The organism is Geodermatophilus sp. SYSU D00867, from assembly GCF_054050315.1.
Genome location: NZ_JBJGZC010000010.1, coordinates 56,496 through 168,566 on the forward strand (window position 1 = coordinate 56,496; position 112,071 = coordinate 168,566).

A 112,071-nucleotide genomic window follows, 5' to 3' on the forward strand; every position below is an offset into this window, starting at 1 on the left:
TCGCCGCCGTCGCCGCCGCCCTCGTCGCCGTGGCCCTCCGTGCCGTCCTGGGCGGTGGACTCCGCCCCGGTCACGGAGGTGGCCGAGCCGGTGACGCCCGCCGCGCCGGAGCCGGACCCCGTCCCGCCGCCGGCGGCCGGGGACGAGGCGGACGCCCAGGACCCCGGCGAGGGGGACGGCGACGGCGAGGTGGACGGCGACGGCGGGGGGAACGGGAACGCCGGCGGCAACGGACGGGGCAACGGACGGGGCCGCGTCCGCTGAGCCGCCGGCGTCGGTCAGCGACGGCGGCCGGGCACCAGCCAGGCGGCGAGGGCCACGGCCCCCAGTGCGGCGGTGAGCAGGAAGCCGCGGTCGGTGTCGGCGTGGGGGAGGACGACGAGCACCCAGAAGACCGCCAGGCCGGCGGCCCCGCCGAGCGCCAGCCGCTCCGCGGTGAGGGGGCCCAGCCGCAGCGCCGGCACCAGCCGCGACAGCGCGGCCGCGCCGCCGAGCAGCGCGCAGACGGTGGCGAACGCCGCCCACGCCGGGACCTGACCCCACAGCGGCGGGCCGTCCAGGCGCAGCGCGAGCCCGAGCTCGAGCAGCACGAGGCCGAGCCCCGCCAGGCCGGCGCCGACCAGCGCGGCGCGGTCGCGGGACCGGCGCGGCGCCCGGGGGCGCGCCGGCTTCCCGGGCCGGGCGGCCGGGGCCTCCTGCGGGCCGGCGGCCGCCGGCGGGGGCACCGGCGGGGCGCCGAGCAGCGAGTCCAGGGGGCCCGTGGGCTGCGGCCCGGTCGGCTGGTAGCCGGCGGGCGCGTGGTGGACGGGCTCGTGGTGGACGGGCTCGTGATGGGCCGGTGTGTGGTGCACCGGCTCGTGGTGGAGCGGCGCGTGGTGGGACGGCGCGTGGTGGGACGGCGCGTGGTGGGACGGCTGGTGGTGGGCGGGCTCCGGCGTCGCTGCCGGCTGGGGCGTGGTCACCGGGTACGCGGGCGCCGGCAGGACCGACGGCGGCACGGCGGGCGCGCCCGGGTGTCCGGCGAGACCCGCGGCCGTCGCACCCTCCCCGGTGGTGGGGATCTGCTGCGTGCGCGGGCCGGCCGGCGGGGGCGAGGTGGTCACGGGTGCTCTCTCCTCCTGGGACGCGGGCGACCGGTCCCGCACGGGGTGGGACCGGTCCTCCCCGCACGCTAGCGGCGGTCCGCGCCCGGCCCGGGGAGGTGCGACGGCGGGTCCGGCGGTCCGCCTCGCACCCGGCGGGGAGGACGTCGTCCTCCTAGGGTCGGGCGGGTGGGCACGCGCGCGGGCATCGTCGTCACCGGCACCGAGGTCCTGACCGGCCGGGTCGCCGACCGCAACGGGCCGTGGCTCGCCGAGCAGCTGCGGCAGGCCGGCGTCGACGTGGGCTCGGTCCTCGTCGTGGGCGACCGGCCCGACGACGTGCGCGGCGCGCTGGCCTGGTTCGCCTCCTCCGGCGTCGAGCTGGTGATCACGACGGGCGGCCTCGGGCCCACCGCCGACGACCTCACCGCCGCCGTCGTGGGCGAGGTGCAGGGCAGGCCGCTGGACGTCGACCCGGAGCTGGAGCAGCGCGTCGCCGCCGTCGTCGAGCGGCTGATGGCCCGCCGCGGCTGGCGGTCGGACCCCGAGGCGACCGCGGCCGGCGTCCGCAAGCAGGCGATGGTGCCCGCCGGCGCCACCGTGCTGGAGCCGGTGGGGACGGCGCCGGGCCTCGTCGTCCCGCCCGCCGACGGCCGCACCGGGCCGGTCGTCGTCGTCCTGCCCGGGCCGCCGTCGGAGCTGCAGGGGATGTGGCCGGCGGCGCTGGCGGCCGGGCCGGTGCAGGAGGTGCTGGCCGGGGCGAGGGAGCTCCGCCAGGAGACGATCCGGCTCTGGGGGACGCTGGAGGCGCAGCTGGCCGCCACCCTCCGGGAGCACGAGCACGAGCTCGGCGGGCTGGAGGTCACCACCTGCCTGCGCGAGGGCGAGCTGGAGATCGTCACGCGCTTCGCGCCCGAGGCGCAGCCCGCGTACGACCGGCTGGCCGCCGTGCTGACCGAGACGTTCGCCGCGACGCTGTTCTCGACCGGGCCCACCCTCGACGAGCTGGTGGCCGGTGCGCTCGCCGACCAGGGCCTGACGATCGCCACCGCCGAGTCCTGCACCGGCGGGCTGCTGGTCGCCCGGCTCATCGAGCGGGCCGGGTCCTCGGCCTACGTGCTCGGCGGGATCACCTCGTACGCGAACTCGGCGAAGGAGCAGCTGGTCGGGGTGCCGGGGGAGGTGCTCGCCGAGTACGGCGCGGTGAGCCCGCAGGTGGCGCTGGCGCTGGCCGAGGGGGCGCGGGCACGGTTCGGGGCCGACGTCGGCGTCGGGGTCACCGGCATCGCCGGGCCCGGCGGCGGGACGCCGGACAAGCCCGTGGGCACCGTGCACCTGTGCGCCGTCGGCCCGGTGGGCCAGCAGGCGCGGTCGGTGCGGCTGCGCGGCTCGCGGACGGCGGTGCGCGAGCGCTCCGTCGTCCTCGCGATGCACATGCTGCGCCAGCTGCTGCTCGGCGGCCCGCCGGCCTGACCGTGCCGCCGTCCGCGGTGCGTGCGGCGGGTCCGTCGCGGGCAGGGAGGGCGGCATGACGACCGTGACCCTGCACGCCACCGGCCCGGTGTCACCCGCGGAGGCGTGGGAGCGCTACGCCCGGCCCGCCCGGTGGCCGCAGTGGGCGCCGCAGATCACCGGCGTCGAGGTGCCGGGGCCCCGGCTCGCCGCCGGGGTGAGCGGGCGGGTGCGCGGGCCGGTGGGGGTGACGCTCCCGTTCGTCGTCGAGTCGGTGGACGAGGCGGCACGGCAGTGGGCGTGGACGGTGAGCGCCGGCCCGGTCCGGCTGCACCTGCTGCACTGGGTCGCCGACGGTCCCGACGGCGGCAGCACCACCGGCCTGCGCATCTCCGGCCCGGCGCCGGTCGTGGTCGGCTACGCCCCGCTGGCGCAGCTGGCGATCGGCCGGTTGGTCCGTCCGCTCGACCAGCGGAGTGCCGGACAACCGGTCTGACCTGCGGGAACTGTCGTACCCCGGCCGTAGCGTGCGGGGTGTGGAGGAGGTCGCGGAGTACCGGTCGCCGGTCGAGCAGGCGTTGCTCGACGCGGTGATCGAGCTGCCCGCACCCTTTCGCCGGCTGCCGGTGGCGCTGCTGTCGCGGGAGCAGAAGGCCGCCGAGCTGCAGCGGGTGGCCGCGCTCAAGGCGATGACCGCCGCCTACGAGGCGGAGCTGGTCCTGGGCCTGGCCGACGACTCCCCGGCCGATCTCGATCCCGCGCCGGGCGCCCCCGGCGCCCGGACGGGCTCCTGGGCGCCGGATGCCGAGCTGCCCGGGGTGTCGGAGTTCTTCACCGCCGAGCTGGCGCTCGTGCTCAACGTCGGCCGGGGCACCGCCTCCCACCTGGCCCACCGGGCGTGGACGTACCGCTCCCACCTGCCCGGCACCTGGGCGGCGCTGGCCGCCGGGCGGCTGGACGAGGCCCGTGCCAAGGCGCTGGTCGACGTGCTGGAGCACACGAGCGCGGCCACCGCCCGGACGATCGAGGCCCGGCTGCTGCCGGAGGCCACGTCCCTGACGGTGCGCAAGCTCAAGGACCGCGCGCTGGCGCTGCTGCTCGCGGCCGACGCCGAGGCCATCGACCAGCGGAGGGTGATCGCGCAGCGGCACGCCGACGTGCGGCTGTACGACTGCCCGTTCGACGGCATGGCCACCCTCGCCGCCGACCTCCCGGCAGATGTCGCCGCCGCCAGTCATGCGCTGGTGGATGAGCTGGCGCGGATGCTGAAGGCCGACGGGGACCAGCGGCCGATCGGGCAGCTGCGCACGCTGGTCCTGGCCGATCTGCTGCAGCGCCCGTGGGAGACCGGCCGCCCGCCGGTGAGCGCCCACCTGCAGGTCATCGCCACCCTCGCCGCGCTGGCCGGCCGCAGCGACGAGGCGGGTGCGGTGAACGGGCTGCCGATCACCGCCGCCCATCTGCGTGAGCTGCTCACCCAGCTCGACGCCCTCGGCCTGCGCACCCCGGAGGGCGGGGCGGTCACCCTGGCGCTGGTCGACGACGACGGCACGCTGCGCGCCACCACCCTCGATCAGTTGCGTCGGCTCGCCCGCACCGGCTGCGCCGACCACCCGGCCGACGCCGACTGCGACTGTGCGCTGCTGGACCGCCCGGACGCGACGGACGCCTACGCGCCGTCGGCCCAGCAGCAGGCGTTCGTGCACACCCGCGACCGCACCTGCCGCTTCCCCACCTGCGGCCAGCGGGTCGGCTAGGCCGACACCGACCACGTCGTCCCCCACGCCACCGGCGGCGCCACCGACTGCGCCAACCAGTGCTGCCTGTGCCGCAGCCACCACCGCCTGAAGACCTTCGCCCGCGGCTGGCGCTTCCACATGAGCGCCGACGGGACCCTCACCGTCACCACCCCGTCGGCGATCACGCGGACGACCCGGCCACCGGGGCTGCGACCACCACCGGCCGAACCCGACTCACCGCCGGACCATCCCGGACCACCGTCACCGGCCGACCCGGCCGACGACCCGCCGCCCTTCTGAGTGCCGCCGTCCCGTCGTTCCACGTGGAACTCGCCGGCGGACCAGGGGTGTGACCGCGGTGACAGCGAGGTCGTACGGTGCGCGGCGTGGCTGCGACGCACGAGGTCCTGAACCAGGCCCCGCCGCTGGTCGGGTACGACCCGATCGCCGGGGACGCGGCGCTGCGGGAGGCCTGTCTCCGGCACGCCGACGAGGCGACGCTCGCCTCGCTGGCCGAGCTCGGCGCGCTGGCCGGCAGCGAGCAGGCCCGCGAGTGGGGCCGGCTGGCCGACGAGAACCGCCCGGTGCTGCGCACCCACGACCGGTACGGCCACCGCGTCGACGAGGTGGAGTTCCACCCGGCCTGGCACGAGCTCATGCGGACGGCGTTCGAGCACGGTCTGGCCGGCGCGCCGTGGGCCGCGGCCGACGCCGGTTACCGGCACGCCCACGTACGCCGCGCCGTCGGCTACCTCGGCTGGACGCAGGTCGAGGCCGGCCACGGCTGCCCCGTCACCATGACCTACGCGGCCGTGCCGGCGCTGCGGGCGGCGCCCGACCTCGCCGCCCGCTACGAGCCCGGCCTGACCGCGACCGGCTACCGGTTCGGCCTGACCGACCCCGTCGCCAAGCCGGGCCTGGTCGCGGGCATGGGCATGACCGAGAAGCAGGGCGGCTCCGACGTCCGGGCCAACACCACGCGTGCGGTCGCGAACGCCGACGGCAGCTACGCGCTCACCGGGCACAAGTGGTTCACGAGCGCCCCGATGAGCGACCTGTTCCTCGTGCTGGCCCAGCTCGACGAGGGCGTGTCCTGCTTCCTCGTCCCGCGGGTGCTCCCGGACGGCAGCCGCAACGTCTTCCGCCTGCAGCGCCTCAAGGACAAGCTCGGCGACCGCGCCAACGCCTCCAGCGAGGTCGAGTTCGACGGCACCACCGGCTGGCTGGTCGGCGCCCCCGGCCGCGGCGTCCCGACGATCATCGAGATGGTCAACACGACCCGGCTGGACTGCGTCATCGGATCGGCCGCGACGGTGCGGGCGGCGCTCACCCAGGCGGTCCACCACGCCCGGCACCGCTCCGCCTTCGGCGCGCTCCTGGTCGACCAGCCGCTCATGCAGAACGTGCTGGCCGACCTCGCCGTCGAGAGCGAGGCAGCCACCGCGCTGGCGATCCGGCTGGCCGCCGCGGTCGACGCCGGCGAGAAGGCGTTCCTGCGGCTGGCCGGTGCCGCCGCCAAGTTCCTCGTCTGCAAGCGGACGCCGGGCGTCGTCGGCGAGGCGCTCGAGGTGCTCGGCGGCAACGGCTACGTCGAGGAGTCGGGCATGCCCCGGCTCTACCGGCAGGCGCCGCTCAACAGCATCTGGGAGGGCTCCGGCAACGTCATCGCGCTCGACGTGCTGCGGGCCCTGGGCCGCAGCAGCGAGTCGCTGGCCGCCGTCACCGACGAGATCGAGCTCGCCCGCGGCGTCGACGCCCGCTTCGACGACGCCGTGAAGCGGCTGGCCGCCGAGCTCGGCGACCCGGACGCGCTGCCGCTGCGCGCCCGCCGGATCGCCGGCCTGCTCGCCCAGTGCCTGCAGGGCTCGCTGCTGCTGCGGTACGCCCCGCCCGAGGTCGCCGACGCGTTCTGCGCCACCCGCCTCGGCGGGGACTGGGGGTCGGTGCTGGGCACGCTGCCGTCCGCCGTGCCCGCCGCGCGCATCGTGGAGCGGTCGACCGTTGCCCCTGCCTGAGAGCCCGCGGCTCCACTACCCTCGGGTACGCGTCGCGCACGGACCGACTTCCCATCCTGTCCCGGTCCGGTACCGGTGACCCGCTCGACGGGGTCCGGCGTGCGGCAGGGGGAGAGAGAACGCGTGCACCCATCCGACCGTGCGGGCGCGGCGGCACCGCCGAACCTGCTGGCCAGCGTCCCCGACGCGGCCTGCCACATCGACCGGGAGTGGCGCTTCACCTGGCTCAACGCCGCCCTGGAGGACCTGCTCGGGCGGCCGGCCGACACCCTGCTGGGCCAGAAGGTCCTCGACTGCATCCCGGACCTGCGCGACACCGAGTTCGTGGCGGAGCTCAGGGGCGCCCTCGACGACGGCCACCCCCGCGTGTTCGAGTACCTGCACAGGCCGCGGGACCGCTGGTTCGAGGTCCGCGCCTCCGCCGACAGCACCGGCCTGGTCGTGTTCATCCGCGACGTCGACTCGCGGCACCGCGCGCACGCCGCCCAGGCGCACGCCCTCCGGCAGACCACCGCCGTCCTCGACGCGTACCCCACCCCGACCGTGCTGGTCGACCGCGGCGGCCGGGTCCGCAGCGTCAACCGCAGCTGGGCCGACACCGCGGACGTCGTGCGCGCAGGGGGCTGGGAGCCCGCCGAGGTGGGCGACGACTACCTCGCGCGGATAGGTCAGGGCCTGACCCCGGACGACCTGGCCCGCATCGCCGGCGGGCTCGCCGAGCTGCGGGCGGCGCCGCCCGGAGGACCGACGCGCACCTTCTCCTGCGAGTACTCCATCGAGTCCTCCAGCGGTCGCACATGGTGGCGCATGCAGGCGGCGCGGGTGGAGGAGGACGGCCAGCTCGTCGCCACCCACATCGACATCACCGAGCGGGTCCGCGACCAGGAGCGGCTGGCCTGGCAGGCCCACCACGACGACCTCACCGGCCTGGCCAACCGCGCCCGGCTGCTCGAGCTCGTGGGCGAGGCGCTGGCCGACGAGCGCACCCGCACCGCGCTGCTGTTCCTCGACATCGACGGCTTCAAGACCATCAACGACTCGCTCGGCTCCGAGGTCGGCGACGAGCTGCTGCGCCAGGTGGGCGCCCGGCTGGCCGCCCAGATCCGTCCCGGCGACGCCGTCGGCCGCCTGGGTGGGGACCAGTTCGTCGTCCTGGCCCGCTCCTGCGACACCCCGGAGGCGGCGTCGCTGGCCTTCCGGCTGCAGCGCTCCTTCGCCCGCCCGTTCATCGCGCTGGGGGTCTCGGTGCCGGTGTCGGCCAGCATCGGGGTCGCCGTCGCCCAGCCCGGGCTGCGGCACGCCCACCAGCTGCTCAGCGACGCCGACGCCGCGAGCTACGCCGCGAAGGCGGCCGGCCGCGACCGCGTCCACCTGTTCTCCCCGGGGCTGCGCGACGCCGCCCGCTGGCGCATGGACGTCGCCACCCGGCTGCGCGACGGCGCGCTCGACCAGTTCGTCGTCCACTACCAACCGGTGGTGCGCCTGGACACCGGCGAGGTCGAGGGCGTCGAGGCGCTGCTGCGCTGGCAGCACCCCGAGCGCGGCCTGCTCTCGCCCGACGCCTTCCTCTCCGTGGCCGAGGAGACCGGGCAGCTGATCCCGATCACCCGGTGGCTGCTGCACGAGACCACCCGCCAGGCCGCCGAGTGGGCCGCGCAGGGCCTGTCGCTGCGGATGGCGGTCAACATCAGCGCCCGCCACTTCTCCGCCGAGACGCTGGTCCGCGACGTCCGGACGGCGCTGCACGAGTCGGGCCTGGCGCCCGAGCAGCTGATGCTCGAGCTGACCGAGACCAGCGTCGCCGAGGACCCCACCCGCGCCGAGGACCAGCTCGCCGTCCTGCGCGGCTTCGGCGTGCGGGTGGCCATCGACGACTTCGGCACCGGCTGGTCCTCCCTGGCCCAGCTCATGGCGCTGCCCATCGGGACGCTCAAGATCGACCGGTCGCTGATCACCGCCGCCGAGCGGCTGGCCTCCGGCGGCACCGGCGCGGTCCTCGGGGCGATCGTCGAGCTCGCGCACACCCTGGGCATCCGGTCGGTGGCCGAGGGCGTGGAGACCGCCGAGCACCTGCGGATGGTCCGCGAGGCCGGCTGCGACTCCGCCCAGGGCTACCTGCTCGCCCACCCCATGAGCGCCGAGGACGTCGAGCGCTGGGCGGACCGGGTGCGGGCCGGCGGCGGCGACTCCTGCGCGCTGGCCCTCGCCGGCCGGCTGCGCTGAGGGGGCTGCCCTGAGCGGACAGGGGGGAGGGGACCGGCGGTGACCGGTCCCCTCCGCCGGCGCGCCGTCCGCCGGGCGACCGCCCCGGCCGGCCCGCCGCCGGTCGTCGCACCGCCCGCCGTCCCGCCCGTCGTCGTCCCGCCGGTGCCGGACACCCCGGACACCCCGGACACCCCGGACACCCCGGACGGCACCGGCACGGACGCGGCGGCGACCGGGCAGACTGCCCCCGTGACCGCGACCAGCGAAGAGACGCCCCTCGCCGAGCCCCGGGCCGACGGCGGCCGGGGGCGGCCCGCGCTGGACCTGCTGATCTGGGACGCGCCGAACATCGACATGACCCTGTCGACGGTCATCGGCGCCCGCCCCACCGCCGCCTCCCGGCCGCGCTTCGACGCGATCGCCGCCTGGTTCGTCGACGGCGCCGGCGACCCCGCCGCGCCGGACGCGCCCGAGGTCGAGGCCTGCGTCTTCGCCAACATCCCGCCGGTCGTCGGCTCGCTGCAGCGCTGGGTGGAGGCGCTGCGCGGCTTCGGCTACGCCGTCTTCGCCCGGCCCAAGAGCCAGCCCGACGACGACATCGACCAGGCGATGCTCGACCACATCGAGGTCCGCGCGCACAGCCACCGGCTGCGGCGGCTGGTCGTGTTCTCCGGCGACGGGCGCAACTTCGCCGAGCCGCTCGAGGAGCTCGCGCGGACCGGCACCCAGGTCGTCGTCGTGGCGTTCAGCGAGGTCGCGGGCTACGCCATCGGTTCGGACCTGCTGGAGTTCATCGACATCGAGGACGTCCCCGGCGCCTTCGCCGCGCCGCTGGACCGCGTCCGGCTCGACGCCCTGCCGCCGGACGGCGCGTGGCTGCGGCCCACCCGCAGCCTGCGGGACTTCGTCTCGAACTGGACCGCCCGCCGCAGCAGCTGAGCCACCCTCGTGTCCCCCGGCCCCGTCCGGGGAAGGGAGGGGGCCATGGCGGTCTGCGAGGTCTGCGGCAACGACTACGACATGAGCTTCGAGGTGGTGGCCCAGGGGGCCCGGCACACCTTCGACAGCTTCGAGTGCGCCATCCACCGCATGGCGCCCATCTGCGAGCACTGCGGCGTCAAGGTGGTGGGCCACGGCGTCGTCGTGGAGGGGCAGTTCTACTGCTGCGCGCACTGCGCCCGCGCCGAGCACGACGGCGCGGCGGTGGCCGACTCGGCCTGAACCCCCGGGCTCAGTCCCGCGGGATCTCCGGCGCGCGCGGCTCGGGCACCTGGCTGCCGAACCCCTCGACCGGCTCCAGCCCGGAGGGCAGCCGCGCCCACACGTGCTTGCGGCCGGGGCGCCTCTCCCAGCCGTAGTCGACCGACAGCTGTGCCACCAGGTGCAGGCCCATCCCGCCCAGGGACGGGTCGCGGTCGACGGCGGGCACCGGCGGGCGCTCGGGCGCCTCGTCGCTGAGGTCGAGCAGCCAGCCGGCGGGGCTGGCCACCACCAGCGCGCGGACGTCGCCGCCGCCGTGCCGCAGGGCGTTGGAGGCCAGCTCCTCGAACACCAGCAGCAGCCCGTCGCGGGCGTCCTCGGTCGACGACGTGCTCACCGACGGGTGGGCGATCCGGGCCCGCAGGTCCGCGCGCACCCGGGAGACGACGTGCATGGCCTCCAGCTGCCAGTGCCAGACGTCGCCGGCCACGGAGGGCACCGGAGTGCACGGCCACGCCTCCTGGCCCATGTCCCACCCCTCGCGTCTGCTCCGCCGACCGGCGTCCATCCTGACCGAAAGCGCCCTGGCCCGCAGCGGCGGGCCCGTACGGTCCCCGCCCACGGTGATCGGCCGGGTCCCCGGCAGCGGCCGTTGCGGGCAGGATGGGCCCCGTGGAGGACCTCTGGCGCGCGCTGAGCCGACTGCGGCTCGCCGACCGGGCCCTGGACGACGCGCTCGACGAGGTCACCCGGATCGCCGCCGAGAACGTCCCCGGCGCCGAGTCGACGTCGATCACGCTGATCCGCGGGGACGTGGCCACCACCGCCGCCCACCACGGCGACATGGCGCTGGCTGCCGACGAGCTGCAGTACGAACGGGGCTACGGCCCGTGCATGGACGCCGGGCGCGCCGGGGTCGTCCTGCGGATCGACGACACCCGCACCGAGACGCGCTGGCCGGAGTACGTGGCCCGGGTGGTGGAGGTCGGGGTCCGCAGCTCGCTGTCGATGCCGCTGCCCTACCAGGCCACCACGATCGGGGCGCTGAACATCTACTCGACGCGGCCCGCCGCGTTCGCCTCCGACGGGTCCGTCGAGGCGGCCCGCCAGGTCGCGGAGGCGGTCGCCGTCGCCGTCGCCAACGCCGACGCGCACGCCCAGCTCGGCGAGCACGCCCGCAACATGGAGCTGGCGATGCAGTCCCGCGCGGTCATCGAGCAGGCCAAGGGCGTGCTCATGGCGCAGCGGCACGTCGACGCCGACGCCGCCTTCGAGCTGCTGCGCGAGGCGTCCCAGCGCTACAACCGCAAGCTGCGCGACATCGCCACCGGGATCGTGGCCTCCACGCAGGACCGGCGCTGAGGCGGACCGGCCCGCCGGCGCGGCTCAGCCCACCCGCGTCGCCAGGTCGGCCAGCCGGCTGACCAGGAACTCCACGGCGGCCGGGCTGTCCACGGTCTCGGCGACGTCGACCGCGGTGGGGGAGTCCGACACCGTCCTGCGGTCGACCAGCGTCTGCCCGCGGGCCGGCCCCAGGGTGGTGTCGACGACGACGTCGCGGCGGACGGTGCCCAGCGTGCCCGGCACGATCGCCTCGGTGAGCGCCAGCGCGTCGTGCACCACCACGCCGGTCGTGCCGTAGGAGGTGCGGGCGTGGTCCAGGTACTGCTGCAGGATCGCCGCCGCCGTCTTCCCGACCGGCCCGGCCGAAGCGAACCGGGCGACGCCGTCCTCGTCGAGGACCGTGGGCAGCGTGACGTCGAGGCCGACGAGCACGGTGGGCACCGTCGAGCCGAGCACCCGCGCCGCGGCCTCCGGGTCGGACCACACGTTGAACTCCGCGGCGGCGGTGACGTTGCCGCCGCGGGCGGCCGAGCCGCCCATGAGCACCAGCCGGTCGATCCGCTCCGCCGCCTCGGGGTAGGTGGCCAGCAGCAGCGCGACGTTGGTCCACGGCCCGATCGCGGCCACCGTCACCGGCTCCTCCGACGCCAGGAGCAGCTCGGCGAGCGCGACGACGGCCGGGCGGGGGTCGACGGCGGCCGGGGAGGGCGGGAGGTCGACGCCGCCGAGGCCCGTGGCGCCGTGGACGTGCCCGGCGCGCTCGGGCTGGGGGAACACCAGCGAGTCGGTGGCGCCCGCGGCCACGGGGACGTCGGAGCGGCCGGCCAGGTGCAGCACCCGCAGCGCGTTCTCGGTGGTCTGCGCGAGGGACACGTTGCCGTGCGTGGTGGTGACCAGGCGGAGGTCGACCTCGGGGCTGGCCAGCGCCAGCAGGATCGCCAGCGCGTCGTCGATGCCGGGGTCGGTGTCGATCACCAGGGGCCGCGGTGCGGGAGGAGCCACCCGGCCATCCTCGCAACCGGGCCCGGGTGCGCCTGCGCCGCGGTCAGCTCCCGGCCCGGCGCCGCGGCAGCGCGGTCACCAGGTACAGCACCACCCCGACGGCGAGCAGGACGCCGGCGAACGCCCAGGTCCGGGCCTCCTGGCGCCACAGCAGCACCAGGCACGAGGCGATGCCGAGCACCGGCACCACCAGCGGCACCCGGAAGTGCGGGGCGTCGACCCGGTCGCGGCGCAGCACGAGCACCGCGGCGTTGGTGCTGACGAAGACGAACAGCAGCAGGAGCACCACCGTGTTGGCCAGCGTGGCCAGGTCCCCGGCCAGGCTCAGGCCCATGGCCACCAGCGTGGTGACGGCGATGGCCACCCACGGCGTCCGGCGGCGCGGCAGCACCCGGCCGAGGACCGCCGGCAGCAGGCGCTGCTCGGCCAGCCCGTAGGCCATCCGGCTGGCCATGATCATCGTGAGCAGGGCGCCGTTGGCGACGGCGACCAGGGCGACGACGCTGAACAGCTCGTCGGGGATGCCGGCGTCGGCGGCGCGGACCACCTCGAGCAGCGGCCCGGTGGAGCCGGCGAGCTCCGCGGGCGGGAGGACGACCGCGGCGGCCAGCCCGACCAGCACGTAGACGACGCCCGCGGTGAGCAGCGCCCCGAACAGCGCCCGCGGGTAGACCCGCCGCACGTCGCGGACCTCCTCGGCGACGTTGGCCGACGTCTCGAACCCGACGAACGAGTAGTAGGCGAGCAGCGCCGCCGACAGCACCGCCGTCGCCGCCGACACCCCGGGCGGGAACTCCACGACCCGGCCCGGGTCGCCGTCGCCGCGCCCGAGGACCACCGCCCCGAGGACGACGACGAGGACCAGGCCCGAGGTCTCCACCAGCGTCATGACCAGGTTGGCGCGCAGGGACTCCCGGATGCCGCGGGCGTTGAGCAGCGCCACCACCAGCAGGAACACCAGGGCGGCCGGGGCGGCGGGCACGTCGAGGAAGACGGTCAGGTAGTCACCGGCGAAGGCCAGCGCCAGGCCCGCGGCGCTGGTGACGCCGGCGGCGAGCATGCAGAAGCCGACGAGGAAGGCGACCACCGGGGAGCGGAACGCCCGCTCCGCGAACACCGCCGAGCCGCCGGCCCGCGGGTACTTCGTGACCAGCTCGGCGTAGGACCCCGCGGTGAGCAGTGCCAGCAGCAGGGCGACCAGCAGCGGCACCCAGATCGCGCCGCCGACCTCCGCGGACACCTCGCCGACCAGCGCGTAGACACCGGCGCCCAGGACGTCCCCGAGGATGAACAGGTAGAGCAGCGGCCCGGTGACGGCGCGGCGCAGCCTCGTGTCCGGCTCGTCCGTGCTGCCCGGCGTCCGGTCGGGTGCCGCCGTCGCGGCCCGCTCGCTCACCGGTCGAGTCTCGGCAGGGCCGCACCCCACCGGCAACCGGACCACACCGTCCGGGGACGCGGGGGACGGGCCGGGGACACGCCCCGACACGCCGGGCGCGCCGGGGCGTGTCCCGGCGTGACCGGAGGCCCCGCAGGGGCTCTCCACGCTCGCGGGCCGTCGACGGGTCGACAAGTGATCGTCGGCAGCGCCGGGTGACCAACGCGCTGGTCAGGGCGTCACAACGGTTGCGTCACGGGGTCTCCAGGACGTGTCCCGACGAGCCGTCCGCGAGGCCCGCCGTCCCTACGGTTCTCCCTGTCCGCAGCACCTTCCCCGGCTGCGGACCAAGACCCTCAGGAGGACGGCATGGCGATCGACCGGGCACCCGCCCCGTCGTCGGCGACCCTGCCGGACGACCTGTCCCTGGCCGGCCTGTTCGGCCTGCTCGACCGGGCGCACGAGCTGCCGCGGCGGTCCCGGCCGCGCCGCGCGGTGACGACCCGCTCGCCGGGCGCCCCCCGCGCGCTGCGCCCGCTGCCGGTGGCCCGCCCGGTGCCCGTGCCCCGGCCGCGTCCCGTCCCGCCGGCCGCGGCCCAGGCGGCCGAGGCGGCCCCGGCCCTGGTGACCCCGGCCCCGGTGACCCCGGCCCCGGTGACCCCGGCCCCCGCGGCCGGCCCCCGCTGGCGCGCGCGGCTGCGGGCCTCGGTCCGGCGGCTGGCCATGTGGGGTGCCGGCCCGGACGGCGCCCACGCCGCCTGGCCGACCGCGCCCGTCGTCGTCCCGCCGGCCGGTCCCGGCCTGGTCCGGCGGCTGGCGCTCTGGGGCGCCGGCCCCGACGGCGCGCACCTGGCCTGGGGCCGGCCCCGCCCGGCCGTCCCGGCCGTCCCGCGGCCTCGCGTCCCGGACGGTCCCGTGGTGCTCACCGAGCTGCCGAGCACCCCCACGATCCGGCCCGCGGCGTCTTCCCCCGCCGCGGCGTCGCTCCCGGCCGGCGCCGGCCGGCCGGTCCCGCCCCGTCCCGCCGCCCCCCGCTCCGCGGGTCCGGCGCTGGCCCCGGCCGGCTGGCCGGCGCGGCCCGCCACCGGGCGGCCGACGGCGCGGGCGCCCGACCCGCCGCGCACCGCCGGTGCGGTGCGCACCCGGGGCGACCCGGGCGGGCACCCGGCGCGGGGTTCGCCCCGGCCACCCCCACCGGCTCCCGGCTGATCCGCAGCGCGCCCCCTCCCCGGGGACGCGCGTCCGCCCCTCGTCGACGTGCTCGACGGGCCCGGCCGCCCCCTTCCCCCCCGCGGGTGGCCGGACCGCCGGCCCGCTCCCCGAGCAGATCCACCCCCGGCCGACCACGGCCGCCCCTGGCCTCCACCGCGGCACCCCGCCGCCGGGCAGACCCCTCCGCACGACGATCCGGCCTCGACCCCCCGCCGACTCACCCACCGGGTGCAGCGCGCGGACCCTCCAGGGAGGCCCCGGACCGCACCGCGAGCGGCGCCCGGCAGCGGGAGTCCACCCGCCGCCCGACAGACGCTCCCGCACGACGATCCGGCCTCGACCGCCCGCCGACCCACCGACCCGGTGCAGCGCGCGGACCCTCCCGGGAGGCCCGGACGAGCGCGGCGCGGCCTGTCCGGCGACGGTCGCCGCGGCGGGAGGACCGGGTCCCGCCGGTACCCGGTGGGGGACGACCCGCCCCGTCGTCCCCCCGGGTCTCTGACCGAGCGCGACCCGGCCAGGCAGGCGCCCGGCCCGCCGGAGGAGGTGGACGCCCGCGGGACCCGGCCACGGTCACGGCCCGGCGCCGCGAGGAGGACGGCGGACGCAGCCCCGCTCCGGGGCGCGCCGCGACGAGACGACACGACGGGCGCTCCCGGGCGGCCCGGACCGGCACCGCCGCCGGCCCGCGCCGCCGGGAGCGCCCGTCCCGCGCGTCGGCACGCGGTGTCGACTGGGGCACACCGGTTGTCCTCCCCGCCCCGGCATGGGAGAAAGGACGGCGGACCACCGCTCCCGCACCGAATGGACTCCCGCTTCCCGTGACCGTCCCCGAGCAGCGTCCGGGGCCATCGGGAGCGACAGACCGCCCGCTGTCCGTGCTGCCCGACGACCCCGACTTCGCCCGGCTGCGCTTCGAGCTGGCCATCGACGCCGCCGGCATCGGCAGCTTCGACTGGGACCTCGAGACCGGCCGGCTCGCCTGGGACGACCAGCTGGTGGCGATCTTCGGCCTCGAGGCCGACGGCTTCGGCGGGACGATCGAGTCCTTCGCCGAGCGCCTGCACCCCGACGACCGGGACCGCACCCTCGCCGCGCTGCAGGAGGCGATCGACACCGTCGGCGCCTACGACGCCGAGTTCCGCGTCGTGCTGCCCTCCGGGGGGACCCGGTGGGTGCAGGGCCGCGGCCGCGCGCTGGCCGACGACCGCGGGCGGGCGGTGCGGCTGCTCGGCGCCGGCATCGACACCACCGACCGGCACGAGGGCGACGCCCGGGTGTCCCGGGTCCTCGAGACGATGCGGTCGGCGTTCTTCGCCCTCGACCGCGAGTGGCGCTTCACCTACGTCAACGCCGAGGCCGAGCGGGTGCTGCACCGCGGCCGCGACGAGCTCCTCGGCGGGGACATCTGGGAGCTGTTCCCCGCCGCCGTCGGCAGCGACTTCGAGGTCAACTACCGGGCGGCCATGGAGGGTGGCGAGGAGCGGGTCTTCGAGGCCTACTACCCGCCGCCACTGGACGCCTGGTACGAGGTCCGTGCCTGGCCCGGTCCCGACGGGCTGTCGGTCTACTTCCTCGACGTCACCGAGCGCCGCGCCGCCGAGCAGCGGGCCCGGGACAGCGCCGCCCGGCTGTCGCTGGTCGCCGAGGTCAGCGCGCTCATGTCGGCGTGGCTGGGCTCCGGCGGCGCCGAGGAGCCGGCGCTGCAGCGGGTCGCCGAGGCCGTCGTCCCCGTGCTCGGCGACTGGGCGATCCTCACGCTGTCCGCCGGCGATGACGGCCGGATGCGCGACGTGGCGAGCTGGCACCGCGACCCGGCGCTGCGGGCGGCCGCGTCGGCCTACGCCGACCTGCGGCTGGCGTCGATCCCCCCCGATGCGCCCGTGCTGCGGGCGCTGCACTCCGGCCGGCTGCTCACCGTCGACGACGTCCCGGCGGCCATCCGCCCCACGCTGCCCGAGGGCGAGGTGCGCGAGGTCTTCGACGCGCTCGCCCCGCGGACGGCGGTCACCCTGCCGCTGCTGGCCCGCGGGCGCACGCTCGGCGCGCTGAGCGTCTACCGCGGCGCCGACCGGCCGGCCGCCAGCGCCGAGGAGGTCGCCGCCGCCCGCGAGGTCGCCGACCGCGTCGCCCTGGCGCTGGACAACGCCCGGCTGTTCGACCAGCAGCGGCGGCTGGCCGAGGCCCTGCAGCGCAGCATGCTCACCGCGCCGCCGCAGCCCGACCACGCCGAGATCGTCGTCCGCTACCAGCCGGCGGTGGAGGCCGCCCAGGTCGGCGGCGACTGGTACGACGCGTTCCTCCAGCCCGACGGGGCGACCGTGCTGGTCATCGGCGACGTCGTCGGGCACGACACCGAGGCCGCGGCGACGATGGGCCAGCTGCGCGGCATGCTGCGCGGCATCGCCTACCGCGGCGACGTCCCGCCCGACGCCGTCCTGGCCGAGCTCGACGCCGCCGTCGACGCGCTGGGCATGCGGACGATGGCCACCGCGGTGGTCGCCCGCGTCGAGCAGACACCGGAGCAGCGCGCCGCCGGGACGACGACGCTGCGCTGGTCCAACGCCGGGCACCCGCCGCCGCTGCTGCTCACCCCCGACGGCGAGGTGCACACCCTGGGCACCGAGCGCGGCCAGCTCATGCTCGGCGTCGACCCGGGCGCCCGGCGCAGCTCGGCCGCGGTGGAGGTCCCCCGCGGTTCGACGCTGCTGCTCTACACCGACGGGCTGGTCGAGGGCCGCGACCTGCTGCTCGACGACGGGATCGGCCTGCTGGGGACCGCGCTGGCCCGCCTCGCCGACCTCCCGCTCGAGCGGCTCGGCGACGCGCTGGTCGCCCGGCTGCGCCCGGAGGGCCTCCAGGACGACGTCGCCCTGGTCGCCATGCGCCTGCACCCCCAGTAGGAGGACCCTCCTGCCCCCACCGCTCGCAGGCCCGCGGCGGGCCCCTGCAGGAGGGCCGTTCCGTCACCTCACCGGGGAGGGAGCACCGCCCAGACGGTCTTGGTGCCGTCGTCCGCGTACCAGCCGTGCGCCGTCGACAGCTCGGCGATGAGGTAGAGCCCCAGGCCGCCCTCGGAGGGGTCGCGGTCGACCGCCGGGGTGGGCGGGGTGCCGGCGGCGCCGTCGGACACCGCGACCAGGAAGGCGTCCCCGGTGTGGCGCACCACCGCCTCGACCGCGCCGCCGCCGTGGCGCAGCGCGTTGGAGGCCATCTCGTCGAGCACGAGGACCAGCCGGTCGCGCACGTCCGGGGAGCCGGGCGCGACGTGCGACCGCCGCAGCTCGTCGCGCACCCGGGGCAGCTCGGCGACGTCGGACAGCTCCCAGGACAGGCCGTCCCCGGCGGGCGGGGGTGACGCCGACGGCCAGGCAGGACCGGCCGTTCCGCGTGTCACCCCGTGCGCTCCTCGTGTCGGCGCCCGGTCGTGGACGCGAAGTCGAACACCTGCGTATGGCTCGCGCGACGGTCCCGTAAACCCGGCTGCGACCAGCGTCACAGGCGCGGAGTGCGGAACGGCACCGCCACGTCGCCGACACGGCTCCGGAACACGGGGCCGGGAGTCCCCCCGGCGTACCGACGAACCCGGCCGAGGAGCACCCGGATGGCCCTCCCCTCCCTGGGGGGGGGGCCCCCCCCCCCCCCCCCCCCCCCCCCCCCCCCCCCCCCCCCCCCCCCCCCCCCCGGCCCCCCCCCCCCCCCCCCCCCCCCCGCGCAGGACCCCACCGACCCCGACGGCCGGCCGCCGTGGAACGTCGCCGTCCCGCTGGGACTGCAGCACGTCCTGGCCATGTCCACCTCGAACCTGGCGCTGGTGCTGGTCGGCCTCTCGCTGCTGCCGCAGGTCGCCGGCGTCCTCGCCGCCATCCCGCCCGCGGTGCTCGGCGGCGGGGTGCTCGTCCTGTTCGGCATGGTCTGCGCGATCGGCGTCCAGATGCTGGCCAGGGACGGCCTGGACACCCGCTCGCTGCTCGTGGTCGCGCTGTCGCTCGCGCTCGGCCGCGGCATCGCCTCGGTGCCGGGGCGCTGGACCGGGTCACCGGGCAGTGGGCGCGCTGTTCGACTCGGGCATCGTCGTCGGGGCCGTCGGTGCTCCCCGGCCGGCCGGGGGCACGTCAGGCGGCGGCGAGCGCGGCGCAGTAGGCGGCGACGACGGCGGGGTCGCGCATCACCGGCCCCATCACCGCCACGCCGCACGCCCCGGCGGCGAGGCAGCCCGCCACGTCGCCGGGGCGCACGCCGCCCAGCGCCAGCACCGGCGGGGCGCCGGGGGCCAGCGCCGCGAGGCCGGCGGTGCCCAGCGCCGGCCCGTAGCCGGGCTTGGAGGCGGTGGGCGCGACGGGGGACAGGGTCACCCAGTCGCAGCCCTCGGCCGCCGCCCGCCTGAGCTCCGCCGCCGAGTGGCAGGAGCGGCCCAGCAGCGGCGGGCGGGCGGCGGGGACCGGGTCGGCGGCGGACAGGTGCACCGCCACCCCCGCCGGCGCCCCGGTCGCGCCGCCCCACACGAGCAGCCCGCCCACCGGGTCGAGCACCGCCCGCAGCTCGCGGGCCAGCTCCGCCCGCTCGGGCAGTGGCAGGTCCTTGTCCCGCAGCAGCACCGCCCGGGCACCGGCCGCCACGGCGTCCGCGACCACCTCGGGGAGCGGGCCGCGCGCCTGCGTCCGGTCGGTGACGACGAGCAGGCGGGGGACGGTCACAGCGCGGGCAGCCCCTCGAACGGCGTCGACGCCTCGGCGTGCCAGCGGCGCGGGATGCGCCCGGCCAGCTTCGCCAGCCGGCCGGCCTCCACCGCCTGCCGCATCGCCAGCGCCATCCGCTCGGGGTCGCGGGCGCGGGTGACCGCGGTGGCCAGCAGCACCGCGTCGCAGCCCAGCTCCATGGCCAGCGCGGCGTCCGAGGCGGTGCCGATGCCGGCGTCGAGGACCAGCGGCACGTCGACGGCCTCCCGCAGCAGCGCGATGGCGTGCGGGTTGCGGATGCCCAGGCCGCTGCCGATCGGCGAGCCCAGCGGCATGACCGCGGCGCAGCCGGCGTCGGCCAGGCGGCGGCCCAGCACCGGGTCGTCGGTCGTGTAGGCGAGCACGGTGAAGCCCTCGGCGACCAGCTGCTCGGCGGCGTCCAGCAGCTCGACGGCGTCGGGGAGCAGGGTGACGTCGTCGCCGATGACCTCGAGCTTCACCCAGTCGGTGCCGAACGCCTCGCGGCCCAGCCGGGCGGTGCGCACCGCCTCGCGGGCGGTCCTGCAGCCGGCGGTGTTGGGCAGCAGCCGGACGCCGGCCCGGTCGAGCACCTGCACCATCGAGCCGGCCGCCCCTCCTGCCCCGGCGACCGCCTCGACCCGCCGCAGCGCCACGGTCACGACCTGGGTGCCCGAGGCGCGCACCGCGGCCTCGAGCGCCTCCAGGCTGGGCACCCCGCCGGTGCCGAGCAGCAGCCGGGAGCCGAACGTCTCACCGCCCAGCTCGAACGGGTCGGCGGCGTCGTCCGGGCCCCCGTGCAGGGTCCCGCCGCGAGCCTGCGAGTGGTGCGGGGGAAGGGGGTCCTTCACTCATCCTCCTGCGGTCGGGGCGAGCACCTCGACGGCGTCGCCGGGGGCCAGCCGGGTCGCCGCCCAGCTGCTGCGGGGCACGACGTCGCCGTTGCGGGCGACGGCCACGCGGTCGTGACCCGCGGCGCGCTGGGCCACGAGGTCGGCCACGGTGGCGTCGTCGGCCAGGTCGGCCGGGGCGCCGTTGACGGTCAGCTGCACGTCAGTCCCTCCGGAAGCGGTCGGCGGTGAACGGGGCAGCCACCGCGGGCAGGGCGCCGGTGACCAGCAGCTCGGCGGTGGCCTCGGCGGTCACCGGGGTGAGCAGGACGCCGTTGCGGTGGTGCCCGGTGGCCAGCACCAGCCCGGGCAGCGACGACGGGCCGAGCAGCGGCGCGTTGTCCGGCGTCCCCGGCCGCCAGCGGGCCAGCGTCTCGGTGAGCTCCAGCTCCGAGACCTCCGGGACGACGTCGATCGCGTCGTGCAGCAGGTCGTGCACGCCGCCGGCGGTGACCCGGGCGTCGAACCCGCGGTCCTCGCTGGTGGCGCCCACGACCAGCCGGTCGCCGGCGTAGGGGACGAGGTAGACGGGCCGGCCGCGGACCAGGGCGCGCACGGTGCCCTCGAGCAGCCCGGCCGCGCCGGCCAGCCGCAGGACCTGGCCCTTGACCGGGCGGACCGGCAGCGGCGGGACGCCCGGGACCTGCCCGCTGCGCGCGCCGAGCGCGAGCACCGTGGCGCCGGCGGCCAGCAGGTCCCCCGTCGCCAGCCGCAGGCCGGCCGCCCGTCCGCCGTCGACGACGACCGCCGCCACCCGGTCGCGCAGCAGGGTCACCCCGGCCGACGCCGCCGCGGCCAGCAGCGCGGCGTGCACCGCCCGCCCGTCCACCGAGTGGTCGCCCTCGACCAGCAGCCCGCCGCGCACGCGGGTCGCCAGCGCCGGCTCGCGGCGGCGGGCCTCGCGCGGGGTCAGCCGCCGCGCGGCCAGGCCGAGCTCGTCCTGGAAGGCGTGCAGCGCGTCGAGCTCGCGGACGTCGTCCTCGTCGAACCCGACCACCAGCGTGCCGGCGGTGCGCAGCCCGACCGGCGTCCCGGCGGCGGCCTCGAGCTCCGCGGCGAACGCCGGCCAGCGGGCGAGGGAGTCCAGGCCCAGCCGCAGCAGCGGCTCCTCGCGGTAGCCGGCCTCGGTGACCGGCGCGAGCATCCCGGCCGCCGCGGCGGAGGCGCCGGTGCCCGGGGCGTCGTCGACGACGGTCACCGACAGCCCGCGGCGGGCGGCCCGCCAGGCCACCGCGAGCCCGACCAGGCCGCCTCCCGCGACGGCGACGTCGGTCACCGCCGGCGGCCCACCAGGACGAGCGGCGCGGTGAGGACGACGGCCACGGCGAGCCCGACCAGCGACGCCGACCAGCCGTTGGCCGGGTCGATGCCGAGGTCGGCCTGCCGCGCGCTCCACCACGCCGTCCAGCCCGCCCCCGGGCCGGGGAAGTACGTGGGCAGGGTCAGCTGGTAGGCGACGAACCCCGCGGCCCACGGCAGCAGGAACAGCGGCCGGGCGGGCGCGGTGTCGGAGGTGTCCCAGCGCCCGCGCGGGGTGAGCCAGTAGGCCACGATCAGCACCCCGGCCAGCGGCACGAACACCGCGCCGATGAGGAAGAGGAACGGCTCGTAGGCGGCGACGTCGAAGGTCAGCGCGAGCAGCGTCGCGACCGCACCCACGGCGACGGCGAGCACCCGCCGGTCCAGCCGCGCGACGACGTTCTGCGCCGACACCGCCGTCGAGTAGAGGTTGGCGAACGCCTCGTCGAGCTCGACCGCGACCAGCACGAGCACCGCGACGGCGCCCAGCGGGACGGCCAGCAGCGCGCCGATGACGTCGATGCCCGCGCTGCCGTAGGCGGCCAGCGCCAGCACGCCGAGGGTGAACATGACGACGGTGGCGGCGCCGTAGCCCACCGCCGACCCGACACCGGCGGCGCGGGCGCTGCGGGCGTGGCGGGTGTAGTCGGCGGCCAGCGGCAGCCAGGACACCGGCAGCGCGATGACGATGTCCGCGGCGGTCCAGAACGACGTCGCCCCGCCGCCCTCCAGCGGCGGCAGCGGCTCGGCCAGCACCTGGACGAACAGGTAGGCGACGGCGGCCAGCGCGGCCCAGACGGCGTACCGGGCGAGCACCCGCACGACACCGAGGGGCCGCAGCGCCATCGCGGTGGCCAGCACCCCGGCGGCGACGACGAACGGCCAGCGCGGCGCGTCCAGCACCCGAGCGGCGGCCTCGGCGATGACCACGATCTCGAACGTCGCCCAGCCGACGCACTGCACGAGGTTGAACGCCGTCGGCAGCCAGGAGGTGCGCCGGCCGAGCAGCCCGCGCAGCAACACCATCCCGGGCACGCCCTCCCGCGCGCCGGCGGCAGCCACCAGCCCGAGCAGCGCCGACCCGAGCACCGCGCCGACGACGACCGCGGCGAGCGTGACCGCCAGCGACCGCCCCGGCAGGACGACGAACACCGCCGCCACCGGCAGCAGCAGGCTGACGCCGAGGTTCGCCCACAGGCCGAGGTTGGCGGCCGGGCCCAGCGTGCGCGGCGGCGCCTGGTCGAGGGTCAGGGGTGCGTCCGAGGTACGGACAGCGTCGGTACGGACAGGGTCCGAGGTGCTCACGGCCGCTCCCTACGCCGGCATTACCCGGTCAGGTTCCAGCGGTCGGCGGCGCGCTCAGCCGCCCTCTCAGCCCGGTTGCCCCGAGCTCCCGCACATGGCGGCGCCACCATAGCCACCCCGTAGGGTCGGGCGCCGTGCCGGTCGCCGACCTGCTCGTCCGCCACGCCGACGCCTGGGGCCGAGCCACCCGCCACCCGTTCCTCGACGCCGTCCGCGACGGCACGCTGCCACCCGCCGCCTTCGACACCTGGCTGGTGCAGGACGCGTACTTCGTCGCCGACCTGCTGCGCTTCCAGGCGCGGCTGCTCGCCCGGGCGCCCCGCGCGGCGCAGGGGGTGCTCGCCGCCGGTTGCGTCGCGCTGGTCGCGGAGCTGGACTGGTTCGGCGAGCAGGCCACCGCCCGCGGGCTGGACCTCGACGCCCCGCAGCTGCCGGCCACCATCGCCTACGGGGACCTGCTGTACCGGCTCGACGCCGCCGACCTGCCCACCGCGCTCACCGCGCTGTGGACCGTCGAGCGGACCTACCTCGACGCGTGGTCGGCCGCCCGGCCCGGCGCGGAGCCGTACCGGGAGTTCGTCGAGCACTGGACGGCGCCGGGCTTCGCCGAGTACGTGGCCGGGCTGGAGGCGGTGGCCGGCGGGGCGCCCGACTCCGTCTTCCTCGAGGTGGTCGCGGCGGAGACCGCGTTCTGGCAGATGGCGCTGGACGCGTGACCCTCGCGGCGGACCTCTGGGCGGGCAGCGCCGACCTCGCCGCCGCCGCGCGGGAGCACCCGTTCGTCACCGGGATCGCCGACGGCACGCTGCCGCGCGAGCGGTTCGCCGGGTACGTCGCCCAGGACGCGTTCTTCCTCGAGGCCTTCGCCCGCGCGTACGCGCTCGGGGTGGCGCACAGCCGCGACCGGGCGACGCTGGAGTCCTTCGCCGACCTGCTGGCCGGCGTCCGCGAGGAGCTGCGGCTGCACGACGGCTACGCCGCCCGCTGGGGCATCGACCTGGCCGCCGTGCGGCCCGCCCCGGCGACGCTCGCCTACACCGAGTTCCTGCTGGCCACGGCCGCGCTCGGCGACGTCGGCGAGGTGGCTGCGGCGATGACGCCGTGCATGCGGCTCTACGCGCACCTCGGCCAGGCGCTGGTTCCACGTGCAACAGGGCCGTACCGGGAGTGGGTCGACACCTACGCCGACCCCGGCTTCGAGGAGCTCGCCGCCACGCTCGAGGCGCTGCTGGACCGGCTGGCCGCCGGCACCCCGGCCGTGCGCCGGGCCTACCGGCGGGCGATGGAGCTCGAGGTGGCCTTCTTCGACAGCGCCTGGCGGCCCGGGGGTAGCGTCGGCGGGCAGTGACTCGGGGTGTCCGCCGTCCGGCGGGCTGAGAACACACCCGTCGAACCTGTCCAGGTCATGCTGGCGAAGGGATGTCACGGCGTGGATGCCGCTGCTCTGACCGCTGCCCGTCAGGCCCTGACGGGCGCCGCACCGCTGGTGCACTGCCTGACCAACACCGTCGTGCAGACGCTGACGGCGAACGCGCTGCTCGCCGTCGGCGCGGCCCCGGCGATGGTCGACGAGCCGCTGGAGGCCGAGGGCTTCGCCGCGGTGGCCTCGGCGGTGCTGGTGAACGTCGGCACCGTCAACCAGCGCACCGCGCAGGCGATGCGGCTGGCCGCCCGCTCGGCCGCGGCCGCCGGCACGCCGTGGGTGCTCGACCCGGTCGCCGTCGGCGCGCTGCCCTACCGCACCGAGCTCGCCGCCGAGCTGCTGGAGGCGCGCCCGGCCGTCGTCCGCGGCAACGCTTCCGAGGTCATGGCGCTGGCCGGCGCCGGGACCGGCGGCCGCGGCGTCGACTCCACGAACGAGGCCGACGAGGCGCTCGACGCCGCCGTCGCGCTGGCCGGGCGCACCGGGGGAGTGGTCGCCGTCAGCGGCGAGGTCGACGTCGTCACCGACGGGACCCGCACCGTCCGGGTGGGCGGCGGCTCGGTGCTGCTCACCCGCACCACCGGCGCCGGCTGCGCGCTGGGCGCGGTGGTCGCCGCCTACGTCGCGGCGACCGGCGACCCGCTGACCGGCGCGGTCGCCGGGCACGCGCACGTGGCGCTCGCCGCCGAGGCCGCGGCCGCCGTCGCCGGCGGGCCGGGGACCTTCGCGCCGCTGTGGCTCGACGCGCTCGACGCGGTCACCGACCTGTCCGCCGCGCGGGTGGACCCGTGAGGCCGGCGTTCGACCCCACGCTCTACCTGGTCACCGACACGGCGCTGGCCGGGCCCCGGAGCGTGCCCGACGTCGTCCGGGCGGCGGTGGCCGGCGGGGTGACCGCGGTGCAGGTCCGGGACAAGACGGCGTCGTGCCGGCAGCTGTACGCGCTGACGCTGTCGGTCAAGGAGGTCCTGGCCGGCACGGGCGTGGCGCTGTTCGTCAACGACGACGTCGAGGTCGCGCTGATGGCCGGCGCCGACGGCGTGCACGTCGGGCAGGACGACACGCCGGCCGCCGAGGTCCGCGCGCGGATCGGCCCCGACCGGCTGCTCGGGCTCTCGGCCGGGTCCGACGAGGAGCTCGCCGTCGCGCTGGCGCTGCCGCCGGGGACCGTCGACGTCGTCGGCATCGGGCCGGTGTGGTCCACCCCCACCAAGCCGGACGCGGGCACCGGCCTGGGGCCGGAGCGGGTGGCGGCGCTGGCGGCGGAGGCGGCGGCCGGCGGGCTGCGGTCGGTGGCGATCGGCGGCATCGACGTCGAGCGGGCGCCGCTGGTCACCGGCGTCGACGGGATCTGCGTCGTCTCGGCGGTGTGCGCCGCGCCCGACCCGGCCGCCGCGGCGCGGGCCCTGCGGGCGGCCCGGTGACCGGCCGGGCGGGGGTGCCCGTGGCGCTGACCGTCGCCGGCAGCGACCCCAGCGGCGGCGCCGGCATCCAGGCCGACCTCAAGACGTTCAGCGCGCTCGGCGTCTACGGCACCGCCGTCCTCACCGCGCTGACCGCGCAGAACACCCGCGGCGTCACCGGCGTGCACCCCGTGCCCGGCGCGTTCGTGGGCGAGCAGGTCCGCACCCTGCTCGACGACGTGACCGTGCACGCGGCCAAGACCGGCATGCTCGGCACCGCCGACGTCGTCCGGGCGGTCGCCGCGGCCCTGGCCGGTCGCGCCGCCGGGCCGCTCGTCGTCGACCCGGTCATGGTCGCCACCAGCGGCGACCGGCTGGTCGACGACGACGCGATCGCCGCCGTCCGCACGGAGCTGCTGCCGGTGGCCGAGCTGGTCACCCCGAACGTGCCCGAGGCGGCCGCGCTGCTGGACACCGCGCCCGCGACCTCGGTCGACGAGCTCGCCGCCCAGGCGGAGGCGCTGCTGGAGCTCGGGCCCGGCGCGGTGCTGGCCAAGGGCGGGCACCTCGGCGGGGCGGAGAGCGTCGACGTCCTGGCCACCGCCGACGGCGTCGTCGTCACCCGGCGGCCGCGGGTCGACACCACCGCCACCCACGGCACCGGCTGCACGCTGTCCTCGGCGATCGCGGCGCTGGTGGCCCGCGGCGTCGGCGGGCCGGGGCGCTGGGAGCCGGTGGTCGAGCAGGCCCGCGACTTCCTGCAGCGGGCGCTGCAGGCGGGGGAGTCGCTGGGCATCGGCTCCGGCCACGGCCCGGTGCACCACTTCGCCGGTACCTGGCCCGCCTGAGCCCCGCCGCCCGCGGGAATCCCGTTGCGCCCCCCGATAGGACGGACGGGTGGAGATCGTGCGGACCGGCCCCGACGACGCCCGGTTCGCCGCCTGGTGCGGGGTCTGGGCGGCGGCGCAGCGCGCCGACCGTCCCGGCGAGGCCCCGCGGCCGGCGAGCGACCACGTCGCGCTGGGCCGGCGGCTGACCACCCCGGGCGGCGCGCTGCGGGGCACCCACCGGGCCGCGGTCGCCGACGGCGCCGTCGTCGGCGCCCTGCGCCTGCTGCTGCCGGTGCGCGACAACACCTCGGTGGCGTACGTCGACGTCGCCGTGCATCCCGCCGCCCGCCGGCGCGGCGTCGGCACCGCGCTGCTGGCGGAGGCGGCGCGGCTGGCCGCGGCGGCCGGGCGCTCGTCGCTGGTGGCCGAGGTCGACGAGCCCGGGCCGGGCACGGCCGGCCGCGCCTTCGCGCAGGCGCACGGGTGGACCTGCGGCCTGCAGGAGACCCGCCGCGACCTGCTGCTGCCCGTGGACGAGGACCGGCTGGCGGCCCTGGAGGCCGGGGCGGCCGCCGCGAGCGCCGGCTACGAGGTGCTCACCTGGCGGGACCGGACGCCGGACAGGCTGCTCGAGGACCGGGCGCTGCTCGGCCGCCGGATGTCGACGGACGCACCGAGCGGGGACGTGCCGGTCGGCGAGGAGGACTGGGACGCCGCCCGGGTCCGGGAGCAGGAGACCGTCGTCCTGGACCGCGGCCGCACCGTCCTGTCCGCCGGCGCGGTTCGGGACGGCCGGCTGGTCGCCTTCACCGAGCTGCACGTGCCGCTCGCGCAGCCCGAGCGCGCCCACCAAGGCGCCACCCTGGTCCTGCGCGAGCACCGCGGCCACCGCCTCGGCGCCCGCGTGAAGACCGCGGTCCTGCGCGAGCTCGCCGCGACGCTGCCCGAGGTCCGGCGGATCAGCACGTACAACTCCGACACCAACCGGCCGATGGTCGCAGTCAACGAGGCGCTCGGCTTCGTGCGCGCCGGCGGGCTGTCCACCTGGTCGACGCGCCTGCCCGCTTGACGCGGTCCCGGCGTCGCCGGGACCGTGCCGCATGGCGACCGATCGCCCCCGCCCCGTCTTCAGCCGCTGCTACGACCGGGTGAGCCGGCGCCTCGAGGAGGCCGGCATGGCCGACCTGCGCCGCGAGCTGCTCGCCGGGCTGACCGGCGTGGTGGTCGAGGTCGGGTGCGGCAACGGGCTGAACTTCCGCCACTACCCGCCGGCGGTCACCCGCGTCGTCGCGGTGGAGCCCGAGCCGCGGCTGCGGGCCGCGGCCGAGCGGGCGGCGGGGACGGCCGGTGTCGCCGTCGAGGTGCACGCCGGCACGGCCGACGCGCTGCCGCTGCCCGACGGCGCGGCCGATGCCGCGGTGCTGTGCCTGGTGCTGTGCAGCATCCGGGAGCGGGCGGGGGCGCTCGGCGAGCTGCGCCGGGTGCTGGGTGCCGGCGGGGAGCTGCGGTTCCTCGAGCACACCGTCGCCGAGGACCGGCGGCTGCGGCGGGTGCAGCGCCTGGTCGACGCCACCGTCTGGCCGCTGTTCGCGGGGGGCTGCCACACCGCCACCGACCAGGTCGCCGACATCGAGCGCGCAGGCTTCACGGTGCGGCGGGTGCGGCGCTTCGACTTCCCGCCCGCGCGCGTCCGCGTGCCGGCCAGCCCGCACGTGCTGGGGACGGCGGTCGCCTGATCAGTCCCCGCCGCGCGGGCCGGACAGCCGGTCCAGCCGGTAGCCGACGACGGCCAGGGCGTCCTCGACCGCCGACGACGTCCGGGCCACCGCCGACCTCGCCGCCGCCCGCTCCTGACCCGTCGCGCCTGACCGGACCCGCTGGTTGACTCGGCGGATGGTCTCGCCGATCCCAGAACCGGACCCGGTCATCGACCCGACGGAGCCGGTCCCCGACGACCCGGGCGAGCTGCTCCCCGACGCGCCGGAGCCCCTGCCGCCGGCGCCGGTCGAGCCGACGCCGGACGATCCCGGCGGTGACCCCGGCGGGGTCCCGGAACCCGCCTGAGGCCCGCGGCCGGCTCAGAGGACCAGGCCCACCAGCAGGTGGGCGTTGAGGCCGATGATCAGCAGGGCGACCACCGAACCCGCCACCGTGGTCACGCGCCGGTTCACCCAGCCGCCCATGAGGTCGCGGCGGCTGGTCAGCCACAGCAGCGGCACCAGCGCGAACGGGATCCCGAAGCTGAGCACGACCTGCGACCAGACCAGCGCGGTGGTGGGGTCGCCGCCGAGGACGAGCACGGCCAGCGCCGGGGCGAGGGTGACCAGCCGGCGGACGAGCACCGGGACGTGCCGCTTGAGGAACCCGGCCATCACGACCTGCCCGGCGTGCGTGCCGACCGAGGAGGAGGCGAACCCGCTGGCCAGCAGCGCGACGGCGAAGGCCAGCGCCGCGCCGGCGCCGAGCTGGTCGCCCAGGCCCGCGTGCACGCTCTCCAGCGACGCGATGCCGTCGTCGGCGGTGAACAGCTGCGCGGCGATGACCAGCATCGCCGCGTTGACCAGCCCGGCCAGCCCCATGGCCACCAGGACGTCGATCCGCTGGGCCCGCAGCAGCCGGCGCCGTCCCTGCTCGGTCCGGCCCGCGGTGACGACGTCGCCGTAGCGGCCCGGGGTCAGCGCGGAGTGCACGTAGATGACGTGCGGCATGACCGTGGCGCCGAGGATGCCCGCGGCCAGCACCAGGCTCTCCGGGCCGTCGAAGGAGGGCACCATGCCGCCGGCCAGCCCGCCGACGTCGATCCCCGACCCGACCAGCGTGTAGGCGAACCCGGCGCCGATGACCAGCAGCAGCCCGGTGATGACCCGCTCGAACGGCCGGTGCCCCCGCGACTGGGCGCCGAGCAGGACGAAGGCGACGACGGCGGTGATGACCCCGCCGATCGGCAGCGGCACGCCGAACAGCAGGTTCAGCGCCACCGCGCCGCCGACGATCTCGGCGAGGTCGGTGGCGATGGCGACCGCCTCGGCCTGCAGCCACAGCCCCCAGGTGACCGGCCTCGGCAGCCGCTCCCGGCAGTTGGTGGCGAGGTCGCGGCCGGTGGCCAGGCCCAGCTTGGCGGTGAGGCTCTGGATGAGCATCGCCATGAGGTTGGCCGCGACGATCACCCACAGCAGCGTGTAGCCGAACGAGGCGCCGCCGGAGAAGTTGGTGGCGAAGTTGCCCGGGTCGACGTAGGCGACGGCGGCGACGAAGGCCGGGCCGAGCAGCGGCCAGACGCGCCGGCGCCCGGTGGCGGCCGGCGGGGGCGTCCTGGGGGTGCCGACGAGCGTCGTCGGCAGGACGGCGGCCTCGGTCTTCGACAGGTACACGGGGGCCTCGCAGGGGACGGGACGGGGGTTCCTGCCCCCCGTTCTGCCCGCCCCGGGTGTCACGGTGGGGCCAGGACGTGGCCCCCGCGGGCCGAGGTGAGGCTGTCCTGGGTCAGCCGCCGGTGAGCCGCCGCGCGCGCTCGACGAGGGCGTCGATCCGGCGGGCGTGCGCTCCGCGCCAGTAGACGCGGCCGCAGCCCGGGCAGCGGGAGAAGTCGGTCGCGGTGCGCCGGGTGCCCGGCTCCAGCTCGCCGGCCACCGCGGCGGCGTCGACGGCGACCGGCACGCCGTTGCAGGCCGGGCAGCGGGTGAGCGGCGCGAGCGGCGGGCGGAAGCGGTCGAGGACGTCGGCGAGCTGCTCGTCGGGCGCCGCGCCGCGCACCCAGGCGCCCGCCGCCAGCGCGCGGCGCATGAGCAGCCCGCGGTCCTGGGTGAGCAGCACCCGGTCCTCGGCGACGGCGGCCGCGACCAGCTCGGCGTCGTCGGCGTCCGGGGCGCGGGCCTCCGGCGACCACGCGGCGTCCAGGCCCAGCAGCCGCATCCGCCGGGCCAGGGCGCCCAGCCCGACGTCGAGCAGGAAGCCCCCGGGCGGCACCGGCTGGGGCCGGGGGACGGGACGGACGACGACGGTCGCGCCCGGCGGCGGCCGCGCGTCCCGGGACAGGGGGACGCCGTCGACGAGCAGCTCGCCCACCTCGGTCAGCGGGACGCCGGCGGCCTGCACCAGGTGGCCCGCGGTCGCGTCGGGGTCGGCGGTGAGCACCCGCCGGCCCGACGCCCGGTCCCGCGCCGGCAGCAGCGGGCGCAGGGCGTCGTCGACCGCGACCGTGACCGTCACTCGGTGCTCATCCCGCCGCTCCGCGGCCCGTTCGCTCCGCTCCTCGCTCGCCGGCGCCCGCTGCGATGCTCACTCACTCGGTGCTCATCCCGCCGCTCCGCGGCCCGTTTGCTCCGCTCCTCGCTCGCCGGCGCTCGCTGCGATGCTCACTCACTCGGTGCTCATCCCGCCGCTCCGCGGCCCGTTCGCTCCGCTCCTCGCTCGCCGGCGCCCGCTGCGGCGCCCACTCACTCGATGACGACCCGCAGGCTCTTCATCGTCGGGTCGGCCGCGTCGGGGACGAGCATCCCGGCCTCGACCCCGCTGGTCAGGTAGTCCAGCGCCTCCTGGCTGACCCGCTCGCCCGGTGCGAGCACCGGCACGCCCGGCGGGTAGGGGCTGATCATCTCCGCGACGACGCGGCCGGCCGCCTCCGCGATCGGCACCTGCTCGACGCGGCCGAAGAAGGCGTCCCGCGGGGTCATGGCGTTCTCCAGCTCCAGGGCGCGCGGCTCGGGCAGGTCGACCCGCGGCGGGCGCTCCATCGAGCCCGCGCCGTCGACGAGCGCGCGCAGCGCCTCGACCAGCGTCGCCTCCGTCGCGTCGTCGTCGGCGTGGGTGAGGCGGGCGCTGATCCGGCAGGCGTCGGCCGAGCCGACGTCGACGTGCCGCTCGGCGCGCAGCCAGTCCCCGGCCTGGTAGCCGGTGATCCCCAGCTCCCGGACGTCGATCGTGAGCACCAGTGGGTCGAGGTCGAAGGCCATCCCGGGGCCGACGACCTCGCGGCCCATGAGGCGGAGGCCCGCCGTGCCCCGGACCGCCTCCGCGACCCGGCCGGCCCGCTCGATCGCCGCGCCCAGCAGCTCGTGGCCGTGCTCGACCATCTGCCGCCGCCAGCCGTCGAGGGTCAGGTAGACCAGCGCCGAGGAGCTCGTCGTCCCCAGCAGGTCCTCGCGCTGCTTGAGCACGTCGGGGTCCACCCGGTCGCCGCGGAGGTGGAAGACCGACGACTGCTCGACCGCCCCACCCATCTTGTGCACGCTCGTGACCACGACGTCGGCGCCGGCGTCCATGCCCCAGGCCGGCAGGTCGGGGTGGAAGGGCAGGTGGGCGCCCCACGCCTCGTCCACGATCAGCGGCAGGTCGCGCCCGTGCAGCACCTCGGCGACGCCGGCGACGTCGGCGCAGGTGCCCCAGTCGGTCGGGGTGATCAGCAGCATGCCCTTGGCCTCGGGGTGGGCGTCGAGCGCGCGCCGGACGTCCTCGGGCTCCGGCGGGTGGGCCAGCTGCCGCTCGGCGTCGAAGTGCGGGTGCACCCACACCGGCCGGATGCCGCTGATGATCAGCCCCGCGACCACCGACTTGTGCGCGTTGCGGCTGACCAGCATGGTCTCGCCCGGCCCGGCCACGGAGATCATCGCGCTCTTGACCGACAGCGAGCTGCCGCAGGTGGAGAAGAACGCCCGGTCGGCGTCGACGGCGTCGGCCATGAGGTCCTCGGCCTGGGTGACCACACCCTGCGACTCCCGCCGGTCGTCGAGCCCGTTGAGCGACAGGACGTCGCTGCGGAAGACGTCGGCACCGACGACCTCCAGCACCCGCGGGTCCACGCCGCGGCCCTGCTTGTGCCCCGGCGGGCCGTAGACGACGTCGCCGCGGCGGCGGAACTCCTGCAGGGCCTCGAGGACGGGTGCGCGTGAGTGGTCCATGCCGGGCCCCCTACCCCGTCGTCCCGCCGCGCAACTGCTTGAACGTTCATTGATCCCCGCGCACACTGGGTGCGCACCTCCGCGGAGGTGCACCCGTCCTCCCCGCACCAGGAGCCCGCGATGCCGGTCCAGCGCCTCAACCACGCCGTCCTCCACGTCCGCGACGTCGAGCGCAGCACCGCCTTCTACCGCGACGTGCTCGGCTTCCGGGTCAAGGCGGAGATCCCCGGCCGGGCGGTGTTCCTGCAGGCCGAGGCGTCGACCAACGACCACGACCTCGGCCTGTTCGCCGCCGGGGCCGGCGCCGGGCCGTCGCAGGCCGGCCGCTCGACCGTCGGGCTGTACCACCTGGCCTGGGAGGTGGACACGCTCGCCGAGCTGGCCCGGGTCCGCGACGCCCTGGCCGCCGCCGGGGCCCTGGTCGGCGCCTCCGACCACGCCACCACCAAGGCCCTCTACGCCCAGGACCCCGACGGCCTGGAGTTCGAGGTCTCCTGGCTGCTCCCCGCCGACCGGGTCACCGACGACGTCCGCGCGCAGGCCATGACGACCCGCCCGCTGGACCTCGACGCCGAGATCGCCCGCCACGGCGCCGACACCCCCGGCGGGATCGGGGTCTCCGTCGCGGTCTGAGCGGATGGGTCGGTCCCCGCCGGACCGGGCATGACCGGGGCGACCGCAGCCCGCGACCGACCCCCGGGAGTCCCCGTGACCCTGCCCACCGACCGCCCCCTCGCCCTCGTCACCGGAGCCTCCAGCGGCATCGGCCTGGAGCTGGCCAGACAGTTCGCCGAGAACGGCTTCGACCTGATCGTCGCGGCCGAGGACGACGAGCTGGACGCCGCCGCCGAGACGCTGCGCGGCCTGGGGGCGCACGTCTCGCCGGTCCGCGCCGACCTGTCGCGGTACGAGGGCTGCGAGCTGCTGGTGGCGGCCGTCCGCGGCGCCGGTCGTCCGCTGGCCGCCGCCGCGCTGAACGCCGGGGTCGGCGTCGGCGGGGCGTTCACCGACACCGACCTGTCGCGGGAGCTGGAGATCGTCGCGCTCAACTGCGGGTCGACGGTGCACGTCGGCAAGGCCGTCGCGCAGGACATGGCCGCCCGTGGTGAGGGCCGGATCCTCATCACCTCGTCGGTGGCCTCGCAGGCGCCCCAGCCCTTCCAGGCCGTCTACGGGGCCAGCAAGGCGTTCACCCAGCACCTGGCGCTGTCGCTGCGCGAGGAGCTGTCCGACCGCGGCGTCAGCGTGACCGCCCTGCTGCCCGGGCCCACCGACACCGAGTTCTTCGACCGCGGCGACCTCACCGACACCCGGCTGGGCGCCACCGACGCCAAGGACGACCCGGCGCAGGTCGCCCGGCAGGGCTTCGAGGGCCTGATGAAGGGCGAGGCGTCGGTGTTCGCCGGGTCGCTGGCCAGCAAGGCGATGGGCCGGCTGTCGGCGATCACGCCGGGCAACGTGGCGGCCAAGCTCAACCGGAAGATGGCCGAGCCGGGCTCCGGGGAGGACTGAGCCCTCCGGCACGATCGGGGGCGTGACCGACGTCGTCCCCGCCCCCGTCGAGGTGCCCGCCGGCCCGCTGCGCCTGCGCCCGTGGCGGGCCGGCGACGCCGGGACCGTCCACGCCGCCCTCACCGACCCGGCCACGACCGTGTGGAGCAACCCGGGCCGGGTGGCCACGCTCGAGGACGCGCGGATCTGGGTGGCCCGCCGCGCCGACTGGAGCAGCGGGCGGATCGCCGCCTGGGCCGTCGTCGACGCCGCCGGCGGCGAGCTGCTCGGCTCGGTCAACCTGCACTCGATCGACCTCGACCAGGGCGACGCCGAGGTGGGCTACTGGACGGTGCCGGCGGCGCGCGGCCGCGGGGTGGCCCCCCGCGCCGTCGACGCCGCGCTGCGCTGGGGCTTCGCCGCGCTGCCGGTCGACCGGGTCGAGCTGGTGCACGCGGTGGAGAACCCGGCGTCGGGCCGGGTGGCGGAGAAGGCCGGGTTCACCTTCGAGGGCCGGCTGCGCCGCTCGTTCCGCTACGGCGACGGCGTCAAGCACGACGAGCTGCTGTGGGCCCGCCTGGCCGACGACGACGTCCCCGACCTCAGCACCCGCAGCTGACCGGCGCGGTCAGCGGGTCGACGTCCGGGCGGGTGAGGCCGTCCGCGGTCTCGACCGGCAGCCCCTCCCGCGCCCAGTACTCGAAGCCGCCGATCATCTCCCGCACCCGGTAGCCGAGCAGCGCCAGCGCCAGCGCCGCGCGGGTGGCCCCGTTGCAGCCGGGGCCCCAGCAGTAGGTGACCACCGGGACGGACCGGTCCAGTTCGGCCTCCGCGCGCGCGGCGACCTCGCGGCCGGGCAGGTGGACGGCGCCGGGCACGTGCCCCTGGTCCCACGCCTCCCCGCTGCGGCTGTCCAGCAGCACGAAGCCCGGCTCACCCGAGCGCAGCGCGGCGTGGACGTCGGACACGTCGGTCTCCACGGTCAGCCGGCGGGCGAAGTGCGCAGCCGCGTCGGCGGGTTCGGTGTTCCAGTCCATGTCCGGGATCGTGCGGCCCGGCCCCCGCCCCGACGAGGCCCGCGCCTGCCACCGGGCGCCGGTTTCCCGCCTTCCGCGCGCGGAAGGCGCCCGGGGGTTGACGCCACGACATCTGACATCTGAGATGTCAGTTGTGACCGCTCCGCTCGTGCCCGTCGGACGGGTGCTGCTGCGCGACCAGGCGCTGGCCCGCATCCGGTCCGCGATCGTCAGCGGCGACCTCGCGCCCGGCGCCGTCGTCAAGGACACCGAGCTGGCCACCCGCCTCGGCCTGTCGGTGGCGCCGGTGCGTGCCGCGCTGGCCAAGCTCGTCGACGAGGGGCTGGTCGAGGCCAAGCCGCAGAGCCACACGCGGGTCACCCCGCTGCGGCCGCGGCAGGTGCACGACGCCGCCGTCGTCGTCCGGGCGATGCACGAGCTGGCCGCCCGGGAGGCGGCCAGCCGGGTGACCGGCGACGACGTCGCCGCGATGCGCGCGGCCAACGAGCGCTTCGCCGCGGCCGTGGACGCCGGGGACCTCGACGCGGCGCTGGCCGCCGACGACGAGCTGCACGGCGTGCTGCTCGACCGGGCCGGCAACACCGCGCTGACCGCGACCGTCGAGCGGCTCACCCCCGCCGTCCGCCGCCTGGAGCGGGCCCGGTTCGCCGCGGCGCACGGCCGCGGGTCCGTCGCCCTGCACGAGCGCCTGATCGCCGCCTGCGAGGCCGCCGACGTCGACGCCGCCGTCGCCACCACCACCGAGATCTGGACGGCCCTGCTGTCCGAACTGGAGGACCCCCATGACGACCCTCGCTGACTTCCCCCGCACCCCGCTGCTGTTCGGCCCCTCGCCGGTGCACCGGCTGGACCGGCTCACCGCGCACCTCGGCGGCGCCGGGGTCTGGGCCAAGCGGGAGGACTGCAACTCCGGCATCGCCTACGGCGGCAACAAGACCCGCAAGCTCGAGTACCTCGTCGCCGACGCGCTCGCCCGGGGCTGCGACACCCTCGTCTCGATCGGCGGCGTGCAGAGCAACCACACCCGGCAGGTGGCCGCCGTCGCCGCGCACGCCGGGCTGTCGTGCGTGCTGGTGCAGGAGAGCTGGGTCGACTGGCCCGACGCCGTGTACGACAAGGTCGGCAACATCCTGGTCAGCCGGCTCGCCGGGGCGGACGTGCGGCTGGTCAGGGCCGGGTTCGGCATCGGGTTCAAGGAGAGCTGGGAGGCCGCGCTCGCCGAGATCGAGGCGCGCGGCGGCAGGCCCTACGCCATCCCGGCCGGCGCCAGCGACCACCCGCTCGGCGGGCACGGGTTCGCCAACTGGGCGCTGGAGGTGGCGCAGCAGGAGGCCGAGCTCGGCGTCTTCTTCGACACCGTCGTCGTCTGCTCGGTCACCGGGTCCACGCAGGCCGGGATGGTCGCCGGGTTCGCGCTGCTCGAGGAGCAGGGCGGCCGGCCGCGGCGGGTGCTCGGCGTCGACGCCTCCGCCAAGCCCGCCGAGACCCGCGACCAGGTGCTGCGCATCGCCCAGCGGACGGCGCGGGCGATCGGCGTGCAGCGCGAGCTGACCCTCGACGACGTCGAGCTCGACGAGCGCTACCACGGCGGCGTCTACGGCATCCCCGACGCGGCGACGATCCGCGCCATGGAGACCGCCGCTCGCACCGAGGGCATGGTCACCGACCCCGTGTACGAGGGGAAGTCGATGGCCGCGCTGCTCGACCTGGTCGGCCGCCGCGAGATCGACCCGTCGTCGACCGTGCTCTACGCCCACCTCGGCGGCCAGCCCGCGCTCAACGGCTACAGCGCGCTGTTCTCCTGAGGAGACGGCGGCCGGTCCCCCAGGAGGCCGGCCGCCGATCCGGGGAGCCGGTCGCGGCCAGCTCGCCGGCCAGCTCCTCGACGCGGGCGAGGACGCCGGAGATCCCCACGTGGTCCTCGGCCATCTCGTCGAGCACCGGCTGCAGCTCCGGGAACCGCCGGGCCAGCACCGGGACGGCGCCGGCGTCCTCGCCGGTGTGGTGGGCGGTGCACGCGGCGCAGCCCGGCGCCGAGGGGATGGGTCATCGGGTCCTGTCCGGGGTCGTGCGGGACGGGGGCGGGGACAGGGCCCGGCCGCCCGCCCCCAGGCCCGCGCCGATCACCCGGCGCAGCGCGACGACGGCGGCCGCGGTGCCCACCGACGACCACGTCGGCTCGGTGGCCAGGCGCAGCAGCCCCGCCGCGAGCAGCAGGTCCAGGAACACCGCGAGGGCGAGGCGCGGGCGCCGGGTGCTCGCGAGCGCCACCACCCCCGCGACCAGGGCGAGCCCGCTGACGCCGAGGGCCAGCAGCCCGGGAACGGGGCCGAGCGAGGTCACACCCCGCGCCCGCGGTGCTCCGCCGACGCCGGGTCGGGCGCCGGCGCACCGGTCTCCTCGGCCACCTGCCGCCGCTCCTCGGCGATCTCCTTCGACAGGAACCAGTTCAGCGCCGTGCGGATCGCCGCGACCGCCGCCAGCTGCCCGAGCTCGCGGAAGCTCGGCGCGACCGCCGTCCGCAGCACGTCGCTGGCCAGCTGGAACTCCAGGCCCAGGGCGAGGAACCGGCCCAGGGTGAGACGGACCGGCACGAAGGCCGACGACCCGCCGCGGCGCAGCCCCACCCACAGGAAGCGGGCGAAGGCCCACAGCGCGCCGACGACGATGACCACGGCCCCGCACGCCTCGACGACGGCGACCATGACGCCGACGACGTCGGCCAGCACTTCCTCCACCGGCGGCCCCTACCCGGTGCCGCCGCGGGTCTCACAGCGGGACGGCGAGCCCCTCCCCGTCCGGGGCGCCCAGCGCGTCCTCCAGGTCGGCGCGCCACGGGGCCAGACCGGCCCCGGCCAGGACGACGTCGCGGACCAGCGCGTGCCACCGGCCGACCCGGCGCACCATGCCGTGCCCCCCGGGCAGGGTGAACCGCGCGACCCGCGCGCCGGCCCGGTGCGCGCGCACGGCGAAGTCCGCCGACAGCCGCGCCGGCACCCAGCGGTCGCCGCGGCCGTGGGCGAGGACGACGGTGCGGCCGCGCAGGTGGCCGACCGGCTCCCCCGGCGGCGTCCACGGCGCGAGCCCGCAGACCGCGGTCACCGACGGGTCGTCGCCGGCGCGCAGCACCGCCCGGCCGCCCATCGAGTGCCCCACCAGCACCACCGGGACGTCGCCGTGCCGCTCACGCACGCGGTCCAGCGCCCAGCGGACGTCGGCGTGCGCGTCGGCGGCGGCTCCGTTCCAGCCCGCCACGCGGTAGCGGACCAGGTAGGTCTCCACGCCCCGCCCGGCCGCGGCGCGGGACACCGCCTCCTGGATCGCCCGCATCCGCACCAGGGACAGCGCGCGCTCCCGCGGCGGCTCGATGCTGGCCACCGTGCCCCCGTGCGCGAAGACGGCGACCGCGCGGGTGGGCGCGGTCGCCGGCAGGTGGTCGAGTGCCGGGACCCGCTCCGCGGTGGTCACCGGCGCCGTCGGCCACCGCCGCGCAGCCGCGCCCGCGCCCGGTCGCCGAGGTCGCCGGCCCGCAGCAGCCCGCGGCTGAGCTGGGTCGGCCCGGTCCGCCGCTCGAGGGCGAGCCCGGCACGCCGGAGCAGCCCGGTGCCCAGCGGGACGAGGACGGTCACGATGAACCAGACCCGCAGCCGGCGGGTGAGGAGCAGCCACATGTCCGGCCCCTTCCCGGTGCCGTCCCGCCTCAATCCGGGTCGGGCGCCAGCCGGACGACCATCTTCCCGGTGTTGGCCCCCTTGAGCAGGTCGAGGAAGGCGGGCACGGCGTTCTCCAGGCCCTCGTAGACGGTCTCGCGGACGGCGAGCTGTCCCGACCGGATCCAGCCGGACACCGTCTCGGTGAACTCGCCGTGCAGGTCGGTGTGGTCGCCGACGAGCAGCCCGGTGACCGCGAGCCGCTTGGCGATCATCAGCGAGCTGAAGTTCTTCGGCCCGGGCACCGACTCGGTGGCGTTGTAGCCCGAGATGGCGCCGCAGATCGCCACCCGGCCGTGCACGTGCAGCGCACCCAGCGCGGCGTCGAGGTGCTCGCCGCCGACGTTGTCGAAGTAGACGTCGACGCCGTCGGGCGCGGCCTGCGCGAGCAGGTCCTTCACCCGCCCGTCGTGGTAGTCGAAGGCGGCGGTGAAGCCGATCTCGCGCAGCCAGGCCACCTTGTCCGGGCTGCCCGCGCTGCCGACCACCGCCGAGGCGCCACGCAGCCTCGCGAACTGCCCGACCGCGCTGCCCACCGCCCCGGCCGCGCCGGAGACGAACACGGCGTCGCCCTCCCGGAAGGCGGCCACCCGGAACAGCCCGGCCCAGGCGGTCAGCCCCGGCATCCCGAGGACGCCGAGGGAGTAGGTCAGGGGCAGGTCCTCGGTGGCCGGCAGCTGCCGGACCGCGCGGGCGTCGAGGACGGCGACGTCGCGCCAGGCGGCGTCGGTGAGCACCAGCGCGCCCTCGGGCACGTCGGGGGAGCGGGACTCGACGACGCGGCCGACGGCGCCGCCCTTCATCACCTCGCCGACCTCCCACGGCGCCGCGTACGAGGGGCCCAGCCGCATCCGCCCGCGCATGTACGGGTCCACCGACATGGCGACCATCCGCACCACCACCTGGCCCTCGGCCGGGTCCGGGTGCTCGACCTCGACCAGCCGGAAGTCGTCGGGGGTGGGCTCGCCGTGGGGACGGGCGGCCAGGTGCCACTCGCGGGCGGTGATCGGCACGGTCGCTCCCTGCGTCGTCGATCCGGGTCCGCGGCTGATCCTGCCGCCGTCGGGACGCGGTCGCGCCGCCGGGTGGTGCGGCGGTCCTAGGCTCGGATCATGTCGTTCTCCCGGTACAAGACCCAGCCGGTGTCGCCGGAGGACGCGCTGCCGGGTCGTCCCGACCCGCTGCCGCACGTCCCGGAGACCCACGCGGTGAACGGCAACCGCATCCGGCCGCCGTTCCCCGGGGGGATGCGGACCGCCGTCTTCGGCGCGGGCTGCTTCTGGGGCGTCGAGAAGGTCTTCTGGCAGGTGCCGGGCGTCTGGTCCACGGCCGCGGGCTACGCGGGCGGCTACACGCACAACCCGACCTACGAGGAGGTCTGCTCCGCGCGGACCGGCCACACCGAGGTCGTGCTCGTCGTGTTCGACCCCGCCGTCGTCAGCTACGAGCAGCTGCTCACGGTGTTCTGGGAGGACCACGACCCCACCCAGGGCATGCGGCAGGGCAACGACGTCGGCACGCAGTACCGCTCGGCGGTCTACGTCGCGACGCCGGAGCAGGAGGCCGCCGCCCGCGCCAGCCGCGACCGGTTCCAGGCCCGGCTGCACGAGGCCGGCTACGGCGACATCACCACCGAGATCGCCCCGCTCGGCGACTTCTTCTACGCGGAGGACCACCACCAGCAGTACCTGCACAAGGTGCCGAACGGGTACTGCCCGGTGCACTCGACCGGCGTGAGCTGCCCGGTCGGCCTCCCCGGCGTCTGAGCCCCGGAGGGTCACGTGGACGTCGTCCGCACGCCGGAGGAGCGGTTCGCCGCGCTGCCGGACTTCCCGTACCCGCCCACGTACGTCACCGTCGACGGCGGGGACGGCACGCCGCTGCGGGTCGCGGTGGTCGACGTCGGCCCGGCCTCCGGCGAGGTCGTCGTCCTGCTGCACGGCGAGCCGTCCTGGTCCTTCCTCTGGCGGCACGTCATCCCGGAGCTCACGGCCGCCGGCCTGCGCGTCGTCGCCCCCGACCTGGTCGGCTTCGGCCGCTCCGACAAGCCCACCGACCCGGCCGCCTACAGCTACGCGGCGCACGTCGAGTGGATGCGGCAGACGCTGTTCGAGGGTCTCGGCCTGGCCGGCGTCACGCTGGTCGGCCAGGACTGGGGCGGGCTGGTCGGCCTGCGCCTGGTGGCGGAGCACCCCGACCGGTTCGCGCGGGTCGTCGTCGCCAACACCGGCCTGCCCACCGGCGACGCCCCGATGAGCGAGGCCTTCCTCGCCTGGCAGCGGTTCGCCGCCACCGCGCGGGCGTTCGACGTCGGCCGGGTCGTCGCCAACGGCACGGTCACCGACCTGCCGCCCGAGGTGGTCGCCGCCTACGACGCGCCGTTCCCCGACGAGGCGTCCAAGGCCGGCGCCCGCGTCTTCCCGAGCCTCGTGCCGACGGCGCCCGACGACCCCGCCGCGGCCGCCAACCGGGCCGCGTGGGAGGTCCTCACCCGCTGGGAGAAACCGCTGCTCACCGCCTTCTCCGACTCCGACCCGATCACCGGCGGCGGCGACCGCGTCTTCCAGCGGCTGGTGCCCGGCGCCCGGGGCGTGCCGCACACGACCCTGCGCGGCGGCGGGCACTTCCTCCAGGAGGACGTCGGCCCGGAGCTGGGCCGCGTCGTCGCCTCCTTCGTCGCCGCCACGTGACCCCCGACGAGGTGCTCGCGCAGCTGCGGCGGGAGCCCGACGTCGAGGCGCCGGACCTGGTCGCCGTCGACGCCACCGACCGGCTGCTGCTCGACACCGCCGGGGACCTGACCGGGCAGCGGGTGGTCGTCGTCGACGACGCGTACGGCGCGCTCACCCTCGGCGCGGTCGCGGCCGGAGCGCGCGACGTCCGGGTGGCCCAGGACCTGCTGGTCGGCGAGCGGGCCCTGGCCCTCAACGCCGAGCGCACCGGCCTGACCGGCACGCACCGCCCGGGGAGCCTGGACGCCGCCCTGTTCGACGGCGCGACGCTCGTGCTGGCCCGCGCGCCCAAGGCCTTCGACGCGCTGCGGGAGCTGACCGAGCTGGCCGCGGCGGCGGCCGCCCGGGACGTCACCGTGCTGGTCGGCGGGCGGGTCAAGCACATGACGCTCGGCATGAACGACGTGCTGCGCACCGGGTTCGCCGAGGTCTCGGCCACCCTCGCCCGGCAGAAGTCGCGGGTGCTGGTCGCCCGCGGGCCGCGACCCGGCGTCGCGCCGTCCTTCCCCCGCTGCCGGCACGACGACGCCCTGGACCTCGACGTCTGCGCGCACGGCGCCGCGTTCGCCGGGGCCCGGGTCGACGAGGGCACCCGGCTGCTCGTCGCCGCGCTCGACGCCGCCGCCCCGGACGCGCGCACCGCCCTGGACCTCGGCTGCGGCACCGGCGTGCTGGCCGCCGTCCTCGCCCGCTCCCGGCCGGACCTGGAGGTGACCGCCACCGACCAGTCGGCCGCCGCGGTCGCCTCCGCGCGGGCCACGCTCGCCCGCGCCGGGCTGGAGCGGGTGCGGGTCCTGCGCGACGACGCCGCCGCGACCGTGCCCGACGCGAGCGTGGACCTCGTCGTCTGCAACCCGCCGTTCCACCTCGGCGCCGCCGTCGTCACCGCCGCCGCCGACCGCCTGTTCGCCGCCGCGGCGCGGGTGCTGCGGCCGGGCGGGGAGCTGTGGGCGGTCTACAACAACCGGCTGCCGCACCGGGCGGCGCTGCGGCGGCTGGTCGGCCCGACCCGGGCGGCCGCGCACGACCGCCGGTTCACCGTCACCGTCTCCACCCGGCGCTGACCGCCGGGCTCGTCAGAGCGCCAGGACCAGGAGCTCGCACACCGCCCGCACGTTCTCCGGCGTGAGCGGTCCGGGCTCGACGGCCGTCAGTGCGGCGGGCGGGTGCTGCGGGTGCGCACCGGCGGCAGCGACGACCACGGGAAGTCGATCCACCGGTCGGTGCGCTTCCACACGTAGTCGCAGCTGACCACCGAGCGCGGCTTCTCGTAGACGACCGCCGTCCGCACGTCGGAGACGTAGCCCGCGCAGAAGTCGCGGACCAGCTCCAGCGTCTTGCCCGTGTCCGCCACGTCGTCGGCGACCAGCACGTTCGCGCCGGTCAGGTCGACGGCGTCCAGCGTCGGCGGGAGCACCACCGGCAGGTCCAGCCGCTCGTCGACGCCGGTGTAGAACTCCACGTTCATCACGAACAGGTTCTTGACGTCGAGCGCGTAGCCCAGCGCCCCGCCGAGGAACAGCCCGCCGCGGGCGATCGACAGGACCAGGTCGGGCTCGAAGCCGTCGTCGGCGACCTGCTGCGCCAGCTCCCGCGCCGCGGTGCCGAACAGCTCGTAGGTCAGGACCTCGCGCTCGTCGCTCACGGCCTCCACCTCAGCAGAAGCCCGGCGTGCCCAGCCACGCGACCTCGGCCGGCGGGACGTCGTCGCGGAGCACGGTGCCCTCGATGAGCCCGTAGGGGCGGTCGTCGGCGTGGTAGACGACGGGGTGGTCCGAGCCGGGGGTGTTGTCCAGGCCGTACGCCGAGAGGTCCTGCAGGAAGTGGTGCCTGTTGGGCATCGACAGCCGCACCTCGGCGACGTCGGGGGAGGACTCGAGCACCGCCTCGCCCATCCGGTACAGCGTCTGCTGCAGCGCGAGGGAGTGCGTGGCGGCGAACGCCTCGAGCAGCACCGTCCGGACGCCGGCGTACAGGCCCGACCAGTCCCTGCCGTCGAGTGCGCCGTCGGCCGGGGTGTACCGCCAGCGCGCGGTGACCGCGGTGGCGAGGACGCGGTCACGGGTCTCGGCCAGCGTCGTGTACCGGTCGCGGGGGAAGCCCCAGAACTCCGAGCCGGTGGTCTTGAGGACGACGAGGTCGGACAGGCCGGCCAGCACGTGCACGTCGTCGCCGTCCACGGTGACCACCGCCGTCCGGACCTCGCCGCCGGGCCGGCGGAAGGCGTGGTCGTGCGGCTGCCCGCCGACGGCGATCCGCTCCCAGCCGTAGGACTCCACGGCCACGCGGGCGCCGGTGATCCAGTCGTAGGACCCGGCCAGGTGGCGGGCCAGCCGCAGCCCGAACGCCTCCGGGGAGCCGACGCCGTCGCGGGCGAAGGCGAAGACGGTGTTCTTCTGCGTGTCGGTGGTCAGCACGTGCGCGTTGTCGCCCCGCGTGTGCGCGGCGGTGAAGTCCCCGCGCAGGCTGGTGCTCACGTTGAGGTCGACGAGCTCGTGCCGGGGGGAGCTGCGGTCGACCGCGACGACGCGGACCTCCGCCTTCCCGTACTGGTTGGGTCCGAGCACGATCGCCATGCGCGCAGCCTGCCGCACACCCGTTGCGCCGGTGTTGCACTGCGCCGGTGTTGCACTGCGCCGGTGTTGCACTGCGCCGGTGTTGCACTGCGCCGGTGTTGCACTGCGCCGGTGTTGCACTGCGCCGGTGTTGCACGTGGAACCGGCGCGCCTCAGCTGCCCCGGTAGGTGGAGTAGGCGAACGGCGAGAGCAGCAGCGGCACGTGGTGGTGCTCGGCGGGCGCGGTGACGGCGAAGGTCAGCGTCACCTCCGGCCAGAAGGCGTCCACCCCGCGCCCGGCGAACCAGGGGCCGGTGGCGAACACCAGCCGGTGCGGGCCGGCGACGGTGGCGTCCTCGGTGAGCCGGCAGCGGCCGTCGGCGTCCGTGGTGCCCTCGGCGAGCAGGTCGTCGCCCGCGAACAGCCAGACGGCGACGCCGGCGGCCGGCCGCCCGGCGACGGCGTCGAGCACGTGGGTGGAGACGCTCACGACACGAGCTCCCGCACCCGCAGCTCGGTGATCTGGGCGAGCTGCTCGACCACCTCGGCCTGCTCGGCGTCGTCGTCGTTGCCGAGCCGGCGGCGCAGTTCGCCGAGCATCTCCTCCGGCGAGCGCCCGGCCGCGCGGATCAGGTAGACGTGCCCGAACCGCTCCTCGTAGGCGCGGTTGCCCTCGACGATCGCCGCGCGGGTGTCGTCGTCGGCCCCGCCCATCGAGCCCTGCTCCCGGCGGGAGGCCGCCGCCTCGGCCGAGGAGCCCTCCACCCGGTCGCCGATGCGCGGGTGCGCGGCCAGCGCCAGCTGCACCTCGTCCCACGGCAGCGACCGGGCCACCTCCCCGGCCCGGCGGACGAGGGTGTCGGCGTCGGGGAACGGGCGGCCGGCGACCAGCTCGGCGGCGAAGCGCGGCGCGGCGTTGCAGCCGCGCAGCTGCTCGACGGCGGCGTCGGCGGGCTCGCTGTTGAACTCGTCGAGGCAGGACACGGTGACAGGATGGCAGCCCATCCCGGCCGGCAGAGGGGACCAGCGGTGAGCCTCGACACCAGCGGAGTGCGCGTGGAGGGCCCCGACGTCGAGCGGTCCGGGGAGGTGCTGACACCCGAGGCGCTGGAGTTCGTCGCCGACCTCCAGCGCCGGTTCGGCCCGCAGCGCGACGCGCTGCTCGCCGCCCGCGCCACCCGCCGCGCCGAGATCGCCGCCGCCCGCTGGCTGGACTTCCGCCCGGAGACCGCGGAGATCCGCGACGGCGACTGGCGGGTGCCCCCGCCGCCGCCCGGCCTGGTCGACCGCCGCGTCGAGATCACCGGCCCGACCGAGCCGAAGATGGCGGTCAACGCGCTCAACTGCGGCGCGAACGTGTGGCTGGCCGACCTCGAGGACGCCAACACCCCGCACTGGCGCAACGTCGTCGGCGGCCAGCTGGTGCTCCGCGACGCCGTCCGCCGGCAGCTGGCGTTCACCACGCCCGAGGGCCGGGAGTACCGGCTGCGCGAGGACGGCGACCTGCCGACGATCGTGCCCCGCCCGCGCGGCTGGCACCTGCCCGAGCGGCACCTGCTCGTCGACGGGCAGCCCGCCGTCGGCGCGCTGGTCGACGCCGGGCTGTACCTGTTCCACAACGCCGCCGAGCAGCTGTCCCGCGGCAGCGGGCCGTACCTCTACCTCCCGAAGATGGAGGGCCGGCTCGAGGCCGGGCTGTGGAGGCTCGTGTTCGACCACGCCGAGCAGGTGCTCGGGATCCCCGAGGGCTCGATCCGCGCCACGATGCTGATCGAGACCATCCCGGCGGCCTTCGAGATGGAGGAGATGCTGCACGCGCTGGGCAGTCACGCCACCGGCCTCAACGCCGGGCGCTGGGACTACCTGTTCAGCGTCATCAAGGTCTTCCGGGAGGCCGGTCCGGACTTCGTGCTGCCCGACCGGGGCGCCGTCACCATGACCGCGCCGATGATGCGCGCCTACACCGACCAGCTCGTCGCCGTCTGCCACCGCCGCGGCGCCGTGGCCATCGGTGGCATGGCCGCGGCCATCCCCTCGCGGCGCGACGCCGAGGCCAACGAGCGGGCGCTGGCGAAGGTCCGCGAGGACAAGACCCGCGAGGCCGGCGACGGCTTCGACGGGTCCTGGGTGGCCCACCCCGACCTGGTGCCGGTCTGCCGCGAGGCCTTCGACGCCGTCCTCGGCGACCGCCCGAACCAGCTCGACCGGCAGCGCCCCGAGGTGTCGGTGACCGCGGCGCAGCTGCTCGACGTCGCCGGCGTCCCCGGCGGGCGCACGATGGCCGGGCTGCGGGCCGACGTCGAGGTGGCGATCCGCTACCTGGCCGCGTGGCTGGGCGGCAACGGCGCCGTCGGCATCCACGGGCTCATGGAGGACGCCGCCACCGCCGAGATCAGCCGCTCGCAGGTGTGGCAGTGGGTGCACGCCGGGGTGGAGCTCGACACCGGCGAGACGGTGACCGGGGAGCTGGTGCGCCGCGTCGTCGCCGAGGAGGTCGAGGGGATCGGCGAGCTGCCGCGCCTCGACGACGCGCGGCGGCTGTTCGAGCAGGTCGCGCTGGCCGACGAGTTCCCCGACTTCCTCACCCTCCCCGCCTACGAGCTCATCGATTGAAGACCCCCGTGCCCCCCGACACTCGCGAGCTCGCGACGGGCCCCTGCACGGGGGCCGAACCGATCCGAGCTGCGCCGTGACCCTGGGCGAGGACGTCTACGCCGAGCTGGACCGCCGCCTGGCACCCGTCGACGCCGCCCGCACGGCCGCGTACCCCGGCGAGCGGCCGGGGAGGCAGCCGGTGCACACCTGCTACGTGCCCGCCGACGCCGTCGTCCCGGGCCTGGCCGCCGCCTGGGGCGCCGCGGCGCTGGCCGCGCTCGACGAGCACGGCCTGCCCGACCTCGGTTACGACGCCGCGCTGCTCGAGCAGGTGCTGCCCCGGGTGCGCGCCAAGCTCGTCGCCGAGCCGGTCGAGGACCTGCGGGTCGACGCCGAGGACGGTTACCGCGGCCGGCCCGACGCCGAGGACGGCGACGTCCTGCGCGCGGCCGAGGCCGTGGCCGGCGACCTCGACGCCGGGACGGCGCCGCCGTCGGTGGGCATCCGGGCCAAGTCGCTGGAGGGACCCACCCGCCGCCGCGGCGTCCGCTCCCTCGACCTGTTCCTCTCCGCCGTCAGCGCTCCGCGGGCCACCGTCACCCTCCCGAAGGTGACCGACGTCGAGCAGGTGCGGGCCTTCCTGCCCGTCCTCGACGCGCTGGGGGCCGCGCACGGCGTCGCCCTGGACCTCGAGCTGCAGGTGGAGACCCCACAGGCGGTGCTCGGCGCCGACGGCGCGGTGACCCTCGCGCGGATGGTGCACGCCGCCGGCCCGCGGCTGACCGGCCTGCACCACGGCACCTACGACTACAGCGCGGCGCTGGGCATCGCGGCGGCGCACCAGTCCTCCGACCACCCGGCGCTCGACCTCGCCAAGCAGCTCATGCAGGTCGCCGTCGCCGGGACCGGCGCCCGGGCGGTCGACGGCTCCACCAACGTCCTCCCCGTCGGCTCCCGCGAGCAGGTCCACGCCGGCTGGCGGGTGCACGCCGGGCTGGTCCGCCGGGCGCTGGAGCGCGGCCTCCACCAGGGCTGGGACCTGCACCCCGCGCAGCTGGTCACCCGGTACGCGGCCACCTACGCCTTCTTCCGCGGCGCCCTGCCGGCCGCGGCCGCGCGGCTGACGGCCTACGTCGAGCGGGTCGACGGCGGGGTCCTCGACGAGCCGGCCACCGCCCGCGCGCTGGCCGGCGTGGTGCTGCGCGGCCTGGACTGCGGCGCCGTCGACCCGGCCGAGGCCGCCGCCGCGACGGGGCTGGACCGCGCCGCCCTCGACACCCTGGCCGGGCGGGGCGCGGCGGGTCCCGGGAGCAGCGCCTAGGCTGCCCTCCGTGGTGGCGCGGTGACCGAGGACGCGCTCGCCTCGCTCTTCTCCGGTGGTGGCGAGGTGGGCCGGGAGATGGCCGCTCGCGACTGGTCCGGCACGCCGTTCGGACCGCCCGAGCGGTGGCCGTCGTCGCTGCGCAACCTCGTGCGGATCGTCCTCACGTCGCGGTTCTCCATGTGGGCCGCCTGGGGTCCCGAGCTCTCGTTCCTCTACAACGACGCCTACCAGCGGGACACCCTGCAGGGGAAGCACCCGTGGGCGCTGGGCCGCCCGGCGTCCGAGGTGTGGGCGGAGATCTGGGACGACATCGGCCCCCGGATCGGGTCGGTCCTCGAGACCGGGATCGCCACCTGGGACGAGGACCTGTTGCTGTTCCTCGAGCGCAGCGGCTACCGGGAGGAGACCTATCACACCTTCTCCTACAGCCCGGTCGCCGACGACGACGGCCGCACGGCCGGGATGCTCTGCGTCGTCACCGAGAACACCGACCGGGTGCTGGCCGAGCGGCGGATGGCCAGCCTGCGCGACCTCGCGACGGCGGTGGCCGTCACGCGCACCGAGGCCGACGTGCTGGCCGCCGTCGGGGAGCAGCTCGCCCGCAACGACGCCGACCTGCCCTTCTCCGCCACCTACCTGGTCGACGAGGACGGCACCGCCCGCCTGGGCACCGCCACCGGGCTGACGCCGGGCTCGGCCGCGGCGCCGGGGACGCTCGCCGACGACGCGGTGTGGCCGCTGTCCCGGCTGCGCGCGGGCGAGCAGGTCGTCGTCGACGGCCTGGACCGCCTCCCCGGCCTGCCGACCGGCGCCTGGGACCGCCCGCCGGTGCAGGCGCTGGCCGTGCCGATCTCCTCCCCGCTGCCCGACGCCGCCGGCGTCGCCGGCTTCCTGGTCGTCGGCCTCAACCCGCACCGCGTCCTCGACGGGGCCTACACCGGCTTCCTCGAGCTGGTCGCCGGCCAGATCGCCTCGGGCCTGGCCAACGCGGGCAGCCACGCGGCCGAGCGGCGGCGCGCGGAGGCCCTCGCCGAGCTGGACCGCGCCAAGACCGACTTCTTCAGCAACGTCAGCCACGAGTTCCGCACGCCGCTGACGCTGATCATGGGCCCGGTCGCCGAGCTGCGGTCCTCCCCGGTGCTCACGGCCGACCCGCGGGTCGCCGAGGAGCTCGAGGTCGTGGAGCGCAACGCGCTGCGGCTGCAGAAGCTGGTCAACACCCTGCTCGACTTCTCCCGCATCCAGGCCGGCCGCATCGACGCCCGGTTCGAGCCGGTCGACCTCGCCGCGACCACCGCGGAGCTGGCCAGCGTCTTCCGCTCCGCCGTCGACCGGGCCGGCCTGCGGCTCACCGTCGACACCCCGCCGCTGTCCCAGCCGGTGCACGTGGACCGGGACATGTGGGAGAAGGTCGTCCTCAACCTGCTCTCCAACGCGCTGAAGTTCACCTTCGCGGGCGGCATCACCGTGCGGCTGCGGGAGGACGACGGCACCGCCGTCCTCACCGTCGCCGACACCGGCACCGGCATCCCCGCCGCGGAGCTGCCGCGGCTGTTCGAGCGGTTCTCCCGCGTCTCCGGGGCGCGCAGCCGGTCCGGGGAGGGCAGCGGCATCGGGCTGGCGATGGTCCGCGAGCTGGTCGGCCTGCACGGCGGGTCGATCGAGGTGGAGAGCGCGCCCGACGTCGGCACCGTCTTCACCGTCCGCGTGCCGCTGGGCACCGCGCACCTGCCCGCCGACCGCCTCGCCCCCGCGGTGGCCGAGGCGCCGGCGATCTCGCCCGGCGCCACCCCGTTCGTCGCCGAGGCGCTGCGCTGGCTGCCGGGGGAGTCCGACGACGCCCCCGCGGCGGCACCCGGCGCGCAGGGCGGCCGCGCCGGGCGGGTCCTGGTCGCCGACGACAACGCCGACATGCGCGACTACGTCGTGCGGCTGCTCGCGCCGCTGCACGAGGTCCGCGCGGTCGGCGACGGGCAGGCGGCGCTGGAGGCGGCCCTGGCCGACCCGCCGGACCTCGTCGTCAGCGACGTGATGATGCCGCGGCTGGACGGCATGCAGCTGCTGGCCGCGCTGCGCGCCGACGCCCGCACCTCCCGCGTGCCGGTGGTCCTGCTCTCCGCCCGCGCCGGACAGGAGGCCGCCGTCGAGGGCCTGGCCGCCGGCGCCGACGACTACCTGGTCAAGCCGTTCTCCGCGCAGGAGCTGCTCGCCCGCGTCGACGCCCACCTGCAGCTCGGCCGCGCCCGCCGGGAGGCGGAGGAGCGGTTCACCACGATGGCCGACCTCGCGCCGGCGCTGATCTGGGTCGCCGGCGACGACGGCCGGCGGCAGTTCCTCAACGCCGGGTGGACGGCGTTCACCGGCCGTGCGGTCGAGGAGGAGCTCGGCGAGGGCTGGCGGTCCGGGCTGCACCCGCAGGACGCGCAGCGGTACGCCGGCACCGTGGCCGCCGCGGTCGCCGCCGGGGAGGGCTGGGAGGTCGAGTTCCGGCTCCGCCGCGCCGACGGCGCCTACCACTGGCTGCTCGAGCGCGCCGTGCCGATCGGCGGCACCGCCGGCGGCTGGGTGGGCAGCTGCACCGACATCAACGCCCGGTACCGGGAGACCGAGCGGCAGACCCTGCTCGCCGAGGTCGGCACGGCGCTGGACCGCGAGACCGAGGCCGAGCGGCAGCTGGCGGGCCTCGCGCGGCTGCTGGTCGACCGGCGCCTGGCCGACGTCTGCACCGTCCGCGTGGTCGGCGAGGACGGGCGGTTGCGCTACGCCGGGCGCGCCGGCGTCGACGGCGACGTCCGCGTGGAGCTCGCCGGGCTGGAGCCGCACGGCGGCCTGGGCCGCGAGGTGCTCGAGACCGGGGAGCCGGTGCTGCGGCCGCGCCTGTCCGGGGTGGGGGACGGCGGCGTCCGGCTGGACCTCCGCTCGGCGCTGGTCGTGCCGCTCACCGTCCGCGGCCGGGTGCGCGCGGTGCTGGCGATGGGCCGCCGCGACGACGCCCCGCCGTTCCACGACGACGACCGCGCGCTGGCCGAGGAGATCGCCACCCGGTCCGCGCTGGCCCTGGACAACGCGCTGCTGCTGGCCGACGAGCGGGCCACCGCCCGCCGGCTGGGGCTGCTGCAGCGCGTCACCGCCGAGCTGTCGGCCGCCACCACGCCGGTGGAGGTCGCCGAGGCGGCGGCCCGGCACGTCGAGGTCCTGACCGGCCGGGGCAGCTCCGTGGGCGTCTACGAGATCGACGACGCCCGCCGGGCGCTGCGCCTGCTGTGGAGCAACGCCGCGGACCAGGACGCGCAGCAGTGGTCGGAGGTCCCGCTCAGCGCGTCGCTGGCGGTCACCCGGGCGGCCGCGGAGCGGCGGGCGGTGTGGATCGAGGACACCGCCGCCTCGCCGGACACCGCGCCCCCGCCCGGCGGTCCCGGCGCGGTGGTCGCGCTGCCGCTGCTGGTCGCCGGCCGCGTCGTCGGCGTCGTCGGCGTGGGCGCGCCGGCCGCCCAGCGGTTCCCGGCCGTCGAGCGCGGCATGCTCCTGGCCGTCGCCGAGCAGTGCGCCTCGGCGCTGGAGCGGGCCCGGCTCTACCGCGCCCAGCAGGACATCTCCTCCACGATCCAGCTCAGCCTGCTGCCCGCCGCGGTGCCCCGGCTGGAGCGGCTGGCGCTAGCCGCGGAGTACCTGCCCGGCGCCGCAGGCACCTCGGCCGGCGGCGACTGGTACGACGTCGTCGAGCTGGGCCGGGGCCGGGTGGCGATCGCCGTCGGCGACGTCGTGGGGCAGGGCCCGGCGGCGGCCGCCGTCATGGGGCAGCTGCGCAGCGCGCTGTCCACGGCGCTGCTGCAGGGCAGCTCCCCGGCCGAGGCGCTGGAGCTGCTGGACCGGTTCGCCGCGCGGCTGCCCGGCGCCCTGGCCTCGACGGCGGCCTGCCTGGTGCTCGACTGGGCCGCCGGCACCGTGCGGTGGGCCCGCGCCGGCCACCCGCCGCCGCTGCTGGTGGCCGACGGCGCGGCGACCTTCCTCGAGGAGGGCGCGGGCGCGGTCCTCGGCGCCCCGGGCCGGCGGCCCTACACCGAGGGCAGCGCCCCGGTCACCCCCGGGACGACGCTGCTGCTCTACACCGACGGCCTGGTGGAGCGCCGCCGGGAGCCGTTGGACACCGGCCTGCGCCGGGTCGCCGACGCCGCGGCCCGGCTGTCCGACGTCGAGCCCTGCCGGCTGACCCGCGCGCTGCTGGCGGAGGTGCTCGACGCCGACGCCCTCCCCGACGACGTCGCGGTCATCGCGGCCCGGCTGGTCCCCCCGCCGCTGCACGAGGTGCTGCCGGCCGACCCGTCCCGGCTGCGCGGGGTGCGGCGCACCGTCACCGCCTGGGCCCGGGCAGCCGGGATGGGCGGGGACTCCCTCGACGACCTGCAGCTGGCTCTCGGCGAGGCGCTGGCCAACGCCGTCGAGCACGCCTACGCCACCACCGCCGGCGAGGGCCGCTGCGAGTACCGGCTCGAGCGGACCGCCGACGGCAGCGTCGACGTCTGCGTGCGGGACGAGGGCGTGTGGCGCCCGGCGCCGGCCGACCGGGGGTACCGCGGCCGGGGGCTGGAGCTGATCTCGGCGCTGGCCGACGACGTCGAGGTGGGCCGCTCGGTCGACGCGAGCGGCACGGAGGGCGCGGGCACCACGGTGCGCTTCCGCTTCGTCCCGGCCGGCCCCGGGCGGGACGAGCCGGTGACCCGGCGCGCCGCCGCCCGCACCGACGCGGGCCCGGCCCGCCTGACCGTGGACCGGGGGCCCGGCGGCGTGCGGCTGGAGTTCGCCGGCGACGTCGACCTGGCCGCCACCCCGGCCCTGCGCGCCGAGGCGCTGCGGGCGCTCGGCGACGTCGCGGGCGGGACACGGGTGGTGCTGGACCTGCGGCAGGTGCCCTACCTGGCCAGCGCCGGCGTCGGGCTGGTGCTCGAGCTGCTCCGGCTGGCCGAGCAGCGCCGCGCGGTCCCCGAGGTGCGCACCGCGGAGGGCTCCGCGCCGGCCCGCGTGCTCGTCCTCGCCGGGGTGCCCGCCGTCCCGGTGGCCGCGCCGTAGTGGCGCCGGCCCACCCGTACGGGGGCGTACCGGGCACCCCGCGAGCGGACCCCCCGCACCGTGTCCCACAATCAGGGGAGATGGGCCGGAGCAGTTCCGGACCGGAGGCGGTCGAGGGGCCAGTGGAACCTGGGACGGGAGTCTCCGCCACGCAGGCGGAGCTGGACGACGCGCCGTCGCCCGCGCCCGTGGTCCGCCACTCGCACACCGCCGCCCTCGTCCGCTCCGACGACGAGACCACCGCCGTCGCCGCGTCCTTCCTCGAGGAGGGGCTGCGCCACGGTGACCTCCCCGTCGTCGCCGCGTCCCCCCGGACGGCCGCGCTGGTCCGCGACGCGCTCGGGGAGCGCGCCGGCGCGGTGGAGGAGGACGCGCGGATCTGCCTGCTCGGTGTCCGCACACCCGACGCGATGGTGGTGACCCGCCGGCTGCTGGACCGGGCGCGCGCCACCGGCTCGGGCCGGCTGCGCGTCCTCGGTGAGGTGCAGTTCGGTACCACGGCCCGCAGCCGGCGCGAGGGCGAGCGCTACGAGTCGGCCGCCAACGCCCTGCTCGCCACGGCACCGCTGACGGCGCTGTGCCTCTACGACCGGCGGTGGCTGCCCGACGAGGTCGTGGCCGGTGCCCGCCGCACCCATCCGGAGCTGGTCATGGGCGGGGTCCGGGTGAGCAGCTCGGAGTTCCGGCAGCCGGCGGAGTTCCTGCGCGAGCTCGCGCTCCGCCGCGACCCGGTCGAGGCCGGGGAGCCCGTGTACGCCGTCGACGGGGCGCCGGCACTGGCCGGCCTGCGCGGAGAGCTGCGGCGGGTGTTCGGCGAGGTCGTCCCCGACGAGGACCAGCGCGCCGACCTGCACCTGGGCGTGAGCGAGGTGGCGGCCAACGCCTTCCGGCACGGCCGGCGGCCGATCTCGGCCCGCGTGTGGGCCGACCGCGACACGCTGGTGGTCACGATCACCGACTCCGGCACCGGCTTCGCCGACCCGCTCGCGGGCTTCGTGCCGGCGCACGGCGACGACCTCGCCGCCGGCGGCATGGGCCTGTGGCTGGCCCGCAAGCTGTGGGACTCGGTGGACCTGGTGCCCGGCCCCGCGGGGCTCACCGTCCGGCTGGCCGCCGGCCTGGCCGACCCCGTGTCGCGGCGGGGCGCGGCTTGACGCTGCCGTTCTCTCACTGCTGAGGTACCTGCGTGGAGGACGCGGTCGACCTCATCCTCGAGCAGTGGGCCCGGGAGCGTCCCGACCTCGACTGCTCGCCGATGGGGGTCATCGGCCGGATCACCCAGCTGCAGCGGGAGGTCCACCTCGCCCAGCGCGCGACCTTCGCCCGGCACGGCCTCGACGCGCCGTCCTTCGACGTCCTCGCCGCGCTCCGGCGGGCCGGGGAGCCCTACCAGCTGACGCCGACGGCGCTGATGCGCACCGCGCTGGTCACCTCCGGGGCGATCACCCAGCGGCTGGACCGGCTGGAGGAGAAGGGGCTGATCACCCGCACCCGCAGCGAGGCCGACGGGCGGGCCGTCGTCGTCACGCTCACCGACGCCGGGCGGGCGGCGCTGGACGCGGCCCTGCCCGACCACCTGGAGACCGAGCGCGGCCTGCTGGCCGGGCTGTCCGAGGACGAGCTCGCGCAGCTGGCCTGCCTGCTGCGCCGGTTCCTCGTCACGCTGGGCCGGGTGCCGCAGCGGCCCTAGCCCGCGGGCGGCACGTCCGCGGGGCGCAGGTCGGGGCGGACCCGGACGTAGCGCAGCGGGTGCCGGAACACCCCGGCGGTGAGCGCGGCGTCCGCGCTGACCTCGACGACGGCCGTCGGCTGCACGCGGGTGAGTGCCACCGACAGCCGCCCGCCGCCGAAGCGGCCGGTGCCGATCCGCTCGGGCCAGGGGTGGTCGTCGCCGGCGGGGGTGAGGACGGCGGCCAGCTCCGCCGACTGCGCGGGGGAGAGGGGACCGGTGCGGCCGACGACGACCAGCTCCCCGTCCCGCCAGCGGCCGGCGACCAGCTGGCTCGGGCGGTCGACCGGCCCGATGACGCCGCCGGCGAGCACCTCCGTCGTCTCCCAGGACTTGACCTTCAGCCACTCGCGGCGCCCGCCCGCGTACCGGGTGGCCGCACCCTTGGCGACCAGGCCCTCGACGCCGAGCGGGCGCAGGTCCGCGGCCCAGCCGCGGGCCTCCTCCGGGTCGGCGGTGACCGGCGAGAGCTGCAACGGCGGCGCCCACCGCCGCGCGAGCTCCTCGAGGGCGGCGCGGCGGCTGCGGAACGGCCGGCGGCGCTGGTCGGCGCCGCCGGCGGCGAGCAGGTCGAAGGCGACGTAGGAGGCGGGGTGCGCGGCGGCCAGGGCGGCCATCCGGGAGGGGGCGGTCACCATCCGGCGCTGCAGCAGCCCGAAGTCCAGCCGCTCGCCGTTCCAGACGACGGCCTCGCCGTCGAGGACCGTCCCGGCCGGGACCTGGGCGAGCGCGGCCGCGGCGAGGTCGGGGAAGCGGTCGGTGAGGTCACGGCCCTGCTTGGACCACAGCCGGGTGCCGGCGCGGCCGCGGACGACCACCAGCCGGTAGCCGTCCCACTTGGGCTCGTAGCGGCAGCCGCCGGGCAGCGCGGACGCGACCGGGAGGTCCCGCACCGGCCTGGCCAGCTCCACGGCGACCGGCCCGGCGAGGTCCGGCGGCAGGTCCGGCAGCCCGGGAGCGGAGAGCGGCACCGGGACAGCGTCGGGGGTGCGCGCCCCCGGCGCAGGCCCCTGAGCTGCGAACTCACCCGTTCAGGGTGGGTCGCCACCCTGCGCGACGGCTCCGGGCGGCGGCACGGCCGGGGTCCCGCTGTCCAGGCACGATCGGGTAACGCCCTACCGGGTGGCCTCCAGCCGGGCGGCCAGCGTGCCGGCGAAGTCCTCGGCGACGGCGAGCTCGGCCCGCAGCGCCTCCACCCGCGCGAGGGCGGCCTCGTGGAACACCCGCAGCCGGCCGGTGAGCACCGTGTCCCCGGGCCGGGCGGCGAGGTCGTCGAGCAGGGTGAGCAGCTCGCGCACCTCGTCGAGGGTGAGACCCAGCGGCTTCATCCGCTTGACGACCTCCAGCCGGGCCACGGCGTCCTCGCCGTAGAGCCGGAAGCCGCCCTCGGTGCGGCCGGAGGGCAGCACCAGGCCGCTCTCCTCGTAGAAGCGGATGGTGCGCAGGCTCAGCCCGGTCCGCTCGGCCACCTGACCGATCTGCAGCAGCCGTCCCATCAGTGCGCCCCGGCCAGCTGCCCCGAGTGCCGCTCGTAGCGGGCCGCCGAGTGGGGGTCCAGCCCGGTGATCTCCACGGTCTTGCCGTGCCCGGCGTACCGCTGGGTGAGCGCGTCGAGGGTGGCCACGGTGGAGGCGTCCCAGACCGAGGCGGCGGAGAGGTCGACGACGACGCGGTCCGGGTCGCCGGCGACGTCGAACTGGTCGAGCAGGTCGTTGCTGGAGGCGAAGAACAGCGCGCCGGAGACGCGGTACACCCGGGTGCCGTCGGGCGCGGTATCCGGGGTGACCCGCACCAGGTGGGCCACCCGGCGGGCGAACAGCACGCACGCCACGAGCACCCCGACGCCCACGCCGATCGCCAGGTTGGACGTGGCGAGGACGACGGCCACGGTCGCGAGCATGACCGCCGTCTCGCTGCGCGGCATCCGCGGCAGCGTGCGGAGGCTGTGCCAGTCGAAGGTGGCCGCGGAGACGAAGACCATGACGGCGACCAGCGCGGCCATGGGGATCACCGCGACGACGTCACCGAGGACGACGACCAGCACGAGCAGCAGAGCCCCGGCCAGGAAGGTCGACAGCCGGGTGCGGGCGCCGGAGCGCACGTTGATCATCGTCTGGCCGATCATCGCGCAGCCGCCCATGCCGCCGAACAGGCCGGTGACGACGTTGGCCACGCCCTGGCCCCACGACTCGCGGGTCTTGTCCGAGCGGGTGTCGGTGAGGTCGTCGACCAGGCGCGCCGTCATGAGCGACTCCATGAGCCCGACGAAGGCGACGCCCAGCGCGTAGGGCGCGACGATCCGCAGCGTCTCCCAGGTCAGCGGCACGTCGGGCAGCGCGAACCCGGGCAGGCTGTCGGGCAGGGCGCCCTCGTCCCCGACGTCGGGCAGGTCCCAGCCGGCCAGCACGGTGACGACGGTGAGCAGCACGATCGCCACCAGCGGCGCCGGGACGGCCGTGGTCAGCCGCGGCAGCAGCACGATGACCGCCAGGCCGGCGGCGACCAGCGGGTACACCAGCCACGGCACGCCGACCAGGTGCGGCACCTGCGCGGCGAAGATCAGGATCGCCAGGGCGTTGACGAAACCGACCATCACGCTGCGCGGCACGAAGCGCATGAGCCGGGCCACGCCCGCCACCGCCAGCAGCACCTGGAACACCCCGCCCAGGACGACGGCGGCGAGCAGGTACGGCAGGCCGTGGTCGTGCACGAGCGGGGCGACGACGAGGGCGACCGCCCCGGTGGCCGCGCTGATCATCGCGGGCCGGCCGCCGGTGAACGCGATGACGACGGCCATGGTGAACGAGGCGAACAGGCCCACCTGCGGGTCGACGCCGGCGAGCACCGAGAAGCTGATCGCCTCGGGGATGAGCGCCAGGGCGACGACGAGACCGGCCAGCACCTCGGTGCGGGCGACGCGGGCCGAGGTCAGCCAGGCGGGACGGGACGGGCGCAGGGCAGGGGAGGACATCGGGTCCGTTCGGGTCGGCGGGCGCTGGGGCGGGCACGCGCGCGCGTCGTCGGGCCGGTGCACTCTGCAACGATCCTGCCAGCACCCTCCCCTCACGTGAGGGTCGAGTCGGTGCGGTGCTCGTCACCCACGAGGGCGGAAGCGGTTGACCGCCCCAACGGTTGAGTCCTCAACGAGTCGGTCCCGTCGTCGTCCCGGAGGTCCCGGTGTCCCGTCCCGTCCTGCAGGTCATCGCCGCCAGCACCCGTCCCGGCCGCCGGGGCATCGCCGTCGCCCGCTGGGTGCAGCGCCTCGCGCAGGAGCACGGCGGCTTCGACGTCGAGCTGGTCGACCTCGCCGAGGTGGGCCTGCCGGTGTTCGACGAGCCCGACCACCCGCGGCTGCAGCGGTACACCCACCAGCACACGAAGGACTGGAGCGCGACGGTGTCCCGCGCCGACGCGTTCGTCTTCGTGACCCCGGAGTACAACCACTCCTTCCCGGCGTCGCTCAAGAACGCGCTGGACTACCTGTCGGTCGAGTGGGCCGACAAGGCGGCCGGCCTGGTCACCTACGGCGGCGTCTCGGCGGGCCTGCGGGCGTCGTCGGCGGTCAAGCCGGTGCTCGGCGCGCTGCGGCTGCACACCGTCCCCGAGGCGATCTCCGTGCCGTTCTTCGCGCAGTTCCTCGACGACCAGGACGAGTTCGTGCCCAACGCCGAGCTCGAGGCCGGCGGCAAGGCGATGCTCGACGAGCTCGCCCGCGTCACCCCCGCCCTGCGCTCCCTCCGCGCCGCCTGACGGAGGACCCCGCCGCCCCCCACCGCTCGCACGCCCGCGGCGGGCCCCGGCAGCGGGGCCGGGGTCAGCTGCGGCGGAGCAGGAGCAGGGCCCAGGCGGCGAGCGAGGGGCCGTCGGTGAACCGGCCGTCGCGGACCATCGCCCGCAGCTCGGCCTCCGGCGTGAACGCCGCCACCATGTCGGCCTCGGTCACCTCGCGGGCGGTCGGGCCGGGCGTGAGGTCGGTGGCGAGCCAGACGTCGAACTCCTGGGTGGACAGCCCCGGCGCGAGGTCCGCGTGGCCCAGGTGCTCGAGCCGGCCGGCCCGCAGCCCGGTCTCCTCGGCCAGCTCGGCGCGGGCCAGCTCCTCGGCCGTCCCGCTGCTGCCGGCCGTCCAGGTGCCCTGGGGGAACTCCCAGGCCCGGCGGCCCACCGGGTGGCGGAACTGCTCGACCAGCCAGAAGCCGTCCCGCTCGGCCGCGATGACGACGGCGAAGTCCGGTTTCTCGACGACGGAGTAGACGCCGGTGGAGCCGTCCACCCGCTCCACGGTGTCCTCGCGCACCCGGATCCACGGGTTGCGGTAGACCTCCCGGCTGCCCGTCGTCCGCATGCACGGCAGCCTCCCAGAGGCGGAGCATGGAGGCGGAGGTGGTGGGGTGACCCAGCGGAAGCCGCCCGGGGTGTCGTTCGAGACCTGGGTCGAGCGGCAGATCGGCCAGGCCCAGGACCGCGGCGACTTCACCGGGCTGCGCGGCGCCGGCAGGCCGCTGCCGGCCTTCGACCCGAACGAGACCGCCTACGACTGGGCGGTGGCCAAGGCCCGCCGCGAGGGCGTGGCGCCGGCGGACATGCTGCCGCCGGGCCTGGCGCTGCGCCGGGAGCGCGACGAACTGCCCGCGCGGGTGGCCGCGCTGCCGTCGGAGGACGCCGTGCGCGCCGTCGCCGAGGACTACAACGCCCGGGTCGAGGCCTTCTGGCGGCGGCCGGCGGAGAGCCGCTGGTCGCCGGTGCCGGGCCTGGCGGACGTCGACGCGCTGGTCGAGGGCTGGCGCCGCGACCGCCCGCCGCCGGCGCCCGAGCCGCCGGCCGCCCAGGTGCCGCCCACGCCGCAGCGCCGCCGCTGGTGGCAGCGGCGGCGCTGAGTCCCTCGCGAGATCAGGGCACGCGGTCGAGGAAGCCGAGCACGGTGCGGATGCGGCCGTCCCCGTCGGTCACGGCGACGTCGAACCCGGTGACCGGCGGCTCGGCGCCCTCCGGACCGAGGTGCCACGTGAAACGCACCTGGCCGTGGTGGGCGTCGGCGGGGCCGGCGAGCCGGAAGACGAAGCCCGGGAACTGTGCCTGGACGGCGGCGATGGTCGCGTCCAGTCCGTCGCGGCCGGCGACGTCGGCCAGCGGGTCGGTGTAGGTGACGTCCTCGGTGAACAGCGCCTCGACCAGCGCCCGCCGCGCGGCGGGGTCGGTCGCGTTCCAGGCGGCGAGGTAGCGGTCGGCGAGGTCGGGCGTGGCGGTCACGGTGGTCTCCTTCTCGTGGGGTCAGCGGGTGCGGAGGGCGGTGAGCTGCAGGGCGGCGAACCCGGCGACGACGGCGGCCTGGAGGAGCACCCAGACCGTCCCCGCGGCGGTGAGGTCGAAGCGGCCGGCGACGACGGCGACGACACTGCCGGCGGCCCACAGCGCGTTGGCGCCGACGACGACCTCCGTGGCGCCCCGCGGGACGCGCGGGCGGGCGGCGACGAGCGCGACCCCGGCGGCGAAGACGGCGAGGAAGGCGCCCAGCCCGCGCAGCGCCCCGGCGGGGACGCCGAGCAGGTCGGACAGCAGCGGCGCGGCGGCCAGGTAGGCCAGGCCGTTGGCGCCGGTGACGACGGCGTCCAGGCGCAGCGCCACGCGGAGCAGGTCGAGGGGACGGCGGGTGGGAACGGTCGTTGTCATGGCGGTGTTCGTCATGGCGACGACCGTGGCGCTCCCGGGGAAGGGCGTCGATTACCTCGCGGGTAGGCGACGCGGGGCGCGGTCGTCGCTAGCGTCCGCGCCGTGACCACCGCGGTGCGCCCGGACGTCGGGGAGCTGCTGCGCGGCTGGCGGCAGCGCCGCCGGCTGTCCCAGCTGGACCTGGCCAACGACGCCGGGGTCTCCGCCCGGCACCTGAGCTTCCTGGAGACCGGCCGGTCGCGGCCGAGCCGGGAGATGGTGCTGCGGCTGGCCGAGCGGCTGGAGGTGCCGCTGCGCGAGCGCAACGACCTGCTGCTGGCCGCCGGCTTCGCCCCCGCCTACGGCCGCCGGGGCCTGGACTCCCCGGACATGGCCGCCGTCACCCGGGCGCTGGACCTCGTGCTCGCCGCCTACGAGCCCTTCCCGGCGCTGGTGGTCGACCGGTCGTGGGAGCTGGTGACCGCGAACGCGAGCGTGGCGCCGCTGCTCGACGGCGCCGCCGCGCACCTGCTCGAGCCGCCGGTCAACGTGCTGCGGCTGAGCCTGCACCCCGAGGGGCTGGCGTTGCGGATCGCCAACCTGCCGCAGTGGCGGGCGCACGTCCTGCACCGGCTGGGCCGCGAGGCGCACCTGACCGGCGATCCGCAGCTCGCCGCGCTGCACCGCGAGCTGGCCGCGCTCCCCGGCGGCACCGACCGCTCGACGCCCGACGGCATCGCCGTCCCGCTGCGGATCCGCGCCGGCGACACGGTGCTGTCCTTCCTCAGCACGGTGACCACCTTCGGCACCGCCGTCGACCTCACCGCGGCCGAGCTGTCGGTCGAGGCGTTCCTCCCCGCCGACGAGGCCACCGCCGCGGCCCTGCGCGCCCCGTTCACCGGCGGCGAACCCGCGCCTGCCCGGGCGGTGGCGGGGTAGGGGACCGGCACGCGACGACGACCAGGGAGGCCGACCATGACCGAGGTGCCGGGCACCGACCGCGAGCAGGCCGAGGAGCAGGTGCTGGAGGAGACGCCGATCCGGCCGGAGGGCGTCGAGGAGGACACCTCCACGCAGGGCGACGAGGGCCAGACCGGCGACAGCGCCAAGCCGGGCGCCGGCAGCACCGACCCCGTCACCTGAGCGAGGCCCTGCTGCGGGGACGCACCGTTCGCACGCTCGCGGCGGGTCCCCGCAGCAGGGTGACCGGGCGTGCCGAGGACTGCGGACGGTGGTCGCGCGCGAGCAGTAGGTCCCTTGACCGCCCACTGGGGGGCGGCAACGGTGGTCACCGTCAGTCCCGGCTTCGGCCGCAGGAGGTCACCATGACCTGCGCCGCTCGAATCCGCTTCCTCCTCGGCGTCCTCCTGGCGGTCCTGCTCGTCGCCTGTGGCGGCGGGTCGACGACCGCGTCCGAGGAGACGCCCCGGACCCAGCCGTCGCCCACCCACGGGAGCGGGCGGACTGAACAGTCGACCCCGGGCACCTCTACCCCAGCTCCCGCACCCGGCACAGGACCGGACGCGTATCCGGGATCCCCGTCCGATCCGGGATCTCCGTCCGATCCGGGATCTCCGTCCGATCCGGGCACCGATCCCGATCCCGGCCCACACACCGAGACGGCACCCGCTCCGGCACCCGCTCCTGCGCCTGCTCCGGCTCCTGCGCCTGCTCCGGCTCCTGCGCCTGCTCCGGCTCCTGCGCCTGCTCCGGCTCCTGCGCCTGCTCCGGCTCCTGCGCCTGCTCCGGCTCCTGCGCCTGCTCCGGCTCCTGCGCCTGCTCCTGCTCCTGCTCCTGCTCCTGCTCCTGCTCCGTCACCCGAGGAGCCCTCACGCGCTGGCGCGCCCTATGAGATAGACCCGTTCGACCAGGTCGAGGGCGACGTGTTGACCTTCTTGGACGACCAGGTCGCGAGCCGCTGCGATGGCTCGCCGACCGGGGGGCCGGACTGCCTCGTCATCGACGAGAAGCCCGAGCGGCTGGCGCAGGGGCTCAGAGACGTCTGTTGGGTCGCGAGTTTCACCCTCACGCATCCCGACCCGGGGCAACCGGCGGTGGGGCCGAACGGGCAGGTCGCTCGAGGCACCACGGTGACCGTGCAGACGAAGTGCATCGAGGTCTTCGGCGCGATGAGGGGCAAGACCCTGACCGAGTTCGACGCGGAACTGACAAGGCGCTGCGGCGACTCAGCGAACACCGCCGGTTGTCTCCTCGTGACCGAGTCCCCACCGGTGGACCCAGCGGAACGGTCCACCTGCACGGTGGACACGTTGGCCTACACGCCCGAGGAGACGGCCGTGCCCGGACAGATCGCGGTGTTGGAGCGAGGGACCGTGGTGACCGTGGTGACCCTCTGCGGCGGATGAGGGCGTCACCCCCCAAGCCTGGTGGGTCGCGCCCCTCGGGGAACCGACGCCAGCGACGCGGGGGCGGCACGCCATCGACGCCGCGTCCGGGCCAGTCGTCGCCCACCGGCAGCGGGGCGAGCCCCGAGTCGGCGGAGGTCCTCCCGCGTCTGCTAAAGCTCGCCGGCGCCATCGTCGCACCGACGACTCTGCTCACCGGGCTGCTGTTCTACTTCGGCCGGCTGCACATCACCGGGTTCTTCCGCTACCTGCGCGTCAACTTCACCACGCTCGACCTGACGGTGAACGACTACCTGATCCGCAGCGCAGACGGACTCTTCCGCCCCCTCGCCGCTGTCACGGTGTTCGGGTTGCTCGCGCTCGCCGTCAATCGGGTACTGGTGGAACGACTCGGCCCCAAGGTGCGCCGCAGGGTGCTCAGGGTGGCCATTCCGATCGCCGCCCTGTTCGGCGTCCTGTGCCTCATGGTGGCCGTCGCGGACGCTGCCCAGACCGGTCCGCTGCTCGCGGCCTACCCGGAAGCCGGGGGCCTGGGACTGAGCGCAGGTGTGCTCCTGCTGGCGTATGTCGTCCACTTGTCACGCTCGTCGAGGCGGCCGAGGGCCCTCGGCGGCGCCCGCGTAGCAGAGACGACCGTGCTGGCGGAGTGGGGACTGGCATTCCTGCTGTTCAGCATCGGGCTCTTCTGGGCGGTCGGCAGCTATGCGATCGCCGTGGGCACGGGGAGGGCTCAGCAGTTGGTCGCAGACTTGCCCGCGGCGGCCGACGCCGTCCTCTACAGCGAGCAGTCCCTGCGGCTGGCCGTCGCCGGGGTGACCGAGGTGCGCTGCCTCGACCCGGAGGCGGCCTATCGGTTCCGTTACGACGGACTCAAACTGGTGCTGCAGTCGGGAGACCAGTACCTGCTTCTGCCGGCCGGGTGGACACGTGAGAACGGGACCGCCGTCCTCGTCCCCCGGAGCGAGTCAGTGCGGCTGGAGTTCGCGCCCCCGGGGCAGCAGCGGCAGCCCGTCTGCTGAACGCCGCTGCTCGTGCTCTGCCCCCGATCGGGGGCAGAGCACGAGCGCTCAGAGGAGGTCGAACTCGTTGGACGTCGCGCCGCCGGAGAGCAGCGCGTAGCCGGGGCCGCGGTCGAAGAACGGCTCGTCCCCGGTGCGGGCCGCGCGCATCTCGTCCCGCAGTACGGCGGTGGCAGCCTCGTCGGCCGACCCGTCCTCGAGCACGATGACGCCGTAGTCCTCGCGGGCGCCGGAGACGCTCACCTTGCGCCAGGCGACGTCGCGGAGGACCTCCTCCACGGGCCGGTCCAGCGGGTCGCCCCAGCCGCCGCCGCCGGTGGTGCGGATCCGCACCACCGTGCCGGCCGGCAGCGGTTCGGCGTCGGCCAGCGCGTCGACGTCGTGCTCGTCGGGGCCGCCGGGGTCGACGGTCACCTGGAACGGCCGTCCCGCGCGACCGCCGTTGACACCCCAGCAGGACAGGATCGAGCGGTCGGCGATCGACATGAAGTGCGCGTCGCGCAGCACCCGGATGTGCTTCTCGTAGCCGCAGCCGCCGCGGTACCGGCCCGGGCCGCCGGAGTCCAGCGCCAGGCCCAGCCGCTCGACCCGCAGCGGGAAGCGGGACTCGGTGAACTCGGTCGGCAGGTTCCGCGAGTCCGGGACGACGTGGATGGTGTCCTCGCCGTCGGCGTAGTACCGCCCGCCCGAGCCGCCGCCGAGCACCTCGCGCATGAGGTAGGGGTTGCCGTCGAGGTCGGTGCCGTAGACGCCGGTGTAGCGGATCGTCTCCTGGTCGGCGGGCATCCGGCCGCCGGTGGCCTTGGCCAGCACGCCGGCCAGCACGCCGAGCAGCCGCAGGATGACGAACGTCCGCGCGTTGGTGGGCGCCGGGAAGACCGGCGTGAGCAGCGTGCCCTTCTCGGGGAAGCGCATCTCGATCAGCGGGACGACGCCCTCGTTGACGTCGAGCTCGGCCATCCGCTCGGGCGTCTCGGCGAGGTTGCGCAGGATCGGCGCCAGCCACTTCTTGAGGAAGTTGCCGTCGGCGTAGTCGCCGCAGTGGTTGATCGGGCCCTTGGCCTGCGGGCCGGTGCCGGTGAAGTCGATGACCAGCGGGGTCTCCCGCGTGGAGTCCATGGTCAGCGTGATCCGCTGGCGGTGGAGCTTGGGCTCCTCGACGCCGTCGTGCTCGGCGTAGTCCTCCCAGACGTAGGTGCCGTCGGGGATCTGCGAGAGGATCTCCCGCCGGTAGACCTCGGTGGAGTTGGCCAGGATCGCGTCGAAGCAGGCCTCGACGGCGGCCACGCCGTACCGGTCGAACAGCTCGCCCAGGCGCCGGGCGCCGGCCAGGCACGCGGAGCACTCGGCGTCGAGGTCGGCGGCCAGCGAGTCGGGCATCCGCGAGTTGCGGGTCATGATCTTCAGGGCCGACTCGTTCGGCACGCCGCGGTCCCACAGCTTGATCGGGGGGACCATCAGGCCCTCCTCGTACACGCTGGTGGCCGCGCTCGGCATGGAGCCGGGCACCGCGCCGCCGATGTCGTCGTGGTGGCCGAACGCCTGGATGAAGGCGACCACCCGGGGCTCGCCGGTCTCCGGGGGGGCCGCGAACACCGGGACGGTCACGCACAGGTCGGGCAGGTGGCCGATCCCGCCCTCGGACAGGTAGACGTCGTTGTGGAAGAAGACGTCGCCGACGTTCATGGTCTCGATCGGGTAGTCGCGCACCACCGGGTGCACGAGAGCCGAGTACGAGCGGCCGGTGAGCTTGCGCAGCTGCCGGTCGTGGATGCCGGCGCGGAAGTCGTGGGCGTCGCGGATCATCGGCGAGCGCGACGTGCGCCCGATGGAGGTCTCGACCTCCTTCTCGATCGCGGCCAGCGTGCCGGCGACGATCTCGACGAGGACCGGGTCGGCCTCGATCGTGCCGTTCTGGAGGCTCATCGGTCCGACTCCTTGGTGAGCAGCAGGTTGCCGTAGGCGTCGACGGTGGCGGCGAAGCCGGGGTGGACCGGGACGGTGGAGCCGAACTCCTCGACGATCGCCGGGCCGCTGACCACGTCGCCGGCGCCCAGCCGGGTGCGGTCGTAGGTCGGGGTGTCCACCCAGTCGTCGAAGAACACGCGGCGCGACCCCGTGACGGCCCGGTCCGTCCCGCCCTCCCGCTCGGGCAGCCGGACGATGTCCGGGCGGCGGATCGGCCCGATGCCGCTGACGCGCAGGTTGACCCACTCGACGGCCTGGCGCGGGTCGTCGGCGAAGTCGTAGCCGTAGAGCCGGCGGTGCGCGGCGTGGAAGGCCTGCGCGACGTCCTCCGCGGCGGCGCGGTCGAGCTCGCCGTCGGCCACCGGGACGCGGACCTCGAACGCCTGGCCCACGTAGCGCAGGTCGGCGGTCCGCTGCATCCGCTGCTGGTCGCGCCCGAAGCCCTCGCCGTCCAGGGCGGTCCGCGCCTGCGCCTCGAGGTCGCCGAAGACCGCCTGCACGCGCGCCAGGTCCAGGTCGAGGTGCTTGGAGACGACGGTCTGCACGTAGTCGTTGCGGACGTCGACGGTGAGCAGGCCGAACGCGCTGACGTTGCCCGGGTTCGGTGGCACCAGCGTGCGGGGCAGGTTGAGGACGTCCATGAGCCGGCAGGCCAGCAGCGAGCCCGAGCCGCCGAACGTGGTGAGCGTGAAGTCGCGGACGTCGAGGCCCCTGGCGACGGTCACCTGGCGCAGCGCGTTGGCCTGGTTCCAGGCGGAGATCTCCAGGATCCCGGTCGCGGTGCGCTCGAGGTCCATGTCGAGCTTCCCGCCGAGCCGCTGGAGGCCCTCGCGCGCGGCCTCGACCGACAGCGGGATCTCGCCGCCGAGCAGGTGCGGGGGGATCCGGCCGAGGACGACGTGGGCGTCGGTCACCGTGGGCTGGTCGCCGCCACCGGGGTAGCACATCGGGCCGGGGTCGGCGCCGGCCGACCTCGGGCCGACCTTGAGCGTGCCCTCGGGCGACAGCCAGGCGATCGAGCCGCCGCCCGCGCCGACGGTGACGACGTCGATCATCGGGATCTTGCTCGGGTAGTCGCCGACCGAGCCCTCGGTGGTCAGCGCCGGCTCGCCGTCGACGACCACCGTGACGTCGGTGGAGGTGCCGCCGCCGTCGCAGGTGAGCACCCGGTCGAAGCCCGCCGTCCCGGCGATGAGCGCGGCACCCAGGGCGCCGGCCGCGGGGCCGGACAGCATCGTGGTGATCGGCTGGTGCACGACCTCGCCGGCCGACAGCACGCCGCCGTTGCTCTTCATGACGTAGAAGGGCACGCCCGGCGCGATCTCGTCGAGCCGGGTGCGGATGTTGGTGACGTAGGCGCCGACCCTCGGCTTCACGGCGGCGTCGACGAGCGTGGTCACCGAGCGCTCGTACTCGCGGTACTCGCGCAGCACCTGCGAGCTGATGCTGACGACGGCGTCCGGGTGCTCCTCGCGGATCACGTCGAGCATGCGGCGCTCGTGGGCGTCGTCCGCGTAGGCGTGCAGGAAGCAGACGCCGATGGTGGTGATGCCGGCGTCGCGGAAGAAGCGGGCGGCGGCGCGGGCGTCGTCCTCGTCGAACGGCCGGACCTCGGCGCCGGTGTGGTCCAGCCGCCCGCGCACGGTGCGCACCAGGTCGGCCGGGACGATCCGCGGCGGCTTGACCCAGAAGTAGCTGTTGCCGTAGCCGTCGGGCACCGACTGGCGGGCGATCTCGAGCACCGACTCGTAGCCCTCGGTGGTGACGAACCCGATCCGGTCGAGCCGGCCCTCGAGCAGCTGGTTGGTGGCGACCGTCGTCCCGTGGCTGACCGCCGTCACCGCGGAGCCGTCCAGGCCCATGAGGCCGAGCACCTTGCGGACGCCGGCCAGGAAGCCCTCGGCGGGGTCGGCCGGGGTGGACGGCGTCTTGGTGGTCGTCGTCCGGCCGGTCTCCTCGTCGACGGCGACGACGTCGGTGAACGTGCCCCCGGTGTCGATCCCGATCCGCACCCGGCGCGCCGCTGCCATGGGTCGATACCTTAGCGCTGAGGGATCTCGGCGGGAAGGGACGCGCGGCCAGTCGGGAGACCGTGTCGGGGGACGGTGAGCGATCCGGGGCGGTCGCGGAACCGGACGGTCCGGGACCGTACCGATCGACGGTTGTCGGCAGGTCGTGTTGTGATCGCCTGTGCGGGGCGCCCGGTCCCGCCGGCGCGGGGAGGGAGGGGCCCGGGGTGCACGGCGGCTGCGGGGACGGCTCCTCCGGGGTCCGGTAGCGACCGGGTGGACGCCCGGCTGGCGCACGAGTTCGTGGAGGGCACCGACGCCCTCGTCTGCGTCGTGGACGGGGAGGGCCGCATCCTGCTCGCCAACCCGGCGCTGCAGCGGTTCACCGGGCGGACCCTCGACGAGCTGGTGGGACGCTCGTTCGCCGACGTGTGGGTGGTGCCGGAGCACCGCGCCCTGGCCGTGGACGCCGTCGGGCGGGCCGTCGCCACCGGCCGGGCGTTCCCGCAGGAGGGCGACTGGCTGACCGCCGACGGCACCCGCCGCCTGATCTCGATGCAGAACAACGTGCTCACCGGCGCCGACGGCCGCCCCTACGCGGTCGCGTGCGTCGGCATCGACGTGACCGACCAGCGGCGGCGGGAGGCGGTGCTGTCGGAGCGGGCGCGCACCGACCGGCTCACCGGGATCCTCAACCGGGGCGCGTTCTTCGAGGAGCTGACCGCCCGCCTGGAGCCGGCGGCCGACCGCGACTGCGGGGTCCTGTTCTGCGACCTCGACGGGTTCAAGGTGGTCAACGACGTGCACGGGCACGCCGTGGGCGACGCGGTGCTGGTCGAGGTCGCCGCCCGGCTGTGTGCGGAGGCCGGACCCGACGGGGTCGTCGCCCGGTTCGGCGGGGACGAGTTCGTGGTCCTGCGCCCCGGCTGCGACGAGACCGCGCTCGACGACCTCGCCGCCGCGGTGCGCGAGCGGGTCGGCGCGCCGGTGCCCACCGCGGCCGGCCCGGTGGTGGTCGGCGTCAGCGTCGGCGGGGCGCTGGGCCGGCCCGGCGCCGCGCCGGACGAGGTCATCGCCCGGGCCGACCGCGCGATGTACGGCGCCAAGACCCGCCAGCGCCGCCGCTCCGAGCGGTGAGGGACACCGTCCCTCCCGCCACTCGCAGGCACGCGGCGAGCCTCCGGACGGGGCCGGACGAGCCCTATCCCCTGGGCCGGCCGATCCCGGTGGCGTAGAGGACGGCGAGGACCGCGCCGGACGGGGCGAACCAGATGAACCACGGGTAGGCGGGGTCGCCGTTGCCGAGGGAGACCAGCAGCCAGACGACGACGTTCACCGCCACCGCGGCCGCCCACACGGTGGTGAGCACCCGCATCGCCGTCCCGCCGCCGGTGTCGGAGAACACCCGGTGCCGCGGCGCCGGGGGCGGCGGGGACGGCGGCTCGGGCAGGTCGCGGGTGGTCCGCTCCAGCTCGCCGCGGGTGCGGGCGGCCCAGACCGCCGCCACCCGCTCGTCGAACTCGTGCAGGTCGAGCTGGCCGGCGCCGACCGCCCGGTGCAGCCGGTCCTGCACCGCCCTCCGCTCGACGTCGGAGACCCGCAGTTCCTCGGCCCGCACCGGCTCGCCCATGCGCCCGATCGTGGCACCGCCGGACGCCCCGCGGGGTCCGTCGAGCGGTGGACCGTTCACTCCGCGACGGCGCGCAGCAGGCGGGCCAGCTCCGCGCGCTCGGCGGCGGACAGCCGGGCGAACAGCTCACGGGTGTCCGCGCGGCGGGCGGCGTCCACCTCGCCCTGCACCCGGCGCCCGTCGGCGGTCGCCCGCAGCAGCACGGCGCGGCGGTCGGTCGGGTCCGGCGTGCGCTCCACCAGGCCCCGCTCCTGCAGGGCGTCGGCCACCTCGGTCGCCGAGCGGGGCGCGATGTGCAGCGCCTCGGCCAGGTCGGACAGCCGCACGCCCTCCTGGAGGACCACCACGCGCAGGGCCCGCGCCTGGTGAGGGGACAGCGCCCACGGGGCCAGGACGTCCCGCCAGCGCCGGCGCTGGGTGCGGGCGGCGCGCATCACCAGCTCGCCGAGCTCTGCGCCCTCGTCGTCCACGGGGGAATGCTACCGATGACAGTGTGGTTACCGGAACGTGAGGTAGCCTCAGCAACCACGGAGGTGGTCACCATCGAGGAGACGGGGAGTGGACGCGGGAGGGGCGGGTCCGGGCGGACCGTCGACCCCGCGGACCGGGCGCAGCTGGAGCGCGCGCCGGTCTCGCTGCGCCGGGTCGCGGCGCTGTTCCGCCCGTACCGCTGGCAGGTCGGGACCGTGGTGGCGCTCATCGTCGCCTCCTCGGTCGTCGCGCTGGCGACGCCGTTCCTCGTCCGGCTGGTCATCGACGAGGCCCTGCCCCGGCAGGACGTGCGGCTGCTGGTCCGGGCGGTCGCCGGCATGGTGGCCGTCACCGGGGTGACCGCCGTCCTCGGCGTCGTGCAGACGTGGCTGTCCACGACCGTCGGGCAGCGGGTCATGCACGGCCTGCGCACCGCCGTCTTCAGCCACCTGCAGCGCCAGTCGCTGGGCTTCTTCACCCGCACCCGCGGGGGAGAGGTGCAGTCGCGGCTGACGAACGACATCGGCGGCATGCAGTCGGTGGTCACCTCGACGGCGACGTCGCTGGCGGCCAACGCCACCACCGTCGTCGGCACGGTGGCCGCCATGGTGGCGCTGTCCTGGCGGCTGTCCCTGCTCTCCCTGGTCGTGCTGCCGCCGGCGATCGCGCTGACCCGCAAGGTGGCGCGGATGCGCCGCGCGGTCACCGCCCAGCGACAGCGGCACCTCGCCGACCTCCACGGCCAGGTCGAGGAGGGGCTGTCCGTGAGCGGCGTGCTGCTGGGGAAGACCCTCGGCGCCGGCCCCGCCGCCTCGCGCCGGTTCGCCGCGACGTCGGCGGACCTGGTCGGCCTCGAGGTGCGCTCGCAGCTGGCCGGCCGCTGGCGGATGGCCTCGATGAGCGTCGTGTTCGCCGGGATCCCCGCGCTGGTCTACCTGTTCGCCGGGCTGCCGGCGACCTCGGGCGGCATGACCATCGGCACGCTGGTCGCCTTCACCGCGCTGCAGGGGACGCTGTTCCGCCCGCTCATGGGCCTGCTCGACGTCGGCGTCTCGGTCACCAGCTCGATGGCGCTGTTCAGCCGGGTGTTCGAGTACCTGGACCTGCCGGTGGAGATCGACGACCCGGCGTCCCCGGTCGAGCTGGACCCGGCGGCGGTGCGCGGCGAGGTCCGCTGGGGGGGCGTGGACTTCACCTACCCCGACGGCGCCCGCTCGGCGCTGGCCGGCGTCGACGTCGCCGTCCCCGCGGGCACGACGCTGGCGCTGGTGGGCGAGACCGGCTCGGGGAAGTCGACGATGGCCTCGCTGGTCGCCCGGCTGGCCGACCCGACCGCCGGCCGCGTGACGATCGACGGCGTCGACCTGCGCGACCTGCGGCTGGCCACGCTCGCGCAGGTGGTCGGCGTCGTCTCGCAGGAGACGTACCTGCTGCACGCCACGGTGCGGGAGAACCTGCGGCACGCCCGGCCCACCGCGACCGACGCCGAGATCGAGGCCGCCGCCCGCCGCGCCCAGGTGCACGACGTGATCGCCGCGCTGCCCGACGGCTACGACACCGTCGTCGGCGCCCGCGGGCACCGGTTCTCCGGCGGGGAGAAGCAGCGGCTGGCCATCGCCCGCACGCTGCTGCGCGACCCGCGGGTCCTGGTGCTCGACGAGGCCACCAGCGCCCTGGACACCGCCACCGAGCGGGCGGTGCAGGCGGCGCTGGACGAGGCGCGCCGTGGCCGGACGACGATCACGATCGCGCACCGGCTGTCCACGGTGCGGCACGCCGACCGGATCGTCGTCCTCGAGGCCGGCCGGGTGGTGGAGTCCGGCACGCACGCGGAGCTCGTGGCCCGCGGTGGCCGCTACGCGGGGCTGGTCGCCGCCGGCGACGCCGCCGACGACCTGCTCGCCGCCTGACTCAGGCGGTCTCCACCGCCTTCAGCGGGACGCCGCGGAAGGCGGCCAGCCGCTCCGCCTGCTCCTCGATCCCGGCCCGGGCGGCGGGGGAGAGGCGGGTCCACGGCTCGACGGCGACGGTCAGCGTCCTCCCGGCCGTCCGTGGCCGCCAGACGCCGGCGATCCCGCCGTCCGCGAGCACCGCGCCGGGCCGGCCGAGCACCGGCCACATCGCCTTCCGGTGGCCGGCGTCGGGGACCAGCGTCCCGCGGTCGCGGGCCTGCAGGAACAGGTCGAAGGGGCCGAGCAGGCGCACGCCCCGGGGCGTCGGCGCACCCAGCCGGCCGGCGTCGTCGGCCGGCAGCCAGCGGCGCTGCCCGTCCACCTCCACCTCGACGACGTCGTCCGGCCAGTGCGCCTTCACGTCCTCGACCGGCGCGTCGAGGTAGCCGGCCACGTGCTGCGGCGTCGCCGGCCCGAGCAGGTGCAGGTACGCGCGGACGACGTCGAGCCGGTCGGGGACGGTGTCCTCCGGCGCGAGGCCGGGCACCGGCTGCAGCACCGGCGGGGAGGTGCCCGGCTGCAGCTCCAGGCCGGCCCGCAGCGCGGCCAGGCGGAACGGCTGCTCGTAGAGGTGTACCGCGTCGCAGGGGCGGCAGTACCGGTTGTAGGGGCCGGGGCCGGGGCCGGGGCCGGGGTCGCCGTCGCGGGCCAGGGCGTCGGACACCGCCCGCGACACCTCGCCCTTGACCGTCGGCGCGGTCACGATCTCGCGCATCCGCCCGGCGATGGTGTCCAGGGCGGTGAGCACGGGGATGCCGGCCGCCTTGAGCGGCCTCGCGGCGTCGTGGACGCGCTTGGCGGCGTCGGCCTCGGAGAACGGCGCGGTGACCGCGGCGACGGCGGGCAGGTCGGCGCGGCGGTACAGGTGCGGGGCGCCGCGCAGCGTCCACGCGGTGGCCAGCTCCGCGTCGTCCGGCACGACGCCGCGGATCGCCAGCGCCCACAGGCCGCCATCGGGCCCGGTGTCCTGGACGCCGAGGTCGAGGACGGCGGTGTCGGCGGCCGTCCCGGCGTCGCGGTCGAGCTGCTGGGTGGTGACGCGGTACGCGAGGACGTCGTCGGCGGTCGCGGTCGGCACGCCGCGGACCCTAGGGCCGGCCGGGGACGGACGGTCCGTCCCCGGCCGGGGAGGTCAGTCGCGCCGGCCGTGCGCGGCGACCGACAGCGGCTCCCAGCGCCGCCACTCGGCGAGCCGGGACTCGTAGTCGCGGGTGGCGATGGCGAGCGGGCCGTCGCCGAGGAACACCCGCAGCGGCGGCTCGTCGGCGTCGACGAGCTGCAGGACGGCGTCGCGGGTGGCGACGGGGTCACCCGGGTTCCCGGCGCGGGCCCTCCGCTGCTCGGCGGCCTTCTCGCGGAAGGCGTCGTAGGCGGGGAGGGGCTCGGCGTGCCTCGCCGACGAGCCGCCCCAGTCGGTGCCGTAGGCGCCCGGCTCGATGATCGTCACCCTGATCCCGAAGTCGGCGACCTCGGCGGCCAGCGACTGGCTGAACGCCTCGAGCGCCCACTTGGAGGCGTTGTAGACGCCGATGTTCGGGAAGGCGCTGATGCCGCCGATCGAGGAGACCTGCAGGACGTGCCCGGAGCCCTGTGCCCGCATGACCGGCAGCGCGGCCTGGGTGATCCACAGCGCGCCGAACAGGTTGGTCTCGAACTGGGCGCGGGCCTCGGCCTCGGAGACCTCCTCGATCATCCCGAACTGGCCGTAGCCGGCGTTGTTCACGACGACGTCGAGGCGGCCGAACCGCTCGGCGACCTGCCGGACGGCGGCGACGCCGGCCTCGCGGTCGGTGACGTCGAGCCGCAGCGGCAGGACGGCGTCGCCGAAGCGCTCGACGAGGTCGTCGAGGGCGGCGGTGTCCCGCGCGGTGGCCGCGACGGAGTCGCCGCGCTCGAGGGCGGCGATCGCCCACTCGCGGCCGAAGCCGCGGGACGCGCCGGTGATGAACCAGGTCTTGGGCATGCCGGCGACAGCGCCGCCGCGGGACGGGGTGTTCCCGGCCGGGAGGTCAGCGCCGGCCGCGGCGGACGCTCTTCACGCCGTACATGGCCATGTCGGCGCGGTTCATGACGGTGTCGGGGTCGTCGCCGGGGCCGCCGGTCGCCGTCCCGGTGCTCACGCCCACCCGGACCTCGCCGTCGGCGACGTCGAACGGCTCCCGCACCGCCGCCTCGATCCGGTGGGCCCGGGCGGCGGCCGCGCCGGGGTCGATGCCCCGGGAGACGACGACGAACTCGTCGCCGCCGAGGCGCGCGACGACGTCGTCCGGGCCGGCGAGCGCGCGCAGCCGCCCGGCGACGGCGACCAGCAGCCGGTCACCGGCCGCGTGCCCGAAGCGGTCGTTGACCGCCTTGAAGCCGTCGAGGTCGCAGAAGACCAGGCTGCACCCGTCGCCGGTCTCGACGTGCAGGCGGGCGGCGAGGACGGCGAACAGCGCGCTGCGGTTGGCCAGGCCGGTCAGCGGGTCGGTGACCGCCTGCTGCCGCACCTGCGCCTCCCGCTCGCGGTGCGCGGTGACGTCGATGCCGATGAAGGCGACGGCGTAGGGGGTGCCGTCGGCGCGGGTCAGCACGCTGGTCTGCAGCTCGACGCGGCGCTGCCGGCCGTCGCCGGTGCGCCAGTCGACCTCGCCGGGGATCGCCGGCCGGCCGGACAGGACCATCGCCACCGCGGCGCGGGCCAGCTCGACCTCCTCCGGGAGGGTCACCACCTCCCAGAACGGGACGCCGACCAGCTCGGCGGCGCTGCGGCCGGTGAAGCGCTCGAAGGCGGGGTTGGCCAGCAGGACCCGCCCGTCGCCGTCGCAGACGAGCACGAGGGCCGCCGTCGCCTGCACGGCCGCGCGGGCCAGGCCGTCGAGGGCGGTGGGGGTGACGGAGACCGTCGCCGTCCGCGGGGTGCCGCCGGACGGGGACGGCCGTCGGGATGCGTGCACGGTCGATCTCCTCGGGAGGGTTCTGTCCCCTCTTCATCGGCTCGGGGGACCGGTTGCTCGCGCGCGCATCCCCCGTCGGGGGTGCCCGCGCCCTTGGTGGTGGCGTGCTCGACGGCCGCACCCGCTGCGCCGGCCGCCCGGCGCCTGAGGGTCAGGCGGGCTGGTGCTCCGCGGCCCGGGGCGCGGGGACGGCGGGGCCCACCGGGGACAGCGCCTCCGGCGGGCCGGGGCGGCCGTAGTACCAGCCCTGGCCGAGGTCGACGCCCAGGTCGCGCAGCCGGACGGCCTCCTCCGCCGTCTCGATGCCCTCGGCGACCACCGTCACGCCGCAGCCGTGCCCGAAGGTCACCAGCGACTCGACCAGCTTGGACAGCACCGGGTCGGTGTCCAGGCCGCTGACGATGCTGCGGTCCATCTTGATGACGTCGGGGTCGGTCACCACGATGTGCCGGAGCGAGGAGAAGCCGGCGCCGACGTCGTCGATGGCCAGCCGCATGCCGGCCGCGCGGAAGGGCACCAGCGCGGTGGTGAGCGCGTCGTAGTCCTCGACCGGGTCGTGCTCGGAGAGCTCGAGCAGGACGCGGTCGTGGGGCAGGTCGCCGAGCAGCGTGGCGAACCCCGGGGTGAGCAGGGTCTGCGGGGACACGTTCATCGCCACGTAGCCGCCGACCCGGTCCAGGTGGGCGGCCGCGCCGCGGAGGGCGAGCAGCTCCACCTCGGAGCCGCGGCCGACGCTGTGGGCCTCCTCGAAGACGACGTCGGGCCCCTTGCCCCACTCGCGGGGGAAGCGGCTGAGCGCCTCGGCGCCGACGCGGGCGCCGGTGACCAGGTCGACGATCGGCTGCAGGACGACGTCCGGGCCGCCCGCGGCGACCAGCGGGTCGAGCCGGCCGTCGATGTCGTCGCGGCGCTGCCGCTCGCGGACCTCGGGCTCGATGATCACCGACGCCGCCGACGCGAGGACCTGCATCAGCGCCTCGTCGCGGCGGGTGAGCTCCTTGTCCGAGGTGAAGCCGAAGGCGCAGAAGGTGCCGTAGAGGCTGCCGTCGGAGAGCGTGACCGGCGTCGAGACGTAGCTGCGGATGCGGGGGATGCGCGCCGAGGGCAGCGACATCGCCAGCGGGTAGCGCGTCACGTCGTCGATGACGGCGGGCAGCTCCCCGTCGAGGATCGCCTGGCAGAACGAGGTGTCCTGGGCGATCTGCGCCTTCTCCCGCACGAGCACCGGCACCCGGGTGTCGACCACCTCCAGGTGCTGGGTGGTGCCGTCCAGGCGGCTGAGGAACGCCACGCTCATGTGCAGCGACGTGCGAGCCGTCCGCAGCAGGTCGGCGATCTGCTGCTCGGCGTCGGTGCGCTGACGGGTCATCGGGTGCTCCTCGTCCGGTGGGGGTGACGACCTCCCATCGGCGCCGGTCGTGCACAACTGGAGCGGGCCCGACGGGACTCACCCGGACCGATGAGTCCCGGCGCCGCCCGCCGTCTGCACCTCCGACCGCACCACCCCGGAGGAGAGACCGATGCGCCCGCTCACCGTCACCACGTTCCTGACCCTCGACGGCGTCACCCAGGCCCCCGGCGGGCCGCAGGAGGACCCGTCCGGCGGCTTCCCCTACGGCGGCTGGCTGGTGCCCTTCGCCGACGAGGCGATGGGGGAGCAGATGGACGCCTGGTTCCGTCCGGCCGAGGACTTCCTCCTGGGCCGGACGACGTACGAGATCTTCGCCGCGCACTGGCCGCACGTGGACGCGACCGGTGACCCGGTGGCCCAGGCGCTGCAGACGAAGACCAAGCACGTCGCGTCCCGGACGCTGACCTCGCTGGAGTGGTCCACCGCCCGGCTGCTCGGCACCGACGTGCCGGCCGCCGTCCGGGAGCTCAAGGCCGCCGACGGCGGTGAGCTCCAGGTGCACGGCTCGATCGGGCTCGTGCAGACGCTGCTGGCGGAGGACCTGGTCGACGAGCTGCGCACCATCGTCTTCCCGGTGGTCCTCGGCACGGGCAAGCGGCTGTTCGAGGGCGGCGCCGCGCCGCGCACCTGGGAGCTGGTCTCCTCGACGACCACCTCGACCGGCGCGGTGATGACCGCCCACCGGCGCACCGGCGAGGTGGCCACCGGCTCCTTCGCGCTGGAGGACGCGGACACCACGGTTTGACATCCGTACTCACGGGTGTACGGTCCTCCCGTCTCGGTTGGACAGTCCAACCGGGACGGGAGGAGGGACCCGTGACCGTCGTCGCTCTCGAGGCGCCGCTCGTCTTCGACCCGTCCTGGCGGTCGTTCACCCACGTGCAGGGCGGCCTGGTGGCCGGGCACCTGATGGCCGCCGCCGCGGACCGCACCGGCGCCGCGCCGCGGGCGGTCACCGCCCACCTGCTCGCCGGGGTGGAGCCGGGGGTGGAGACGGCGGTCGACGCCGTCCCCGACCGCACCGGCACCACCGGCAGCGTGCGGGCCACGATGAGCCAGCGGGGCCGGGTGCTCGCCGTCGCCCAGGTGCTCACGCTGGCCCGCCCGGCCTCCCCGGTCTCCGAGAGCGCCCCGCCGGCGCCCGGGCCGACCGTGCGCGAGGGCGTCCCGTTCCGGCTGCCGCGGGAGTTCGTGCCGATCGCCGACCACACCGAGATCCGCGCGCTCGGCACCTCCCGACCGCTGGCCGGCGGGCCCGAGCCGCGGCTGTCCGCGTGGGTGCGCATCGACGGCGACCTCGAGCCGCTGGTCCAGCTCGGCGTGCTGCTCGACGCGCTGCCGCCGTCGCTGTTCGCCGTCCGCACCACGCCGGCGGTGATGCCGACCGTCGAGCTCGCCGCGCACCTGGCCGGCCCGCCGCCGGGGACCGGCGCGTGGGTGCGGATCGACCAGGTCACCACCTGGGCCGACGCCGACGTCGCGGTCGACGACGCCGAGCTGCGCGCCGTCGACGGCTCCCTGGTCGCCCGGGCCCGCCAGACCCGCCGCCTGCTCGCGCGCTGAGCGGCGCGGCTCGCGTCCCGCGGGAGCGCCGTCAGTCCAGGCCGCCGCGGGCCACGAGCTGGCGGGCGATGACGTCGCGCTGGATCTCGTTGGTGCCCTCGCCGACGATCATGAGCGGGGCGTCGCGGAAGTAGCGCTCGACGTCGAACTCCGTGGAGTAGCCGTGCCCGCCGTGCACCCGGATGGCGTCCAGCGCCACCTTCATCGCCGTCTCGGACGCGAACAGCTTGGCCATGCCGGCCTCCATGTCCGACCGCTGCCCCGACTCGTGGCGCTCGGCCGCGTACAGGACCAGCTGGCGGGCGGCGGTGAGCGAGGTGGCCATGTCGGCGAGCAGGTTGCCCACCGCCTGGTGCCGCCAGATCGGGCGCCCGAAGCTCTCCCGCTCCTGGGCGTAGCGCAGTGCGTCGTCGAAGGCCGCCTGCCCGACGCCGAGCGCCCGCGCCGCCACCTGGATCCGGCCGGTCTCCAGCCCGGTCATCATCTGCGCGAACCCGCGGCCCTCCACCCCGCCGAGGACGGCGTCGGCCGGTGCCCGGTACCCGTCGAAGACCAGCTCGCAGCTCTCCACGCCCTTGTAGCCGAGCTTGGGCAGGTCCCGCGACACGGTCAGGCCGGGACCGTGCTCGACCAGCAGCACCGACACCCCGCGGTGCCGCGGCTGCGCCTGCGGGTCGGTCTTGCACAGCAGCGCCACCAGCTGCGACCGGCGCGCGTTGGTGATCCACGTCTTCGCGCCGTCGACGACCCAGCCCTCGCCGTCCCGCCGCGCGACGGTGCGCATCGCCTGCAGGTCCGACCCGCCGCCGGGCTCGGTGAGCGCCATCGTCGCGCGCACCTCGCCGGTGGCCATCCGCGGCAGCCAGCGGTCCTGCTGCTCCCGCGTCCCGAACGCCCGCAGCAGCCCGGCGACGACGGTGTGCCCGCCCATCGCCCCGGCAAGCGACATCCACCCGCGCGCGAGCTCCGCGGTGACCAGCGCGTAGCAGGGCATCGACACCGGCGCCCCGCCCCACGGCTCCGGGATCGCCAGGCCGAAGACGCCGAGCTCCTTCATCCGCCCGATCAGGGCCTCCGGGTACTCGTCCGCGTGCTCCAGCTCGCGCGCCACCGGCCGGACCTCGCGGTCGACGAAGGCGCGCACGGTGGCGACGACGTCCCGCTCCTCCGGGCTCAGCGCGGTCACCGGCGGGCCTCCGCGAGCACCGCGGTCCCGGTGACCGACGCCGGCTGCCCCACCGCCGCCGCGGTGAGCGCGAACCGGTCGCCGTCGAGCCGGCCGGTCGCCCGCACCGGCGTGCCCGCGTACGCCGGCCGGGTCAGCCGGTGGCCGAACGACGTGACGGACCGGTCCGGGGTGTGCCGGCGCGGCACCTCGAGCAGCAGCAGGGCGAGCAGCGGCCCGTGCACCACGAGGCCGGGGTGGCCCTCGACGCCGGTGGCGTAGGGCTGGTCGTAGTGGATGCGGTGCGCGTTGTAGGTCAGCGCGCTGAACCGGAACAGCAGCGGCGGGTCGGGCAGCACCTCGACCACGTGGTCGCCGTCGACGGCGGGCGACCCGGCGCCCGCCGGGGCGGGGGACGCGCCGGCCTCCTGGGAGCGGTAGACGACGTCCTGCTCCTCGGTGACCAGCAACGCGCCGTCCGCCCGGTACTCGCTGCGCACGGTGACCAGCAGCACCTCGCCGCTCCGGCCGGCCTTGACCTCGCACCGGGCCAGGGACGACGTCCGCTCGACGACGGCGCCCACCCGCAGCGGCGCGGCGACCTCCATCCGCCCGCCGGCGATCATCCGGCGCCGGTGCGGCAGCGGCGGGAGGAAGTGCCCGTCGCGGGGGTGGCCGTCGTCGCCGAGGTCGGCGGTGGCCGGCCGGTCGAGGAAGGTGAACCAGTGCCAGCCCGGCGGCAGCGGGTCGCCGTCGGCGAGGGGCGGCGCGGGCCGGTCGAGGACGGCGGCGAACGCGGCCGCGGGTCCGGGCAGGACCGGCGCGGCGTCGGTCAGCGGGCCCGGGGACCAGCCCGCGACGGCGTCGGACAGGAGGGACACGGCGTCATCGTGCCGGGTCACCGGCCGAGGGCACAGCGCCGCCTGTGACGCCGCCCGCATCCCGGAATGGCCCGGTCCCGCGGGGTGTCGGAACACCCGTGGACCTGTTCTCTCCCGTGAAGCTCGGCGACCTCGAGCTCGCCAACCGCGTGGCCATGGCGCCGCTGACCCGCATGCGATCCGGCAAGGAGGGTGTCCCCGGCGACCTCGTCGTCGAGCACTACGCGCAGCGCGCCTCGATCGGCCTCATCGTCACCGAGGGCACCTACCCGACCCACGAGGGCCAGGCGTTCGTCGGCCAGCCCGGCATCGTCACCGACGAGCAGGTGGCCGGCTGGCGCCGCGTCGCCGACGCCGTGCACGCCCGCGGCGGCCGGATCGTCGTGCAGGTGATGCACGGCGGCCGCGTGACCCACCCCGACGTCAACGGCGGCCGCCGCGTCGTCGCCCCCAGCGCCATCGCCATCCAGGGCGAGGGGCACACCGAGAAGGGCAAGCAGCCCTACCCGGTGCCGCACGCGCTGACCACCGACGAGGTGCGCCAGGTCGTCCGCGACTTCGTCCGCGCCGCCGAGCGCGCCGTCGAGGCCGGCCTGGACGGCGTCGAGATCCACGGCGCCAACGGCTACCTGCTGCACGAGTTCCTGTCCCCGGCGTCCAACGTCCGCGACGACGAGTACGGCGGCTCCCCGGAGAACCGCGCCCGCCTGGTGGTGGAGGTCGTCACCGCGGTGTCCGAGGCGATCGGCGCGGGCCGCGTGGGGCTGCGCATCTCGCCGGAGCACGACATCCAGGACGCCCTCGAGACCGACCGCGAGGACGTGCGCGCGACCTACGGCACGCTGGTCGACCAGCTGCGCCCGCTGGGCCTGGCCTACCTCTCCGTGCTGCACCGCGAGCCGGCCGGCGACCTGGTCCAGGAGCTGCGCAGCCGGTTCGGCGGGCACCTGATGGCCAACAGCGGCTTCGGTTCGGTCACCACCCGTGAGGAGGCGCTCGCGCTCATCGAGGCCGCCCACGCCGACGTCGTCGCCGTGGGCCGGGCGGTCATCGCCAACCCCGACCTGGTCGAGCGCTGGGCCGGCGAGCACCCGGAGAACGAGATCCGGCCGCACCTGTTCTACGCGTCCGGCGCCGAGGGCTACACCGACTACCCGGCGCTGCGCGCCGGCTGAGACGCCGCACGGACCGGGACCCCGGGTCCCCCTCCGCTCCTGGGAGGGGGACCCGGGGTCCCGGACCGTGCGGCTCGCGCCGGGTGTCAGCCGGGCCGCCGCGCACCCCCGGACGGGAAGTCGGCGGCGGGGTGCCGGTCGGAGCTGATGCCGAGCACGTTGCCGAACGGGTCGACGACGGCCACGCTGACGATCGGTCCGTGCGGCGTGAGCGGGATGTACTCCTTGGCGCCCATCGCGGTGAGCCGGTCGAGGACGGTCTCGAGGTCGTCGACCCGCCAGTACCCGACCGCGCCGCCGGTGCCCGGCGTCATGCCCGGCGGGGCGAAGGCGAGGTCGGCGATCGCCAGCGACGTCCCCCCGTCGACGGTGAACGTCGCGTAGCTGGGCCGCCCGCTGGGGCCGGGCCGGGTGAAGCGGGGCCCCGAGCCCAGCAGCTCCGTGTACCAGGCGACGGCCGCGGCCACGTCCTCGGCCCAGTAGGTGAGCGTGGCGATCCCGCGCAGGCTCACGCCGTCCCCTCCCGCGGCGTGGGCACCGGGTCCCCGGGCGCCCAGTCCGGTGCCGTCCAGCGGTGGAACACCCGGGCCACCGAGTCGCGCGGGCTCTGCCACGTCTCCGGGCGGTACGGGCTGACGTAGGGGGCGAGGTCCTGCATGACCTTGGCGAAGGCGGGCCGCATCGACTCGTGGTTCTCCCGCACGGCCGCGGCCTTGACCCGGTCCTGCTCCAGGAGGTGCACGAAGACGTCCTCCATCGAGTAGAGCCAGCGACCGGTGACGCCGGTCTCCGTCGGCAGCCCACCCGCGTCGGACGCGGCGAACACGCGGGCGATGTCCTCCTCGGTGCCCGGCCGCATCCGCTGGACGATCACGGTCATCTCCCGGTCGGGGGAGACCTCGCCCTCGGGCAGCCAGGTGTAGAAGTGCTTGGCCACCGAGTGCGACGGGTTCTGCCAGTAGCTGGGGTAGGGCGTCACGTAGGGCGCGATGACCTCGGCGATCTGCTGGAACGCCGGCAGACCGCGGCGCTGGCCGGAGACCTCCGGGTCCTCCTTGCGCTCGATGACGTGCAGGTACAGGCCCTCGTACGAGAGCAGGATCCGCCCGACGACGCCGAGGTCCTGCGGCCGGGTCGTCCGGTCGTAGTAGGCGAACACCGGCCCCACCTTGTCCTCGCTGCCGGGGACCATCCGGCAGACGATGACGTTGCGGAACGGCCGCCAGGAGCCGGAGGACCAGCTCGCGGGGGCCGTGGCCGTGGTCGCGAACTCGACCGTGTCGTTCGCCCACGGCGGTTCCGTGGGCGTCGAGGTGGCGTCGGCGGCGGGGTCTGCCGAGGGCGTCGCCGGCGGCGTGGTCTGGGTCATCGGGTGCCTCCTGGGGTGGGTGTGGGGGTGAAGCGCAGCGGCAGTGCGAGCAGACCGCGGAAGGCCGAGGCGGCAGGCAGCCACTGCAGCTCCTCCACGGGGACGTCGAGGCGCAGGTCGGGCAGCCGCAGCAGCACCTGCCGCAACGCCGTCGTCGCCTCCAGCCGGGCCAGCGCGGTGCCCAGGCAGTAGTGGATGCCGTGGCCGAAGGCCAGGTGCTGGGTGGGACCGCGCCCCAGGTCGAGGCGGTCGGGGTCCTCCGTGAGCGCCGGGTCGTGGTCGGCCGAGCTGAGGACGACGGTCACGATCGAGCCCTGCGGGATGGTCACGCCGCCGATCTCGAGGTCCTCGGTGGCGAACCGGAAGCTCGACACCGGCACCGACCCGTCGAAGCGCAGGAGCTCCTCCACGGCGTCGGGCACCCGGTCGAGGTCGGCGAGCAGCGCGGCCAGCTCCTCGGGGTGGGTCAGCAGCGCGACGACGGCGTTGCCGAGGAAGTCCGACGTCGTCTGGTAGCCCGCGAACAGCAGCAGGAAGCAGGTGGAGACCAGCTCCGCCTCGGATAGCCGGCCGTCGCCGTCGCGGGCGGCGATCAGACCGCTGACCAGGTCGTCGCCGGGCCGGGCGCGTTTGGCCGCCACCAGGCCGGTGAAGTAGGCGTGCAGCCGCTCCTGGGCCGCGCCGATCGCCGCCCGGTCCTCCTGCGGACTCCGCCCGCCGGTGCCCACGGTCCGGATCACCTGCGTGCCGGCGAGGATCTCCTCGTGGTCGGCCTCGGGGATGCCGAGCAGGTCGCCGATGACCGCCAGCGGCAGCCGCAGGGCGAACTCGTCGACGAACTCGGTGGACCCGCGCGGCGCGATCCGGTCGAGCAGCCCGGCGACGATCTGCTCGACCCGCGGGCGCATCGCCTCGATCCGCTTCGGGGTGAACGCCTGGGTCACCAGGCGGCGCAGCCGGGTGTGCTCGGGTGGGTCGGAGTTGAGCATGTTGGTGTTGATCTGCCGGGCCTTCTCGCCGAACACCGCGAGGTAGGTGTCGCCGGCCCGGTACAGGTCCTTGGACAGCCGCGGGTCCGACAGCGCCTGGCGGGCGTCGGCGTACCGGGTGACCAGGAACGAGTCGAAGCGGGGGGTGCGCACCTTGACCACCGGGCGCTCGGCGCGCAGCCGGGCGTAGACCGGGTAGGGGTCGGCGCGGAACTCCGGGGTGTAGATCTCCTGGCCCGGGACGACGTCGTCCGGGGGCGCGGTGTCCGGGGGTGCGGCCGGTCGGGGCTGCGCGGTCTGGGTCATGTCGGCTCCTGGGGGTGGCGGTCAGGGGGCGAAGACGCCGGCGAGGTGGTCGAGCAGGGCGGCCTCGTCCAGCGGGCGGCAGCGGAAGCCGACGTGGCCGTCGGGACGGACCAGGTAGGCCGCCGTCCCCGCGCCCGCGGTGCCGTAGGCGGCGGCGAAGGAGCCCTCGGCGTCGCGGACGACGGGCAGGTCGACGAGGAACGGCACCCGGGCGTCGGGAGCGGCCACGAGGTAGGCGCCCACCTCGCCCCGGGTCTGCTGCCGCACGCCGACGGCCAGCTTCTCCAGGTCCGACACCTGCTCCTCCGACGCGCCGGCGTCGACCGACAGCAGCAGCGTGGAGCGGGTGCCGCGGGTGAGGTCGAACAGCCGCAGCGGGTGGGCGACGCCGAAGCGCCGCAGCCCGTGCACGTCCGGCGCGCGGTGCCCGGGCTCGGGCCCGGCGGGGAAGCCGCCCGGGGCCGCCTCGCCCACCAGCGGGCTGCCGGCGTAGTTCATGGTCATCTGCATCTCGAGCAGGAACTGCGCCTTCTCGTCCTCCATGTCCATCTCGTCGGTGAACGCGATGGCCACGGCCCTGTCGACGATCATCTTCCCGGCGGGACGGCGCTCGCCCTCGTAGCTGTCGAGCAGCCCCGGCGCGGCCAGCCCGCGGACGGCGAGGGCCAGCTTCCAGCCGAGGTTCCAGGCGTCCTGGATGCCGGTGTTCATGCCCTGCCCGCCGGCCGGCGGGTGCAGGTGCGCGGCGTCGCCGGCGACGAAGACCCGCCCCTCGCGGTAGCGGTCGACGATGCCGTGCTTGATCCGGAAGATCGACGACCAGCGCAGGTTGCTCGCCGTCGTCCCGGGCGGGCCCAGGTCGTCGATGGCGGCCTGCATGTCGGCCAGCGTCGGCGGCTCGTACTCCTGCCAGAAGCCGGGCGGGACGACGCCGGAGCCGACCGCGTCCTGCCACCGCTGCGGGGCCAGGGTGGCGATCCGGTAGCGGTTGCGGCCCTTGAGCGGGACGCAGACGAGCATGCCGGTGAAGTCGTCCTCGTTCTCGATGCGCACGAACCGCACCAGGTGCCCGGCGGGCAGGTCCCAGTCGACGTCGACGTCCCCGAGCATGAACAGCTGCGGGAACATCGACAGCCCGCCCTCGAAGGCCAGCCCCAGCCCCGAGCGGACGGCGCTGTGCGCCCCGTCGCAGCCGACCAGGTACTGCGCCCGGGTGGTCTCCTCCTCGCCCGAGGCGTGCCGCAGCCGCGCGGTGACGCCCTCGTCGTCCTGGGAGAAGGCCACCAGCTCGACGCCGCGCTCGACGACCACCCCGAGGGAGGTCAGCCGCGCGCCGAGGAGCCGCTCGGTCTCGTACTGCGGCAGCCCGAGGTGGGCGTAGGGCAGCTCGTCGAGGCCGGCCCAGTCGACCTGGTGGGTCTGCACGCCGTTGACGAACACGGTCTGGCCGTGCAGCCAGATCCCGGCGTCCATCGCCTCGGTGACGATGCCCTGGTCCTCCCAGATCTCCATCGTCCGGCAGTGGATGCCGATCGCCTTGTCCGCCTGGGTGGAGGCCTCGGGGCGCTTGTCCACGACCCGGACGGCGACGCCGCGGCGGGCCAGCTCGATGGCGTGGGTGAGACCGGCCGGCCCGGCGCCGACGACGAGCACCTCGACCGCGCGTCCGGGGGTGCGCGAGGCGTCCCCGAGGTCGGCCGGCACCGGCAGCGCCGCCGCGGCGGCCGCGTGCTCGTCGTCGGGCTTCTCGACGAACTCTTGCACGCTGGCGCTGGGCACCGTGGTGACCGGCGGCCCGGCCACCGCCTCCAGGTCCGGCTCCGGCGCCACGGGGACCGCAGCGGGGACGGCGGCGGGGACGGGGGTGGGGACGGGGGTCGCCGACGGCGGCTCCGGGCGCACGCGCAGCGCGAACACCCGGCGGTCCTCGCCGCGGGCCAGCCAGCGGCCCAGCGGCCCGGCGGCCCAGTTGCCCGGCTCCGCCGCCCAGTCGGTGAAGTGCTGCTCGGACTCCCACTCGGCGACGACGTGGTAGCGCCGGCCGTCGGACTCGCGCAGCAGCTCCTCGCGGGCGTGGCCGGGGGCGCTGCGGGCCAGCTGCGCGGCGGCGAGGTAGGCCAGCTCGAAGGCCTCCTGCTCCCAGGGCTCGACGGCGACGGCGGAGTCGACGCGCACCCGCGCCACCTCGACGTCCCCGCCGGGCGGGGGCAGCGGCGGGAAGTCCGCGTCCGGATCGGTCCGCTGGCGGATCTGGAGCACCTCGCGCCGGAACTCCACCGAGTGCCAGCGGGCCAGCGGCGCGCCGGCCGCCATGTGCGAGGGGTCCTCGACCCACTGCACGAAGTCGTCCTCGGACTCCCACTCGGCGAAGATGTGGTAGCGCAGCCCGCTCGCGTCGCGCAGCAGCTCCTCGCGCACGTAGCCGCGCGAGTCGCCGATCCGCTGGGTGACCGTGGTGTAGGCGCGCTCGAAGGCCACCTGCTCGCCGGGCGCGACGCTGGTGGAGAAGTCGATGCGCACCGGCCGGCGCGGCTCGGCCGGCCGCACGGCCAGCACCGTGGACGTCTCGCGGGCGGTGTCCTCGCGCAGGTCGCGCAGCGCCGCGGTGAGGTCCTCCCGCGCGGCGCTGCGCTCGAAGGCGTCCGCCGCCGCCCGGTCGGTCCAGTCGCTGACGAAGCCGAACCAGCGGGGGTCGTCGGCGTCGCGCACCAGCTCCTGGCGCAGGTTGCCCGGCACCCGGGCCACCGCGGCCGCCGCCCGCTGCCAGGCCGCCGCGAAGGCGTCCTCGCAGCCCTCCCGGGCGCGCACCCGCAGGACCGTCCGCACCCCGGGGGCGGCCGCCCTCCCCCCGGTCCCCGGTGCCGTCATGCCGGGGCCTCCACCGGCCGCCCCGCGCCGGGGACGACGGCCAGCACCTCGTAGGTGTTGCGGGCGGCGTCCTCGCGCAGGTCGCGCAGCGCCTCGGTGAGCGTCTCCCGGGCGCTGCTGCGGCCGAACGCGTCGACGCTGGCGCGGTCGGTCCAGTCGCTGGTGATGACGAACGTGCGCGGGTCGTCGGCGTCGCGCACCAGCTCCTGGCGCAGGTTGCCCGGCACCCGGGCGATCTCGGCGGCCGCCCGCCGCCAGGCCGCCTCGAAGGCGGCCTCGCAGCCCTCGCGCGTCCGCATCCGCAGCATCGTGCGGATGCCGGCCTGCTCTCCCGCGGCGGTCACGCGGCCTCCTCCGCGCGGTGCCGGCGCAGCACCAGGCTGCTGTTGAAGCCGCCGGCGCCGCGGGCGAGGACCACCACGGTGGCCAGGTCCTGCACGCGGCCGGCGCGGACCAGGTCGACCCCCGGCGGCGTCTCGACCGGGTCGTCGAGGAAGGCGGTGCCGGGCACGATCCCGTCCCGCATCGCCAGCAGCGCCGTCGCCACGTTCAGCGCCGACCCGCCGGCCATGAGCCGGCCGGTCCACGACGACGGCGCGGTCACCGGCACCGGGGCCGCCCGCCCGCCGAACACCGCGCCGATCGCCTCCAGCTCCAGCCGGTCCAGCTCCGGGACGCCGGCGCCGTCGGCCACCACCAGGTCGACCTCGTCCGGGGAGACGCCGGCGTCGGCCAGCGACAGCCGGATCGCCCGGGCGTACTGCGTCGCGTCGGGCGCCGGGTCCTCGTGGTGGTGGGCGTCGTGGGTGGCGCCGTAGCCGGCGACCTCGCCCCACACCTTCGGGGCGCCGCGGGCCGCGGCCGCGCCGGGCTCCTCCAGCAGCAGGATCGCCCCGCCCTCGCCGACGACGTGCCCGTTGGCCCGCCGGTCGAAGGGCTTGTAGGCGTCCTCCGGGCGCCCGGCGCCCGACAGCCGGCCGCCGGTGGCCTGGCACAGCACCGCGTACGGGCACAGCCCGGCCTCGGTGCCGCCGACCAGCACCGCCGGGGTGCCGCGGCGGACCACCCGCCGCGCCCAGCCGATGCTGTCCAGCCCGCCCGCGCCCTCGGTGACGACGACGCCCGAGGGGCCCTTGAAGCCGTCGCGGATGGAGACCTGGCCGGTGGAGGCCGCGTAGAACCAGGCGATCGACTGGTAGGCGCCCACCGACCGGGGGCCCTTGGCCCACAGCCCCTGGATCTCGTGCTGGCTGAACTCGTTGCCGCCCGAGCCCGAGGCCAGGAACACCGACGTGGCGTAGACGTCGTCCTCGGGGGCGGTGTAGTCCGCGTCCTGCGCCGCGAGGGTGGCCGCCGCCAGCGACATCCACGTCCACCGGTCGGTCTGCACCATCAGCTGCGGCGAGACGTGGTCGGCGGGCACGAAGTCGCGCACCTGCCCGGCCAGCGGGACCCCGTAGCGGGCGGCGTCGAAGCCCTCCAGCGGCCGGATCGCCGGCTCCCCGCGGACCAGCGAGGCCCAGTGCTCCTCGACGCCGACCCCGGTGGGGGCGACGACGCCGATCCCGGTGACGAGCAGCCCGGTCACGACTCCCTCCGCGTGGGGCCGGCCAGCACGATCGCCGACTGGAACCCGCCGAAGCCGCTGCCCACGGAGATGGCGACGTCGACCTTCTGCTCCCGCGCCACCTTCGGCACGTAGTCGAGGTCGCACTCGGGGTCGGGCACCTCGTAGTTGGCCGTGGGCGGGAGCACGCCGCGCTGCACCGCCAGCGCGGTCGCGGCGATCTCGATGGACCCGATCGCGCCCAGCGAGTGCCCGACCATCGACTTGATCGAGCTCATCGCCACGCTGCCGGCGGCGGCGCCGAGGCTCTTCTTGACCGCCGCCGTCTCGTGCCGGTCGTTCTGCTTGGTCCCCGAGCCGTGCGCGTTGACGTAGCCGACCTCGTCCGGGGCGATGCGGCCCTGGTCCAGCGCCCGGGTGATGGCCTCGGCCATCTCGGTGCCGTCGGGCTTGAGCCCGGTCATGTGGAAGGCGTTGCAGCGGTTGGCGTAGCCGGTGATCTCGCAGTACACCTCCGCGCCGCGGCGGCGGGCGTGCCCGAGCTCCTCGAGCACGAGCACCGCCGCGCCCTCGCCCATGACGAACCCGTTGCGGCGGGCGTCGAAGGGCTTGGAGGCGTGCTCGGGGTCGTCGTTGCTGTCGGTGGTCGCCCGGATGGTGTCGAAGCAGGCCATCGAGATCGGCGAGATCGGGGCGTCGCTGGCCCCCGCGATGACGACGTCGGCGTCGCCGTCCTCGACCAGCTGCGCGCCGTAGCCGACCGCGTCGATGCCCGACGTGCAGCCGGTGGAGACGACGGTCGCCGGCCCGTGCGCGCCGAACCGGACGGCGAGCTCGGTGGCGCCGCAGCTCGGCACCAGCGCGGAGGCGAGGAACCGCGAGGCGTACCGCGGGTCGACCTCCCACAGCCGTCCCGAGTCGCTGACCTGCACGTACTCCTGCTCCAGGCGCATCGTCGCGCCGACCGCGCTGCCCAGCGTCACGCCGACGCGGTCGCCGTCCGGGCCGTCGTCGGCGCCGAAGCGCAGCCCGCTGTCGGCGACCGCCTCGTCGGCGGCGACCATCGCCATCTGGACGAAGCGGTCGTTGCGGTACACCTCGTGGGCGGTCAGGCCGAGCTTGCGGCCGTCGAAGTCCACCTCGGCGGCCACCTGGGAGCGGAACCGGGACGGGTCGAAGAAGGTGATCCGGCGGGTCGCCGTCCGCCCCTCGGTGAGCATGTCCCAGAAGCCCTCGCGGCCCATCGACCCGGGGGCGACCACCCCGATCCCGGTGACGACGACCCGGCGCCGGTCGGTGCTCACCGCACGCCCGGGGGCAGCTCGGTGTCCACGTGGCCCAGCTCCGGCCGCGGGGCCAGCGGACCGCACAGGAAGACGAACGTCGCCGTCGTGCCCGTGTCGTTGACGATCCGGTGCCGCACGCCGATCGGGATGTGGACGGCGGACTCGCCGACCAGGCGGCGCTCCTCGCCGTCGAGGGTGATCAGGACGTCGCCCTCCTGGCAGTAGAGGAACTCCTCCGAGTACGGGTGCCAGTGCTCGGTCACGACCTCGCCGGGCTCGAGGGTGAGCGTGCCCATGAAGCCGGCGGTCGAGCCGACGCTGGCCGGGGACAGCAGCACCCGGATGTCCCCGCCGCGGCGGCGGTTGGGCGCGGTGTCGGCGCGGTGGACGGTGGGGCCGCAGCGCGTCGGGGTGGCCGGCGCGTGCTGGATCGTCGTCATGTCTCTCCTCGGGAGCGGGTCAGGTGGGGACCGAGCCCGCGAGCGCGGGACCCGGGACGGCGGTGGGGACGGGGGTGCCCGGCCCCGCCGCCAGGTGGACGGGCAGGTGCGGGTGCACCTGGGCGACCAGCGGCCCGAGCACCGGGACGGCGCCGATCTCGACGACGGACGTCGCGCCGGCACCGGCCAGCGCCCGGGAGGTGGCCTCCCAGAGCACCGGTGCGGTGAGGTGGCGGCGCAGCGCCGAGCGCAGCCGACCGGGGTCACGGGTCGGCTCGCCGTCGGCGTTGGGGACGACGGGCACCAGCGGGGCCGACCAGTCCAGGTCGGCCAGCGCGGTCGCCAGGTGCGCGGCGACCGGCTCCATCAGCGGCCCGTGGCACGGCGCCCGGCCGGGCAGCCGGACCAGTTCCAGGCCCGCCTCGCGGACGACCTCGGCCGCGCGGGCGAGCTCGGTGCGGCCGCCGGAGAGCACCGTGCGCTGCGGGGCGTCGAGGGCGGCGACGCACAGCGGGCCGTCGTCGCCGACCGCCGCGACGGCGGCGCGGGCCACCTGCTCGGCGCCGGGGCCGAGGACGGCGGCCAGGCCCGCGCAGGAGGGCCGGGGTGCCAGGCACAGCAGCTCGGCGCGCCAGTGCACCAGCTCGACGACCTGGTCGAGCTCGAGGGCGCCGGCGGCGACGAGGGCGGCGAACTCGCCCACGCCGTGCCCGGCGACGACCGCCGGGAACAGCCCGCGGGCGGTCAGGCTGCGGAAGCCGGCCACCCCAGTCACGACGACCTCGAGGTGCGCCGCGACGGGGTCGGGGGCGGTCGCGGGGTCCCGCCACCAGGCGGCGACGTCGCGGCCGACGACGGCGTCGACCTCGGACACGGTGGCCGCGGCCACCGGGTCGGCCAGCCACGGGTCGACCATGCCCGGGCGGGAGCCCTCCTCCCCGGGCAGGACGACCGCGGGACCCCGCGGCGCGGTCACCCCACCGCTCCCCGGGTCGCGGCCGCCTCGACCTTGTCCCGGATGATCCCCATCTGGACCTTGCTGTTCGCGTCGATCCGCCGGGTCATCGTCTCGGTGTCGACCGGTGCCTCCGGCCGCATCCGGAAGTCCTGCACCCAGCGCATCCGGGTGCCGCCGTCCTCGGCCGTGTAGCTCCAGTGGATGTCCATGAACTCGAACGGGCCGGGCTCCACGCGGCGCGCGCGCACCTCGTAGGTGGCCGGGTCGAGGGTCCGCTCGGACACCCAGCTCCACACCCGCCCGGACTCGTCCGGGTGCATGGTCAGCCGGAACCGGAACCAGGTGTCGGTGGACTCCAGGATCTCGACGCTGCGGTACTCGGTGAACAGGTCCGGCCAGGACCGCAGGTCGTTGGTCATCGACCAGACGTGGTCGAGGTCGGCGTGGATGAGGATCGAGTTGTCGGTGTGGCCCACGGTCAGGCCGGGCTCGACGGTGCTGCTCATGGGGGCGCTCCGTTCGGGACGGGGGATCAGGCCGGCTGCGCCTGGGCCGCGGACACGGCCCGGACGATCTCGCCGAACGTGTAGTTGTCGGGGCTGTCGTCGGGCATCGCGGTGCCGAAGCGGTCCTGCAGCTCGGTCTGCATGGACAGGAAGGCCAGCGAGTCCAGGCCGACGTCGGCGAAGCGGGCGTCGGGGTCGTCGGTGTGCGCCTCGGCCGGCAGGCCCGCCTTCTCGGTGAGCAGCTGCATGAGGTCGGCCTGGGTGAACGGGGCAGCGGACATGGGAGGGTCCTCCTCGGGACGGGAGTGGGGGACGGGCACCGGACCGGCGGGGTCGCCGGCCGGGACGAGGTGCAGCGCGCCGCGCGCGGCGGGCAGGGCCGGCTCCCGGGACGCGGCGATGGCCGCGGCGCGGGCCACGAGGTCGGGCAGCCGGCGGTCGAGGAACTGGACGTCGTGCCGGTCGGCGCGCACGTCGGGGTCGCGCAGCAGCGCGCGGTGCAGGGCGGCGGTGGTGTGCACGCCGGGGCCCTCGACGCGCAGCTCGGCCAGCGCCCGGTCCATCCGCCGCACGGCCTGCTCGCGGTCGGGCGCCCAGACGACGAGCTTGCCCAGCAGCGAGTCGTAGTGCGGGCTGACCTCGTCGCCCTGGCGGTAGCCGGTGTCGAAGCGGGTCCACGGGCCGTCGGGGACGCGCAGCACGTCGAGCCGGCCGGGTGCGGGGGCGAACCCGCGGGCGGGGTCCTCGGCGTTGATCCGGCACTCGATCGCCGCGCCGCGCACGACGACGTCCTCCTGCCGCAGCCCCAGCCGCTCCCCGCCGGCCACCAGCAGCTGCTCGCGGACCAGGTCCACGCCGGTCAGCAGCTCGGTGACCGGGTGCTCGACCTGGATGCGGGCGTTCATCTCCATGAAGTAGGCGCGCCCGGCGTCGTCGACGAGGAACTCCACGGTCCCGGCGCCGCTGTAGCCGACCGACAGCGCGCCGCGGACCGCCATCTCGCCGAGCCCGGCCCGCTGCTCGGGCGTGAGGTGCCCGGCCGGGCCCTCCTCCAGCAGCTTCTGGTGCCGCCGCTGCAGCGAGCAGTCGCGCTCGCCGAGGTACACGCCGTTGCCGTGGGCGTCGCAGAGCACCTGGACCTCGACGTGCCGGGCGCCGGACAGGTAGCGCTCGACGTAGACGGTGGGGTCGCGGAACACCGCCCGGGCGACGGTGCGGGTGGTGGCGAACGCCTCGGCGAAGTCGGCGGGGTCGTGCACCACCGTCATCCCCCGGCCGCCGCCGCCGGCCGCGGCCTTGATGATCACCGGGTAGCCGATCTCCGCGGCGACGGCCAGGCCCTCCTCGGCGGTGCGCACCGGGTCCACCACGCCGGGCAGCAGCGGCAGGCCGGCCGCGGCCATCAGCCGCCGCGCGGTGGCCTTGTTGCCCATCTGCTGCATGACCTCCGGCGGCGGGCCGACGAAGGTCAGCCCCTCGGCCTCGCAGATCTCGGCGAAGTCGGGGTCCTCGGAGAGGAAGCCGTAGCCGGGGTGCACCGCGTCGGCGCCGCTGCGCAGCGCCGCCTCGACGACGTTGGGCACGTGCAGGTAGCTGGCCCGCGGCGCCGGCGGGCCGATGTGCACGGCCTCGTCGGCCATCTCGACGACGGCGGAGCGCCGGTCGGCCGTGGAGTACACGGCGACGACCTCGATGCCGAGCTCCCGGCAGGCGCGGGCGACCCGGACGGCGATCTCGCCGCGGTTGGCGACCAGCAGCCGGCCGATCACCTCGGTCCCCCGGACGGGCGCAGCAGCACCAGGACCTGGTCGTACTCGACCGACTCGGCGTCGCCGACCCGGATCTCCGCCACCGCGCCCGCGGCGTCGGCCACGATCGGGTTCATCAGCTTCATCGCCTCGACGATCCCGAGCGTCTGGCCGGCCTCGACCTCGTCGCCGACCCGCACGAACGGCTCCGCGCCGGGGGAGGGCGCGGCGTAGAAGGTGCCCACCAGCGGCGCCCGGACGGCGATCGTGCCCTCGGGGACCTCCGGCTCCTCGCCCGCCGGCTCCGGGACCGCGGCCGGCCCGGAGGGCGCGGCGACGGCCTGCAGCCCGCCGGGCACCGGGGCCGGCGCGGCGGCCGCGGGGACGGCGTCGGCCGCCCACTCCACCTCGACGGCGCGGTCGCCGCTGCGGACGGTCAGCCGGCGCAGCGGCCCGGGCAGGGCGCGGGCGAGCTCGACCACCTCGTGGTGCAGGCCACTGGTCTCGTCCCCGGCCACGGGCTCCTCCGCCGCCTGTCCCGGCCGCGCCGGCAGCTCAGCGGGCCGCATCCCCGCCACCTCCCTCGGGCGCGGGCCCGACGACGCGCAGCGGCCGGTCGCCGTCGCCGCCGATGCGGGCCAGCCGGGCGGCCCGGGTGCCGAGCAGGGTGCCGACGTCGAGCCGGGCGAGCTCGTCGAGCTCGCGCACGAGCGCGGCGCGGACCAGGCCGGCGGCCGCGAGCGGGTCGGCGTCCGCGCCGCCAGGTGGCTCGGGCACCACCGAGGTGGCGATGCCGCTGGCCCGCAGGTGCGCCGCGCCCAGGCGCATGGCCCGTGCGGCGGTGGGCGCGGCGGTCGCCGTCCGCCAGAGGATCGCGGCGCAGCCCTCCGGGCTGATCACCGACAGGTAGGCGTTCTCCAGGACCAGCAGCCGGTCGGAGGTGCACAGCGCCAGCGCCCCGCCGCTGCCGCCCTCGCCGGTCAGCACCGCGACCACGGGCACCCGCAGCCGGCTGCTGCGCATGATGGTCTCGGCGATCGCGTGCGCCTGGCCGCGCTCCTCGGCCGCCGGCCCGGGGTGCGCGCCGGGCGTGTCGACCAGCGTGACCACCGGCAGGCCGAAGGTCTCGGCGTGCGCCATGAGCCGCATCGCCTTGCGGTAGCCCTCGGGGTGCGGCATGCCGAAGTTGCGCGCCACCCGCTCGCGCACCGAGTGGCCCTTCTCGTGGCCGATCACCACGACCGGGCGCCCGTCGAGGACGGCGACCCCGCCGACGACGGCCGGGTCGTCGGCGAACGCGCGGTCGCCGTGCAGCTCGACGAAGTCGTCGAAGACGGTGTGCAGGTAGTCCAGCGTCGTGGGCCGGCCCGCGACCCGGGCCCGCTGGACGACGTCCCAGGCGTCCGCGTCCTCGGCGCCGTCGCCCGCCGGTGCGTCGTCCCGGGGCACCTCCGGCGCCGGCACCGGGGCGGCGGCCGGGGGAGGAGCGGGACGGCGGCCGTGCAGCTCGAGCAGCCGCACCAGCAGCGGGCGCAGCTCCGCGCGGCTCTCCACCCGGTCGACCAGGCCGTGGGCCAGCAGGAACTCCGCCGTCTGGAAGTCGCTGGGCAGCTCGGCCCGGATGGTCTCCTGCACCACCCGCGGGCCGGCGAAGCCGACGTGCGCGCCCCGCTCCCCGACCAGGACGGCGGCCAGGGTGGCGAACGACGCCGACACCCCGCCGTAGGTGGGGTCGGTGAGCACGCAGACCGACAGGAGGCCGGACTCGTGCAGCTGGGCGAAGGCGTGGCTGACCCGCGCCATCTGGAACAGCGAGAACACGCCCTCCTGCATGCGGGCGCCGCCGCTGGCGCAGACGGTCACCAGGGGCAGGCCGCGCTGCAGGGCGAGGTCCGCGGCCGCGCTGACGCGGCGGCCCACCTCGATGCCCATGCTGCCGCCGAGGAAGCCGAAGTCCATCGCGGCGAGGACCACCGGGGTGCCGCCGATGCGGGCGGTGCCGAGGACGACGGCCTCGCTCTCGCCGGAGCGGGCGGCGGCCTCGTGCAGCCGGTCGCGGTAGTCGCGCAGGTCGGTGAAGTCCAGCGGGTCGGCGGGCCCGGGCGGGCAGGCGTGCTCGTCGAAGCTGCCGTCGTCGGCCAGCAGCGCGATCCTCGCGCGGGCGCCCAGCCGCAGGTGGTGGTCGCACTCGGGGCAGACCGACAGGTTGCGGTCCAGGCGCTTGCGGTAGAGCAGCCAGCCGCAGCTGGGGCAGCTCACCCAGTCGACCGACCCGGGCGCCGCGGCGTGCGGCCGGGCCGGCGTCGTCGCGGTCACGACCGCTCCGCCGACCACTCGTAGAACCGGCGCGCCATGGCGTCCCGCGGCGACCGCCAGTTCGGGTCGTAGGCGACGATGTAGGGCCGCAGCTCCTCGCTGACCGCCCGGAACGCCGGCAGCGACTGGGCGACCGCCATGGCCTCCTGCTCGGGGCGGTCGAACTCGATCAGGTGCACGTAGAGGTCGTGGAAGGTGAACAGCTGCCGGCGCCGCACCCCGATCTCGTACGGCATCGACGTCGCGTCGGAGCGGGCGAAGACGTCGGCGACCTTGTCCGCGTCGGCGGGGGTCATCCTCGCGATGATCATCGTCTGGTGCACGGGCACTCCAGCGTCGCTGTGGGCCGGCAGGGAGCCGGCGGACCGGTGCGGCCGGCGGGCCGGGACGGATGCCCGAGGACGCTAGGGCGGCGGGACGGCCGTCCGACAGCGCCACGGGTCGGATCCGTCGCGCCCGTCCCGGGGAGGGGACGCCCGGTCGCGAGGGTGCGCACCGGCGGGATGGGTGGCCCGTCCCGGGGTCCAGCGCCCGGGGACGGGGGCAACGCCCACCTTCCGGACCGGGAGACCGCGACTCGGGTATGAAACCGGAGGCCGATCACGCTCACCGCGTCGTTGATCGGTGGCGGCGGGTGACCGTCCGTCGCTAACTTCCGGGTCCTGGGACCAGCGGCGCCGGGCGCCGTGCATCGGACCTGAGCGGAGCAGACGCATGGGTGGCGAGCTGGAGGGAACCGTCCCGCCGCCTCACGACGGTCTCCGACCTCCACCGCCTCACGACGGTCTCCGGCCTCCACCGCCTCACGACGGTCTCCGGCCTCCCGGGCCCCCGGCCCGCGTCCTGATCTGCGACGACCACGAGGTGCTCCGGCACGGGCTGCGCGCGGTGCTGCGCTGGGCGCCCGACCTCCTCGTCGTCGCCGAGGCGGCCGACGCGGCACGGGCGCTCGAGCTCGCCACCGAGCTGCACCCCGACGTGACCCTGCTCGGCCTGGGCGCCCAGGGGCCGGCGATGACCGAGCTGGTGCGGGCGCTGACCGCGACCGGCACCCGGGTGGTCCTGCTCGGCGAGGCCGGCAACGGCGGCGACCTGGTCGAGGCCCTGCGCGCCGGCGCCCGCGGCTACGTGTACACCACCGTCAGCTCCGACCGGCTGGTCGAGGGCGTGCGCTCCGTGGTCCGCGGCGAGACGCTGCTCGACGCCGCCGTCACCGGCGAGCTGCTGCACCACCTCGACGGCGTACGGAGCTCGGCGGGGACCGACGAGACCGGCGGGCGCAACCCGCTCACCGCCCGGCAGCAGGCGGTGTCCGAGCTGGTGGCCGAGGGCCTGACCAACGCGGAGATCGCGGCGCGGCTCCAGGTCAGTCGCGCGACCGTCAAGGGCCACATCACCGTCGCCCTGCGCCGGCTGGGTCTGCGCGACCGGACGCAGCTGGCCATCCACGTCAACCGCACGGCCCGGCCGGGCCCCGGCTGGGAGGCCGGCCCCGTCGGCGGCTGACCTCCGTACCCGGTTCGCCACTCTCCGTGCAGGCCCGGCGTACACGCCGGGGGACTCCCGCGCCCTGCGCACACGAACCTGGACGGGACCTGTGAAGGGCGTGCACATTACCTGGCAACGCCGGACGGTTGCGCGCTACCGTTCGGCGCGTCCGACTGAGACGGACGGGTCCCCCCGGGCGGAGATCCCGCCCGGAGCCCCGTCAGCGCCACCCGGACAGGAGGAACGCATGAGTTCCGACGACGTCCTGCAGGGCCCGGGCCCCGCGGCACGCGGGACATGGCGACCGGTCGGCCCGGCACCGGGCGTGCCGGTCAGGGGACGGAGCACGCAGCCGCGTCCGCGCCCGGTCCTGCGGCCCGCGCGCCCGCTGGCCATCCGGCCGCCGTCCAGCCTGGTCCGTGTGCTGCTCTGCGAGGACCGGGAGGTCTTCCGGCTGGGGCTGCGCGAGGTCCTCGAGGCGCAGCCGGACATGGCCGTCGTCGCCGAGACCCACCACCTGCCCGGGGCGCTCGCCGCCATCGAGGACGTGCCCGCCCAGGTCGTCGTCGCCCGCCAGGGTCTGGTGCAGGGGGCCACGCTGCCGCTCCTGCGTGAGCTCTGCCGCCGGGGGACCGCGGTGCTCGTGCTCGCCGAGCCGCGTGAGGAGGCCGGTCCCGAGCTCGTGCAGGTGCTGCGGGCCGGCGTCCGGGGTTACCTGCCGCGCTGCTCGGCCGCCGCGCGACTGGTCGAGGCTGTGCGCGCGCTGGCCCGGCACGAGCCGGCCATCGACTCCTCGGCGACCACCCAGCTGGTGCGCTACCTGACCGACCCCACGCCACCGGCCGAGGTCCCCTGCCGCCCGTTGGACCGGCTCACCGACCGGCAGCGCGAGGTCGCCGAGCTGGTGGCGCAGGGGCTGAGCAACGAGGAGATCGCGCGGCGGCTGTTCCTGAGCCTCGCGACGGTGAAGAGCCACCTCACCGCCTCCATGCGGCGGCTGGGCGTCCGCGGCCGGACCCAGCTGGCCATCCTCGTGAACCGGGACCGCTCGCCGGCGGCGTGAGCGCGGACGACGACGGCGCAGCCCGCCGTCCCGTCCCCGCCGCGGGTGGGCGACCTGCGGCGCTGCGCCCGGCGCCCGCAGACCAGGGAGGCCACCGCATGGACCCCTCCACGAGGAGGCGGACCCGCTCCGGTGCCGCCCGTCTCGCGGCCGCCGCCGCCACGGGGGTCCTGCTCGTCGCGGCGCTCCCGGCCGGGGCCGCCTCGGCCCACGTCGGCCCCCACACGCTCCACGTCGGGCCGGGGCAGCAGTACACCCGGATCCAGGACGCCGTCGACGCGGCACGCTCGGGCGACACCATCCGGATCGCACCCGGGGACTACCACGAGGCCGTCTGCGTCCAGGGCAAGGGCCTGACCGTCCGCGGCGCCGGCGCAGGGGTGACCAACGTCGTGTGGCCCGAGTGGCGGACCGTCCGGGACCTGCCCGCGGTCCCCTCGACCCCCTGCTGGGAGGCGCAGGAGCGCGCCGACGCCGAGGGCGACCCGGACACGCTCGCCGACGACGTCTCCGGTCTGTTCTTCCTCGATCCGGACGGGCCGGTCCTGGTCGGTGGCCTGTCGACCCACCACCACCCCGCCAGCGGGATCGTCGCGCGGGGAGCCGACGGCTTCCGGGTGGCCGGCACGTCGGGCTTCGCCCACGACCGCTACGGCGTCGTCGCCGTCGACTCGACGGCGGTCCGGATCACGGACAACCGCGAGGTCGGCCTCGACCGCGGCACGGCGAGGGTGCCGGACTCGGGCACCGCCGGTGTCGCGGTCGTCGACTCCGCCCGTGCCGACGCGACGGTCTCCGGCAACCACGTCGAGGGCTACGACGTCGGGATCTCGCTGCGGGAGGCGCGCGGCGGCCGCGTCACCGGGAACACCCTGACGGGCAACTGCATCGGCCTGCTGCTCGCCGACGACGTCGCGACGGAGGTCCCGAGCGGCGGGTTCGGCATCACCGGGAACACCTCGACGGACAACGACCGGTACTGCCTCCAGGGCAGGGAGGTCGAGTCCTACGTCTCCGGCATCGGCGTGCAGGTGGTGGACGCGGACGACGTCACGGTCGCGGGCAACGTCATCGCCGACAACACGGCCGACCTGCCGGCGGGGGTGCCGTCGCCGACGCACCCGGCCGCCGGACTGGTGCTGACCACGCTGCCCGGGTCCGACGCCGGGCCCGTGGAGGACGTCCGGGTGTCCAACAACTACTTCGGGGACAACCACGCCCTCCTGCCCGTCGGCACGCCGCCGACCGGGTCGGTCGCCGTCGACATGGACGTCTTCGTCGGCGACCCCTCCGCCCTGCCGTCGCTCCCGCCCGGTGGGGGGCTGGAGTTCCAGGGCAACCGCTGCGACACGGGCCTCCCGGCGGACATCTGTGGCGAGCCCTACCCGGTCTGACCCGTGGCCGGCGCCCCCGGCGCCACGGCCCCCGTCAGCGGGTCCGGCGGCCCAGCAGCCAGCCCACGAGGACGCCGAGCAGGGTGAGCCCGGCACCGCCGAGCGCGCCGACGGCGAGGGTCTGCACGTCCGACGACGGCGCCGCGGCCGGGGCCTCGGCGCGCCGGAAGACCTGCGGCTCCGGGGCGGCCGGCGTCCCCGCGGGGACGGCCGCGGGCGCCTCGGTGGAGCTCACCGCCGCCGAGGTCGCGCGGGCGGCGGCGGGCGCGGCGGCCACGGGGGCGCCCTCGGTGAGCTCGCGGTCGATCGCGGCGAAGAACTGCCCGGCCATCCGCTTGGCGACGCCGGAGATCATCCGCTGCCCCACCCCGGCCACCGGCCCGCCGACGACGGCGTCGGCCGAGTAGCTGAGCGTCGTCCCCTCCTCGTGCGGCTCCAGGTCGATGGTCACCTTCGCCCGCACGTTGCCCGGGGCGCCGGCGCCGGAGGCGTGCATGACGTAGGACGAGTGCGGCTGCTGGTCGGTCAGCCGGACCTCGCCGGCGTAGGTGCCGCGGATGGCGCCCACGCCGACCGAGACGTCCATCCGGTACTCGTCCTCGCCGGTGCGCTGCAGCGACTCGCAGCCGGGGATGGTCCGCGCGAGCACGGCCGGGTCGGTGACGACCCTCCAGACCTCCTCGGGCGTGCCGTGCAGCACCGCCGAGCCGTCGAGGTTCACGCGGGCACTCCCGTCTGGAGGGACGCCCGGGTCCGCTCCGCCGTCTCGTCTCTCATCAGGTCGTACAGCTCGGTCGGCGAGATCGGCATCGACGCGATCCGCCGTCCGGTGGCGTCCTCGATCGCCGAGGCGATCGCGGCCGTCCCCGGGATGACCCCCGCCTCGCCGGCGCCCTTGATCCCCAGCGGGTTCAGCGGCGACGGGGTCTCCTGGTGGTCGATGACCACGTCGGGCACCTCGGAGGCATAGGGCATGAGGAAGTCCATGAACGACGCGTTCTGCAGCTGCCCGTCGCCGTCGTAGGCCATCCGCTCGTACAGCGCCCCGCCCACGCCCTGGGCGACGCCGCCGTGCACCTGGCCCTCGACGATCATCGGGTTCACCACGTTGCCGCAGTCGTGCACGACCGCGTACCGGACGACGTCGATCTCCCAGGTCTGCGGGTCGATCTCCACCACGGCGGCGTGCGCGCCGGAGGCGAACGTCGAGCGGATCGGCGAGTAGTAGTCGCGGTGCTCCAGGCCCGGCGCGTCCCCGGGCGCGACCGGCGGCTTGCTGTCGTCGTGCGTGGCGAACTGGGTGGCCTGCTTGGCCGCCTCGTCGAAGGCGTAGCGCAGCGGGTTGGACAGGACGGCGACCGTGCGCAGCGGGACCGACGCCCCCGGCGTCCCCCTGACCTGCACCAGGCCCTCGTCGATCTCCAGGTCCTCCGGGTTGGCCTCGAGCACCTCGGCGGCGATGCGCAGCGCCTTCTCCCGCACCCCGCGGGCGGCCAGCGCGACGGCGTTGCCGCTCATCACCGCGGCGCGCGAGGCGAAGGTGCCGACGGCGTACCCGAAGCGGCGGGTGTCGCCGGTGTGCACCTCGACGTCCTCGATCGGCACCCCGAGCTCGGAGGCGACGATCTGCGCGAACACCGTCTCGTGGCCCTGGCCCTGCGAGGTGAGCCCGGTGGAGACCAGCACCTTGCCGCTGCCGAGCACCTGGACGTGCCCGCCCTCGTAGGGCCCGGGCCCGGTGCCCTCCACGTACAGCGCCATGCCGATGCCGAGCAGCCTCCCGCGCGCCTGCGCGTCCGCGCGCAGGGCGGCGGCCTCGTCCCAGCCGACCAGCGCGACCAGCTTGTCCAGCAGCCCCGGGTAGTCGCCGGAGTCGTAGATCACCGGCCGGCCGTCCTGGAACGTCAGGCGGTGGTCGTAGGGGAACTGGTCGGGCGTGATCAGGTTCCGGCGGCGCACCTCGGCGCGGTCGAGGCCGAGCGCGTCGGCGATGCGGTCCATCGTCCGCTCCATCGCGTAGCAGCCCTGCGGCCGCCCGGCCCCGCGGTAGGGCGTGACGATGACGGTGTTGGTGTAGACGCTCTCGACGACCACCCGGTACACGGGGATCACGTACGGGCCGACCAGCTGGGTCGCCGTCACGATCGGGACGATGATCCCGTAGGGCGTGTAGGCGCCGTTGTCGTGCCAGACGTGCACGTCGAGCGCGGTGATCCGGCCGTCGTCGTCGTAGCCGACGGTGATCTCCTGCCGCTGCTGGCGCTCGTGCGCGCTGGAGACGAAGTGCTCGCGCCGGTCCTCGGCCCACTTGACCTCGCGGCCGAGCCGGATCGCCGCCATCGGCACCAGCAGCTCCTCGGGCCACGGGTGCACGATCTTGACGCCGAAGCCGCCGCCGACGTCGGGCGCGATCACCTCGACGCGGTCCAGCGACAGCTCGAGCTTGGCGGCGATCGCCGCGCGCACCGACGTCGAGGCCTGGGTGCTGGAGTGCACGCGCAGGCTGCCGTCGTCGGCGTCCCAGCGGGCGTGCACGCCCTTGCCCTCCAGGGGCGTGCAGGCGCTGCGCTCGATGTACTGGGTGAACGACAGCGTGTGCGGGGCGGCGGCCAGCGCCGGGTTGACGTCGCCGGTCTCCTGGTGGTGCCGGGCGGCGACGTTGTCGGGGATCTCGTCGTGGACGGCCGCGCGCGCCTCGCGGGCGGCGTCCACCCCGACGACGACCGGCAGCTCCTCGTAGGTGACGACGATCCGCTCGGCGGCGTCCTCGGCCACGTACCGGTCGGTGGCCACGACCATGACGACCGGCTCGCCGACGTGGTTGACCTCGCCGTTGGCCAGCGGGTACCCGGTGCGCGGCGCGTGCAGCTGCGGGTGGGGGATGAGCACCGGCAGCGGCTCGGCCATCGGGCCGGTGAGGTCCTCGTAGGTGTAGATCGCGACCAGGCCCTCGACGTCCAGCGCCGCCTCGACGTCGACGTCGACGACGCGGGCGTGCGCGTGCGGGCTGCGCACGAACGCGGCGGCCAGGGCGCCGGCGCCGATGTCGTCGAGGTAGCGGCCGCGGCCGGTGATGAGGCGGGCGTCCTCGCGCCGGCGGACCGGCTCCCCGAACAGCTTGGTCGTCACCGGGCGTCCTCCCGCATCGCGGCGGCGGCGTGCCGGACGGCCTTCTTGATGTTGGCGTAGCCGGTGCACCGGCAGAGGTTGCCGCCGACGAGCTCGTCGACCTCCTCCTCGGTGATCTCCGTGCCCGCGTCCCGGGCCTCGAGGCCCGCGGCGATCGTCACCAGGAAGCCCGGCGTGCAGAACCCGCACTGCAGGGCGTGGCACTCACGGAAGGCCTCCTGCACCGGGTGGAGCACCTGCCCGCCCTGGTGGTCCTCGCGGGCCAGGCCCTCGACGGTGGTCACCTCCGCGCCGTCGACCTGCACGGCGAGCACCAGGCAGGAGCGCACGGGGTCGCCGTCGACGAGCACCGTGCACGAGCCGCAGACGCCGTGCGCGCAGCCGACGTGCGTGCCGGTCAGGCCGAGGTCGTCGCGCAGCGCGTCGGCGAGGACGCGGCGCACCGGGACGGTCACCTCCCGCGGGACGCCGTTCACCGTCACGCGGACGGTCCGCTCCGTGTCGATCCGGGGGGTGTCGACGGAGGTCATGCAGCGGTCCTCTCGGCCGCCTCGCGGGCGGCGTCGGCCAGCGTCCTCTCGGTGAGCACGCCGACCAGCAGCCGGCGGTAGTCGGCGCTGGCGTGGATGTCGGTGTCGGGGTCGACCAGCGTGCGGGCCAGGGCGCCGGCCGCGGCCCAGTCGGCGCTGTCGACGGGCTTGCCGGCGACGGCCTCGGTGAGGTCGTGCACCTCGGGCACCAGCCCGACCGACAGGTAGGACGCGCGGACGGCGGCCACCCGGCGGTCCGCGTCGAGGGTCACGACGACGCCGGCCCCGCAGACGGCGTAGTCGCCCTTGCGCCGGGCGATCTCGGCGAAGGCGGTGCCCGAGCGCTCGGGCAGGGCGGGGAAGAAGGCGTCGACGACGACCGCGCCGCCGGGCAGCGAGGTCTCCAGCGGCCCGACGAACAGGTCCCGCCAGCCGACGGTCTCCCGGCCCGAGGGCGTCGCCACGGTCACCGAGCCGCCGGTGAGGGCGAGCACCGAGGTCATCTCGCCGGAGGGGTCGGCGTGCGCGATCGAGCCGACCGTCGTGCCGCGGTTGCGGATGGCCGGGTGGGCGACGTTCGCCGTCGCCCGGGCCAGCAGCGGCTGGACCCGGGCGGCGGCGCCGTCGCGGAGCAGGTGCGCGTGCCGGACCAGGGCTCCCACCCGCACGCCGTCCCCGGTCGCCTCGACGGCGTCGAGGCCGGGCACCCGGTTGACGTCGACCAGCGTGGCCGGCGCCGCCAGGCGCATCGCCAGCAGCGGCAGCAGCGACTGCCCGCCGGCGAGCACCTTGGCGCCGGGTTCGGCGGCCAGGACGTCGAGTGCCTCGTCGAGGGACCGGGGGTCGGCGTAGCGGAAGGGTGCGGGCTTCACTTCTCGAGCATGTCCCTGCGTCGGTCGGTGCCGGGGCGGCCCACCTGGTCGACCGACGACGGGTCGGCGCTGTACTCGCGGGCCCCGGGGGTGTAGTCGTGCGCCCCGGCGTGGCCGAGCGCGGGACCCGTGCCGCCGGCGTACTCCCGCTCGGCGACGAGCGCCGCCTTCATCTCGGCCGGCGCGAGGGCACGGGCCACGTGCCACCCGAGCACCGCCACGATGGTGCCCAGGGCGATGCCGCCCAGCGAGAAGGTGTCGGTGATCTGCAGGTTCACGTTGCCGATGGCGATGATGATGCCCGCGGCGAGCGGCACCAGGTTGATCGGGTTGGCGAAGTCGACCCGGTTCTCCTTCCAGATCTTCGCGCCGAGCAGGCCGATCATCCCGTAGAGGACGACGGTGATCCCGCCGAGCACGCCGCCCGGGATGATGTTGATCAGGGCGCCGAACTTCGGGCAGAGGCCGAGCAGGATCGCCACGAGGGCCGCCACGTAGTAGGCCGCCGTCGAGTAGACGCGGGTGGCGGCCATGACGCCGATGTTCTCGGCGTACGTGGTCGTCGGGGAGCCGCCGACCGAGGAGGCCACGACGGTGGCGACACCGTCGGCGGCGATCGCGCGGCCCATGTAGGGGTCGAGGTCGCGCTTGGTCATCTCGGCGACCGCCTTGACGTGGCCGGCGTTCTCCGCGACCAGCGCGATGACGGCGGGCAGCACCAGGAGGCTGAAGTTCAGGGAGAAGCTGGGCGCGGTGAAGTCCGGCAGGCCGAACCAGTCGGCCTGGCCGACGGTGTCGAAGTTGATCCGGTCGCGGGTGACGACCTCGCCGGTGCCGTCGGGCGAGGTGATCTGGCCGGCGGTCGCGTCGAGCAGGATCGACAGCAGGTAGCCGAAGACCAGCCCGAGCAGGATCGAGATGCGGGCCCAGAAGCCGCGCAGCAGCAGCGAGGCGACGATGACGAAGGCCATCGTGGCCAGCGCCACCCACTGGTCCTGGGGCCAGTAGATGCCGGCGACCACCGGGGCCAGGTTGAAGCCGATCAGGAGCACGACCGCGCCGGTCACCGCCGGCGGCAGGATCGCGTGCAGGAACCGGACCCCGGCGAAGTGGATGAGCACGCCGACCAGCGCCAGCACGACGCCGGAGACCAGGATCGCGCCGACGACGTCGCCGGAGTCGCCGCCCTGCGCCCGGACGGCGACGACGCCGCCGACGAACGAGGCGCTCGTGCCCAGGTAGCTCGGCACCTTCCCGTTCACGATGAGCAGGAAGATGATCGTCGCGATCCCGCTCATCATGATCGCGAGGTTGGGGTCGAGCCCCATGACGATCGGGAAGACGAAGGTCGCCCCGAACATCGCGACGACGTGCTGGGCGCCGATGCCGATGGTGCGGGGCCACGACAGCCGCTCGTCGGGCGCGACGGCCTCGCCCAGCGGCGGCGTCTTGCCGTCGCCGTAGAGCTTCCAACCGAACGCCATGGGGTCCTCCTCGCGAGGCACAGCCGATGCGGGCCGGGAGGTGCCGCCACCCCCGGGAGGCCGTCACAGTGTCACGCGACACGCGGGCGCGAAAGTGCCTCAGCGCTAAATGTTCGACCGGAAACAAGATCGTTGCGCCGCCGATATCTCACCGCTGAGGGATCTCCCGGTACGGTCGGCGGGGTGAGCGATCCAGGCCCCGGAGAGGGCGTCCGGCACGTCTCCCTGCGCAGCGGCGTCTACGCCGACTCGGTGCGGTTGATGCAGGTCAGCCGCGACGTCGGCGCCCGGGAGGGGGTGACCGCCGTCCTCGTCGCCATGGCCACGCCGCTCAACGTCGAGCTCGCCGCGGGCATGGGGCTGGCGCCCGCGGAGACCCCCGCGCCCGACCAGCTGCTCATCGCCGTCCGGGCCGTGGACGACGACGCGCTGGCCGCCGCGGTGGCCGCCGTCGACGCCGCCCTGGCCGAGCGCGAGCGCTCCCGCGCCACCGCCGACGCCCAGCCGGCCCGCACGATCGGCGCCGGCCTCGACGACCTCGAGCCGGGGACCCCGGCACTGGCGATCGTGAGCGTCCCCGGGCAGTACGCCGCGCTCGAGGCCGCCGACGCGATCGCCGCCGGCCGCAGCGTGCTGGTCTTCTCCGACGGCGTCCCGGTCGAGCAGGAGGTCGCGCTCAAGCGCGCCGCGCACGCCGCCGGCGTCCTGGTCATGGGCCCCGACTGCGGCACCGCGATCGTGTCCGGCGTCGCGCTCGGCTTCGCCAACGTGGTGCGCCCCGGGCCGGTCGGCGTCGTCGCGGCGTCGGGGACCGGCGCGCAGCAGGTGTCCTGCCTGCTCGACGCGGCCGGCGTCGGCGTCTCGCACGTGATCGGCGTCGGCGGGCGCGACCTGTCCGAGGCCGTCGGCGGCCTGGCCACCCTCGACGCGCTGGCGGCGCTGGACGCCGACCCGGCCACCGAGCGGGTGCTCGTGGTCTCCAAGCCGCCGGCGCGGTCGGTGGCCGAGGCCGTGGAGCGGGCCGCCGCGGGGCTGTCCACGCCGGTCCGGTCGGCCGCCCTGTCGCCGGAGACGCCGGACCTCACCGCCGCCGTCGAGGCGCTGCTGACCGACATGGGCCTCGACGTCCCCGTCTGGCCCTCGCGGCCCGGCCCGGCGGAGGCCGCGCTGCCCGGGGCGGTGCTCAAGGGCCTCTACTCCGGCGGCACGTTGGCCGACGAGGCGATGCTCCTCGCCGCCCCCGTGCTCGGCGACGTCCGGTCCAACACCCCGCTGCGGCCCGAGCTGGACCTCGGGACGGACCTGTCCGCCCGCGGCCACGTCGTCGTCGACTTCGGCGACGACGCCCTCACCGTCGGCCGCGCCCACCCGATGATCGACCCGACGCTGCGGCTGGAGGCGATCGAGCGGCTGGCCGCCTCGGGCGAGCCCGCCGTGCTGCTGCTCGACGTCGTCCTCGGCCACGGCGCCGACGCCGACCCGGCGGCGGCCCTCGCCCCGGCGCTGGCCGCCGCGCGCGAGCGCGCGCACCTGCCGGTGGTGGTCGCGCTGGTCGGCACCGAGGCCGACCCCCAGGGCTGGAGCCGGCAGGCCGACGCCCTCGCCGCGGCCGGTGCCGCGGTCTTCGCCTCCAACGCCGCGGCCACGCGGTACGCCCTCGACCTGCTGGGAGCGCAGCGATGAGCCTGGGTGGTCTGCTGGACGGCCCGCCGGCGGTGGTGGCCGCGGGTGTCGACGTCTTCTCCGGCGCGCTGCGCGCCCAGGGGGCGTCGGTGGCCGACGTCGACTGGCGGCCACCCGGCTTCGGCGACGCCGGCGACCTCGCCGCGCTGGCGCTGGACCCGCGACGGGCGGCGGCCAACCGGACGGCGGTCGAGCGGGTGCTCGCCGCCGGGTCGGTGCTGGTCGACGTCCGCCCGGCCCGGGAGGTGCTCGGCCTCGAGGGGCGCACGCTGCTCCACTCCGGCCCGCCGCTGACCTGGGAGGCGGCGTCGGGGCCGATGCGCGGGGCGCTGATCGGCGCCTGCCTGTTCGAGGGCTGGGCGTCCACGGTGGCCGACGCCGAGGCGCTGCTCGCGTCCGGCGGCGTGGAGCTCGAGCCGTGCCACCACCGCTCCGCCGTCGGCCCGATGGCCGGGGTGACCTCGCCGTCGATGTGGGCGTGGTGCCTGGAGGACCCGGTGGGCGGCGGCCGGGCCTACTGCAACCTCAACGAGGGCCTGGGCAAGGTGCTGCGGATGGGCGCCTTCGGCGAGGAGGTGCTCACCCGGCTGGCCTGGATGCGCGACGTCCTCGGCCCGCTGCTGGCCCGCGCGGTGCGCTCGATGGCCGAGCCGCTGGACGTCAAGGCCGTGCTCGCGCAGATGCTGCAGATGGGCGACGAGGGGCACAACCGCAACCGCGCCGGATCGCTGATGACGCTGCGCGAGCTGTCCCCGGCGCTGGTCGCCCTCGACGCACCGTCGGACGACGTCGCGGCGGCGCTGCGCTTCATCGGCGGCAACGAGCACTTCTTCCTCAACCTCGGCATGCCGGCGGCGAAGCTGGCGATGGACGCCGCCCGCGACGTCCCGGGCTCGACGCTGGTCACCGTCATGGCGCGCAACGGCACCGAGTTCGGCGTGCAGACCGCCGGCACCGGCGACCGCTGGTTCACCGGCCCCGCGCAGACGCCGGTCGGCCTGTTCCTCGGCGACTACGGCCCCGAGGACGCCAACCCCGACATCGGCGACTCCGCGATCATGGAGACCTACGGCGTCGGCGGGTTCTCGATGGCCGCCGCGCCGGCGATCGTGCGGTTCGTCGGGGGCACCGTGCCCGACGCGCTGGCCACCACCGAGCGGATGTACCAGCTCACCCTGGCCGAGAACCCGGCGATGGCCATCCCCATCCTCGGCTTCCGCGGCGCCCCGACCGGCATCGACGTCCTCGCCGTGGCCCGCACCGGCTGGCTGCCGCAGATCAACACCGGCATGGCCGGGCGGGTGGCCGGCACGGGTCAGGTGGGCGCGGGCCTCGTGCAGCCGCCGCGGGAGTGCTTCGAGCAGGCGCTGGCCGCCCTCGCCGAGGAGGCCCGCGCCGCGACCGCGGCCTGACCCGGGTCCCGCTTGCCGGGCCCGGCGGGGACCGGCCAGGCTGCGGCGCATGGGGACCAGCGCCCGGCCGGACGACGGACCGGACGACGACGCCCTGCGACGGACGGGTGCGCCGCAGAACGAGCTGCCGGTGGCCCTGCCGCAGAACGTGCTGCTCGCCCGCACCGACGACGCCGTGGTGGCCCTGTTGGGGATGCAGGTCTACTCGACGGGCCTGGCGTTCGACCTCGGCGTCCGGATCCGGCCGGGGAGCCTGTCCGGGGCCGAGCTCCACGAGGTGCTCTGGCGGCCCGGCGTGCCACCGCTGCTCCTGGGGCTCGAGCTGGCCGACGGCAGGCGGGTGGACAACGTCGGCGAGCCCGGGCAGGGCGGGGACGTCGTCCTCACCCAGGGGAGCGGCTCGGGCAGTGAGAACTCCGTAGACCACTCCTGGTGGTTGTCCCCGCTGCCGCCGGCCGGGCCGCTGACGGTGGTCGTGCGGTGCCCGGAGCTCGGTGTCCCGGAGACCAGCACGGTGCTCGACGGGACGGCGATCCGCGAGGCCGCCGACCGGGCGGTCACGCTGTGGCCCTGGGAGCCCCCTCGACGGCGCGGCCCCGACCTGCCGCCCTCCCCACCGGAGATCCCGGAGGACAGCTGGTTCGCCCGCCGCTGACCGGAGATCCCGCGGGACCGCTAGGCCGGGCCGCAGGCGAGCAGGGTGTCCAGCGCGGCGGCCAGGCCCTCCCCGCCGGTCAGCGGGGCCCGGAACGGCACGCGCAGGTCGTGGCAGGAGTGCCGCGCCTCGACGCGGAACCGCACCCCGTGCCGGTCCAGCCCGAGCAGGCGGACGTCGTCGCGCGGGCCGGCCCAGGCCCGCACCCGGCCGCGCAGGGTGTCCAGCGCACCGGCGTGCACGGTGGCGAGGCCGGACTCGTCGGCGCTCACCGGGTCCGGCCGCGCGTCCGCGAACGCCTCGGGCTCGACCTCCGACGACGTCCCGGCGTCGGTGAGCAGCACCTCGGCGAGGTCCAGGCGCAGCAGCACCGCGCCCAGGCCGACGTCGAGCAGCGCGTCCGAGGGGCGGACGTCGGCGAGGTCGAGCAGGGCCGCCTGCACGCCGGCCGGGTGCACCGGGGTCAGCCAGCCGGACAGCTCCACCTGTCCGCGCACCGGGTGCTGCACCGGGAAGGGCGTGCGGTCGGTGACGGTCAGCCGCGCCGGCAGGTCGCCCAGGGGCGAGGTCCGCAGCGCCGTCGCCAGGCGCCCGTCCGCGGGGACGACGACGAGCACCTGCCCGGACGCCGTCGTCCCGGTGACCGTGACCTCGACCGCGCCGACGCCGACCGCGTGCAGCGCCGCCGAGGCCCGGGCGGCCACCGTGCGGGCGCGCTCTGCGGGGGAGGGCTGCGGGATGCCGGTGGTGCCCGAACCGGCGCGGGAGGAGGGGCCGGCGGTCATCGATCACCTCGGGTGTCGGGATGGGGGTAAGGTGAACCTAACCTAACTCGACGACGGAGGTCCCGTTGAACACCCCGCGCCCCAAGGTCCGGCTCAGCCGCCGGCTCGGCCTGCCGCTCACCCCGAAGGCCGTGAGCTACTTCGAGCGCCGCCCGTACCCGCCGGGCGAGCACGGCCGCAAGCGCAAGCAGCAGAGCGACTACTCGACCCGGCTGCTGGAGAAGCAGCGGCTGCGGGCGCAGTACGACGTCAGCGAGACCCAGCTGCGCCGGGCGTTCGACCGGGCCCGGCGCACCGGCGGCAAGACCGGCGAGGCGCTGATCCAGGACCTCGAGTCGCGGCTGGACGCCACGGTGCTGCGGGCCGGGTTCGCGCGGACCATCTACCAGGCCCGCCAGTTCGTCACCCACCGGCACGTGCTGGTCAACGGCCGCCGGGTGGACCGCCCGTCCTACCGGCTGCGCCCGGGCGACTGGATCTCGATCGCCGAGGGGTCGCGGACCCGGGAGCCGTTCCAGGTCGCCGCGTCCGGCGCGCACGCCACCGCCCCGGCCTACCTCGAGGTGCGGCTGGCCGACCTCACCGCCCGGGTGGAGCGCGTGCCCGCCCGCGAGGAGGTCCCGGTGGTGTGCGAGGAGCAGCTGGTCGTGGAGTACTACTCCCGCTGACCCGGCACCAGCACCCCGACGTCGTCGGCGAAGGACAGCCGGGCGGCCGTGGCGCCCTGCAGGTCGTCGCGGCCGAGCCCGGCCACCATCTCGCGCACGAGGAACCCCTCGGCGGTGACGTCGAGGACGGCGAGGTCGGTGTAGACGCGGTCGACCACGCCGGCGGCGGTGAGCGGGTAGGTGCAGCGCGGCACGAGCTTGGGCTCGCCGGCCTTCGTCGTGTGCGTCGTCATCACCAGCACCCGCTTCGCGCCGACGGCGAGGTCCATCGCGCCGCCGACCGCCGGCGGGTGCGAGGCGTCGTCGGTGGCCCAGTTGGCGAGGTCGCCGTGCTCGGAGACCTGGAAGGCGCCGAGCACGGTCAGGTCGACGTGGCCGCCGCGCATCATGAGGAACGCGTCGGTGTGGTGGAAGAACGCCCCGCCGGGCAGGAGGGTCACCGGCTGCTTGCCGGCGTTGATCAGCTCGGGGTCCTCCTCGCCCGGTGCCGGGGCGGGACCCATGCCGAGGATCCCGTTCTCCGAGTGGTAGACGACCTCCCGGTCGTCCCCGACGCAGTCGGCGACCAGCGTGGGCAGGCCGATGCCGAGGTTCACGTAGGCGCCGTCGGGGATGTCCCGGGCGATCCGCCGTGCGACGTCGCGCGTGTCCAGCCTCACGCCCTGCCCACCTCCACGACGCGGTCCACGAAGATCCCCGGCGTCACGATCACCTCCGGGTCCAGCGCACCCAGCTCCACGAACTCGTCCACCTGGACGACGGTCAGCGCGGCCGCCGCGGCCATCGTCGGGCCGAAGTTCCGCGCGGCGGTGCGGTAGACGAGGTTGCCCCAGCGGTCGGCGCGCGCGGCCCGGACCAGGGCGACGTCGCCGGGCAGGGGCTCCTCGAAGACGTGCCGGCGGCCGTCGATCACCCGCACCTCCTTGCCCTCGGCGAGGCGGGTGTCGGCACCGGTCGGGGTGAAGAACCCGCCGAGGCCCGCGGCCGCCGCGCGCATCCGCTCGCTGAGCGTGCCCTGCGGGACCAGCTCGAGCTCCACCTCGCCGGCGCGCCAGCGCTCCTCGAACCAGACCGAGCCGGCCGAGCGCGGGTAGGAGCAGACGATCTTGCGCACCCGCCGCTCGCGCAGCAGCGCCGCGACGTCGGTCTCGCCGGAGCCGGCGTTGTTGGTGACGACGGTGAGGTCGGTGGTCCCCTGGTCGAGCAGCGCGTGCACCAGCTCCACCGGGACGCCGGAGGCGCCGAACCCGCCGATGAGCACGGTCGCGCCGTCCTCGATGCCCGCGACGGCGTCGGCCAGTGACCCGACCCGCTTGTCGATCATCCGCACCTCTCCGGTCCGTCGGCGTGCCCCGACGCTAACCGGCCGGCGCGCGCCCGGCTCCACCCGCCGGGGTCGTGGTTCCGCGGACCCTCCTGAGCGCGGAGACGCCACCGGCCGGCGCCGGGTGCCGTGAGGGCCCCGACGCCGGCCGGTGACGGTCGGTTCAGCTGGACAGGCGGACCAGCCGCTGGATCAGCGACCGGCTGGGGAACCGGTCCTGGCGGATCTTGTCCAGCAGAATCTCCGCGTACTCCTGCTTGCGCCACGGCGTGAGGAGCGCCTCGACATCGTCCATCATCGTCGCCGACGGGTAGTGGTCGGTCTCGATCTTCTCCAGGAGGACGTCGAGGACCTCCTCCCGGACGCTGAGCGAGATCGCCGCCTCACGCAGGGACGCGGGGACCTCGCCGTTCTCGGTCTGCGACACC

The 112,071-nt window shown here is 76.3% G+C and carries 115 protein-coding genes, 1 pseudogene and 1 riboswitch (1 of these 117 cut by a window edge); of the genes and pseudogenes, 51 read left to right on the plus strand and 65 right to left on the minus strand.

The features are described from left to right. Positions 1–264 carry the end of a serine/threonine protein kinase gene (locus tag ACI8AK_RS11220; protein WP_456956284.1) on the plus strand. Its footprint begins 1,329 nt before the window's first position, so 264 of the gene's 1,593 nt are visible here — the last part of the coding sequence; its start codon lies off the left edge, out of view; it ends in the stop codon at positions 262–264. Positions 265–278: 14 nt separating this feature from the next. Here the strand turns inward: ACI8AK_RS11220 and ACI8AK_RS11225 are convergent, their stop codons facing one another. Further along, positions 279–1,103 carry a hypothetical protein gene (locus ACI8AK_RS11225; RefSeq protein WP_456956286.1) on the minus strand — a complete coding sequence of 275 codons (825 nt, stop codon included), beginning with the start codon at positions 1,101–1,103 and terminating at the stop codon, positions 279–281. 168 nt (positions 1,104–1,271) lie between these two features. Between ACI8AK_RS11225 and ACI8AK_RS11230 the strand changes: the two genes are divergently transcribed. From ACI8AK_RS11230 to ACI8AK_RS11240, 3 genes are read left to right on the plus strand one after another with little or no spacing between them, the layout of a single operon-like run. After that, a complete protein-coding gene (locus ACI8AK_RS11230; RefSeq protein WP_387988698.1) occupies positions 1,272–2,555 on the plus strand; it encodes a competence/damage-inducible protein A in 1,284 nt (427 codons plus the stop codon). 55 nt (positions 2,556–2,610) lie between these two features. Then, positions 2,611–3,030: an SRPBCC family protein gene (locus ACI8AK_RS11235; RefSeq protein WP_387988699.1), complete on the plus strand. Its 420-nt coding sequence runs from the start codon at positions 2,611–2,613 to the stop codon at positions 3,028–3,030. Positions 3,031–3,070: 40 nt separating this feature from the next. Continuing rightward, positions 3,071–4,291: a DUF222 domain-containing protein gene (locus ACI8AK_RS11240; RefSeq protein ID WP_456956288.1), complete on the plus strand. Its 1,221-nt coding sequence runs from the start codon at positions 3,071–3,073 to the stop codon at positions 4,289–4,291. Here ACI8AK_RS11240 and ACI8AK_RS11245 read toward each other — a convergent pair. After that, entirely contained in the window at positions 4,288–4,434 is a 147-nt protein-coding gene (locus ACI8AK_RS11245) for a hypothetical protein (protein ID WP_456956290.1), read from the minus strand. The genes ACI8AK_RS11240 and ACI8AK_RS11245 overlap by 4 nt on opposite strands. Positions 4,435–4,659: 225 nt before the next feature. Between ACI8AK_RS11245 and ACI8AK_RS11250 the strand changes: the two genes are divergently transcribed. The 4 genes from ACI8AK_RS11250 (at position 4,660) to ACI8AK_RS11265 (ending at position 9,714) form a co-directional block, all read left to right on the plus strand. Beyond that, a complete protein-coding gene (locus ACI8AK_RS11250) occupies positions 4,660–6,288 on the plus strand; it encodes an acyl-CoA dehydrogenase family protein (protein WP_456956292.1) in 1,629 nt (542 codons plus the stop codon). Between the two features lie 123 nt (positions 6,289–6,411). After that, positions 6,412–8,511, plus strand: a complete 2,100-nt coding sequence (locus tag ACI8AK_RS11255; RefSeq protein WP_456956294.1) for a putative bifunctional diguanylate cyclase/phosphodiesterase — start codon at positions 6,412–6,414, stop codon at positions 8,509–8,511. A gap of 39 nt (positions 8,512–8,550) precedes the next feature. Further along, the gene (locus tag ACI8AK_RS11260) at positions 8,551–9,432 is read left to right on the plus strand and encodes an NYN domain-containing protein (protein WP_456949951.1); all 882 of its coding nucleotides are present in this window, start codon (positions 8,551–8,553) and stop codon (positions 9,430–9,432) included. Positions 9,433–9,477: 45 nt separating this feature from the next. Beyond that, positions 9,478–9,714 carry a hypothetical protein gene (locus ACI8AK_RS11265; protein WP_387988703.1) on the plus strand — a complete coding sequence of 79 codons (237 nt, stop codon included), beginning with the start codon at positions 9,478–9,480 and terminating at the stop codon, positions 9,712–9,714. A 10-nt stretch (positions 9,715–9,724) separates the two neighbouring features. Here the strand turns inward: ACI8AK_RS11265 and ACI8AK_RS11270 are convergent, their stop codons facing one another. Beyond that, a complete protein-coding gene (locus ACI8AK_RS11270; RefSeq protein WP_387988704.1) occupies positions 9,725–10,183 on the minus strand; it encodes an ATP-binding protein in 459 nt (152 codons plus the stop codon). Positions 10,184–10,356: 173 nt separating this feature from the next. On the opposite strand from ACI8AK_RS11270, the gene ACI8AK_RS11275 reads away from it, so the two are divergent. Further along, on the plus strand, positions 10,357–11,055 hold the full coding sequence (locus ACI8AK_RS11275) for a GAF and ANTAR domain-containing protein (RefSeq protein WP_456956295.1): 699 nt from the start codon (positions 10,357–10,359) through the stop codon (positions 11,053–11,055). Between the two features lie 24 nt (positions 11,056–11,079). On the opposite strand, the gene ACI8AK_RS11280 is transcribed toward ACI8AK_RS11275, so the two are convergent. Both ACI8AK_RS11280 and ACI8AK_RS11285 read right to left on the minus strand, forming a co-directional pair. Beyond that, positions 11,080–12,039 carry a nucleoside hydrolase gene (locus tag ACI8AK_RS11280; protein ID WP_387988706.1) on the minus strand — a complete coding sequence of 320 codons (960 nt, stop codon included), beginning with the start codon at positions 12,037–12,039 and terminating at the stop codon, positions 11,080–11,082. 43 nt (positions 12,040–12,082) lie between these two features. Beyond that, entirely contained in the window at positions 12,083–13,435 is a 1,353-nt protein-coding gene (locus ACI8AK_RS11285; RefSeq protein ID WP_387988707.1) for an APC family permease, read from the minus strand. 348 nt (positions 13,436–13,783) lie between these two features. On the opposite strand from ACI8AK_RS11285, the gene ACI8AK_RS11290 reads away from it, so the two are divergent. Both ACI8AK_RS11290 and ACI8AK_RS11295 read left to right on the plus strand, forming a co-directional pair. Continuing rightward, positions 13,784–14,623 carry a hypothetical protein gene (locus ACI8AK_RS11290; RefSeq protein WP_456956297.1) on the plus strand — a complete coding sequence of 280 codons (840 nt, stop codon included), beginning with the start codon at positions 13,784–13,786 and terminating at the stop codon, positions 14,621–14,623. Positions 14,624–15,504: 881 nt separating this feature from the next. After that, positions 15,505–17,529, plus strand: a complete 2,025-nt coding sequence (locus ACI8AK_RS11295; protein ID WP_456956299.1) for a SpoIIE family protein phosphatase — start codon at positions 15,505–15,507, stop codon at positions 17,527–17,529. A 68-nt stretch (positions 17,530–17,597) separates the two neighbouring features. Here the strand turns inward: ACI8AK_RS11295 and ACI8AK_RS11300 are convergent, their stop codons facing one another. Continuing rightward, positions 17,598–18,023, minus strand: coding sequence for an ATP-binding protein (locus ACI8AK_RS11300; protein WP_387991349.1), 426 nt, complete (start codon positions 18,021–18,023; stop codon positions 17,598–17,600). 393 nt (positions 18,024–18,416) lie between these two features. Here ACI8AK_RS11300 and ACI8AK_RS11305 point away from each other — a divergent pair. Then, a pseudogene (locus ACI8AK_RS11305) lies at positions 18,417–18,635 on the plus strand (solute carrier family 23 protein); the annotation flags it as partial. Positions 18,636–18,741: 106 nt separating this feature from the next. Here ACI8AK_RS11305 and ACI8AK_RS11310 read toward each other — a convergent pair. From ACI8AK_RS11310 to ACI8AK_RS11330, 5 genes are read right to left on the minus strand one after another with little or no spacing between them, the layout of a single operon-like run. Next, positions 18,742–19,323 carry a thiamine phosphate synthase gene (locus ACI8AK_RS11310; RefSeq protein WP_456956301.1) on the minus strand — a complete coding sequence of 194 codons (582 nt, stop codon included), beginning with the start codon at positions 19,321–19,323 and terminating at the stop codon, positions 18,742–18,744. Continuing rightward, positions 19,320–20,174 (minus strand): thiazole synthase, encoded by an 855-nt coding sequence (locus ACI8AK_RS11315; RefSeq protein ID WP_456902097.1) that lies wholly within the window; start codon positions 20,172–20,174, stop codon positions 19,320–19,322. Before ACI8AK_RS11315 ends, ACI8AK_RS11310 begins: the two co-directional genes overlap by 4 nt. Beyond that, on the minus strand, positions 20,175–20,375 hold the full coding sequence (gene thiS / locus ACI8AK_RS11320; RefSeq protein ID WP_387991343.1) for a sulfur carrier protein ThiS: 201 nt from the start codon (positions 20,373–20,375) through the stop codon (positions 20,175–20,177). Position 20,376: 1 nt separating this feature from the next. Further along, positions 20,377–21,489: a glycine oxidase ThiO gene (gene thiO, locus ACI8AK_RS11325; RefSeq protein WP_387991340.1), complete on the minus strand. Its 1,113-nt coding sequence runs from the start codon at positions 21,487–21,489 to the stop codon at positions 20,377–20,379. Then, complete coding sequence (locus tag ACI8AK_RS11330; RefSeq protein WP_456956303.1) at positions 21,486–22,817, minus strand: purine-cytosine permease family protein; 1,332 nt, start codon at positions 22,815–22,817, stop codon at positions 21,486–21,488. Before ACI8AK_RS11330 ends, thiO begins: the two co-directional genes overlap by 4 nt. Positions 22,818–22,951: 134 nt before the next feature. Between ACI8AK_RS11330 and ACI8AK_RS11335 the strand changes: the two genes are divergently transcribed. The 8 genes from ACI8AK_RS11335 (at position 22,952) to ACI8AK_RS11370 (ending at position 28,537) form a co-directional block, all read left to right on the plus strand. Then, the gene (locus tag ACI8AK_RS11335) at positions 22,952–23,533 is read left to right on the plus strand and encodes a thiaminase II/PqqC family protein (RefSeq protein ID WP_387991335.1); all 582 of its coding nucleotides are present in this window, start codon (positions 22,952–22,954) and stop codon (positions 23,531–23,533) included. Further along, on the plus strand, positions 23,530–24,165 hold the full coding sequence (locus ACI8AK_RS11340; protein WP_387991332.1) for a TenA family protein: 636 nt from the start codon (positions 23,530–23,532) through the stop codon (positions 24,163–24,165). The genes ACI8AK_RS11335 and ACI8AK_RS11340 overlap by 4 nt, the downstream gene beginning before the upstream one ends. Next, a riboswitch (TPP riboswitch) is annotated at positions 24,158–24,254 on the plus strand. Its footprint overlaps the gene before it by 8 nt. Further along, positions 24,247–25,032 (plus strand): hydroxyethylthiazole kinase, encoded by a 786-nt coding sequence (thiM, locus tag ACI8AK_RS11345; RefSeq protein ID WP_387991330.1) that lies wholly within the window; start codon positions 24,247–24,249, stop codon positions 25,030–25,032. It overlaps the preceding riboswitch by 8 nt. Beyond that, positions 25,029–25,664 (plus strand): thiamine phosphate synthase, encoded by a 636-nt coding sequence (gene thiE, locus ACI8AK_RS11350; RefSeq protein WP_456956304.1) that lies wholly within the window; start codon positions 25,029–25,031, stop codon positions 25,662–25,664. The genes thiM and thiE overlap by 4 nt, the downstream gene beginning before the upstream one ends. Beyond that, entirely contained in the window at positions 25,661–26,491 is an 831-nt protein-coding gene (thiD, locus tag ACI8AK_RS11355) for a bifunctional hydroxymethylpyrimidine kinase/phosphomethylpyrimidine kinase (protein ID WP_456956306.1), read from the plus strand. Before thiE ends, thiD begins: the two co-directional genes overlap by 4 nt. Positions 26,492–26,540: 49 nt before the next feature. Beyond that, entirely contained in the window at positions 26,541–27,542 is a 1,002-nt protein-coding gene (locus tag ACI8AK_RS11360) for a GNAT family N-acetyltransferase (RefSeq protein WP_387991321.1), read from the plus strand. A 31-nt stretch (positions 27,543–27,573) separates the two neighbouring features. After that, a complete protein-coding gene (locus ACI8AK_RS11365; protein WP_456949968.1) occupies positions 27,574–28,209 on the plus strand; it encodes a class I SAM-dependent methyltransferase in 636 nt (211 codons plus the stop codon). A 157-nt stretch (positions 28,210–28,366) separates the two neighbouring features. Then, entirely contained in the window at positions 28,367–28,537 is a 171-nt protein-coding gene (locus ACI8AK_RS11370) for a hypothetical protein (protein WP_456949969.1), read from the plus strand. A gap of 14 nt (positions 28,538–28,551) precedes the next feature. On the opposite strand, the gene ACI8AK_RS11375 is transcribed toward ACI8AK_RS11370, so the two are convergent. From ACI8AK_RS11375 to ACI8AK_RS11385, 3 genes are all read right to left on the minus strand, one after another. Beyond that, entirely contained in the window at positions 28,552–29,844 is a 1,293-nt protein-coding gene (locus ACI8AK_RS11375) for an Nramp family divalent metal transporter (protein ID WP_456902091.1), read from the minus strand. 112 nt (positions 29,845–29,956) lie between these two features. Continuing rightward, the gene (locus ACI8AK_RS11380) at positions 29,957–30,682 is read right to left on the minus strand and encodes a Mut7-C RNAse domain-containing protein (protein ID WP_456956308.1); all 726 of its coding nucleotides are present in this window, start codon (positions 30,680–30,682) and stop codon (positions 29,957–29,959) included. 227 nt (positions 30,683–30,909) lie between these two features. Further along, a complete protein-coding gene (locus ACI8AK_RS11385) occupies positions 30,910–32,370 on the minus strand; it encodes an aminotransferase class I/II-fold pyridoxal phosphate-dependent enzyme (protein WP_387991309.1) in 1,461 nt (486 codons plus the stop codon). Between the two features lie 120 nt (positions 32,371–32,490). On the opposite strand from ACI8AK_RS11385, the gene ACI8AK_RS11390 reads away from it, so the two are divergent. The 3 genes from ACI8AK_RS11390 to ACI8AK_RS11400 all read left to right on the plus strand — a co-directional run bounded on the left by ACI8AK_RS11390 (position 32,491) and on the right by ACI8AK_RS11400 (position 34,480). Continuing rightward, complete coding sequence (locus ACI8AK_RS11390) at positions 32,491–33,003, plus strand: VOC family protein (protein WP_456956310.1); 513 nt, start codon at positions 32,491–32,493, stop codon at positions 33,001–33,003. A 75-nt stretch (positions 33,004–33,078) separates the two neighbouring features. Continuing rightward, the gene (locus ACI8AK_RS11395) at positions 33,079–33,882 is read left to right on the plus strand and encodes an SDR family NAD(P)-dependent oxidoreductase (protein ID WP_456902089.1); all 804 of its coding nucleotides are present in this window, start codon (positions 33,079–33,081) and stop codon (positions 33,880–33,882) included. A gap of 22 nt (positions 33,883–33,904) precedes the next feature. Continuing rightward, a complete protein-coding gene (locus tag ACI8AK_RS11400) occupies positions 33,905–34,480 on the plus strand; it encodes a GNAT family N-acetyltransferase (RefSeq protein WP_387991301.1) in 576 nt (191 codons plus the stop codon). Here the strand turns inward: ACI8AK_RS11400 and ACI8AK_RS11405 are convergent. Then, positions 34,464–34,898 carry a rhodanese-like domain-containing protein gene (locus tag ACI8AK_RS11405; RefSeq protein WP_387991298.1) on the minus strand — a complete coding sequence of 145 codons (435 nt, stop codon included), beginning with the start codon at positions 34,896–34,898 and terminating at the stop codon, positions 34,464–34,466. The genes ACI8AK_RS11400 and ACI8AK_RS11405 overlap by 17 nt on opposite strands. 148 nt (positions 34,899–35,046) lie before the next feature. On the opposite strand from ACI8AK_RS11405, the gene ACI8AK_RS11410 reads away from it, so the two are divergent. Together ACI8AK_RS11410 and ACI8AK_RS11415 are read left to right on the plus strand one after the other, a co-directional pair. Further along, positions 35,047–35,697, plus strand: a complete 651-nt coding sequence (locus ACI8AK_RS11410; RefSeq protein WP_456956312.1) for a GntR family transcriptional regulator — start codon at positions 35,047–35,049, stop codon at positions 35,695–35,697. Then, positions 35,681–36,703: a 1-aminocyclopropane-1-carboxylate deaminase gene (locus ACI8AK_RS11415; RefSeq protein ID WP_456902087.1), complete on the plus strand. Its 1,023-nt coding sequence runs from the start codon at positions 35,681–35,683 to the stop codon at positions 36,701–36,703. The genes ACI8AK_RS11410 and ACI8AK_RS11415 overlap by 17 nt, the downstream gene beginning before the upstream one ends. On the opposite strand, the gene ACI8AK_RS11420 is transcribed toward ACI8AK_RS11415, so the two are convergent. The 6 genes from ACI8AK_RS11420 to ACI8AK_RS11445 form a co-directional block, all read right to left on the minus strand. Beyond that, complete coding sequence (locus ACI8AK_RS11420) at positions 36,675–36,872, minus strand: hypothetical protein (protein WP_456902086.1); 198 nt, start codon at positions 36,870–36,872, stop codon at positions 36,675–36,677. The two genes, ACI8AK_RS11415 and ACI8AK_RS11420, sit on opposite strands and share 29 nt — an antisense overlap. Positions 36,873–36,944: 72 nt before the next feature. After that, a complete protein-coding gene (locus ACI8AK_RS11425) occupies positions 36,945–37,241 on the minus strand; it encodes a DUF1622 domain-containing protein (RefSeq protein ID WP_456956314.1) in 297 nt (98 codons plus the stop codon). After that, entirely contained in the window at positions 37,238–37,636 is a 399-nt protein-coding gene (locus ACI8AK_RS11430; RefSeq protein ID WP_456956316.1) for a DUF1622 domain-containing protein, read from the minus strand. The genes ACI8AK_RS11425 and ACI8AK_RS11430 overlap by 4 nt, the downstream gene beginning before the upstream one ends. A gap of 31 nt (positions 37,637–37,667) precedes the next feature. Beyond that, entirely contained in the window at positions 37,668–38,366 is a 699-nt protein-coding gene (locus ACI8AK_RS11435) for a serine aminopeptidase domain-containing protein (protein ID WP_387991281.1), read from the minus strand. Then, positions 38,363–38,569, minus strand: coding sequence for a hypothetical protein (locus tag ACI8AK_RS11440; RefSeq protein ID WP_387991279.1), 207 nt, complete (start codon positions 38,567–38,569; stop codon positions 38,363–38,365). The genes ACI8AK_RS11435 and ACI8AK_RS11440 overlap by 4 nt, the downstream gene beginning before the upstream one ends. Before the next feature lie 29 nt (positions 38,570–38,598). After that, positions 38,599–39,621 (minus strand): NADP-dependent oxidoreductase, encoded by a 1,023-nt coding sequence (locus tag ACI8AK_RS11445; RefSeq protein WP_387991276.1) that lies wholly within the window; start codon positions 39,619–39,621, stop codon positions 38,599–38,601. Positions 39,622–39,720: 99 nt separating this feature from the next. Between ACI8AK_RS11445 and msrA the strand changes: the two genes are divergently transcribed. From msrA to ACI8AK_RS11460, 3 genes are read left to right on the plus strand one after another with little or no spacing between them, the layout of a single operon-like run. Beyond that, entirely contained in the window at positions 39,721–40,374 is a 654-nt protein-coding gene (gene msrA / locus ACI8AK_RS11450) for a peptide-methionine (S)-S-oxide reductase MsrA (RefSeq protein WP_456956318.1), read from the plus strand. Positions 40,375–40,389: 15 nt separating this feature from the next. Further along, complete coding sequence (locus tag ACI8AK_RS11455) at positions 40,390–41,298, plus strand: haloalkane dehalogenase (RefSeq protein WP_456902082.1); 909 nt, start codon at positions 40,390–40,392, stop codon at positions 41,296–41,298. Continuing rightward, entirely contained in the window at positions 41,295–42,404 is a 1,110-nt protein-coding gene (locus ACI8AK_RS11460; RefSeq protein WP_456956320.1) for a class I SAM-dependent methyltransferase, read from the plus strand. Before ACI8AK_RS11455 ends, ACI8AK_RS11460 begins: the two co-directional genes overlap by 4 nt. 86 nt (positions 42,405–42,490) lie before the next feature. Here the strand turns inward: ACI8AK_RS11460 and ACI8AK_RS11465 are convergent, their stop codons facing one another. From ACI8AK_RS11465 to uraD, 4 genes are all read right to left on the minus strand, one after another. Further along, entirely contained in the window at positions 42,491–42,985 is a 495-nt protein-coding gene (locus ACI8AK_RS11465; protein WP_387991264.1) for a phosphoribosyltransferase, read from the minus strand. A 10-nt stretch (positions 42,986–42,995) separates the two neighbouring features. Then, positions 42,996–43,916: a factor-independent urate hydroxylase gene (pucL, locus tag ACI8AK_RS11470; RefSeq protein ID WP_387991261.1), complete on the minus strand. Its 921-nt coding sequence runs from the start codon at positions 43,914–43,916 to the stop codon at positions 42,996–42,998. Positions 43,917–44,068: 152 nt separating this feature from the next. Continuing rightward, a complete protein-coding gene (uraH, locus tag ACI8AK_RS11475; protein WP_456956322.1) occupies positions 44,069–44,386 on the minus strand; it encodes a hydroxyisourate hydrolase in 318 nt (105 codons plus the stop codon). Continuing rightward, positions 44,383–44,880: a 2-oxo-4-hydroxy-4-carboxy-5-ureidoimidazoline decarboxylase gene (gene uraD, locus ACI8AK_RS11480; protein ID WP_456902079.1), complete on the minus strand. Its 498-nt coding sequence runs from the start codon at positions 44,878–44,880 to the stop codon at positions 44,383–44,385. The genes uraH and uraD overlap by 4 nt, the downstream gene beginning before the upstream one ends. 45 nt (positions 44,881–44,925) lie before the next feature. On the opposite strand from uraD, the gene aceB reads away from it, so the two are divergent. The 5 genes from aceB to ACI8AK_RS11505 all read left to right on the plus strand — a co-directional run bounded on the left by aceB (position 44,926) and on the right by ACI8AK_RS11505 (position 54,572). After that, positions 44,926–46,509: a malate synthase A gene (gene aceB, locus ACI8AK_RS11485; RefSeq protein WP_456902078.1), complete on the plus strand. Its 1,584-nt coding sequence runs from the start codon at positions 44,926–44,928 to the stop codon at positions 46,507–46,509. A gap of 76 nt (positions 46,510–46,585) precedes the next feature. Next, positions 46,586–47,812, plus strand: a complete 1,227-nt coding sequence (locus tag ACI8AK_RS11490; protein ID WP_456956324.1) for a DUF6986 family protein — start codon at positions 46,586–46,588, stop codon at positions 47,810–47,812. A gap of 21 nt (positions 47,813–47,833) precedes the next feature. After that, a complete protein-coding gene (locus ACI8AK_RS11495; RefSeq protein ID WP_456956326.1) occupies positions 47,834–52,882 on the plus strand; it encodes a SpoIIE family protein phosphatase in 5,049 nt (1,682 codons plus the stop codon). A 188-nt stretch (positions 52,883–53,070) separates the two neighbouring features. Continuing rightward, complete coding sequence (locus ACI8AK_RS11500; protein ID WP_387991244.1) at positions 53,071–54,036, plus strand: anti-sigma factor RsbA family regulatory protein; 966 nt, start codon at positions 53,071–53,073, stop codon at positions 54,034–54,036. Positions 54,037–54,068: 32 nt separating this feature from the next. Continuing rightward, positions 54,069–54,572 (plus strand): MarR family winged helix-turn-helix transcriptional regulator, encoded by a 504-nt coding sequence (locus tag ACI8AK_RS11505; RefSeq protein WP_387991241.1) that lies wholly within the window; start codon positions 54,069–54,071, stop codon positions 54,570–54,572. Here the strand turns inward: ACI8AK_RS11505 and ACI8AK_RS11510 are convergent. The 3 genes from ACI8AK_RS11510 to ACI8AK_RS11520 form a co-directional block, all read right to left on the minus strand. Further along, complete coding sequence (locus ACI8AK_RS11510; RefSeq protein WP_456956328.1) at positions 54,569–55,582, minus strand: ATP-dependent DNA ligase; 1,014 nt, start codon at positions 55,580–55,582, stop codon at positions 54,569–54,571. The genes ACI8AK_RS11505 and ACI8AK_RS11510 overlap by 4 nt on opposite strands. A gap of 144 nt (positions 55,583–55,726) precedes the next feature. Beyond that, positions 55,727–56,107, minus strand: a complete 381-nt coding sequence (locus tag ACI8AK_RS11515) for a MerR family transcriptional regulator (RefSeq protein ID WP_387991235.1) — start codon at positions 56,105–56,107, stop codon at positions 55,727–55,729. Next, positions 56,107–57,582, minus strand: a complete 1,476-nt coding sequence (locus ACI8AK_RS11520) for a SulP family inorganic anion transporter (RefSeq protein ID WP_456956330.1) — start codon at positions 57,580–57,582, stop codon at positions 56,107–56,109. The genes ACI8AK_RS11515 and ACI8AK_RS11520 overlap by 1 nt, the downstream gene beginning before the upstream one ends. A 206-nt stretch (positions 57,583–57,788) precedes the next feature. On the opposite strand from ACI8AK_RS11520, the gene ACI8AK_RS11525 reads away from it, so the two are divergent. Beyond that, complete coding sequence (locus tag ACI8AK_RS11525) at positions 57,789–58,361, plus strand: NADPH-dependent FMN reductase (RefSeq protein WP_456902071.1); 573 nt, start codon at positions 57,789–57,791, stop codon at positions 58,359–58,361. Between the two features lie 64 nt (positions 58,362–58,425). Here the strand turns inward: ACI8AK_RS11525 and ACI8AK_RS11530 are convergent, their stop codons facing one another. Next, positions 58,426–58,953, minus strand: a complete 528-nt coding sequence (locus ACI8AK_RS11530) for an NUDIX domain-containing protein (RefSeq protein WP_387991226.1) — start codon at positions 58,951–58,953, stop codon at positions 58,426–58,428. 46 nt (positions 58,954–58,999) lie between these two features. Between ACI8AK_RS11530 and ACI8AK_RS11535 the strand changes: the two genes are divergently transcribed. Beyond that, positions 59,000–59,485, plus strand: coding sequence for a DnaJ family domain-containing protein (locus ACI8AK_RS11535; protein WP_387991224.1), 486 nt, complete (start codon positions 59,000–59,002; stop codon positions 59,483–59,485). A gap of 13 nt (positions 59,486–59,498) precedes the next feature. On the opposite strand, the gene ACI8AK_RS11540 is transcribed toward ACI8AK_RS11535, so the two are convergent. Together ACI8AK_RS11540 and ACI8AK_RS11545 are read right to left on the minus strand one after the other, a co-directional pair. Beyond that, on the minus strand, positions 59,499–59,858 hold the full coding sequence (locus ACI8AK_RS11540) for a nuclear transport factor 2 family protein (protein WP_387991221.1): 360 nt from the start codon (positions 59,856–59,858) through the stop codon (positions 59,499–59,501). Between the two features lie 21 nt (positions 59,859–59,879). After that, positions 59,880–60,293, minus strand: a complete 414-nt coding sequence (locus ACI8AK_RS11545) for a hypothetical protein (protein ID WP_456956332.1) — start codon at positions 60,291–60,293, stop codon at positions 59,880–59,882. Between the two features lie 87 nt (positions 60,294–60,380). Here ACI8AK_RS11545 and ACI8AK_RS11550 point away from each other — a divergent pair, with 87 nt between their 5' ends. Both ACI8AK_RS11550 and ACI8AK_RS11555 read left to right on the plus strand, forming a co-directional pair. Further along, positions 60,381–61,196 carry a helix-turn-helix domain-containing protein gene (locus ACI8AK_RS11550; RefSeq protein WP_387991216.1) on the plus strand — a complete coding sequence of 272 codons (816 nt, stop codon included), beginning with the start codon at positions 60,381–60,383 and terminating at the stop codon, positions 61,194–61,196. Between the two features lie 36 nt (positions 61,197–61,232). Further along, positions 61,233–61,400 carry a hypothetical protein gene (locus tag ACI8AK_RS11555; protein WP_387991213.1) on the plus strand — a complete coding sequence of 56 codons (168 nt, stop codon included), beginning with the start codon at positions 61,233–61,235 and terminating at the stop codon, positions 61,398–61,400. A gap of 345 nt (positions 61,401–61,745) precedes the next feature. Here ACI8AK_RS11555 and ACI8AK_RS11560 read toward each other — a convergent pair whose 3' ends face one another. Further along, the gene (locus tag ACI8AK_RS11560) at positions 61,746–62,075 is read right to left on the minus strand and encodes a hypothetical protein (RefSeq protein ID WP_456956334.1); all 330 of its coding nucleotides are present in this window, start codon (positions 62,073–62,075) and stop codon (positions 61,746–61,748) included. Positions 62,076–62,140: 65 nt separating this feature from the next. Here ACI8AK_RS11560 and ACI8AK_RS11565 point away from each other — a divergent pair, with 65 nt between their 5' ends. Beyond that, on the plus strand, positions 62,141–62,623 hold the full coding sequence (locus ACI8AK_RS11565) for a hypothetical protein (protein WP_456956336.1): 483 nt from the start codon (positions 62,141–62,143) through the stop codon (positions 62,621–62,623). Beyond that, a complete protein-coding gene (locus tag ACI8AK_RS11570) occupies positions 62,620–63,642 on the plus strand; it encodes a hypothetical protein (RefSeq protein WP_456956338.1) in 1,023 nt (340 codons plus the stop codon). The genes ACI8AK_RS11565 and ACI8AK_RS11570 overlap by 4 nt, the downstream gene beginning before the upstream one ends. A gap of 48 nt (positions 63,643–63,690) precedes the next feature. Here ACI8AK_RS11570 and ACI8AK_RS11575 read toward each other — a convergent pair whose 3' ends face one another. Together ACI8AK_RS11575 and ACI8AK_RS11580 are read right to left on the minus strand one after the other, a co-directional pair. After that, positions 63,691–65,568: a hydantoinase B/oxoprolinase family protein gene (locus tag ACI8AK_RS11575; RefSeq protein ID WP_456956340.1), complete on the minus strand. Its 1,878-nt coding sequence runs from the start codon at positions 65,566–65,568 to the stop codon at positions 63,691–63,693. Further along, the gene (locus ACI8AK_RS11580) at positions 65,565–67,640 is read right to left on the minus strand and encodes a hydantoinase/oxoprolinase family protein (RefSeq protein ID WP_387991208.1); all 2,076 of its coding nucleotides are present in this window, start codon (positions 67,638–67,640) and stop codon (positions 65,565–65,567) included. Before ACI8AK_RS11580 ends, ACI8AK_RS11575 begins: the two co-directional genes overlap by 4 nt. A gap of 255 nt (positions 67,641–67,895) precedes the next feature. Between ACI8AK_RS11580 and ACI8AK_RS11585 the strand changes: the two genes are divergently transcribed. Continuing rightward, positions 67,896–68,756 (plus strand): GGDEF domain-containing protein, encoded by an 861-nt coding sequence (locus tag ACI8AK_RS11585; protein WP_387991205.1) that lies wholly within the window; start codon positions 67,896–67,898, stop codon positions 68,754–68,756. 64 nt (positions 68,757–68,820) lie between these two features. On the opposite strand, the gene ACI8AK_RS11590 is transcribed toward ACI8AK_RS11585, so the two are convergent. After that, positions 68,821–69,249, minus strand: a complete 429-nt coding sequence (locus tag ACI8AK_RS11590) for a DUF1707 SHOCT-like domain-containing protein (protein WP_387991202.1) — start codon at positions 69,247–69,249, stop codon at positions 68,821–68,823. Between the two features lie 56 nt (positions 69,250–69,305). Further along, a complete protein-coding gene (locus ACI8AK_RS11595; RefSeq protein WP_456956342.1) occupies positions 69,306–69,719 on the minus strand; it encodes a MarR family winged helix-turn-helix transcriptional regulator in 414 nt (137 codons plus the stop codon). Between the two features lie 63 nt (positions 69,720–69,782). Between ACI8AK_RS11595 and ACI8AK_RS11600 the strand changes: the two genes are divergently transcribed. Then, positions 69,783–71,630, plus strand: coding sequence for an ABC transporter ATP-binding protein (locus tag ACI8AK_RS11600; RefSeq protein ID WP_456956343.1), 1,848 nt, complete (start codon positions 69,783–69,785; stop codon positions 71,628–71,630). Position 71,631: 1 nt separating this feature from the next. Here ACI8AK_RS11600 and ACI8AK_RS11605 read toward each other — a convergent pair whose 3' ends face one another. From ACI8AK_RS11605 to ACI8AK_RS11620, 4 genes are all read right to left on the minus strand, one after another. Next, positions 71,632–72,750 carry a winged helix DNA-binding domain-containing protein gene (locus ACI8AK_RS11605; protein WP_456956345.1) on the minus strand — a complete coding sequence of 373 codons (1,119 nt, stop codon included), beginning with the start codon at positions 72,748–72,750 and terminating at the stop codon, positions 71,632–71,634. 54 nt (positions 72,751–72,804) lie between these two features. Then, the gene (locus tag ACI8AK_RS11610) at positions 72,805–73,635 is read right to left on the minus strand and encodes an SDR family oxidoreductase (RefSeq protein ID WP_387991190.1); all 831 of its coding nucleotides are present in this window, start codon (positions 73,633–73,635) and stop codon (positions 72,805–72,807) included. 46 nt (positions 73,636–73,681) lie between these two features. After that, positions 73,682–74,608: a diguanylate cyclase domain-containing protein gene (locus ACI8AK_RS11615; RefSeq protein ID WP_387991187.1), complete on the minus strand. Its 927-nt coding sequence runs from the start codon at positions 74,606–74,608 to the stop codon at positions 73,682–73,684. A gap of 151 nt (positions 74,609–74,759) precedes the next feature. After that, entirely contained in the window at positions 74,760–75,977 is a 1,218-nt protein-coding gene (locus ACI8AK_RS11620) for an EAL domain-containing protein (RefSeq protein ID WP_387991184.1), read from the minus strand. Positions 75,978–76,128: 151 nt separating this feature from the next. On the opposite strand from ACI8AK_RS11620, the gene ACI8AK_RS11625 reads away from it, so the two are divergent. Both ACI8AK_RS11625 and ACI8AK_RS11630 read left to right on the plus strand, forming a co-directional pair. Continuing rightward, positions 76,129–76,764 (plus strand): dihydrofolate reductase family protein, encoded by a 636-nt coding sequence (locus ACI8AK_RS11625; RefSeq protein ID WP_387991182.1) that lies wholly within the window; start codon positions 76,129–76,131, stop codon positions 76,762–76,764. Positions 76,765–76,835: 71 nt separating this feature from the next. Next, on the plus strand, positions 76,836–77,582 hold the full coding sequence (locus tag ACI8AK_RS11630) for a thioesterase family protein (RefSeq protein ID WP_456956347.1): 747 nt from the start codon (positions 76,836–76,838) through the stop codon (positions 77,580–77,582). A 31-nt stretch (positions 77,583–77,613) separates the two neighbouring features. Here ACI8AK_RS11630 and ACI8AK_RS11635 read toward each other — a convergent pair whose 3' ends face one another. Together ACI8AK_RS11635 and ACI8AK_RS11640 are read right to left on the minus strand one after the other, a co-directional pair. Next, entirely contained in the window at positions 77,614–78,768 is a 1,155-nt protein-coding gene (locus tag ACI8AK_RS11635) for an acyl-CoA dehydrogenase family protein (protein ID WP_387991176.1), read from the minus strand. Continuing rightward, entirely contained in the window at positions 78,765–79,628 is an 864-nt protein-coding gene (locus ACI8AK_RS11640; RefSeq protein WP_387991173.1) for a hypothetical protein, read from the minus strand. Before ACI8AK_RS11640 ends, ACI8AK_RS11635 begins: the two co-directional genes overlap by 4 nt. A 98-nt stretch (positions 79,629–79,726) precedes the next feature. On the opposite strand from ACI8AK_RS11640, the gene ACI8AK_RS11645 reads away from it, so the two are divergent. Further along, complete coding sequence (locus ACI8AK_RS11645) at positions 79,727–80,803, plus strand: alkene reductase (protein ID WP_387991171.1); 1,077 nt, start codon at positions 79,727–79,729, stop codon at positions 80,801–80,803. 86 nt (positions 80,804–80,889) lie between these two features. Here ACI8AK_RS11645 and ACI8AK_RS11650 read toward each other — a convergent pair whose 3' ends face one another. Genes ACI8AK_RS11650 through ACI8AK_RS11715 form a run of 14 tightly spaced genes read right to left on the minus strand, consistent with a single transcriptional unit; the run spans position 80,890 to position 95,467 of the window. Then, the gene (locus tag ACI8AK_RS11650) at positions 80,890–81,315 is read right to left on the minus strand and encodes a VOC family protein (RefSeq protein WP_456956348.1); all 426 of its coding nucleotides are present in this window, start codon (positions 81,313–81,315) and stop codon (positions 80,890–80,892) included. Next, positions 81,312–82,172, minus strand: coding sequence for a TcmI family type II polyketide cyclase (locus ACI8AK_RS11655; RefSeq protein WP_387991166.1), 861 nt, complete (start codon positions 82,170–82,172; stop codon positions 81,312–81,314). Before ACI8AK_RS11655 ends, ACI8AK_RS11650 begins: the two co-directional genes overlap by 4 nt. Continuing rightward, positions 82,169–83,467 carry a cytochrome P450 family protein gene (locus ACI8AK_RS11660; RefSeq protein ID WP_387991163.1) on the minus strand — a complete coding sequence of 433 codons (1,299 nt, stop codon included), beginning with the start codon at positions 83,465–83,467 and terminating at the stop codon, positions 82,169–82,171. The genes ACI8AK_RS11655 and ACI8AK_RS11660 overlap by 4 nt, the downstream gene beginning before the upstream one ends. 21 nt (positions 83,468–83,488) lie before the next feature. Continuing rightward, positions 83,489–86,335 carry an FAD-dependent monooxygenase gene (locus tag ACI8AK_RS11665; RefSeq protein WP_456956349.1) on the minus strand — a complete coding sequence of 949 codons (2,847 nt, stop codon included), beginning with the start codon at positions 86,333–86,335 and terminating at the stop codon, positions 83,489–83,491. Beyond that, a complete protein-coding gene (locus tag ACI8AK_RS11670) occupies positions 86,332–86,679 on the minus strand; it encodes a putative quinol monooxygenase (RefSeq protein WP_456950018.1) in 348 nt (115 codons plus the stop codon). Before ACI8AK_RS11670 ends, ACI8AK_RS11665 begins: the two co-directional genes overlap by 4 nt. Then, positions 86,676–87,923 (minus strand): beta-ketoacyl synthase N-terminal-like domain-containing protein, encoded by a 1,248-nt coding sequence (locus ACI8AK_RS11675; RefSeq protein ID WP_387991156.1) that lies wholly within the window; start codon positions 87,921–87,923, stop codon positions 86,676–86,678. The genes ACI8AK_RS11670 and ACI8AK_RS11675 overlap by 4 nt, the downstream gene beginning before the upstream one ends. Beyond that, positions 87,920–89,206 carry a beta-ketoacyl-[acyl-carrier-protein] synthase family protein gene (locus ACI8AK_RS11680; RefSeq protein ID WP_456956351.1) on the minus strand — a complete coding sequence of 429 codons (1,287 nt, stop codon included), beginning with the start codon at positions 89,204–89,206 and terminating at the stop codon, positions 87,920–87,922. The genes ACI8AK_RS11675 and ACI8AK_RS11680 overlap by 4 nt, the downstream gene beginning before the upstream one ends. Further along, the gene (locus tag ACI8AK_RS11685; RefSeq protein WP_456902054.1) at positions 89,203–89,628 is read right to left on the minus strand and encodes a cupin domain-containing protein; all 426 of its coding nucleotides are present in this window, start codon (positions 89,626–89,628) and stop codon (positions 89,203–89,205) included. The genes ACI8AK_RS11680 and ACI8AK_RS11685 overlap by 4 nt, the downstream gene beginning before the upstream one ends. 19 nt (positions 89,629–89,647) lie before the next feature. Further along, a complete protein-coding gene (locus tag ACI8AK_RS11690; RefSeq protein WP_387991147.1) occupies positions 89,648–90,604 on the minus strand; it encodes an ACP S-malonyltransferase in 957 nt (318 codons plus the stop codon). Beyond that, complete coding sequence (locus ACI8AK_RS11695; protein WP_456956353.1) at positions 90,601–91,092, minus strand: SRPBCC family protein; 492 nt, start codon at positions 91,090–91,092, stop codon at positions 90,601–90,603. The genes ACI8AK_RS11690 and ACI8AK_RS11695 overlap by 4 nt, the downstream gene beginning before the upstream one ends. A 26-nt stretch (positions 91,093–91,118) precedes the next feature. Further along, entirely contained in the window at positions 91,119–92,861 is a 1,743-nt protein-coding gene (locus ACI8AK_RS11700) for an acetyl-CoA carboxylase biotin carboxylase subunit (RefSeq protein ID WP_456902052.1), read from the minus strand. Then, complete coding sequence (gene accB / locus ACI8AK_RS11705; RefSeq protein ID WP_387991139.1) at positions 92,858–93,409, minus strand: acetyl-CoA carboxylase biotin carboxyl carrier protein; 552 nt, start codon at positions 93,407–93,409, stop codon at positions 92,858–92,860. Before accB ends, ACI8AK_RS11700 begins: the two co-directional genes overlap by 4 nt. Continuing rightward, positions 93,396–95,156 (minus strand): acetyl-CoA carboxylase carboxyltransferase subunit alpha, encoded by a 1,761-nt coding sequence (locus ACI8AK_RS11710; RefSeq protein WP_387991136.1) that lies wholly within the window; start codon positions 95,154–95,156, stop codon positions 93,396–93,398. The genes accB and ACI8AK_RS11710 overlap by 14 nt, the downstream gene beginning before the upstream one ends. Beyond that, positions 95,153–95,467: a TcmI family type II polyketide cyclase gene (locus ACI8AK_RS11715; protein WP_387991358.1), complete on the minus strand. Its 315-nt coding sequence runs from the start codon at positions 95,465–95,467 to the stop codon at positions 95,153–95,155. Before ACI8AK_RS11715 ends, ACI8AK_RS11710 begins: the two co-directional genes overlap by 4 nt. A gap of 403 nt (positions 95,468–95,870) precedes the next feature. Between ACI8AK_RS11715 and ACI8AK_RS11720 the strand changes: the two genes are divergently transcribed. The 3 genes from ACI8AK_RS11720 to ACI8AK_RS11730 all read left to right on the plus strand — a co-directional run bounded on the left by ACI8AK_RS11720 (position 95,871) and on the right by ACI8AK_RS11730 (position 99,101). Beyond that, on the plus strand, positions 95,871–96,662 hold the full coding sequence (locus tag ACI8AK_RS11720; protein ID WP_387991133.1) for a LuxR C-terminal-related transcriptional regulator: 792 nt from the start codon (positions 95,871–95,873) through the stop codon (positions 96,660–96,662). 403 nt (positions 96,663–97,065) lie between these two features. Continuing rightward, a complete protein-coding gene (locus ACI8AK_RS11725; RefSeq protein ID WP_387991130.1) occupies positions 97,066–97,707 on the plus strand; it encodes a response regulator transcription factor in 642 nt (213 codons plus the stop codon). A 98-nt stretch (positions 97,708–97,805) separates the two neighbouring features. Beyond that, positions 97,806–99,101 (plus strand): right-handed parallel beta-helix repeat-containing protein, encoded by a 1,296-nt coding sequence (locus ACI8AK_RS11730; RefSeq protein ID WP_456956355.1) that lies wholly within the window; start codon positions 97,806–97,808, stop codon positions 99,099–99,101. A gap of 34 nt (positions 99,102–99,135) precedes the next feature. On the opposite strand, the gene ACI8AK_RS11735 is transcribed toward ACI8AK_RS11730, so the two are convergent. From ACI8AK_RS11735 to ACI8AK_RS11755, 5 genes are read right to left on the minus strand one after another with little or no spacing between them, the layout of a single operon-like run. Next, the gene (locus ACI8AK_RS11735) at positions 99,136–99,822 is read right to left on the minus strand and encodes an SRPBCC family protein (protein WP_387991124.1); all 687 of its coding nucleotides are present in this window, start codon (positions 99,820–99,822) and stop codon (positions 99,136–99,138) included. After that, entirely contained in the window at positions 99,819–102,230 is a 2,412-nt protein-coding gene (gene cutA / locus ACI8AK_RS11740; RefSeq protein ID WP_456956357.1) for an aerobic carbon-monoxide dehydrogenase large subunit, read from the minus strand. Before cutA ends, ACI8AK_RS11735 begins: the two co-directional genes overlap by 4 nt. Then, positions 102,227–102,760 carry a (2Fe-2S)-binding protein gene (locus ACI8AK_RS11745; protein ID WP_456902047.1) on the minus strand — a complete coding sequence of 178 codons (534 nt, stop codon included), beginning with the start codon at positions 102,758–102,760 and terminating at the stop codon, positions 102,227–102,229. Before ACI8AK_RS11745 ends, cutA begins: the two co-directional genes overlap by 4 nt. After that, complete coding sequence (locus tag ACI8AK_RS11750) at positions 102,757–103,632, minus strand: FAD binding domain-containing protein (protein WP_387991115.1); 876 nt, start codon at positions 103,630–103,632, stop codon at positions 102,757–102,759. The genes ACI8AK_RS11745 and ACI8AK_RS11750 overlap by 4 nt, the downstream gene beginning before the upstream one ends. Further along, complete coding sequence (locus tag ACI8AK_RS11755; RefSeq protein WP_387991113.1) at positions 103,629–105,116, minus strand: uracil-xanthine permease family protein; 1,488 nt, start codon at positions 105,114–105,116, stop codon at positions 103,629–103,631. Before ACI8AK_RS11755 ends, ACI8AK_RS11750 begins: the two co-directional genes overlap by 4 nt. A 183-nt stretch (positions 105,117–105,299) precedes the next feature. Here ACI8AK_RS11755 and ACI8AK_RS11760 point away from each other — a divergent pair, with 183 nt between their 5' ends. Genes ACI8AK_RS11760 through ACI8AK_RS11770 form a run of 3 tightly spaced genes read left to right on the plus strand, consistent with a single transcriptional unit; the run spans position 105,300 to position 108,866 of the window. Further along, on the plus strand, positions 105,300–106,799 hold the full coding sequence (locus ACI8AK_RS11760) for an FdrA family protein (protein WP_387991110.1): 1,500 nt from the start codon (positions 105,300–105,302) through the stop codon (positions 106,797–106,799). Next, positions 106,796–108,211, plus strand: a complete 1,416-nt coding sequence (locus tag ACI8AK_RS11765) for a YlbE family protein (protein WP_387991107.1) — start codon at positions 106,796–106,798, stop codon at positions 108,209–108,211. Before ACI8AK_RS11760 ends, ACI8AK_RS11765 begins: the two co-directional genes overlap by 4 nt. A gap of 49 nt (positions 108,212–108,260) precedes the next feature. Then, entirely contained in the window at positions 108,261–108,866 is a 606-nt protein-coding gene (locus ACI8AK_RS11770; protein WP_456956359.1) for a hypothetical protein, read from the plus strand. Between the two features lie 20 nt (positions 108,867–108,886). Here ACI8AK_RS11770 and ACI8AK_RS11775 read toward each other — a convergent pair whose 3' ends face one another. Next, positions 108,887–109,651 carry a DUF2470 domain-containing protein gene (locus ACI8AK_RS11775; RefSeq protein ID WP_456956361.1) on the minus strand — a complete coding sequence of 255 codons (765 nt, stop codon included), beginning with the start codon at positions 109,649–109,651 and terminating at the stop codon, positions 108,887–108,889. 65 nt (positions 109,652–109,716) lie between these two features. On the opposite strand from ACI8AK_RS11775, the gene rpsD reads away from it, so the two are divergent. Continuing rightward, a complete protein-coding gene (rpsD, locus tag ACI8AK_RS11780) occupies positions 109,717–110,319 on the plus strand; it encodes a 30S ribosomal protein S4 (RefSeq protein ID WP_387991098.1) in 603 nt (200 codons plus the stop codon). On the opposite strand, the gene ACI8AK_RS11785 is transcribed toward rpsD, so the two are convergent. The 3 genes from ACI8AK_RS11785 to ACI8AK_RS11795 all read right to left on the minus strand — a co-directional run bounded on the left by ACI8AK_RS11785 (position 110,307) and on the right by ACI8AK_RS11795 (position 112,070). After that, on the minus strand, positions 110,307–110,978 hold the full coding sequence (locus ACI8AK_RS11785; RefSeq protein ID WP_387991095.1) for a 3-oxoacid CoA-transferase subunit B: 672 nt from the start codon (positions 110,976–110,978) through the stop codon (positions 110,307–110,309). The two genes, rpsD and ACI8AK_RS11785, sit on opposite strands and share 13 nt — an antisense overlap. Then, on the minus strand, positions 110,975–111,643 hold the full coding sequence (locus ACI8AK_RS11790) for a 3-oxoacid CoA-transferase subunit A (RefSeq protein WP_456956363.1): 669 nt from the start codon (positions 111,641–111,643) through the stop codon (positions 110,975–110,977). The genes ACI8AK_RS11785 and ACI8AK_RS11790 overlap by 4 nt, the downstream gene beginning before the upstream one ends. Before the next feature lie 163 nt (positions 111,644–111,806). Beyond that, on the minus strand, positions 111,807–112,070 hold the full coding sequence (locus ACI8AK_RS11795; protein WP_387991089.1) for a hypothetical protein: 264 nt from the start codon (positions 112,068–112,070) through the stop codon (positions 111,807–111,809). Position 112,071: the final 1 nt, after the last annotated feature.

Coding starts and splice junctions, on each gene's coding strand:
- ACI8AK_RS11235 (WP_387988699.1), top strand. CDS start 2,611: ATGACGACCGTGACCCTGCACGCCACCGGCCCGGTGTCACCCGCGGAG.
- ACI8AK_RS11265 (WP_387988703.1), top strand. CDS start 9,478: ATGGCGGTCTGCGAGGTCTGCGGCAACGACTACGACATGAGCTTCGAG.
- ACI8AK_RS11275 (WP_456956295.1), top strand. CDS start 10,357: ATGGGCCCCGTGGAGGACCTCTGGCGCGCGCTGAGCCGACTGCGGCTC.
- ACI8AK_RS11290 (WP_456956297.1), top strand. CDS start 13,784: ATGGCGATCGACCGGGCACCCGCCCCGTCGTCGGCGACCCTGCCGGAC.
- ACI8AK_RS11365 (WP_456949968.1), top strand. CDS start 27,574: ATGGCGACCGATCGCCCCCGCCCCGTCTTCAGCCGCTGCTACGACCGG.
- ACI8AK_RS11370 (WP_456949969.1), top strand. CDS start 28,367: ATGGTCTCGCCGATCCCAGAACCGGACCCGGTCATCGACCCGACGGAG.
- ACI8AK_RS11385 (WP_387991309.1), bottom strand. CDS start 32,370: ATGGACCACTCACGCGCACCCGTCCTCGAGGCCCTGCAGGAGTTCCGC.
- ACI8AK_RS11390 (WP_456956310.1), top strand. CDS start 32,491: ATGCCGGTCCAGCGCCTCAACCACGCCGTCCTCCACGTCCGCGACGTC.
- ACI8AK_RS11405 (WP_387991298.1), bottom strand. CDS start 34,898: ATGGACTGGAACACCGAACCCGCCGACGCGGCTGCGCACTTCGCCCGC.
- ACI8AK_RS11415 (WP_456902087.1), top strand. CDS start 35,681: ATGACGACCCTCGCTGACTTCCCCCGCACCCCGCTGCTGTTCGGCCCC.
- ACI8AK_RS11440 (WP_387991279.1), bottom strand. CDS start 38,569: ATGTGGCTGCTCCTCACCCGCCGGCTGCGGGTCTGGTTCATCGTGACC.
- msrA (WP_456956318.1), top strand. CDS start 39,721: ATGTCGTTCTCCCGGTACAAGACCCAGCCGGTGTCGCCGGAGGACGCG.
- pucL (WP_387991261.1), bottom strand. CDS start 43,916: ATGGCGATCGTGCTCGGACCCAACCAGTACGGGAAGGCGGAGGTCCGC.
- ACI8AK_RS11515 (WP_387991235.1), bottom strand. CDS start 56,107: ATGGGACGGCTGCTGCAGATCGGTCAGGTGGCCGAGCGGACCGGGCTG.
- ACI8AK_RS11520 (WP_456956330.1), bottom strand. CDS start 57,582: ATGTCCTCCCCTGCCCTGCGCCCGTCCCGTCCCGCCTGGCTGACCTCG.
- ACI8AK_RS11530 (WP_387991226.1), bottom strand. CDS start 58,953: ATGCGGACGACGGGCAGCCGGGAGGTCTACCGCAACCCGTGGATCCGG.
- ACI8AK_RS11545 (WP_456956332.1), bottom strand. CDS start 60,293: ATGACGAACACCGCCATGACAACGACCGTTCCCACCCGCCGTCCCCTC.
- ACI8AK_RS11555 (WP_387991213.1), top strand. CDS start 61,233: ATGACCGAGGTGCCGGGCACCGACCGCGAGCAGGCCGAGGAGCAGGTG.
- ACI8AK_RS11570 (WP_456956338.1), top strand. CDS start 62,620: ATGAGGGCGTCACCCCCCAAGCCTGGTGGGTCGCGCCCCTCGGGGAAC.
- ACI8AK_RS11575 (WP_456956340.1), bottom strand. CDS start 65,568: ATGAGCCTCCAGAACGGCACGATCGAGGCCGACCCGGTCCTCGTCGAG.
- ACI8AK_RS11580 (WP_387991208.1), bottom strand. CDS start 67,640: ATGGCAGCGGCGCGCCGGGTGCGGATCGGGATCGACACCGGGGGCACG.
- ACI8AK_RS11590 (WP_387991202.1), bottom strand. CDS start 69,249: ATGGGCGAGCCGGTGCGGGCCGAGGAACTGCGGGTCTCCGACGTCGAG.
- ACI8AK_RS11610 (WP_387991190.1), bottom strand. CDS start 73,635: ATGCCCAAGACCTGGTTCATCACCGGCGCGTCCCGCGGCTTCGGCCGC.
- ACI8AK_RS11620 (WP_387991184.1), bottom strand. CDS start 75,977: ATGACCCGTCAGCGCACCGACGCCGAGCAGCAGATCGCCGACCTGCTG.
- ACI8AK_RS11625 (WP_387991182.1), top strand. CDS start 76,129: ATGCGCCCGCTCACCGTCACCACGTTCCTGACCCTCGACGGCGTCACC.
- ACI8AK_RS11655 (WP_387991166.1), bottom strand. CDS start 82,172: ATGACCCAGACCACGCCGCCGGCGACGCCCTCGGCAGACCCCGCCGCC.
- ACI8AK_RS11660 (WP_387991163.1), bottom strand. CDS start 83,467: ATGACCCAGACCGCGCAGCCCCGACCGGCCGCACCCCCGGACACCGCG.
- ACI8AK_RS11665 (WP_456956349.1), bottom strand. CDS start 86,335: ATGACGGCACCGGGGACCGGGGGGAGGGCGGCCGCCCCCGGGGTGCGG.
- ACI8AK_RS11685 (WP_456902054.1), bottom strand. CDS start 89,628: ATGACGACGATCCAGCACGCGCCGGCCACCCCGACGCGCTGCGGCCCC.
- ACI8AK_RS11695 (WP_456956353.1), bottom strand. CDS start 91,092: ATGAGCAGCACCGTCGAGCCCGGCCTGACCGTGGGCCACACCGACAAC.
- accB (WP_387991139.1), bottom strand. CDS start 93,409: ATGCGGCCCGCTGAGCTGCCGGCGCGGCCGGGACAGGCGGCGGAGGAG.
- ACI8AK_RS11715 (WP_387991358.1), bottom strand. CDS start 95,467: ATGATCATCGCGAGGATGACCCCCGCCGACGCGGACAAGGTCGCCGAC.
- ACI8AK_RS11720 (WP_387991133.1), top strand. CDS start 95,871: ATGGGTGGCGAGCTGGAGGGAACCGTCCCGCCGCCTCACGACGGTCTC.
- ACI8AK_RS11730 (WP_456956355.1), top strand. CDS start 97,806: ATGGACCCCTCCACGAGGAGGCGGACCCGCTCCGGTGCCGCCCGTCTC.
- ACI8AK_RS11745 (WP_456902047.1), bottom strand. CDS start 102,760: ATGACCTCCGTCGACACCCCCCGGATCGACACGGAGCGGACCGTCCGC.
- ACI8AK_RS11755 (WP_387991113.1), bottom strand. CDS start 105,116: ATGGCGTTCGGTTGGAAGCTCTACGGCGACGGCAAGACGCCGCCGCTG.
- ACI8AK_RS11765 (WP_387991107.1), top strand. CDS start 106,796: ATGAGCCTGGGTGGTCTGCTGGACGGCCCGCCGGCGGTGGTGGCCGCG.
- ACI8AK_RS11770 (WP_456956359.1), top strand. CDS start 108,261: ATGGGGACCAGCGCCCGGCCGGACGACGGACCGGACGACGACGCCCTG.
- ACI8AK_RS11775 (WP_456956361.1), bottom strand. CDS start 109,651: ATGACCGCCGGCCCCTCCTCCCGCGCCGGTTCGGGCACCACCGGCATC.
- ACI8AK_RS11790 (WP_456956363.1), bottom strand. CDS start 111,643: ATGATCGACAAGCGGGTCGGGTCACTGGCCGACGCCGTCGCGGGCATC.